Below are 115,343 nucleotides of genomic sequence, written 5' to 3'. Positions count from 1 at the left end.
CCTGTCATTTCTTGTAGTATTTTTTTTGTAGTCCAAGAAATGGAAACCTTTTTTTCTGCTGCCAAATCTTTCATCTTAGCGACATTTTTCCCACGTAGATCATCTTGAATATAGAGTTTATTTCCAGTATTGGCCATGAGAGCTTCCGTCACAGCATGTACACCGTATACAATATCGTTATTTTCCATGACTTTAGTATAACATAAAATTTAAAATGCTTCTTCTTATTTATAAATCACTTTACCGTTAAATCCAAATTTTCTTCTATAAAAAACGCAGGAGTCTTGCATCAAACAAGGCATCCTGCATTTTCTTATTAATTTATTCTAGAGGCGTTGTAAATTAGTAAACTGTCTTTTCTGTTTCTGGATCAAAGAAGTGTGCTTTGTTCAAGTCAAAGCCAAGGTCAATACCTGCTCCAGCTTTGAGGTAATCACGAGCATCTACTTTAGCAATAAATTCATTGTCAGCTACTTGGCAATACAAATGAGATTCCGAACCAAGCAATTCGGATACAGAGATTTTAGCATGTACTACTGAATCTGGGAAAGTTTCAAGGAACGCAGCTTCTGTATTGATGTCTTCTGGACGAATACCAAAAATGAGTTTCTTGCCTTCATAGCCTTTTTCACGAAGTACCTTCAAGGCACCTTCTGGTACTTTTAGAGAAAGGTCTTGTGCTACAATTTCATCACCTTTCAAAGTTACATTGATGAAGTTCATCGCTGGGCTTCCGATAAAGCCTGCAACAAATTTATTAACTGGGTTTTTGTAAACTTCTTGTGGGGTACCGATTTGTTCTATACGTCCAATTGTCCCCGTTCCTGAAGGATTCTTTGTTGCAGACATGATAACGATACGATCAGCCAAAGTCATTGCTTCTGTTTGGTCATGGGTAACATAGATAGTGGTTGCCCCAATACGACGGTGGATTTTAGCAATTTCTGCCCGCATAGATACCCGCAATTTCGCATCCAAATTAGAAAGCGGTTCATCCATAAGAAATACTTTTGCATCACGAACAATGGCACGTCCCATGGCTACACGTTGACGTTGACCACCTGAAAGGTCAGCTGGTTTACGATCTAAAAATTCTTTCAAGCCAAGAATCTCTGCTGCTTCATTTACACGTTTTTCAATATCATCCTTGCTGTATTTACGAAGTTTCAAACCAAAAGCCATATTGTCATGCACGGTCATGTGTGGATACAAAGCGTAGTTTTGGAAAACCATGGCAATGTCACGATCTTTTGGCGCAACATCATTGACCACGCGGCCATCAATTGAACATTCACCTTCCGTGATATCTTCAAGTCCAGCAATCATACGAAGTGTAGTAGATTTCCCACATCCTGAAGGACCAACGAAAACGATGAATTCCTTATCTTTTATATTCAAGTTGAAGTCTTCTACAGAGTAATGTTCGCTGTTTGGATATTTTTTGTAAATATTTTTTAAATTTAATTCTACCATAAAATGGAACTCCTTTGATGTTATGATTTTATTATATATGAAAACGCTTCATCATTCTATGGCAAAGTGAACAAAATAAAAAAAATGTTTTGTGCAAGGTGCACAAAACATTACACTAAATCATTGATGACAATCTGGTAACACAGGGTCAAATCTGTCAGGTCTTTCAGCTGTAAACCCGTCAATTCTTCCCATTTATCAATGTGATACTGTAAGGTGTTCCGATGAATATACAACTGCTGGGAAGCTTTTGTCACAACCGCCGTGTTTTCCCACAAAGCTGCAATAATATCAACGAGCTGATCCTGACTTTCAATCAATTGATGAAGTTTCTTCGTTAAAATTGGCAATATGAAATCCTTTTGACCAATCCCCCACAAAAAGAGGTGGGAAAAAGAATGCACATTGGAATGCTGAACCTGCTCCCACCACTTAGTAAAAAGGGCATTCTCTGCTTGAAATAGCTCAAAGTAGCTTTCTTCAAAAATTAGAGGCCAAATTTGCCCGATTTGAATCGTCAGAGTTAAGCTAAAGTCATATTCGATAGCCGATAAAGTATCACGGAGAACATCTTTTACAGGGACTAACTGCGTTTGATCCAGCACAAAGATGTAATCCTGATAGGATAGCTGAAAATCTGCTATTCTATTGGGCAGTATGGTTCGCATCATTTCCAACCAAGACCCAATCGTTTCATTTTCATAATGGAATAAATGACAATGAACGAACTGTATCTTTTGAATGTTTTGAGGCATTTTGCCACGGTTATGAACCAAATAATCATACCAAGGTCCACCATCAAATGCAGAGTCTTTCCCAGTCAGTAAAGAAATAAGTTCTTGCTCTCGCTCTGTCAGACTGCTTTTTTTTAATAACAACCATTGATTACTTGAAATGGAAATTGCCACTTCATCCTCTTTTGCATTTGGATTGGATTGAAGCCTCCCTTGAGGGAACCATTCTAAAAGATCAGTTTTTGTCATGATGTGCGCCCTCCACTCTCACAATACACCAATCAATCAGCTCTTCTAAACGCTTGATTTGATCGGTCATGTGTAAATATCCCAGAACGGCTTCAAAACCTGTCGACATGCGATAGGTTACAATATCTGCGTTTTTAGCTTTAGTATGGCTATTAGCATTGCGTCCACGCTTATAAATGTCTTCTTCCTTTTCTGTCAGAATTTTTTCTTCCAACATTTGAGAAATGAGGTTAGCTTGCGCACGAGCTGACACATACTTGGTTGCTTCTCTGTGAAGCTGGTTCGGTTTTGTCAAGCCTTGGAAAATCAAGTGACGACGGATATAAGTTGAGTAGATAGCATCGCCTTCAAAAGCCAAGGCAATACCATTTATAAGATTGACATCAATCACGGATCCACCTCACTCCGTCCTTGGTATCTAAAAGCTTGATCCCTTTAGCTGCCAATTCATCACGGATTTTATCAGCTATTGCAAAGTCCTTAGCAACACGCGCAGCTTGGCGCTGCTCAATCAAGGCTTCAATATCCGCATCCAGTACCTCTTCTGTAAAGACAATACCAAAAACTTGCAGAAGCTCAGCAAAAGCGCTTTTCACCTCTTGATTGTAATGACCGGAATTAATCCACTTAGCTAGTTCGAAAACGACTGTAATGCCATTTGCTGCATTGAAATCTTCATCCATAGCAGTGGTGAATTTATCCAGAAAAACCTGCAATTGTATCAGGTCAACCGTTCCCGTAAAGGGTTGCTCGTAAGTATTTTTCAGATATTTCAAATTCACTTCCGCATCGTGAACGGCTTTTTCTGTAAAATTGATAGGCTTGCGGTAGTGCTGAGTCGCAAAAAAGAAACGCAAGACTTGTCCGTCAATGGTTTTAAGGGCATCGTGGACGGTAATGAAGTTCCCCAGAGACTTAGACATTTTGACATCATCAATATTGACAAAGCCATTATGCATCCAGTAGTTGGCAAAGGTCTTTCCAGTTTTAGCTTCTGATTGAGCGATTTCATTAGTATGGTGCGGAAATTCTAAATCAGCTCCACCGCCATGAATATCAATCGTATCTCCCAGAATTTCTGTCGCCAGGACGGAACATTCGATATGCCAGCCTGGACGACCAGGTCCCCATGGGCTGTCCCAGAAAATCTCGCCCGGTTTAGCCGCCTTCCAGAGGGCAAAGTCCACTGGATTTTCCTTGCGGGTGGTCTCCTCATCTGTCCGACCAGAAGCGCCTAACTCTAAATCAGCCAAGGTTTTGTTGGCTAGTTTGGCATAATTGTGAGACTTTTCCACTCGGAAATAGACATCGCCTTCTGATTCATAGGCGTAGCCCTTATCCACCAAAGTCTGCACAAAATCAATGATGTCCATCATGTAGTCCACTACGCGCGGGTGCTGGGTAGCTGGTTGAACCCCCAGCGTCGTCACATCTTCCCGAAAAGCCGCAATGTACTTGTCTGCCACTTCCTGAGGTGTGATCCCCTCTTCCTTAGCTCGATTGATAATTTTATCATCCACATCGGTGAAATTAGAAATATAAGCCACCTCATACCCACGATACTCAAAATAGCGCCGAATCGTGTCAAAAGCAACGGTGGAGCGAGCATTGCCGACATGGATATAGTTATAAACGGTCGGCCCGCAGACATACATCTTGACCTTGCCCTCTTCCAGAGGGACAAATTTACGCAGACTGCGGGTCATAGTATCATAAATTTTGATCATATTCTAACTTCATTCTTTCTATTAAGTGGAAACTAACTTTTGGTTCAAGTGCTATTTTTGAGAATAGTATCTACAACTTAGATGAATAATAACTTTCTTCGCGGATTTCTTCTAAATTCTTGATCGTTGGAGCATCTTTTTGCCCGTGAACTCGGACAATTTTAGCTGGAATCCCAACAACAGTCACATCACTTGGCACATCTGCTACCACAACCGCACCCGCTCCGACTTTGGCATTTTCACCAATTTCAATCGGACCAATTAGCTGCGCATGAGCTGAAATAAGCGCACCTTGACGAACTGTCGGATGACGTTTCCCACAATCTTTCCCTGTGCCTCCAAGAGTGACACCATGATAGAGCATCACTCCTTTTTCTACAATGGCCGTCTCGCCAATCACTAAACCACTCCCGTGGTCAATAAAGACACCTAAAGCAATCTGTGCCCCCGGATGAATCTCAATCTGAGTCCAAAAGCGCCAAAATTGGCTATGCATCCGAGCTAAAAGTTTACATCCATGATTCCACAAAAAGTGAGAAAGTCGGTGAGCAGCCAAAGCCTTAATCCCAGGATAAGTCAACAGCACCTCAAGTGAGGAGCGAGCTGCCGGATCATTTTCTTTTACAATATCTATCGTCTCTTTCCACCAACCCATGATGACTCCTTTCTAGCTTTAGACTGAAGGCAAACACTTAGCAACCTGTCTAGTCTTGCGCCTTTTCTTCTTGAACAGCTTTATGCTCTTTATGCGTTTTATGATGATGTTTTTTCTCCTTATCCTCTTTAGGAGGGCGCGGAAGCAATGCTTTCATAGAAGCATCCACACGACCTTTTTCATCAATCTTGATGATTTTGACATCTACTTCATCACCAAGTTGTACCAAATCTTCAACCTTATTAGTACGCGTCCAAGCCATTTCTGAGATGTGCACCAAGGCATCTGTCTTGTCAAAGAGATTGACAAAAGCACCGAATTTCTCAATCCGAACCACTTTGGCATGATACACTTCATCTACTTTTGCTTCACGCACAAGAGCTGCAATGATTTCTTTGGCACGGTTAATCGCATCTTGATCGCTAGAGTAAATAGAAACATTTCCTTCTTCGTCAATGTCAATCTTGACACCTGTTTCTGCGATAATCTTGTCAATCGTTTCACCGCCTTTACCGATGACAATCTTAATTTTATCAACATCAATCTTGATTGTATCAATTTTTGGAGCGGTTGGAGCGAGTTCTGGACGAGGAGCTGGAATTGTACGTTCAATCAAATCTAAAATTTCAAAACGTGCTTTTTTAGCTTGAGCCAATGCTTCTTGCAAGATTTCAGCAGTAATTCCTTCAATCTTGATATCCATTTGAAGAGCAGTAATTCCTTCACGTGTACCGGCCACCTTGAAATCCATATCTCCGAAATGGTCTTCTAAGCCTTGAATATCTGTTAAAATCGTGTAGTTGCTACCATCTGAAATGAGCCCCATAGCGATTCCGGCTACAGGCGCTTTAATTGGTACCCCACCGGCCATGAGAGCAAGTGTCCCAGCACAAATCGAGGCTTGTGAAGATGAACCATTTGACTCAAGAACTTCTGCTACCAAACGGATAGCATAAGGGAAATCCTCTAGACTAGGGAGAACTTGCGCAAGTGCACGTTCACCAAGAGCTCCATGACCGATTTCCCGACGACCAGGTGCTCCATAGCGTCCCGTTTCTCCTACAGAATATTGTGGGAAATTATAATGATGCATAAAGCGTTTCTTGTATTCTGGATCAAGTCCGTCCACAATTTGCGTCTCACCCATTGGCGCCAAGGTCAAGACAGATAAAGCCTGCGTTTGCCCACGAGTAAAGAGACCAGAGCCATGCACTCGTGGCAGATAGTCAATTTCAGCATCCAATGGACGAATTTCATCTACCTTACGACCATCTGGACGAATCTTGTCCTCAGTAATTAAACGCCGTACTTCTGCATGCTCCATTTGCTCTAAAATTTCAACCACATCACGCATGATGCGGTCAAATTCTTCGTGGTCAGCATATTTTTCTTCGTAAAGGGCTATTACTTCGTCTTTGACTGCTTGCGTTGCGGCTTCACGAGCTAATTTTTCTTCTACCTGAACGGCTTTTTGAAGATCGGCATTATAGCCTGCTACAATTTCTGTTTGCAATTCTTCATCCACACGAAGAAGCTCAACTTCTGCTTTTTCTTTTCCAACTGCTGCCACGATTTCTTCTTGGAAAGCAATCAATTCCTTAACTGCTTCGTGACCTTTCAGAAGGGCCTCCAGCATCAGCTCTTCTGACAATTCTTTGGCACCAGACTCAACCATGTTAATTGCTTCTTTGGTTCCTGCAACAGTTAATTCCAGTAAAGAAGCTTCTTTTTGCTCTTGACTTGGATTGATAATCAATTCTCCATTGACATAGCCAACCTGCACACCAGCAATTGGACCGTTAAAAGGAATGTCTGAGATTGACAAAGCAAGAGATGAACCAAACATGGCTGCCATAGGCGCTGAAGCATCCGCATCATAAGAAAGAACCGTATTGATAACCTGCACTTCATTGCGGAAACCGTCCGCAAACATCGGACGAATCGGACGGTCAATCAAGCGAGCTGTCAAAGTCGCATCTGTCGAAGGACGACCTTCACGTTTGTTAAATCCACCAGGGTATTTCCCAGCTGCATACATCTTTTCTTCATAATTGACTTGAAGTGGGAAGAAATCACCAGTCGCCATTTTCTTTGACATGACGGCTGCTGTCAAAACAGTGCTTTCACCATAGCGCACCACTACGCTGCCGTTTGCCTGTTTTGCCACTTGACCTGTTTCAACTACCAAGTCTTTACCAGCAAAAGTAGTTTTAAATACTTGCTTTGTCATATATATTCCTCTTTGAGCTTATGCTCAATTTCTAATTTTTTTATACGTCTTGCCTACAAAGATCAAGATACAAAGCATTAAAATTGATTGATACTTAGTACCTAATCAGTTTACGCTAATCGCTAAACGCCTTGCTAAGTCAAAGCCTCTTGCCAAATAGTATTGATTTAACAAGTTCCTGTCGCAAATCTCGTTAAACGCTCACAATATTCATCTGCTGTACTTTTGAAATAAACAAGGATTGTCCCTAATAAGCCTTTAAATCCTCATCTTTGTATCAAGCACGTATAAACCTTATTTTATCATATTTTCAACCAAAAGAAAAAGCCTTAAAACAGCTTTTTACCAAGAATTTTTGAGAATTTAGCGATAATTTTTGAAATGCTGTCTATTTATTGTGTTTTTCTGCTATACTAGAAGAAAGTTAATGACAAGGAGAAATAGATTTATGGTTGAACAAAAACAACGTTCTGAATTTCCAGAAAATGAGCTTTGGGACTTAACAGCCCTCTATCAAGACCGAGAGGATTTCTTGCGGGCGATTGAAAAAACACGCGAGGACATCAATCACTTCACACGTGATTATAAGGATAACCTCCATACTTTCGAGGATTTTGAAAAGGCTTTTGCTGAATTGGAGCAAATCTACATTCAAAGAAGCCATATCGGCAACTACAGCTTTATGCCGCAAACAACGGACTACGGTGATGAAAGCTTTGCACAGATTGCGCAAGCTGGAACAGATTTTGAAACAGAAGCCAGCGTTGCGCTTAGCTTCTTTGACGCAGCTTTGGTGAATGCCGATGAAAAAATACTCGACCGTCTCGGACAACTGCCGCATTTGACTGCTGCAATTCGTCAAGCAAAAATTCAAAAAGCTCACTATTTAGGTGCTGATGTCGAAAAGGCTCTGACAAATCTCAGTGAAGTTTTTTACAGCCCACAAGACATTTACACCAAAATGAGGGCAGGTGATTTTGCAATGGAGCATTTTGAAGTAGACGGAAAAGTTTATAAGAATAGCTTTATCAGCTACGAAAATTTCTACCAAAATCACGAAAATGCTCAAGTCCGTGAAAAGTCTTTCCGTTCTTTCTCAGCTGGACTTCGCAAACATCAACATACTGCTGCTGCAGCTTATCTGGCTCAAGTGAAATCTGAAAAGCTGATTGCTGATATGCGGGGATATGACTCTGTCTTTGACTATCTTTTGGCTGAGCAAGAGGTAGACCGTTCTATGTTTGACCGGCAAATTGACCTCATCATGACTGAATTTGCACCTGTTGCACAAAAGTTCCTCAAACACGTGGCTAAAATCAACGGTCTTGAAAAAATGACCTTTGCAGATTGGAAATTGGACTTGGATAGCGCACTCAATCCTGATGTCACTATTGACGACGCTTACGAACTAGTAATGAAATCCGTTGCTCCGCTTGGAGAAGAATACACGCGCGAAATTGCCAATTATCAAAAAGAGCGCTGGGTGGATTTTGCAGCTAATGCCGGCAAGGACTCCGGAGGCTATGCAACTGATCCTTATCGTGTGCACCCTTATGTGCTCATGAGCTGGACGGGTCGTATGAGTGATGTATATACTCTGATTCATGAAATTGGTCACTCTGGTCAATTTATCTTCTCAGACAACAGCCAAAGCTACTTTAATACCCACATGTCAACTTATTATGTAGAAGCTCCTTCTACTTTTAATGAGCTGCTGCTTAGTGACTATTTAGAGCATCAATTTGACAATCCACGCCAAAAACGCTTTGCTCTTGCGCATCGCTTAACTGACACCTACTTCCATAACTTCATCACTCACCTCCTAGAAGCGGCTTTCCAACGCCGTGTTTACAATCTGATTGAAGCAGGCGAAACTTTTGGTGCGGCTAAACTGAACAGTATTATGAAAGAAATTCTGACCGAATTCTGGGGTGATGCGGTGGAAATTGATGACGATGCTGCGCTCACTTGGATGCGGCAAAGTCACTATTACATGGGACTGTATAGTTATACCTATTCTGCAGGTCTCGTTATTTCAACTGCTGGTTATCTTCATTTGAAAAATTCTGAAAATGGAGCCCGCGATTGGCTCAACTTCCTCAAATCCGGTGGAAGCAAAACACCTCTTGAATCTGCTCGCATCATTGGTGCGGATATTTCTACTGATCAACCACTCCGTGATACCATCCAATTCTTGTCAGACACAGTTGATCAGATTATTGCATACAGCGAAGAATTGGAAGAATAACAGAAACTATTCAAAAGGGAGTGGGACAAAAATCGGTAATTTCGAAGAAATTTGATTTTGTCGTCCCACCCCCGCACAGTTGAGTAGGGCTGTAAAGGTTGATTTATCAACCGCATAGAGCCCACTCAACCACTGCGACTTGCAAGAAATTCATAAAAATCGACGAGGTTAAGGACTTTTGTCCCAGCCTCTTTTTTCGTCCGTAACTAATCCAAAGGTCTTTATCTTCATTTTTCCTCCAAGCCAAAGTCACTCGTCAACTTGGCAATGATTTCTCTGAGTAAACTTTTATTTACATCATATTTTACATCTTTATGGTCACGGTTAAAAAGCAGGAGTTTTGCATTGATGAGCTTTTGAGTATGAAAAGAAACCGCTGCTCCAGTAATATCTAACTCTTCAGCAATTCGTTTGCTCTTTGCATACGGTTTAGCTAATTCTACCATAACATTATAGCGTGTGCTATCACTAAGTACCTTGAGAACTGCAGCAAACGTATCCATATCCAGTTCTTTTCCACTTTTAAGTAGTTGATCAATGCGACAAGAAACGATAAAATAATGACTCTCTTTCGGTTCTGTTTCACTGAAGTAAGATGCAAACTGCACCACCCATGGACTGACAACATAAAGCCTAATAAATTGATTTTCTTTAAAATTCCAATCAAAATGAGATAGACTAGCAGACTCTGCAATGGTATCCTCCAATGAAAAGGATGCCGCATAAGCTCTACGTTCAGCAGCACTTCTTTCCAAGTAAGGCTGGTAAAGCGAAATAAGTTCCCGAGACAATTCTATTAACTCTTTCATAGCTTCAAGTGGCTTCCGATAAAATTGACTGAAATACCACTTAGTTTCTGATTTAATAGATGATGCTTCTAAATAATCCCAAAAATCTCCACTTTTAGCCATGTGCTCAGGACCTGTGTTTAAGAGACCTTTTAACTGTTCTCTTATCGCTTCGGCATCTAGCTGCAAACAGTAGGCATGTACCGCTTCAACAGATTTGGGCGTCAGCCCCTTATCTACCATCTCCAAATAGCAACTTTGTAGCAAGGTGATTCCATAACCAGTCAAATAATAAGTTTCCATTTGTTCCTTATAAGGTTGAAACAAAAGGCGAAGCTCCTCCATCACAGGAAGAACATCTTTAAAAAGCTCACGCTCTTTGCCGCTAAAACCTTCGATAGTCTCTCTTCTATCCTGTATCAGAGTAGATAGAGAAAACTGCTCCATTAAATCACTTGCTTGTTCTGAATACTGTACTTCCACCATTATCTTTACTCCTTCTTTAGTGTTATCTTATCAAATTCATCCTAACAAGTAAACTGTTTAGAAAGCTATTGCATCACGTGTTTAGCATTTTTTCTGGGCACTTTCAGTGTATAAAAGAATAAAATTGATGATAATATTAAAAATAAGAAAGCAATTTGGGCTGATGACAAGAACGTCACTAAAACTGCTACCAGCATTTGACAAAGAACTAAACCTAATGTGGAAAAACTACTAATCCCCGCACTGATTGTCGCCAAATGCTTCTCAGGAAGCGATGAAATGACAAAAGCATTCATCTTCGGCTGAAAAATGCCTACGATAATCATTGTCAAAAAATTCACCAAGAAAATAATATAAATACTGTGGAGTAAAAAACCAATAAAGAGAGCAGGAGGCATGAATACGGAAATCTTCAGCAAAAACTCCATACTTACTTTTTTTAATAAGGTCGTTACCAAAACACTCCCCAAAATATTTCCTATCAAAGTTACAACTGTAACGGTTGCTATAGTTGTGGCTGGATTGATAAATGCAAAACTGGGATTTTCTTTCATATTTAGGAGGAGCAGCGCATTTTCTGCTGCAAACACAGCATTTAAACCAGCAATAGTGAAAATAGAAGTCTTTAAGATGGAGATATTCTGAACAGTTTGATAAGATTGCTGCAAACTATTCCATGTATTTTTAATAAAATGTCTCTCTTCCTCACGATTCTCAACAGAAGAATGAATTGGATTATCTTTGAGCAGATTATTTAAACTGGGACGAAGTATCAGCATTATCAAAGCACTAACTACAAAAGTTCCAGCATTAAAAAATGCGAGGTGTTGATAACTCATCAGCCCAGCTAAAATTGCTCCACTGGATTGAAAGAGAATCTTTAGGATAGAGCTTGCTCCTTGACGAAAGGCATACATGGCTTCACGATCTTCCATTGGAATAATACGAAGGCTGAGTGGTATATGCAAAGCATCTTCATATTGACCAGCTAGATCAGATAAAAGATTGACCAATACAGCTAAAATCACTACCCATAAAGCTGGCTGAAAGCCCATAGCCAGACCAATGAGCAGATACAGTCCTGTCCGAAACAGAAGCGTCACCAAAATCATATCTACTTTCTTCTTAGTACGATCGCCCCACATGCCCATGAAAATCATCGTCAGAAAAGGCAAACTTTCAGATAAAGTCACTAAAGAGATTGCAAATTTTGCTTCTGGCAATAGCAAAACATAATTCATTAAAGCCAAATAATAGAGTACATCTCCAAAATTAGACAACATATCCGAGATGAAAGTTCCCATAAACAGTTTATTTTGCAATATTCGTTTCATTTCATATCCACTTTCTTTTTATTAAATGATTGCTTAATTTTTGTTAAACATAATTATACGCTTAATTTTAAACAAGTCAATACTTTATTTTGAGTTTTATTAGAATCCTCAAGAATCTCTTTTAAGTATCCTAGTGACTAAAAGTTTTCAGGCACCTAAAAATCCGCTTAAAAACTAAGCGGATTTTATGCTTTATCCTAATTCTGTCATGATTTGCTTGATTTGTGCTGCTGTATGTACCCCGGCGACTTGTTTCACAACCTGGCCGTCCTTTTTAAATAAGAGAGTCGGGATACTCATAATACCAAATTGTCGTGCGGTATTTGGATTTTCATCAACGTCTATCTTCACAATTTTCAATTCATCTTCTGGAATTTCTGCAGAAAGTTTTTCCAAAATAGGAGCTTGCATGCGACAAGGACCGCACCAAGTTGCCCAAAAGTCAATAAGAACAAGACCGTCCTTTGTTTCTGCTTCAAATGTTGCATCAGTAATAGCTTTTGTCATCATTTTACCTCACTTTTATTTGTATTGATTTAAATCTTGCTTCATTAGATAAAAGAAAACATCACCGTAAGTCCCTTGGTAATCCAATTCTTGTCCATTAACAAGCAGCTTTTGAACTGGATAATAATCTGCCACATTGATCAAGCAGGCTTGCTGCGATTGCTCAAATTCTTGATAGCTTTCAAACGTTATAACCCTCTCTTGCTTACTAGCATCTAAATAAGTGATTTCAATCATGATCATTCTCCTTTTTACCGTTCGATTACATTTGTAATTTATTTTTGCAAATGTATTGTATCAATAGCTGTTACAATAGTCAAGGGATATGCTTAAGGACAATATTAGTTATCTCTCTATCTAGCCAACTAAAAAGTTAAGAACTGGAAACATGCTACCAATTGTATTAACGGTATATTCTAACAAACTTGTTAAAGAATCATGTCATTCAAAACTAATAAGAAAAGACTATTCCAAAGTGATATACTCCCCATATAGTAGACAGTGAAAAAAACAAATTCACTAAAAACTAGAGGGGCGTTTTCCTATGTCCAAAAGAAGTCCAAAGTCAGTTGAAGAGAAATTGGAGGTTGTCCTGCTGTATCTAGAACAAGGGAAGTCAATAGCTTGTCTGTATAGGAAGTATGAGGTTCTATCATTGGATTCGTAAATACAAACAAGATGGAATTGATGGTCTAGTAAGTCGAACTTGGAAGAAACACAATCAAAAGCTGAAAGAACAGACTGTCTTAGACTATCTCAACGGTTTAGGAAGTCTGGATAACATTATCGAAAAGTATCATATTTCTGATAAAAGTGTTCTTAAACGTTAGATAAACCAATATACTGGTGGTAAAAATTTAAAAGCTACTAATAAAGAAATATCACGTATGAAAGAGAGACATAAGACAAGATTTGAAGAACGGGTGCTACGATTTGAAGAAGTACAAGACCTTTAAGGAGTTAGTCACTGATATTGATGACTACATCCATTTTTACAATCATGAACGTTTTCAAGAGTGCAACAACAGCCTTGCCCTCTTGAAATGAGGAACAAGGCCGTTGCCTAATCTTTTATGATTTCATTGTCCACTTGACAGGGAGCAAATCAACTTGATTCCAAGCCTTTTTGCGATAATCATCTTGCTTATGACTCTAATGATAATTTGATAATATCCCTTCCTGTTTGATTTATGACTGGAGTTCTTGTCTGGCTCTGTCCAGCTCCAGACGGATTTGCTCAAATCCTGTACCACCTAGGGAGTTTCGTCTTTGGACAGCTATATGGGATTCCAGAGCCTGATAGATATCTGGCTCGATTAAGACAGATACTTCTTGATAGCGTTCTAGTGGGATGTCCTGCAGATAGATGTCGGACTTGCTGCATTCCAGGACCAATTTGCCAACGACCTCATGGGCTTCTCGGAAAGGTAAGCCTTTCTTGGCCAGATAGTCTGCCAGCTCGGTCGCATTGGAGAAGTCCTGCTGGGTGGATGCCAGCATGCGCTGGCTGTTGACTGTCATACTGGCCAGCATACCCGCCATGATATCCAGAGACTTCTGGATGGTATCTACCGTGTCAAACATGCCCTCCTTGTCCTCCTGCAGATCTTTATTATAGGCCAAGGGCAGGGATTTCATGACTGTCAAAAGGCTGATAAGATGACCGTAGACTCGGCCGCTCTTCCCCCGAATCAGCTCAGCCATATCGGGATTTTTCTTTTGCGGCATGATGGAGGAGCCGGTGCTGAAGGTATCCGACAGGCTGACAAAGCCGTATTCATAGCTGCACCAGTTGATCAGCTCCTCACAGAACCGGGACAGGTGCATGATGAGAATACTGCTGTTGGACAGAAATTCCAGGATAAAGTCTCGGTCGCTGACCGCATCCAGGGAATTATGATAGATGCCCTCAAAGCCCATGAGCTCAGCTGTCCGCTCCCGATTGATAGGAAAGGTCGTGCCGGCCAAGGCCGCTGCTCCCAGGGGAGACAGGTTCGTATGCTGGAGATTAAAGGCCAGGCGCTGGCTGTCCCGGCTGAACATATGATAGTAAGCCAGGAGATGATGGGCGAAGCTAATAGGCTGGGCATGCTGCAGGTGGGTATAGCCCGGCATGACCGTCTCCACATGCTCCTCGGCCAAGTCCAGCAGGACCTGGCGCAGATGGAGGAGCTTGCCTCCGATCTGCTGGAGCTGGTCCTTGAGGTAGAGGTGCATGTCAGTCGCCACCTGGTCATTACGAGAGCGGGCTGTATGGAGTTTGCCGGCCACTGGACCGATTTTTTCGGTCAGCAGGGCCTCCATGTTCATATGGATGTCTTCATTAATCACATCAAAGCTGATCTGTCCCGCCTCGTATTCCTCCAAGAGCTGGGTCAGGCCGGCCTGGATGGTCTGGGCTTCGTCTGCGTCAATAATCCCGGTCTCTCCCAGCATCTGGACATGGGCCAGACTGCCCTTGAGATCATAGGGGGCCAGGCGGTAGTCAAAGCCGATACTGGCTCCAAATTCCTCTACCCAGCCTTCCAAAGAAGCCTCAAAACGGCCGCCCCATAATTTGTGATTTGCCATAGCTGCCTCCCATTCTAGTCTTGCTTGTGGGCCTGGACTTCGGCATGCACCTTGGATGGCAGGCCCCAGAGCTTGATAAAGCCGATAGCCGCGTCCTGGTCAAAGGTATCCGCACTGGTATAGGTGGCCAGGCTTTCATCATAGAGGGAATTGTCCGACTTGCGGGCCACGACGGTGGCAGAGCCCTTATAGAGCTTGACCTTTGCCGTCCCATTGACCAGCTGCTGGGTTGATTTGAGATAGGCGATCAGGGCTTCTGTCGCTGGATTGAACCAGAGTCCATTGTAGATGAACTGGGAGAGCTCCTGCTCGATCAAGGGCTTAAAGTGAGCCAGCTCTCGGACCATGGTCAGATCTTCGATTTCCTTATGGGCAGCCAGCAGAGTCACAGCTCCCGGACACTCGTAGACTTCTCGGGACTTGATACCGACCAGACGGTTCTCCACATGGTCGATTCGGCCGACCCCGTGCTTGCCTGCCAGGTCATTGAGCTCCAAGATCAAGTCTGCCAGCTTAAAGGCCTGACCGTTGAGGGCGACTGGCACTCCTGCCTTAAAGTCAATCTCAACAAATTCTGGACTGTCAGGAGCATCTTCTGGAGCCACTGTCAGGTCGTAGGCATCTTCCGGGGCGATGTTCCAAGGATTTTCCAGCACACCACATTCATTAGCCCGGCCCCAGAGATTTTGGTCCACTGAGTAGGGACTGTCCAGATCAGCTGGAATAGGCACTCCATTTTCCTTAGCATAGGTGATTTCTTCTTCCCGAGACCACTTCCACTCTCGGACGGGTGCGATGACCTTGATCTGGGGGTCTAGCGAAGCGATAGCCACTTCAAAGCGGACCTGGTCATTGCCCTTGCCGGTACAGCCGTGGGCAATGGTGGTTGCTCCAGTCTGATGGGCAATTTCGACTAGTTTCTTGGAGATGAGCGGTCGGCTAAGGGCGGACACCAGAGGGTATTTTTGTTCGTAGAAAGTGTGTCCTTGCAGGGCAACCAAGACATAGTCTTCCGCAAATTCATCCTTGACATCAATGACGTGGGATTCGATAGCGCCGACCTTGAGGGCCTTGTCATGAATAAAATCCAGATCATTGCCTTCTCCTACATCCATACAGACCGCGATGACATCATAGTCCTTGCTCAGCCAGGTAATGGCGACAGATGTATCCAAACCACCCGAATATGCTAAAATGACTTTTTCCTTGACCATACGATTACCTCTTCCTTCTTCATATTTTTTTATTTTTATACATTCTACTGTATGAAAATACTTATGTCAAGAGAAATTCTAATATTTATTCAAATAAAATAATTTTATCGATTTTTATTCATAAACATTATATTATAAGCTAGATATAGAGAAAACAAAAGGAGTCAATCAAGACTCTCTATTGTACTCGATAAAAAACATCTGGATGATTGGAAATACTTTGTGTAATGATAAAGCGGTCCTGACTGATATCAGTTGGATCCGTTCCATTAACAGCAAGGAATGGTCTTTTGTTTGCATATATTTAACTAAACATGACCTAAAAGTATTGAGAATTTGAAAAAGCACCCTCAAAGCGAGAGTGCTAATTGGAGCTCGGGCTAAATCCTAGTGAAAAAGATGAAACTTATTGTGTTCATCGAACACTGCGTTATTTCTCTATTTTCATACGGATTTTTATGCCTTTAGCATCAGGATTTATCTTGTAATTTAAAACGGCTCTGTTACTAGACAGCAAGTCGCAGATTATACTTGGGTATATCAAGACGAGCTAACAACGTAGCAGACCGTTTTAAATACAAAAGACCTCCCTATAACAGAGAAGCCTTATGTATGACAAGATATGCTCAACTGAACACGACCTAAAAGCGGCGAAAAAAAGATAGATTTTCTGGTGTGCATTGCACACTGCGGCAATCTCCTATTTTCTTCTTGCTTTCTTAACGGTCTTTGTATCTTAAATTAACGACGAAGTCCGAGTGAGTTGATCAATTCACGGTAACGGTTAACATCGTTCTTACGCAAGTAGGCAAGAAGGTTACGACGGCGACCGATTTTTTTCATCAAACCACGGTAAGTAGCGTGGTCTTTTTTGTGTACCTTGATGTGTTCGTTGAGGTGATTGATTTCCCAAGTAAGAACAGCTACTTGTACTTCAACTGAACCTGTATCACCTTCGTGACGTGCATATTGTGCAATAATTTCATTTTTTTTCTCTTTTGAGATTGCCATGATAGACTCCTTTTCTTTACGCTTCATCCGAGTGTTAGGCTTGGCCCACCTAATACCAAGAAAAAGTTATTTGTCTTTAACGACATCCTTATTCTACCAAGAAGGAAAGGTTTTGTCAAATGGGACATTCCGACTTAGAGTTCTACACCAAAAATAGTGAGTTTTTCTAATTCTTCTTTTGTCAAACGACGGAAAGCCCCTAATTCCAAACGCTCATCCAGCATAAGCGGTCCCATAGAAAGGCGTTCCAAATCTGTTACCGTTTTTCCGCAAGCCTGAACCATTCGCTTCACTTGGTGAAATTTTCCTTCAGAAATTATAATCTCCACCAGAGAAGTTTGCTGCTCTTCATTCACTTCTAATATGGTCAGTTTTGCAGGCTGACAGGTAAAGTCTTTGAGCTCTATCCCTGCTTCAAAACGCTCTGCATCTTTTTCAGTCATAATCCCATCTACCTTTGCACGGTAAACTTTTGCTACATGCTTTTTAGGAGACAGCATAGCGTGAGCCAAAGCTCCATTATTGGTTAATAACAAAAGACCATGAGTATCAATATCGAGCCGTCCAACTGGAAAGACTTCTTTCTGACGTGCATTTTCATCCAGCAAATCCAAAACCGTTCGATGCTTATCATCTTCAGTAGCAGAAATGACACCTTTGGGTTTATTTAAAAGATAATAGACAAATCTTTCATAGACTAGAACTCGGTTATTGACCGAAATTTCGTCCTGATTTTCATCTATTTGCACTTTCGCAGATGTTTCTATTTTTCCATTCACCAAAACTTGCTTCTTTTTCAATAGTTGCTTGACTTCTGTTCGTGAGCCAAAGCCCATTTCTACTAAAAACTTATCTAATCGCATCTTTTTCCTCATTTTGTTGATGAGTGACAAAAACAGCTAAAATGGATACTGCTATCATGAGAACTCCTAATACACTAAAAATAAAGGTTGGAACAGAAGAAATGATTCCAATCAAGGATAGGACGAATGTTGACACCGAAGCACCACTACTGCAACCCAAGACAACAATCGCTGTTGCGCGATTGACCAAATGGGCAGGAATTTTCTCTGATACAATATGAAATACAGCTGTTAGAGATACGCTATAAGCAAAACCAGCCAACAGAGCACTTAAACTTAAGAACCAAATGTGGCTCGAAAAGCCAATCATCACTTGACTGAAACCAAAAACAATTCCCGTTACTGTCAATAAGCGATTTTTCAGTAAACTCACTAGACTAGCAAAGCTAACACCAGCTAAAATCCCGATAAGCTGCATACAGCTGAGAATCAAGCTCGCTGTTTCAGCACTTCCCATTTTATTCTGTAAGACAAGACTTGGAATACGTAAATTGATAGCGACATTGGTACACACAATCATTCCAGCTATAAAAGCCAACAATATGCTTAAACGCACTTGTTTTGTGGTCATTTTCTGAGCAGACTTGAGATGCTTATGTTTGTCTGTTTTGCTTTTTTCGTAAGGAACAAACAAAAGATACAATGCTAAAACAATAAAGCCAACTGTATAAACCAGAAAAGTAGTTGTCCAACCAAAACGCAAAAGTTGCCCAACCGCTAAAGTCAACAAAGCCATCCCAACAACTTCTGCTGACCCACGGTAGCCCAACATCTGCACACGCTCTCTCCCTTGGAATCGCTCACTAATAATCGCAATTGCTCGAGGGTTCATCATCCCTAGACCTAAACCAAAAACAAATCGCGAAGCAAAAACGAGACCATAAGCTTGATTGAAAAATGGGATGAGGCCACAAATAGAAAACAACAATAGTCCTAGTATAATCATTTGCCGCTCAGATAAAAAACGCTCCAAAATACTATTAAAAATCAGCAAAGACATAATCCCAATGGACGGCAAGGAGACTAATAACTCTACTTGACTAGAGGAATAATTCTTATAAAACTGAGACATTGCTGGTAAGGCGCTGGAAATTGAAAATGCCGTTGTTAACACAAATGATAAAGCCAGAATACTAGCTTTCTCCATGAATCTTTTCATCTTATCTTCTTTCTAAAATCACACTATCCCTATCATACAGTTTTTTATGAAAAGACGCAATCTGATAATCCACAAAGTTAAAGCAAACACCCCCTAAGTTGCTATTTTTATATCAACTTAAGGGGAAACTTTATAGGCTCTATAATTTCTGTAGTGGGTAACACCACCGCAGAGATTATGGAGTTATTTTTGTGTATACAAAAAGTCCCCTATGACCTATAATGAAAAGCGTTTAGACAACTCATTAGAAAGACTCATATGGAACAACTCGGTTTTATCACAAAACTTCTTGGAATTAAAGACCAAAATATCAAAATAGACAATCTTTTTGATGGCGGTACTCACAAAGAAATTATGGCCCGCCTTGACTACGATGCCCCTCCATGCCCTGCCTGCAAGGGACAGATGACCAAATACGACTTCCAGAAACCTTCTAAAATCCCTTATCTGGAGACAACGGGATACAAAACTCTTATCCGACTCAAAAAGCGTCGCTTTCGCTGTAAGAACTGTGGAAAAATGGCTGTCGCCGAAACCTCCCTCGTCCAGAAAAATCACCAAATTGCCGCCGCAGTCAAACAAAAAATCGCTCAATTACTGGTTGAGAAACAAGCCATGACTGATATTGCCCACAGGCTCTCTATCTCAACTTCAACCGTCATTCGCAAGCTCAAGGAATTCAAATTTGAAACGAACTGGCAGAGACTGCCAGAGATTATGAGCTGGGATGAGTATCGCTTCAAGAAAGGGAAGATGAGCTTTATCGCTCAGGATTTTAATACCAATGAGATCCTGACCATCCTGGACGGCAGAACCCAAGCGGTCATTCGAAATCATTTTCTACGCTATCCTAGACAGGTTCGTAGGAGGGTCAAAGTGATGACCGTGGACATGTTCAGTCCTTACTATCAGCTGGCCAAGCAGCTTTTTCCGCATGCCCAAATCGTTCTGGATCGTTTTCACATTATCCAGCACCTCTGCCGGGCTATGAACCGCGTCCGCATCCAAATCATGAACCAATTCGACTGAAAATCTCAGGAATACCGAACTTTCAAACGCTACTGGAAGCTCCTTCAACAGGATAGCCGCAAGCTTAGCCATAAGCGTTTTTACAGACCAGCTTTTCGGGCTCATTTAACCAATCAGGAGATTCTTCATAAACTGCTCAGCTATTCAGATCAACTTCGATTTACCAGCTTCTGCTCTTTCACTTTCAGGAAAAGCAAGCTGATCATTTCTTCGATCTGATTGAGGAGATTATTTCGGATGTTCACCCGATTTTTCAGACAGTCTTTCGGACTTTCCTGAAGGACAGAGACAAGATTACCAACGCCTTGGAACTACCCTACTCCAACGCCAAGCTGGAAGCAACTAACAATCTCATCAAGGTCATTAAGCGAAACGCTTTTGGATTCAGGAACTTTGACAACTTTAAGAAACGCATTCTCATCGCTTTGAACATCAAAAAAGAGAGAACGAATCTCGTCCTCTCTCAATCTTAGCTTTTCATTAACCCACTACAGTTGACAAAGAGCCGAATTTGGTCAAATTGATAGGTTCTTAAAACTTCTACTAAAATGGTTTCTTTTGTTTTCGGAAAAACTGTCAATTTTAATTTTTTTGAACTTTTTAAATCTGTTTCTCCCAAAAGATAAACCGTATCCTTTGGAAAAGCTTCTTGTATAAACTTTTTGGTTACATATCCCGTATTTCCAAATAGTAGAATTTTCAATTTTTTGTTCCTCCTAAAAAGTAATTTATTTTGTTACTAATAATATTTTAGGTGTCCAACTAAATATCATACATATTTTTGCTAAAAATATCAAGCAAAATAGACTAATTTTTTACTAATTTATTTCGTGTTTTCTCCACATATTCATTACACGCTATTTCGATTTCTTTCTTTCTCCTTTATTTTGTGTTATATTTATCATATACAAAGAATTTAATTTGGAATAGAAATCCATTTTTAGAACGAAGGAGAAAACATGTCTGTTATTGAAAAATTAACAAAACCAGCTCACTTGATTGATATGAATGACATCATTCGTGAAGGAAATCCAACGCTTCGGGCAGTCGCTAAGGATGTCACCTTTCCACTTACAGAGCAAGAAGTTATCTTGGGTGAAAAAATGCTCCAATTTTTGAGAAATTCACAAGACCCTGCAACTGCTGAAAAAATGGGACTTCGTGGTGGCGTTGGTCTAGCTGCACCTCAGCTAGATCTGTCAAAGCGGATTATTGCTGTATTGGTGCCAAACCTGCCAGACAAAGAGGGCAATCCACCAAAGGAAGCCTATGCTTTGCAAACGGTTATGTACAACGCTAAAGTAGTGGCACATTCTGTTCAAGATGCCGCACTCGCTGAAGGGGAGGGCTGCTTGTCAGTTGACCGTGAAGTGCCTGGTTATGTCGTGCGCCATGCACGCGTCACTATTGAATATTTTGACAAAGAAGGTGAAAAACACCGTATCAAACTCAAAGGATACAACTCAATCGTGGTTCAACACGAGATTGACCACACCAACGGCATTATGTTTTACGACCGCATCAACGAAAAAGATCCTTTCGCGATCAAAGAAGGCATGTTAGTGATTGAATAATAAATAAAAGGGAATCTCTGATATAACAGCATTCCCAATTAAAATTTCTTTATAAAAGCACTATAACTCAAGAATACAAATAAAAAGAACAACTTTGGCTTCTGATAAACAGAAAATCAAGGTTGTTCTTTTTTGTAGTTATCGTGTGAATCTGTCTCAGACGCACTCCTTTATGATGACAAGCAATTTTAACGCAACTGCTATCGCACAAAACAAAGCACCGTTTTGAGGTGGTAGATAGAACTTGTGAAGCAAGTCTCATCTTCATTCGCCTTTGAAACTCCAAAGAGCAATTTTGATGAAACCTTCGTTTTCTGCATTCACTATCTAAACAGTCTGAAAAACAGTTAAGTCGCCTTATGGGGCGAGACTATACAGAACATTTTGTACCGAAGCCTTGAAATAAGAAAGCTGAGATTAACATTTTCGAATTTTAATTCCTTTGTGGGCGACTGCACTAGCAATTGTAGGTATCGGTCTCACTCCTATTTTTAGAAGTCAGCTTCCTCTTTCCCAGAAAATAGCTAAAAGAATAATCGCTCCCAACACAGACGGTATAACCGCTGTATCTGACAGATGAGGTCCCCAGTTACCAAAGAGCATTTGCCCAAGCCAGGCCCCAAACCAACCTAGTAAGATCTTGCCAATACAACCCATTCGTTCCCCACGATTGGTGATTGCTGCTGCAATCAGACCAATAATGAAGCCGACAAACATACTTCCAATCATTTAGTTATCCTTCCTGATTATTCACAACTGGTACTATTGCATTATTTTTTATGCCAACAATAATTTTTCTTGTTTTTGAAAGAACAGGCACGACTTGCTAGCACAGCCAAACTGACCAATACTACCGAAGCAAGAACAGTCTTTCCAGAAAATTCAAGCGCATAATGAAAATCTCTTTGGGATTTTTTATCTTCAGCTGAAATCATTAACTTCATAATGTATCCTTTCTATTTGTAAATAGCTTACAAAGAACAACAAGAATCTATAAATTTTGTAAAAAATTTTACAAGTAGTAATTTTGAGGCAGAACCTTTCAAAAAACAGCTAGCTACTCGCAATAAATCATTACCATGAAAGATTGCAAAATCAATCATATTTCGCAAATGAATAAGCAAAAATTCTAGTTTAGTGGCAGCTGCCGTTGATGAAATTCCTGTCTTTCATCAAAAGAAGAAGTTTTAGAATAAATCGTCAAAGAGACTGAGCTGATTGTCTTCTGGCATATTGACTAGAATACCCATTTCATCCATTTTATCGACTAGAGTAGTGGACAAGCCGCCACGCTTGCGCAATTCGGTTTTTGAAAGAAATTCTCCTTCTGCACGCGCTTTAACCAATTGTTTTGCAACGTTGTCTCCCAATCCATCCATAGCAGAAAATGGAGGAATTAAGCTATCTCCGTCAATAAGAAATTCTGTCGCATCACTCTTATAAAGATCGAGTTTGCCAAATTTGAAGCCTCTCTCCAACATTTCATTGACGATTTCTAGAGTTGTATAAAGGTCAATTTCAACATTGGAAGCTTCATTATTTTTGCGTTTTTCAGAGATTTCGTTCATCTTGCGCTTCACTGCATCTAGTCCATTACTCATGACTTTGATGTCAAAGGCTTTGGCACGGATAGAAAAGTAGGCACAGTAGTAATAAATTGGATGATGCACCTTGAAATAGGCCACCCGCAAGGCCATCATCACATAGGCAGCCGCGTGAGCTTTGGGGAACATGTATTTAATCTTTCCACAAGATTCAATATACCACTCAGGTACATTGTTTTCCTTCATAGCAGCGATGTAGCCATTTCTTTCCTCATCAGAAATTTTGAGCCACATGCCTTTCCGCACCCGTTCCATAATAGTAAAGGCCATTTTAGGCTCTAAGCCCTTGTGCATCAGATAGACCATAATGTCATCCCGACAACCGATAACGGTGGACAGGTCAGCAATTCCCTGCTTAATCAAATCTTGTGCATTGCCCAGCCATACATCGGTACCGTGAGACAAGCCTGACAATTGGAGCAATTCCGCAAAGGTCGTTGGATGAGTCTCGTCTACCATACCTCGCACGAAATTAGTTCCAAATTCAGGAATCCCCAGCATACCAGTCGGCGTGCCAATCTGCTCCTGCGTTACTCCGAGAACATCTGTCCCAGAAAAGAGAGCCATCACTTCTTGATCGTCCATTGGAATTTCATTGGGGTCAATACCTGACAAATCCTGCAATTTCCGAATCATGGTCGGGTCATCATGACCGAGTACATCTAGTTTTAAGACATTTTCATCAATATCATGGAAGTTAAAGTGAGTTGTTTGCCATTCAGCAGTCAAGTCATCTGCTGGGTATTGAACCGGCGTAAAATCATAAACATCCATGTAATTTGGAATAACGACGATTCCTCCTGGGTGCTGTCCAGTCGTTCGTTTGACACCTGCTGCACCTTGCGCTAATCGTTCTACTTCTGCATCACGATAAAATTTATTATAATCCCGCTCATAACCTTTCACAAATCCATACGCTGTTTTGGCAGCAACTGTACCAACAGTACCCGCACGAAAGGCGTATTCTTCACCAAAAATGTCTCGGACATCCAAGTGGGCACTGGGTTGATCTTCACCAGAAAAGTTCAAATCAATATCGGGTACCTTGTCACCATCAAAACCAAGGAAGGTTTCAAAGGGAATATCTTGTCCATTTTTACTCAATTTATGTCCACAATGTGGGCAATCTTTATCTGGCATATCAAAGCCTGAACCGTAAGAACCGTCCGTAATAAATTCTGAATACTGGCATTTGCCACAAACATAGTGAGGAGATAAAGGGTTTACCTCAGTAATCCCAATCATGGTCGCCACAAAACTAGAGCCGACCGAACCACGTGAACCCACCAGATAGCCACGCTCATTTGAACGCTGTACCAACATTTGCGAAGCCAGATAAATCACGGCAAATCCATTCCCCAAAATGGAGGATAATTCCCGCTCAATTCGTCGGTCTACAATATCTGGTAGTGGATTTCCATAAATTTCAAAGGCTTTGGCATAAGTCATCTCAGCGACTTTTTCCTCTGATTTGTCAATAAATGGTGTATAAAGGTCACCTTTCACCACCTCAATCGGTTCAAAGGTTGCTGCCAATTGATTTGGATTATCAATAACCACCTGCCGAGCTAATTCTTCACCTAAGAAGGCAAACTCATCCAACATTTCATTGGTTGTGCGGAAATGCGCTTTTGGAAGTGGAGCTGGTTGAGCATTTTCGCCATGCCCAATGGTACGGTTAATCATCGCCCCTTGCCCTAGACTACGGACAATAATTTCCCGATAAATTTCTTCTTCAGGCTCGATATAATGCACATCACCTGTAGCAAGAACAGGCTTGTCTAATCGATTTCCCACTTCAATCAAATTTTTGATAATGGTGTGAAGCTCTTCGACATCCTTAACCTGCTCTTTGGCAATCAACGGTGCATAAATTGCTGGAGGCATGATTTCAATAAAATCGTAGTATTTTGCGACTTCCACTGCAGCATCAACGCCTTGCGAAACAACTGCGTCAAACACTTCTCCTTCCGAGCAGGCTGTTCCTAAAATCAAGCCTTCTCGGTACGCATCCAAAACTGTTCGCGGGATCCGCGGTACGCCTTCAAAATACTTTGTATTAGACAAACTGACTAATTTAAAAATATTCTTCAAACCCGTTTGATTTTTTACATAAATTGTAGCGTGTTTGACCCGCGCTTTTTTATAGGAGTTTTCATCCACCAAATCTGTGTTTAGCTTTTGAAGATTGGTGACCCCTCGTTTTTCTGCCGCATCGTTAATGAAAATAAAGAGCAGGCGTCCTGTCGCTTCCGCGTCATAATTAGCCATGTGATGATGATCAAGCGATACTTGAAAACGCTTAGTCAATGGTCCCAAACCGTGGCGCTTGTATTCTGGGTAGAGATTACGGGCAAACTCCAAGGTATCAATGACTGGTTGCGTGATCTGTGGCAACCCATGCCGTTCATAATTGACATTCATAAATCCCACGTCAAAAGTGGCATTGTGGGCAACGAGCACCGTATCTTGACAGAAGTCTTGAAATTCCCGCAAGACCTGCTCGAGCGGCTTCGCATTTTTGACATGCTCGTCTGTAATCCCCGTCAAATCTGTCGTAAAGGCACTCAAAGGATGACCTGGATTGATAAACTCGTCAAACTCGGCAATGACATTCCCCTTGTACATCTTACTTGCCGCGACCTGAATCAAGTCATTGTAAATAGCAGACAAACCGGTAGTTTCCACGTCAAAGACAACATAAGTGGCTTCCTTGAGCTCCATATCCACTTCGTTATAGGTAATAGGAACTCGGTCTTCCACGATATTAGCTTCCATGCCGTAAATCAGCTGAATACCAGCTTTTTTAGCAGCTTTATAGCCATGCGGAAAGCTCTGTACATTGCCGTGGTCAGTAATCGCAACTGCCTTATGTCCCCACTTAGCGGCTGTCGCAATCAATTCCTCCACTTCTGGAAGAGCATCCATGGTTGACATGTTGGTGTGCGCGTGAAATTCAATCCGCTTCTCACCTTCTGGCATCAAGTCTTTCCGCTCATAATGTGTCACTTCTTGCACATCTTGGACATTCATGGTCAAGTCATGCGTGAAGTTATTCATTTCAATATTGCCACGCACACGCAACCAAGAATTTTTCCTAATGATGTCAAATTTTTTGGCTTCTTCTTCGTTTTTAAACCACTTCTGAAGGGCAAAACTAGAAGTATAATCAGTCATCTTAAAGTTAATCAGCACACGCCCTGTGCGAGTAACTTTTTGCTCAAGATCAAAGACCATACCTTCAAAGACAATGCGATTTTCCTCGGTCTGGATGTCAATCATCTGCGTAATCTCTGCCTTGTCCAGCTTTGGTCGAGCAGCCGCTTTTCGTGCTTGAAAATCAGAGTAGCTTGGTTTTTCCTCAGCTGGTGGTGCCATTTGTTGCAGCGCTTCGACAGCTTTTAGCGCCTCGTCATTAGCCGCTTGCACAATCTTTTCTTTTTCAGCTTGGAAAGTCTCAACTTGTTGCTGAGTTAAGGCGTCACTTGCTTTGACCCGACAGTGAAAATGCGGAAAGCCAAACTTCACCAATTGCTTGGCTAAATTTGGCAAATGGGTTTTCCGAAAATGCTCCGTATCAATACTGGATGGCCCCTCAATCCAGAGCTGATCGCCCTCAGCATGCACCTGTAGCTGTTGGTACATACTACGAAAGCCTTGACTAGCACAAGGTCCTTCTGTAAAAGCCTCTTTGTAATAAGCCTGCAACAGCTCCTCTGTAAAATCTTGATTGACAGCCTTAATTTCAAAAATAGCTTGGTTGCCCGTCTTAGAAAATTCTTCATTTAAACGTTTTTTTAATTCTTGAAACAACTCAATGGGTAAAATTTCTCCAAAAGCAAACTGAAATTCCCAAACATGACTGACGGTATGCACTAAAACTTGCTCAATTTCTGCATGTAAAAAGGCACTTGATTGTCTCATATCAAGTGGCATATCAATTTGATTCATTAAAATTTCAAACGTAGATGACATCTTTTTTCCTCGTATTGTAATGAAACTATTTTACCATAAAACAAATGAATTTTCGATTAAAAAATAGATAAGGAATATCCCTCATTGTTTTTAATATAAACCAATCATCTCATCAAGGACATCAAATGCTAAGCTTTTGGTTTCCGGAACTTTGACAATTTTAAAACGAAAATTCTCATCGCTTTGAACATCAAAAAAGAGAGAACCAATCTGATTCTCTCTCGCACTTAGCGATAGGTTACCCACTACAGTTGACATTGAGTCTGTTTTCCCTTTTATTTTTTATATCCTTCTAATGCTTTTTGACGTTCTTCAGTTTGGCCTTTCGCATCTAATTTTTTACCTTTATAAACAGTGCTTTCCCATGAACCGTACATTGGATTTGGGAAGATGATGAACTTTTCACCGAATTCGTTCTTTAATTCTTCTAATTTCTTACTTCGTTCTTCTGCTGATGTTTTTGAGAAATCCGCAAAGTCAACGAGGTTATCACCTAAAAGCATGGCCAAATTCGTCGTTTCTTGTACTTTCTGACGGCGACCTTCTTTTGATTTCACACCTTTTTCTAAGAACATCAAATGGTCTTTCCCTTGTACTGGAATGCCTTCTTTTTCCAAATTCTTAATTGTCGCATCTACCTGACTCGCATCACGGTCAGAAACATAGTAGATTTGAACACCGTTTTGATGTGCATACTGGAGAAATTCTTTGGCACCAGGAACCGCCTTAGCTGAAGCCTTTTTCACCCATGCATCCCAATTTTTAGGATTAAAGGCCGTACCGTCTTTGACATTTTGAACTTGATAAGGACTGTTGTCTAATACTGTTTCATCTAAGTCAAGAACGATTGAGTAAGGCTTATCTGTCGGTTTTTGCAACAATTCTTTCAAACGATTCGTTGCAACATTATAACCTTGCAGGTACAGCGCTTTAGCTTCATCTGACTTTTGATACCAAAGAGTGGACATGGTATTTTCCCTTGACCGCAATTGGTCATAAGTCATGGTGACTTTACTGTCAGATGTGTTACTTTGCGCAGCCTTATTGTCTGTCGTCTTCGTTCCACAGCTGGTCAATAAAATAACCGAAGCAAGAGCAGAGAAAATTGTGATTGTGGCTTTAGATGATTTCATAAAACCAATCCTCCTAATATTAATCTATCAAAATTATAGCGCTTTCATAAAGACGTTGCAAGATATCTGTCTAAATGTAGGAGAAAAATAGATTTGCAAAAGACAGTTAACAAGTTCATCTAAAATAATGAGCTGTAAGGAGCTTAGAATCCCTACAGCTCATGAACCTTCAATCTTTATTTCTTTTTTTAAGGACAACTACACTTGATAACAACAAGCCAATTCCTGCTAGCACGCCAGCAATGGAAATTGTCGTCCCTGTGGACGGTAAAGTCTTATCTGCTTTTCCAGCTCCTGCTTGCTGTTGCTGCGTCTGACTAGCTGAAGTATTTGACTGTGTTGACGAAGTCGTTGTTTGACCAGACTCTCCTTTCGGCGTAGAAGGCTTGGTTTGATTTTGTTCTTCTTTTGGTTTTTCTTGATTTGGTTTGCTATTTTTTTGAATGCGTAAAATCGTCGCTGTCAATGGTGCTAAGGTAACCCCATCTGCTCCTAAGGTCACACCAGCTGGATTTGAAATAGCCGTTACCCCTGCGGTATTACCGTCTGCTACGACTTGAGCATTTGCCAAATGCTTGTAGGCTTCGCCAAAGTTAAACTTCCGCTCCTTGTTATCCGCATTAACAAAGACAGCGTAAATGTCTCCATTTGAAGCCACAACTTGGTATCCAAGAACCGTATCCTCTTTTTCAACCCCGTCTTTGCCCGGCTGAGTGATTAAAGTGACATTTTGATCGACTTCGGCTTTGGTCTTGCGTGTAAAGGCATCTGTTGACTTCCGCAAAGCAATCAGCCCTTTCACATAGTCGCGGCTCTTCGTATTCTCAGGGAATTTGTCACTGTTTGTTGCCTTCGTCCAGTCAAAATGATTGACTGCATCGCTCGAATCATAAGAGTCGTGGATAAAGTAAGGATATTCAAATGGTGTTCCGTCCGCATTGGTCAGCAGGTGTGATTTATTTGGTACTTTGTCTTCTGAAACCGGATATTTATAAGCTGGGTCACGGAATTGCTTGGTTCGTCCGTATTCTTGCCCAGAGTGAAGGAATGGCGTACCTTGAGAAGTAAGGACCATTAGATTGCCCAAACGCAGGCGACGGTGAATTTCTTTATTGTTCGCTGCGATAGCTGGATCTTTTTTAATGGATTGAGCAATCACATCAAAGAGGGTCAAATTATCATGCGCAGCAATGTACTGAATCACATCTCCCGGATCATCTGCTTCAAAATTCGTTGGTTGCGCCTTGATGTTTTTGAAAACATCTTCGACATTGCGTTTTCCACCTGTGATAAAGGCAGGCGCTCCTTCGTTCGGATAACCAGATTTCAAGGTATTTCGAATATCATCTGAGAATACACCGACTGTATCGGTAGATTTCATCCAAGATTGATCCGCTGGTTGGACTGGTTTATTTTCATCTCCAGCGTAAGTCTTCCACCCCTCACCTAGCATCACCAGATTTGGATTGAGCTTTTTAGCCTCCTCATACGCTTTTTGAATGGATTCTGCATCGTGATCTCCCATCATATCAAAACGGAAGCCATCCACTTTGTATTCGCTCGTCAAATATTTGATAGAATCCACCAAAACACGACGGCTCATGTAGTGCGTCGTTCCCAAACGTCCGCCACCAAAACTAGTTCTAGGAGTGCCGTCTGCATCCATAAAGTGATAGTAATTCGGCTCTAAATCTTCAAAAATAGAGGTCTTTGCCGTGTGATTATAAACCACATCCATAATCACACCCATTCCGCGCTTGTGAATTTCATGAACAAGATTTTTAAATTCTTCAATACGCTTAGCTGGATCTGTCGGATTGGTTGAATACATTCCTGTCAAGGAGAAGTAGTTTTGTGGATCATAACCCCAGTTGTAGTTGCTATTGCTAGAAGCATACTTGTCCAATCTCTCGGCATTTTTCAATTCATTGACAAAATAATAACTTAAAACCGGCAGTAACTGAATATGAGTGACCCCAAGTTCTTTTAAATAGTCCAATTTTTCAACGAAAGCTGAGAATGTTCCAAATTGAGACTTCAAATCCTTAGAAATAGCTGCGTCAGAAGTAAAATCACGGACGTGCGTTTCGTAGATAACTGCATCCCCCCGACTCTTGAAGCCTGGAATGTTCGCATAGGCCAGATTTTTCGGACCAAGCTCACTTGGGTCAACAAAGGCTGCCTTTGCAATCTTGTAAGACTCACCTTTTTCGGCATCTTCGCTGTTCCAAGCTGCCAAAGATTTGGCATACGGATCCAAAGCTAGTACTTTTTTATCACCTCGCGTGATTTCATAATGATAAAAATAACCGCGATAATCCTTAATTCCTAGATTTGTTTGCGATGTCAATGTTGTCTTCCAAGTACCAGCTTCTCCTTTTGTCATCGCTACCTTACCAACTACTTTGTTCTGATCATTTTTATCATAAACAACCAAATCTACCTGATCCGCACTTGGTGACCAAAAGGTAACATCCACTTTCGTGCCTTTTTGGCTAACACGCGCACCCAATTCACCATCATATTTGTAGAGACTATCCTTCAACTGCCAATTCATACTGGTTTTAAATTGGTCGTTGCCATACTTTACCGTATAAGGAGCTTGCGCTTGTCCAAAGTCTCCTATGATTTTTGCTTTCTTTGTTTTGGGATCAAGCACAATGTCTTTCACAACCACTTCTTTACTATCCTTGTCTGTAATTTTTAGATTTTTTAAAATATCTTCTTTTTTGGCATTTTCAAGAGTTGAAAAAGTTGCTTCAATCTCTGTCAAGCTGACATGCTGGGCTCCTGTCATACGAATATCATTAACAAAATAAGGATTCGTATAAATGTTTGGATCTGCATCACGAAGGAAAATTTGACTATTTTTCTTCAAATTTGTCAGATTATAATCCTGCGGTTGAATCTTTACATCGTCACCTGATTTGCTTTCATCTAAAAGCAGAAAACCAATTGCTTTTGCAGCATCTTTTAAAGGAACATCTACATAGCGACCATACTTGCCTGTTTTTTCGGAATCCACTCCGTCAGGCCAATTTTTGCTAGGATTTCCTACATCTCCCCAAAGCCAAAGAGACTTCTTGTCATAATTCCCGTCTGTCCGATAATAATTGACTCGCACCATGCCCTCTTTTAGAGGCTCATAGGTATGAGGATTGTAATCCTTGTCAAACCAGACCTCATTCATATTCGGGCTGAGCAATTCAATCGTCTTGTCACCTGTTAGATTTGTACCTGCTGTATTATTGATTAAGAGACTAATCTTGCTCCGTTTTTGTGCCATTTTGATATCAAGATAATAGCCATAATCATCCTTTTTAGCCGTTGAAAAGCTGGTTGCTCCTGTTGGCCAGCTACCTTTTTGGCTGGAAGGTGTTTCCACATCATCCCAGGTCCACAAGCCAAGACTAGCTAAATTCTCCGACGGAAGTGTCTTAAAATGCAGACGAATGCTGCCCTCTTCAATTTTGTCTTCTTTAGCTGGCGTCGCAGCTGATGCAACTTTCTCAACAGGCTTCGTTGCCGTTTTTTCTTCTGCTGCTTGTGCAGTTTCCTTTTCCGTTGCTTGAGCTTCCGTACTTGAATCTGTCGTTGAAGCTGGGGTATTTTCTCTTACGGAGTGAGCTTGGGTCAAGTCAAGTTTTTCTGATGAGCTTTCCTCAGTTGAAGCTGTACGTGAAGAATTGGCAACACTAGATGTTGACAAAAGCGAGCTGGTTGCTTGCCCTTGATTTTCCGACTTTTCCGAAACGACTGCTTGATGATTCGTCACTTCTACTTTATCAGACCGCTCACTTGTTGGTGATGTTGGTTGCACCGTTTCAATAGATGTGTTTTCGACACTATTTGCTTCCTCTGCTTGCGCTAAGACATTCCCCGCCAAAAAAACACTAGCAGAAATAGCAATAGACGCTACCCCTACTTTTAATCTGCGGATTCCAAAATGCTGACGCTTCTCAGCTGTTCGAGATTGTAAACGATAAACTTTCTTCATAAAAAGAAAACTCCTTTATTTTTTAGTTGCACAAATATTTTTAGGCTAGTGCAAACGTTTTCTGTAGATGTTATATACATTTATCAACAAAATGTAAAGGTTTTCAAACAAAAGATCTCTGTTTTTTTGACAGAGATTAAATGTGTTTTCTATTTTATTTATGTAAGTTGCTTTTAACAGCCAACTTAGCGTCCACTTAAAATCCAATACTCGCTAACCATTTAGTGGCTTCTGTTTGGTTAGACAATACACGCCCTCGAGCGCTATTTTTCACCATTTGATCAATGACCGCTTGAGCTTCACTATAAGTAGAGCCACCAGAAGTTGCGAAAGTTGCAACCCGTTTGCCAGCTAAATTCAGATTTTCCATTACTGTCTGAATAATACGTGGCGGACGTCCCCACCAAATTGGATGGCCAATAATGACTTGGTCATACGATGTCAAGTCAGGTAGCTCGCCTTTATAGGTAGGACGAGCACTTTCATCGCCTTGTTCGATATTAGCGCGACTTGTTGGATTATTCCAATTCAAGTCGGCATTCGTATAAGGAACAGCTTCTACGATTTGGTAGACATCAGTACCTAATTTACTAGCAATGACTTCTGCTACTTTTTCAGTCGTGCCTGTTTTTGAAAAATAAAGAATAATTGTTTTTGCCATGATAAACCTCCTTTTGTAGCTATCATTTAGCAGCTTTGCAGTTATCGAAAACACTGACTGTTTTCCAAACTTATTTTAGATTTTCTCAAGAATGCGCTTCAGAAAGATTGGTTTGGACTTGCTTGAGAATAGCACCGTTAAAACCTTGAGGGTTTGGATGAGTAAAAACAATTAAGATTTTCATGACCGTTCTCCTTTTATATAGACATCAAGCATATGCTCAATGTTAGTCTGGATGGCTTTGTTGTCAAGGTCACGTCCAATGGGACTGTTCGCCAAAACAGCAAGACCTGAAATAAAACTCCAAAAGTGAGACAGTATTTCAGCTTCGCTGTTGGTAAAGCCTTCATCCTTACGAAGCTCTAAAACAATCCGTTTAAATGCAGCGAATCCTGGCAAATCAGAATCCAGCGAAATAGTATCCTGAGTGACTTTTATATACTTAAAAGGAAATTTAATAAAGAGGGCTTCAAAGAAATAGGGGTAAGCCTTCGCAAAGATGATAAAGTTAAAGCCCATTTGGGCCAGTTGATTCCGCGCAGAAGCCTTCCAATCGATCTCTTTTTGGATTTCTTGGTTGAGAAAAACAGAAAGGCGTTTTAAAACGACTTTTAAATAGTTTTCTTTACTTTCAAAATGCCGGTAAGGAGTGCCGTGAGTAACACCGCAGGATTTAGCGACAGTCCTCAGTGATAGTTGGTCGATACCATGGTCTTCAATCTCTTTAATCCCCGTCTGGATCAGTCTTTTTTTAACTCTGCCGTATTTCGTTTCATTTTTTCCCTCAAAAAGTATACAATGTCTACTTTTTCTTGTCAATATTTTCTGTTTAGAAAAATTTCAGTAAAAAAGAGGATGGGACAAAAGTCCAACCTCAAATATAAAAAGCGAACAAAACTAGTTTTCTGGCAATCAGAATTCTGCTTTGTTCGCTTGTCGCATTTAATTATAGATTTGAAGGGCTTAATAATTAAGATTTTTAAAAATTGAAATCTTTTTGTCCCAAACTCTTCTTCTTTATTAAATAAGTAAGCTAATTTGAAAAACAACAAGTCTCTTATCGCTGGATAAACTCTGATTTGAACACAATGGTTTTTTTCTCTTCAGATAAAACTCGCTTGAAACTTTCCTGACCCAGCTGATAGGATTTGTTGTCAATGGTAGAAAGACCCAGAAGGCGTCCAGCCAGCATATTTTCTTGCCCCATAATGAAGGGTAGCTGTTTCCCAGCTTCCTCATAAACCTGCAAAAACCCTGCTGCCATGTCATCCCCATTTGAAAAAATACAGTCAATCTCCGGGTGTTGCCAAAGTTCGGAAGCTTTCTGATAAGCATCCTCTTCTATAGCAACGTCTTCAATAATCACCGGTTCATGCTCCGAGCCGTAGACTTCATCATAAGCCTCCCTGACCATACGATAGGTGGAACTGCGTTTGTCTTTACGGGTGAAATAAGGGCTAAATGTTGATAACCCAGTTCCTTCAACCAGCGAAAAGCTTCTCTGCAAGCTGGTTTGCGATCCACATAGACACTACTCAGTTGAGAATGATTTACCGTTTCTAAGCAGACAATATTTCCGTACTTAGCATAGGAAGCAATGGTTTCCAAACCTATGCTTCGTGAGGTGAAAATCAAATGATCAAAAGCCTGACCTCGCAATTGTTCCAGGTACTGAAGCTCTAGTTCTTTGTCATACTGAGACGGCAAAAGCAGCAAATTATAGGCACTTCTCTGCGCTTGATCCAACATGCCGTTGATGAGCTTGGTAAAATAAGTGTGACGCACATGAGGAATGACTACACCCACTTTATAAGTATTGCCCAAACTCAGTTCTTTTGCGACTAGATTTGGAGTATAGTCCAGTTCTCTGACAATTCGTAGGATTTTCTCCCGTGCCTCATCTGACACATATGGGTGATTGTTGAGCACGCGCGACACACTGGACACCGAATAGCCGCTCAACTTCGCTATTTCTCGAATATTGGTCATCAAGTTCCTTTCTGATTTTCAACACTTAACTGACGAGATACCTGTGAATTCCGTAACCAACTCCGTCCTCATCGTTACTCTTGGTAATTTTAAAAGCATGTGCCTTCACATCTTTAAAGGCATTGTCCATGACAATCGGAAAACCAACCATTTCTAGCATCGGAATGTCATTGTGACCATCACCAAAGGCAGCTGTTTCTTCTTTTTTTAGATTTTCTTTCCGACTAATGTAATCAATCCCTGATGATTTTCGAGCTTCTTTGCTAATGATTTCTAAATAAAACCGACCAGAACGCAGAATTGTAACACTAGTTAGTCCTAGACTATTCAGATAAGTCTGCAAATCTTGCATTTCTTCCTCTTCAAAACTAATCATCATGATTTTAAACAGATTATCACAAGCTGAACTTCATCATGAACCTGAGTCGGTGCCTGATGAGTCAAGTCGTATTCGTAACAAATTCTTTCATCTACTGTATCACAATACCAATGATTCAAGTCATAATAACTGAGACTTGACCTGCTGAAAATGCTACCGCACCGCCTGTAAAATCGTTGCCGCGGTCTGCTTGAAAATAATCTTGGTGTGCAGCGGACGAATTTGATGATTGACAACCTCATAAATCAAACCACCATTAAAGCCCACTTGCGGACCTTGCAAACCCAACAATTCAATAGCCTCACGCATCTCCATTGGCGCACGCGCAGAGACCAGCGTAATCGGAATATCTGCTCTGCGAATGCGTCTGGCATTCCTTTCGGAAACTTGCCCCTTTGAATTTAAAAGTGCCCCATCCATATCAGTAAAAATACGTTTAATCGTTCTTGTTTGCATGATTTTTCTCTCCTTTTCTTTATGGATTTGCGCTCCACTCCGAGTTCAAATCTTATTTCTTCGCTAGCTTGACTTCATTGTACAATCTGGAACGCGTTCCATGTCAAGAGGAAAATGAAAAAAAGTGAATTAAATTTTTTAGAGGTAGCAAAATGAAAATGACCTTTAAAAAGGGAAAAGTTCTGACTTAGTTTAATCACTATAATCTTTTAAGTAGGCTCTTAATTCTCGAATCATCGCTTGGCGGCCTTTGAACCGTTCATCGGCTAGTAAGCGTTCGTACTGCTCCTGTTTCTCTGGGCTCAGTTGAGCTTGATAGCTCTTTAGCTGGTCTCGGAGAATCACCAGTTCATCCAGATACAACTCTTTCAGGCTGAGCTTGTGACCAATCTCACTCACTTCCTCATAAGCTTGACGATCAAGTTTGCGTTTTTGACTTTCCTGTTTACGGAGGATGTCTAGGATATGATTGCGGAACTTGGTCTTATAGTAAACATAGAGCTGATGATCTTCTTCTACTAGCTGCGGATAGCGACTCACCAACTGATAGAGCACCAACATGCCCTCTTGTTCCCAATCGCTTAATTCCCACAGGTGGACATAATATTCCCGACGGCACTTTAGTACAATTCCTCTTACCTTGGCATATAACTCCTTGAACTCCATCTTCTTCTCCTTCTTTTTGTTTGCCTTTTAAGGATAACATGAAGGAGAACCCTTTGGTTTTCTTCTATCTATTTTTTATCTTATTGCATCTCTTCTGGGTCTCGTGAGCAGCATCCCTGTCACTTCAGAGGTTTTCTGAAGCTGTTCAGCGAAAAAAATGAAAAAGAGAGAACGAAGTTCGTCCTCTCAATTCTATATTCATTTCTTCTTAAAAATTATTCTATAACAAATTTACTTAAAATACCATTGATAAACTTGCTCGATTTTTCATCTGAGAATTTCTTAGATAGCTCAATTGCTTCATTGATTGCGACTAGTTGAGGGGTATCAAACTCTGTCATCTCAAACAATCCCAAGCGAAGAATATTTTTTTCTATCAATGTAAGACGTTCCAAAGTCCAACCTTCTTTTAGGTACTGGCTAAGCTTGTCATCCAACTCGTTTTTAGACTGTTCAACACCCATGACAAGGTTCAATAAAAAGGCTGGAAGTTCCACATCAGAATCGTTTGTCATATCTTTATCATAGAGATATGCAAAACGACACGCTTCTACAATGTCTTTTTCATATTCCAAACTCATTAATGCTTGAAATGCACGTTCACGTAGTTCTCTTCTTGCTTCCAGTTGTACATCAGTCATTGAGGAAATCCTCATCGAACAAATCTTTTAAATCTGGTTTTGGTGTTTTTTCAGGCACAATACCCGCCACATGGATGTTCACTGCGGATAATTCAACTTCTGCCATATCAGAAACAGCACTTTTAACGGCTTTTTGAATAGCAACAGCTACTGCTGGCACCCCGACACCGTATTCTAAGTATAAATAAATGTCAACAGTTACTTCGCCATCACTGGCGGTATGAAGATAGACGCCACGTCCTAAAGAACGTTTTGCAAGACTGTCAGACATGCTTTTATTTGCGAAAGAGTAAACACCGTCCACTTTAGCCGTTGCAATGGCAATAATTTTTTCTAAGACACGTGGTGCGATAACGATTTCGCCTAATTGTTCAGTTACCATAACTTGTCCTTTCTTAAGACACAAAGACATTCAAGGAGTCTGCACAATATTTGTCAGGCTCTCAGTCTGAGTTTGATAGTAATTTAAGAACTTCTAGTTCTTAGCATAAATTATGCACGAGAAACGTAAGTTCCTTCTTGCGTATTGATAATCAATTTTTGCCCAACTTCGATAAAGTCCGGTACGTTGACCACAAGACCTGTTTCAAGAGTAGCTGGCTTACCAGAACCTGTTACCGTTGCTCCTTTAATAGAAGGTTGTGTGTCTGTTACGACTAATTCTACAGTCGTTGGAACCGTAACACCGATAACTTCGCTTCCGTAGAATTGAATTTTCACTTCTGAATTTTCAAGGATAAATTTCAATTCTTGCTCTACATTCGCTACTGGGATTTCATATTGCTCAAATGACTCTGTATCCATGAAATAAGCTGTGTCATCCATTTGGTATAAGTATTGTGCTGGGCGCGTTTCAATAATTGCTTGTTCAAATTTTTCTTCAGGACGGTAAGTTGTGTCAAAAGTCGAACCTGTGCGTACATCCCGTAATTTCATACGCATAACAGTATTCCCTTTACCTGGTTTATGGTGGCTTGCTTCAAGGACACGAATCAATTTTCCGTCCGTTGTTTCAAACGTCATACCAGCTTTCAGCTTACTTGCTTCAATCATTATTATTACCTCTTTTAAAATAGATTTCTCTTTATTTTATCATAAACATTGACAATTCTCAAATAACAATTAACTCTTTTGGCGCAAGCGTTAAAAGCTCACAACCTGTGTCTGTGATGAGAATGTCATCTTCGATCCGCACACCGTATTTTCCGTCCAAATAAATACCTGGCTCATCTGTTAAGACCATACCTGCTTCAATCGGCTCAGAGGATTTCCCAAAATAAGGAATCTCATGAATATCAAGACCAATCCCGTGTCCAATCCCGTGTGTGAAATATTGTCCGTAACCTGCATCGTTAATCACTTTGCGCGGTACTTGATCAAACTCAATACGACTCATACCAGCTTTCGCCGCTTCAATCAGAGCTTGGTTGCTCCGTAATACAATATCGTAAATCTCGCGCTCCTCATCCGTCACATGACCAACATGAATGGTTCGCGTCATATCGCTAACATAGTGATTATAATAACAACCAAAATCCATTGTCAAGGTTTCACCTGTTTGAATGACCTTCTCGCTAGCTACTCCATGCGGCATAGCAGAGCGATAACCTGATGCAATAATAAAGTCAAAAGAGGCTCCCGATGCGCCCAGTTGCCGCATGCGAGCATCTAAAAAGTTCATAACTTGTAGCTCCGTTGTTTGCCCCGGCTTGATAAAATCCAAGACATCTAGAAAGGCTTGGTCAGAAATTTGACAAGCTTTTCGAATCGTGGCAATTTCTCCTTCATCTTTGATCATGCGTAGATTTTCAATGAAAGCAGTCATTGCTGTCAGCTTATAATCTGAAAAAAGTTCTTCGAGAGTTTTGAAAGAATGATAAGAAATTTCGTCATCAAATCCAATAGTCTTTATTTTATCATCTGCAATGATCTTCGCAATTTCTGACAAAGCATCACGCGTTTCAATAATATCAAATCCTTTGACCACACCTTTGGCAATCAAGGTATAGCGTGAGTCGGTCAGAAAAATTCGGCGATTCTTGCTGATAAAAACAGTTGCTTCAGTTCCGCTAAAACTCGTCAGATAATAGATATTTTTAAGATTGGTCACAAGGACAGCATCACAATCCGTTTGCGCAAGTGCTGCTTCTAATTTATTTACTCTTGATAACATAAAAATTCCTCCGTAAAATGATTCAATTTATTATAGCAAAAAAATACCGAAAATAATACAATCTATATAGTTGGGATTAGATGAAATTGACATTTGAAAGCGCTAAATGTATAATTTTTGTTATACAAGAAATGATGAGGTAACGATATGAATAAAACAGAATTACTGTTACAAAGACTGGATGAGATTGGTCAGTCTCTAAAAGATTCGAAAGAAGCACTAGCTTTGCTGGCACTTGGTTCTTGCGGAACAGAAAGAGAACGATTGGATCAGTACTCAGATTTAGACTTCTTTGTTATTGTAAAAGATGGCTACAAACAGACCTATATCCAAGACCTAACCTGGTTAAGTAAGCTAGAACCAATTGCATTTCACTACCAAAATACAGTGGACGGACATAAGGTTCTATTTGAAGATGATGTTTTTTGTGAATTTGCTGTCTTTGAAGCTCATGAACTAGTAAACATTCCCTTCGCTGAAGGCAAGATTATCTGGAAGGAGGTCGGTTTTGATGAAACAATCTGTCAGCCACAAAGACTGCCATCAAAAGAAAACAGAGACCGTGAATGGTTGTTGGGAGAAATTTTATGTAATCTATATTTAGGGCTAGGTCGCTATCAGCGAGGCGAAAAATTAGCTGCTTATGATTTGATCCAAAACAGATCCGTCAAGCTTTGGACTGAACTAATCAGTTTGGAAACAACTTCTCAATCTAATTTTATAGATATCTTTAATACCAATAGACGATTTGAAGAAGGTTATCCAAAGGAAGCCAAGCAATTGCCTCACTTTTTGCAAGGTTACGAACGCATTTCTGAGTCTGCTCAAGCACTCCTAGAATATCTGGATAAACACTATTCTCTTAACCCATTTATAAAAGAAAAAATTCGTAATTTATTATAAAAAAGACTCTGCCTAAAAAAGCAGAGTCTTTTAAATCTTATTTTAACTTTCCTTTTAGATACTGGCCAGTATAGCTAGCAGAGTTTGCAGCTACTTCTTCTGGTGTACCAGTAGCAATAATAGTACCTCCGCCAATACCACCTTCTGGTCCAAGGTCAATAATGTGATCGGCCGTCTTAATAACGTCCAAATTATGCTCGATGACGAGAACCGTGTTGCCATCATCTACAAAACGTGATAGCACTTGGAGAAGTTTCGCAATATCCTCCGTGTGCAGACCTGTAGTTGGTTCATCCAGAATATAGAAAGACTTACCTGTTGAGCGCTTGTGAAGTTCGCTGGCTAGTTTCATCCGCTGAGCCTCCCCACCAGAAAGAGTTGTGGCGGGTTGCCCCAAGGTCACATAGCCTAACCCAACATCTTTAATCGTCTGCAACTTCCGCTCGATTTTTGGAATATGTTTGAAGAATTCGACTGCGTCATTGACCGTCATATCCAAAACTTGAGCAATGTTTTTCTCCTTGTAGTGCACTTCCAAGGTTTCACTATTGTACCGTGTTCCATGACAAACCTCACAAGGGACATAAACATCTGGTAAAAAGTGCATCTCAATCTTGATAATCCCATCCCCAGAGCAGGCCTCGCAGCGTCCCCCCTTCACATTGAAAGAGAAACGCCCTTTTTTATACCCACGAATCTTAGCTTCATTGGTCTTGGCAAAAAGGTCACGAATATCATCGAAAACCCCAGTATAAGTAGCAGGATTGGAGCGAGGAGTCCGTCCAATCGGGCTTTGGTCAATATCAATCAAACGATCGATATGCTCAATGCCTGAAATCTTTTTAAATTTTCCCGGTTTATCTGAATTTCGATTGAGCTTTTGCGCAATCGCTTTTTTGAGAATAGAATTAACCAGAGTGGACTTGCCAGAGCCCGAAACGCCCGTCACAGCGATAAATTTTCCCAGCGGGAAGCGGGCCGTGATGTTTTGCAAATTGTGCTCGCTCGCACCTGTGACTTCGATAAAGCGCCCATTTCCAACTTGGCGTTCTAGCGGAACTTCAATCTTGCGTTTACCTGACAAGTATTGACCTGTAATGGATTTTTTGTTTTTCGCAACTTGCTCTGGAGTGCCTGCCGCAACAATTTCACCACCAAAAACACCTGCTCCAGGTCCAACATCAATCAACCAATCAGCCTCGCGCATGGTGTCCTCGTCATGTTCAACTACGATGAGAGTATTGCCTAAATCACGCATTTTTTTGAGACTGGCAATCAAACGATTGTTATCCCGCTGGTGTAGACCAATAGAGGGTTCATCCAAGATATAAAGAACACCACTAAGGTTGGAACCAATTTGAGTTGCCAAGCGAATCCGCTGACTCTCACCACCCGACAATGTTCCCGCAGAACGAGATAGTGTCAAGTAATTAAGTCCGACATTATTCAGAAAAGTCAAGCGATCTCGGATTTCTTTGATAATTGGTGTTGCAATGGCTACTTCATTTTCAGTCAAAGTCAGATGAGAAAGTAATTCTAAATGATCTGCAATAGACAAATCAGATACTTGCCCAATATTAAGACCACCTTCACCCCCCACTTTAACAGACAAGGCTTGTGGATTCAATCGATAACCATGGCAACTTGCACAAGTCAACTCATTCATATAAAGACGCATTTGGCTACGGGTAAAATCACTGTTAGTTTCATGATAGCGGCGGTTGATATTGGTTACTACTCCTTCAAAAGGGATGTCGATATCCCGCACGCCACCAAATTCATTTTCATAATGAAAATGAAATTCTCGTCCTTCAGAACCAAAGAAGATTAGTTGTTGTTCATCTTCGGTCAGTTCCTCAAATGGCTTATCCATCTCGATGCCAAAGGCTTCCATCGCCTGAGCTAACATTTGCGGATAATAACTAGAAGAAATTGGATTCCACGGTGCTAGAGCGCCTTCCCGCAAGGTTTTACTACTGTCAGGAACCACCATATCCAAGTCCACTTCCAACTTCACACCCAGACCGTCACAATCAGGACAAGAGCCAAATGGTGCATTAAAAGAAAAGAGGCGAGGCTCCAACTCAGGTACCGTAAAGCCACAGACTGGACAAGCATAATGCTCGGAAAAGAGTAATTCCTTGCCATCCATCGTATCAATCACCACGTAACCGTCCGCAATTCTTAAGGCTGCTTCAATCGAATCAAATAACCGACTGCGTACACCGTCCTTAATAACAATCCGGTCTACCACTACTTCGATATCGTGCTTTTTTGTTTTAGAAAGCTCTGGAACTTCTGTGACATCATAAATATCTCCGTCCACGCGCATACGTACGTATCCGTCTTTTTGAATTTTCTCAAAAATTGTCTTGTGTTGCCCTTTTTTCTTGCGAACAATGGGCGCTAGAATTTGCAACCGCTGACGTTCGGGTAATTCCAAAACTTGATTGACGATTTGTTCTACAGAAGAAGCTTTAATGGCTCCATGCCCATTGATACAATATGGAGTTCCCACACGCGCATAGAGCAAACGGAGGTAATCATTGATTTCTGTAGCTGTTCCGACTGTTGACCGCGGATTCTTGCTGGTCGTTTTTTGATCAATAGAAATGGCTGGACTAAGTCCGTCAATTGAGTCCACGTCTGGTTTTTCCATATTGCCCAAAAATTGGCGGGCATAGGCAGACAAACTTTCTACATAGCGACGTTGCCCCTCTGCATAGAGAGTGTCAAAAGCTAAGCTAGATTTGCCTGAACCAGACAAACCAGTCACGACAACCAGCTTGTCTCGCGGAATTGTGACATCAATATTTTTTAAATTATGAGCTCGTGCTCCATGAATGATAATTTTATCCTGCATTCTTACCACACTTTATTTTAAACTTCTTTTTATTATAACAAAATTTTCTACAATCTTTTACCCAAAAACTCGGAATTTTATAGTATAATAGTACGGTGTGCAAATAACTGAAGGAGGAAAACATGAAACAAGTCTTTCTATCAACAACAACTGAACTTAAAGAAATTGATACGCTTGAGTCGGGGACTTGGATCAATTTAGTCAACCCTTCTCAAAGTGAGTCTGCTGAAATTGCCAACGCCTTTGACATTGATATTACGGACTTACGAGCACCCCTTGACGCAGAGGAAATGTCTCGTGTTACCATCGAAGATGAATATACCTTGATTATTGTGGATGTTCCAATTACAGAGGAGCGAAATAATCAGACTTACTATGTAACCATCCCTCTAGGGATTATTATTACCGAAGAGGCGATTATTACCACCTGTTTGGAAAAACTCCCTTTATTGGATATTTTTATCAATCGACGACTGCGTAATTTCTATACTTTCATGCGTTCGCGCTTTATTTTCCAAATTCTTTACCGCAATGCCGAGCTTTATCTGACAGCGTTACGCTCTATTGACCGCAAGAGTGAGCAGATTGAAAGTCAACTGCACAAGTCCACTCGCAATGAAGAATTGATTGAACTCATGGAGCTTGAAAAAACGATTGTCTATTTCAAAGCTTCCTTGAAAACCAATGAGCGCGTGATTAAAAAATTGACCAGCGCTACAAGCAATATTAAGAAATATTTGGAAGATGAGGACTTGCTGGAAGATACACTCATCGAGACCCAGCAGGCGATTGAGATGGCAGATATTTATGGAAATATCTTGCACAGCATGACCGATACATTTGCTTCTATCATTTCAAATAATCAAAATAACATCATGAAAGCTCTGGCTTTGGTGACAATTGTCATGTCCATTCCAACCATGATTTTTTCAGCCTATGGAATGAACTTCAAAAACAATGACTTACCGCTCAACGGGGAACCGCACGCTTTTTGGATTATTATTTTTATCGCCTTTGCGATAAGTGTTTCCCTGACTGTTTACCTTATTCACAAAAAATTATTCTAATTAAAAGGAGATCTTATGACACAAGTTTCTTTGGATAAATTAAGCAAAAAGAATCAAGAATTTGTCCGTATCGCAACTCACCAACTCATCAAAGACGGAAAAACAGACGAAGAAATCAAAGCCTTGCTAGAGGAGATTATCCCAACAATCCTTGAAAATCAAGCAAAAGGCATCACCGCTCGCGGACTTTATGGAGCACCAACTGTTTGGGCAGCGAATTTTTCAGAAGCAAAACAAAAAGAAGCTCAAACTGTCCAAGAAAATACCAACCCTTATCTTATGATTATGGATGCTTTCTTATTTGTCTTTAGTTTGTTTGCTATTTTAAATAGTAGTGTTAACTTATTCTCCAAAAATCCTAGCAATTATGGCGTTGTGACGATTGTACTTGGTAGCGCGGTGGGGGCACTCGTATTTTATGGCATGTATTACTTTATTTACCGTTTTTATTATGCCGACCAGGACCAAAGTCAGAAACCACCATTTTTCAAATCGCTTCTTATCATTTCAGCTGCTACGATTTTGTGGGCTGTTGTTCTTTACGGAACAACCTTCCTGTTGCCAGCAGTTTTAAATCCAAAGCTGCCAAACTTATTTATTCTAGTGTTTGGCGGAGTAACTTTGGCACTTCGTTTCTATCTCAAAAAGAAATTCAATATCCGCAGTGCTTTAACCGCACCAAGACAACTTTAGTCATATTTTTATTTGAACATCCGCTTGTTTCAACAGGTGGATGTTTTAATAAGATCTAATAAGTATTTTTGACAACCGTTTCAAACAATTTTGAGCATAAGAAAAGCAACCTATTTAGTTGCTGATTGAGTTTTAAAAAATGAGCATGATTTTATGAAATTCATGCTCATTTTTATATTTTAGTCTTCGTTTACGAAAGGCATTAAAGCCATTACGCGAGCGCGTTTGATTGCTGTTGTTACTTTACGTTGGTTTTTAGCTGAAGTTCCTGTTACACGACGAGGAAGGATTTTCCCACGTTCTGAAACGAAACGGCTAAGAAGCTCAGTATCTTTGTAATCAACATATTCAATCTTGTTTGCTGCGATGTAATCAACTTTTTTACGGCGTTTAAATCCGCCACGACGTTGTTGAGCCATGTTCTTTCTCCTTTATATCATTATTCTGTTTGTCCATTAAAATGGTAGATCGTCATCTGAGATGTCCATTGGATTGGTATTACCAAATGGATTTTCATCACGAGAAAAGTTGGGTACTTGATTGGCAGAAGTTGAGTTCCCAAAGTTGGATGATGAATTTCCGAAATTATTAGAAGTGTAGCCACCAGAAGATTGACCTTCACGGCTGGCACGACTTTCTAGCAGTTGGAAATTGTCAGCTACCACTTCTGTCACATAGACACGTTGACCTTGCTGGTTTTCGTAGTTACGTGTCTGAATCCGACCAGTAATTCCGATGAGAGCTCCTTTTTTAGCCCAATTTGCAAGATTTTCTGCCTGCTGGCGCCAAATTACAACGTTAATGAAATCTGCTTCTCTCTCGCCACTTTGATTTTTAAAGTTGCGATTGACAGCAAGAGTAAAAGTTGCGACCGCTTGATTTTGCGGAGTATAGCGAAGTTCGGCATCTCGGGTCATCCGACCCACAAGTACAACGTTATTTATCATAGTAACCCTTCTTATGCGTCAAGTTTGACGATCATGTGACGAAGAATGTCAGCGTTGATTTTTGAAAGACGGTCAAATTCATTCAAAGCGACTGCGTCTTCAGCTTCAACGTTTACGATGTGGTAAAGTCCTTCACGGAAATCTTGGATTTCGTATGCAAGACGACGTTTTTCCCAGTCTTTTGATTCAACAACAGTTGCACCGTTGTCAGTCAAGATAGAGTCAAAGCGTGCTACCAAAGCGTTTTTCGCTTCTTCTTCAATGTTTGGACGAATAATATAAAGAATTTCGTATTTAGCCATTGATTTTTCCTCCTTTTGGTCTAATGACCCCCAGCCATTGCAAGGGGTAAGTGAGGTTTTCTCACGAATAACTATTATACTAAACTTTTTGGGAAATAGCAAGAAAAATTTGTATGTGTTTTTTGAAACGCCTTATAACATCTTCTTTTTTAGCATGTTTTCCTTTACATTTTCCACTTCAAAACCTTAAAGCTAACTGATATCAGTTAGCTTTAAGCTAGCCTGTCTATACTAGTGTGTAACTTTTCTATCACTTTTCTAAGAAAGGAGTAAACCCATGAACTATTTAGTCATTCCCGCATACAGACCCGACCTTCATCTCATTCATTTGTTGCAAAAGGTGAAGGAAAAGAGTTCGCTGCAAATCATCGTGGTAAACGACGGCAGTCCGACTAGTTATGATTCGATTTTCCAGGAAGCTCAAAAGTACGCTACGGTTCTATGCTATATGAGCAATCAAGGCAAAGGGCAAGCGCTGAAAACAGTTTTTTCTTATATTGATTCCTTAGGGCAATATGGGACAGTGGTCACAGCTGATGCAGATGGTCAACACAACGTATGGGATATTTTCCGAGTGAGCAAAAAGGCTCAAGAAAACCCCTATCACTTGATTATGGGAGCGCGTTCTTTTTCTGGCAACGTTCCTTTGCGTTCGGCTTTTGGAAATAAATTAACACGATTTCTGTTTAAGCAACAGACTGGTGTTTCCGTGACAGACACCCAAACAGGACTTCGTGGATTTACAACCAACATGATTCCGTTTATGTTGGAGGTTGAAGGGCAGCGTTATGAATATGAAATGAATATGCTGCTAGCTGCTTCCAAAGAATATCCTATCATTGAAGTTCCAATCGAGACAATTTATATCAATGACAATCAAGCTTCTCACTTTAGACCGGTACGAGATGGGCTCATGATTTATAAAGATATGTTTAAGTTTGCTCTTTCTTCAATTAGTAGTTTTTTGATTGACTATATCGTCTATGCTCTCGCCCTCTTTGTGCTTGCTGCGGTACCAACTAGTCTCAAAATTTTACTGGCAAACGGAGTGGCTCGTGTCACTAGCTCGATTTTTAATTACTCCACAAACAAAAGATTGGTCTTTAAAAATAAAGACAGTGTTGTTAAAACGGGTACTGGTTATTTCGGGCTAGCCTTGGGCTTGTTTATCCTTGACACCCTTTTGATTAGACTCTTTTACGCCATCTTCGGTCTCAATTTGCTAATTATTAAAATCCTCGTCGGAACGCTGCTCTTTTGCCTATCTTGGCTCGTTCAAAAAAAATTATTTTCAAAGAAAGGACGCATACTTTATCATGAAGTTTTTCAAAAAATCCTATGCTTATGCTAGTCTCTTTGGTATGTTGTTGACAGGGGCGTTTACCTATTCAATGCTAAAAACCTTTGTCTTGTCAGAGTCTATTACAACTGTAAAATCTTCTTCAAGCTCGACAAGTACAACTGCTGCTAAAGCCGCAACAAATGCCACAACGACTGATACGAGCTATAAAGACGATAATATTTCAGTAAAGATTACTACAAAAAACGTCAGCAACACGAAAGTGTACATTGCAGATATTACAGTCAGCTCGTCTGAATATCTCAAAACCGCTCTAGCGCAAAATACTTATGGAAATAACGTAACCGCTAAGACTTCGGTTACAGCAGCCAATAACAATGCCATTCTGGCTATCAACGGTGATTTCTACGGAGCAAATACAACTGGTTACGTCATCCGCAATGGTGTTGTCTATCGAAATACCGTTCGTGAAGATGCTAGTAATGGCGATCTAGCAATTTATAAAGATGGGAGTTTCGGAATTGTTTACGAAAATGATGTTTCTGCTGAAGACTTGGTTAAAAATGGTGTTGTAAATCTTCTTGCCTTCGGTCCTACTTTAGTTAACAATGGTAAGATTACTGTTTCAAGTAATTCGGAAGTGGGGCAATCCATGGCTTCTAATCCACGTACAGCTATTGGGATAATTGATAAAAACCATTATATTATCGTTGTATCAGACGGTCGAACTTCAGAAAGCGCGGGACTTTCTCTCTATGAACTTGCAGAAGTTATGAAATCTTACGGGGTGAAAACAGCTTATAACCTTGACGGTGGTGGCTCGTCTACTCTTTACTTCAATGGAAAAGTCGTCAATAAACCAACAACTAACGGAACAATTTCAGAAAGGGCGGTGAGTGACATTGTCTACATCGGTTACTAAAGCAAGCAAAAAACGGTTCAAAAAGACAGCCGTTGTCTATGCCTTAATCACAGTATTTTTCTTCATTTTTAGTCGTATTTACGAGCACTTCAGCTTTGGAGAGACTTCAGTATATATGCATTATCTCTTTGGAGTACCACTAATAGGAGGGATAGTGCTTCTGATTTTTCAAAAAATCATCCCTAATTTTTCACGGCTCAGTCTCAATCTTTGGAATTCTGCGGTCGCAACCATTGCTACTGGCGTGCTCTTTCGTGGCATTGTCAACCTGTCTGGACGCTCCACCACAATGGATCTCCCTTACTGGTACGTAGGAATTGGACTTGCTGGATTAGCCCTACTCTCCATGATCTTCACCAGAAGCGTGTGGGTAACAGAAGAATAGCTTTTATAATATTGCAAATCTCGAAAAATTCTTCGAGATTTTTCGTAAAATATTTGAGTTCAGGATAGTTTACTAATGCAATCACCTGCAGAAAAAGGAAATTTGAGAAAATTACATATAAAAAGAAAGAAAATGATGGTTTTGGTCATCATTGTCTTTCTTTTATTCAACTATTAAACAGCCACTCTATACTATTTTCTCTATAAGAGATCAAGCGAAAACAAGTAAGTTGCCGTTACAAGTTATAGACTGTTTTAGCCAATGGGTCAATAACTTGTCGAAGCAGAAACTGGTCGTTTTCATATTGGTAATGACAAATGGCACAGTTACTGAAATAAATATTAGGATCAGGCAAATAACCTACTTTTAGATAAAAAGCCCACATAGCGCCACCGTGGCTGACGACCAATGTTGGATTTTCAACAGTAGGCGTTTTTTCATGACTTCTGTCAGAGTGGTCAGCATGCGTTCTCCTACTTGAATCACATCTTCACCCCCATAAGGCACGTATAAATCTTCAAAAGACACCGCACCAGCTCGAAACTTTGGCTGCAATCTTTCTGGCTGAGCTTCAAAAAGTCCAAAATTCCACTCTTTCACCCCCTTGAGATGGGTGTGATCTGTTCGACCCGTCACAATTTCCAAGGTATCAGAAGCCCTCTCTTGAGTGGAAGAGTAGATACCCCCAAATTCAATGCCATTTTTCTCGAAAAAATCTCGCGTTTGCTCGGCTTGCTCTATACCTAAATCAGTCAGCGGTGAGTCACATACTCCTTGCACCAGCCCTTCTTGATTGAAAAAAGTTTGACCATGCCGCATTAGATATAAATCTTTCATTTTTCCTCCCAGCCACTAAAGTCATGCCCAATCGTTTCTTCCAGATAAAATTGGTCATCTTTAAAAGTAAACCTCAGAATTCCACAATTTGTCATGTGACCCAACTCATCCAGTTGCCAATTATCTTTCCAAGCACGAGCAAAATTAGCCATGGCACCGCCGTGAGATACCATTAGAACAGACTTGCCTTTCGTTTCTTGCATGAGCTGTAGGATAGTCACAGCCATGCGCTCTCGAACTTGGTCTTGAGATTCCCCACCATAGGTCACAAAAAAATCTTCATATGGCAAAGGAGGATTGAGGTCTTCGCTTTCTCCTTCAAAAGTTCCAAAATTCCATTCCTTGAGGCCTTTAACTCGCTGATAAGGAAGACTACCATTTGTGACAATTTCCAAAGTATCACAGGCTCGTTCAGAGGTTGAGCTGTAAGCCGCATCAAATACGACCCCTGCATTTTTAAAATACTGCCCAGCCACCTGAGCCTGATACCCTCCTAAGTCCGTCAAAGGGGCGTCACACCAGCCTTGAATCCGATGTCGCTTATTGAATAAAGTTTGCCCGTGTCGCATCAAATAAAGTGTTTTTGTCATAAAATATTCCTCTAAAGAAGTTCTAATTTTTCAAAGGCATTGTAGAGACCGTCCTCGGCCACATCATCTGTCACCATATCCGCCATGGCTAATATTTCTGGGCCGCCATTACCCATAGAAACCCCAATTTGACAATATTCCAACATCGGAATGTCAATCTTGGCATCTCCAAATGCAATCGTATCTTCTTTTTTCGCCCCCAAATGCTCTAACAGCACATCAATCGCATGAGCTTTCGTAATATCCTTAACTCCTAAGTCACCAAAGAGAGCTTCTTCCCCACGACCACCCCATGTACCAGCCTTGAGCTCTGGAAAAGCTTCCTTAGAGTCCAAGTGATCCTGATAAGAAGTGAGAATAAAGCTGATTTTATTTAGATCATCTCGGTAAAGCTCACCACCAAAGACCATGCCGTGCATCACATCTTCAACCTCTTGATGTTCAACTTCCGCATCTGTTTTCCCTTTTTTCTTGGCATAAAGTTTCATGACCGGACGCGCTGCATCACGGAAATGCTCACTAGCAAAGAGACCATTGTTGCTTTCTAAATAAAATTCCAATCCTCTCTCATGCAGCCAGTCTACCACTCTCTTTTCCACCTCTAAAGGAATCAACTGATGCATGATGACCTGTCCTTCATGCTCTACATAAGAACCATTCCCGCCAATCATACCGTCTAGACCGATAGCCCAGATTTCCTGAGGCATTTCCGCCCTGCTACGTCCCGTACAGACATAGATCAGATGCCCATTTTCCCGCGCCTGACGAATAGCCTGGATAGCGGATTCTGGAATGCGATTGTCATAATCCACCAAAGTTCCGTCTACATCTAAAAAGATAATTTTTCTGCTCATCTGTTTACCTCTCTATTCTTCCAAGGCCGCTGCCCCGTTGGTTTCAATCACTTTCTGATACCAGAAGAAAGAGTCCTTACGGGAGCGATCATAGCTTCCATTTCCTTCATCATCTGCATCCATATAGATAAATCCATAGCGCTTGCTCATCTCAGAAGTGGAAGCAGAAACCAAATCAATACAGCCCCAAGGTGTGTAACCCATAAGCTCCACTCCGTCCTCAATCGCTTCATACATTTGCTCAATGTGAGCCTTGAGGTAGTCAATTCGGTAGCTGTCGTGGATAGAGCCATCTGCTTCTACTTTATCCAAAGCACCCAATCCATTTTCTACGATGAAAAGCGGAACCTGATAGCGGTCATAGAGCTTATTGAGGGTAATGCGCAGACCCACCGAGTCAATTTTCCAACCCCAATCAGAGGCTTCTAGATAAGGATTTTTTTCACCCAAAGAGAAATTGCCTGCAGTTCTTTCACCTTCTTCTGTTCCTTTAGCACGCGCTACAGAAGACATGTAATAGCTGAAGGACATAAAGTCCACCGGATACTGCGCTAGCAATTCTAAGTCCCCGTCTTCGATTTTCAACTTAATGCCATTTTGTTTGAAAAAGCGTTGAGCATAACTTGGATATTTTCCGCGCACCTGTACATCAGAGAAGAAAAGATTTTCATGGTCCTGCTGAATTTCTTCCATAACATCCAAAGGATTACAAGTCGCTGCATAGGACTGCATACGCGCCAACATCATACCGACTTTAAAGTCTGGATTGATTTCCCGTGCTGCTTTGACTGCTAAACTGCTAGCTACAAATTAATGATGTGCTGCTTGATACAAGTCTTGGAAATTTTGTTTTCCGTCTTCAAAAAGCAGTCCACCGCCAACATAGCCAGAAATCCCCATAATGTTGATTTCATTAAATGTCAGCCAATATTTCACCTTATTTTTATAACGTTCAAAAACTGTCCGCGCATAGCGCTCAAAAAACCAATAACTCGGCGATCCTTCCAGCCACCGTACTCTAATGCCAAATGAATCGGTGTCTCATAGTGTGACAACGTCACTAAAGGCTCAATGCCATATTTCAAGAGTTCGTCAAAGACCGCATCGTAAAAAGCCAGCCCTTCTTCATTAGGCTCTACATCGTCTCCATTAGGGAAAATTCGACTCCAAGCGATAGAGAGGCGGAAGGTTGTTTTAAAGCCCATTTCTGCAAAAAGAGCAATATCTTCCTTGTAACGATGATAAAAGTCAGAGCCCCAGCGCTTAGGATAGAGTCCTTCCTTATCATTAAGAGCAGCTTCTACTTTTTCTCTGGTCATGGGTGCGGCAAAACCTTCCATATTTTGACGTTCCTCAGGGCGTACAGCTTTGGCTGTATCAGATGTAGCCGAACCACGACCACCTAAATCCCAGCCACCTTCATACTGATTGGCAGCAGTTGCACCGCCCCACAAAAACCATTCGGAAACCGTTTTTCTGTCATTTCATTCACCTCGTTCTTTAATTACTTCTATTATACTCTTTTTTGAAACCCTTTTCTTGTAGAATAGTCATAAATACTGATACTATTCTTTGGTGTTTTATTATTCACATTTTAAAAATAATACTTAAATTCAACCACCAAAATAAAAAGCAGAACCTTAAGTAAGATTCTGCCCTATATTAGATATTATAGTACAGTAAAAAATCTATTGATATAAGTCGAAATAGCAATCTATAAATCTTCACCATTAGATCGTATGACTTTCTCGTACCATTCAAAGCTATCTTTTTTAAATCGTTGACCCGTCCCTTGTCCATAATCATCCAGATCTACATAAATAAAACCGTAACGTTTTGACATTTCGCTAGAAGAACAGGAAACGATATCAATTGGTCCCCAAGCATAATAGCCTCGCACATCGACTCCATCTCTAATAGCCTCTTTCATTTGTTCAATATGTTGTTTTAAAAAATCAATTCTATAATCATCGTGAATAGTGTTTTCATCGTTTAAGGATTCAATAAATCCCATACCATTTTCAGTGATATAAATTGGTAACTGATAACGATCATAATATTCATTTAAGGCGACTCTTAATCCTACCGGATCAATTCCCCACCCCCATTCATTTGTTTTTAACATTGGATTTAAATTTCTATTTTTTTCTGTTTTATATATTTTTGCATTTGTTGTTTTTGTAGCATAATATGAGAAACTAATAAAATCCACTTGATTCTTACTAAATTCATCTAAATCTTCATCTGTAATTTCTATTTCAAATTTATTATCTTCATAGTATCTATATACATAATTAGGATAAATTCCCTTAGCTAATACATCAGATACAAAGTATTCCATTTGAGATATTTTTAATGCAGCTAAAATATCTTCCGAACTTGGTGTTTCAGGATATGGATTTTGATAATAAGACATCATACCAATTTGCATACCACTATTAATTTTTTTGCCAATACCTATTGCTTTCGCACAGGCAACTAGTTCATTGTGTAAGCCTTGCTGTTTAGCTTCTTTTAAATTTTCTACTGTATCGCTTGGTATACCTAAATGATTAAAAGATTCATGATGAATAAGGTTCATTTGGTTAACTAAAATCCAATATTTAACTTTTTTATTATACCTTTCAAATAAAACTCGACAATAATTATCAAAAAAATTAATAGTTTTTCGATTATACCAACCATTATACTTTAAGGCAAGATTCAATGGCATTTCATAATGAGCAATTGTGACCATTGGTTCCATACCATTTTTTATAATTTCATCAATCAAATTATCGTAAAATTTTAGACCTTCTTCATTTGGAGTGGTCTCATCTCCATTTGGAAAAATTCTTGCCCAATTAATAGAAATTCTTAAACTATTCATTCCCGTTTCAGCTAGTAATTTTATATCTTCCCTATAAGTATGATAAAAATCTATTGCTGTTCTTTTTGGGAAAAATACATCTGGATCATTTAATAATTTATTAATATCTTGTGTACTAACTTCCTTGTTGGATTTCTTTCTCAATGGTATATCACGATAAGGAATCATGTCTGCTATACATAAACCTTTACCTCCTTCATCGTATGCTCCCTCACATTGATTTGCAGCTAATGCTCCTCCCCAAAGAAAATTATATGGGAATTTATCTGGATTCTTTCTCATAGTTCAGTGTCCTCTATTTTCTAATTTGATAATTCTTTTTTCGTAACTTTCAAAAATTTTAATTAATTGTTTAGCAATATTAATTTCACTATAAATAGTCATTAAAGTATCTTGAGCATGTGCGAACAACAACGAATACTCAGATTGTTCTCCCCGTGCTTCTCCTTGAATAGCATCAGTTTGTACCTTATGTGCTTTAGTAATTTCAATTTGAGCTTCTTTTAATTTCTCTTTTCCTCCTTCAATATTAAATAATGCAATCTGGTCTAAAGCTTCTTTGCATTTCAGTCTTGCATCCCCAGCATGCAAAATAATTTCCATGGCTGATTGTGCTGTTTTGTCCATATTAATCTTCTCCTTCTAGTTCTTCTTCAGCTAAATATTGTTTTTCATATATTTTAAAGAATGGATACCATACAAGTGTAGTGATAATAAATATTCCTATTACAAGAATAACAGACGTTATGGAACCACCAGTTGCTAACCATGTACAAATTGGATATGGACAATACCACAACTGAAATAATATTTTTGGAATCACTGCAAAAGGAATAACTTTTGTAAATAAGTATGCTAATGAAGCAGATATAAAACAATTTAATATCATTGGAATCATTAAAATAATATTATATACAACTGTACCAAATACCAATGGTTCATTAATATTAAAAATTGAAGGTACTACAACGACTTTTCCTAAAGATTTAAGTTTTTTTGATTTAGATTTTAATAATAAGAATGCTAAGCCAAGGGTACATCCCCCACCTCCAATTGTATAATAAGCATATTGAAAAGAAGAGGTAAATACGTTAGATGCAGTTCCTGCAATATTAGCTTCTATACCAGCTAACATAATCGGCATTGTAATCGGAACCAGCACCCATGCAGAAATCCCCATTGAATAAAATACTCCTTTGATTACGATTAAAGCAATAAATCCCCAATAGGTTTCCGCTATCCCTTGTAATGGTCTAAATAAAGTTAAGATAACATTATATAAATCAAATCCTAATATTCCAACAATAATCCATCCTAAAATAACAACAACACCAATTGGCAACATTTGATCAAACCATTGTCTAATAAAATCAGGCAAATTTGATTTATTTGACTTATCAGAAGAAATGTTTATCAGCTATTCAACCCTCCAAATTGAATTAAAAAAAATAAAGCATCAATTATCTAAATTTGATTTAGATATGCAAGTGAAAAATAATCATATTTATATAATTGGCACAGAAAAGAACAAAAGAAAATTAATTAGTAGTCTTCTTTATAATCAATCAAACATTGACTTCATGAACTATGCTACAATCCAGTCACTATTTCCTAACATTGATGTAAATTATCTTAAAACTATCATAATATCAATATTAGAGGAAAACCAATATTTTATTAATGATTATTCTCTCATAAACTTCATTCTCCATGTAACAATCATGGTTGATAGAATAAAACATAACAACTTTACTAATTACCACGGAGAAATTCCTTCGGTCTCAGAATCAACATATAAAATATGCAAATTATTATCTGAAAAAATTGAAGAACGATTTAGTATTACATTTTCTGAATTTGAAATAACAGAATTAGTGATTTTACTTATATCTAGAGCAAACCAAATAAATTATGATACTACTAATTTAGTTAAAGTCCAGAACTATATCGGTACAGAGGTAAGTACATTGGTAGCATTAATTTTAAAGAAACTTAATCAAATATATTTTATTAAAATTGAAGAAAACAGTGAGTTTATATTACGATTCTCGCTCCATATAAAAAATCTATTAATCAGAGCCAGCAACAATTATCTAAGTAAAAATCCTTTAGTTGAAAGCATTAAAATTCAAGCTCCTTTAATTTATGATATATCTGTAACTATAGCATCCATCATTCAAGAACAAACTAAATTAACTATTAATGATGATGAAATAGCATATATAGCTTTTCATTTAGGCAGTCTAATAGAAACTCAAAAACAGTTAGTAACTACTTTGACAGCGATCCTTTACTGTCCAAATTATTATCAAACTGCAAAAACCTTAGCTACAAAACTATCCGAGTTCTTTGGAAAAAGACTCCTAATTAAAGACATTGTTAATGAAGAAGAAAGCATTCCAAATCCACTAGATGTGGATTTAATAATAACAACTGTGCCAATCAACAAAAAAATAAATTGTCCTACCCAAACAACTACACTTTTTTTCAACCAACATGATAAAGATAAAATTAATAGGAGTTTAGATTCAATTATTAAATCCAAACAAAAAGGCGAATTCGAAGAGAAACTTAGAGAGCTAATTACACCTGAGTTATTTAAAATAAATATGAAAATCAACAATAGGTATGATGCCATTAATTATATGGTTGAAACTTTACAACAAAATGGTTATGTTAATAATGATTTTATGCACAAAATTATGGAAAGGGAAAAATTATCATCTACTGCTTTTAATCAATTTGCTATTCCTCACTCACTATCAATGGAAGCCTTAAAAACAGGTATTTCTATTTTGATAAATCCCAAAGGGATAGAATGGGATAGCCAAAATGTCCAACTGGTACTAATGCTTTGTTTTAGCCCAAACCAACGTACATTATTTAACGAGATTTTTGAGCCACTAACAAATATTTTAATAGAACCTGTGAGCTTTGCAAGAATAATCAAAAGTAATAATTATGATGAATTTATTATAAATTTGGTATCATCTAATTCCTTATTTAATTAATACATACAATAATCATTCTTAAATATTTCAAGCAATAAACTATTTGATACAAACTAAGTTTTTTTAGATATGCTTTGTTTCATTCAATTCTGATATTTAAATATATTGAATTCTTTGACTACCTCCTTACTATTCTTATAAAATCCCCAAAATTTAAGATAAATTCATCTTAGTACTTAAAAACCGGCAAGCAGTTTAGCTGAACTGCTTGCCGGTTTTTAGTTTTATTGCATTCATTTATTATTGTATTTTTTAATTTTTAGAATTGACCCTTACATTTATAAATAGATATGCAAAATATTTTTGCAACTATTACTTATTAAAAAATGTATGTGTCGCCTGATAAATTTGATGAGCAGTATTGGAATTGTTCATTGTATATAGATGAACACCCGCCACATCTTGAGTGACTAAGTCAACAATTTGGTCAATCGCATAGGCTAATCCTGCTGCTCTAAGAGACTCTGGATTATATTCATATTTATCCAAAATCGTTTTAAATTTTCTCGGCAAATGAATATTTTCGCAGGTTTTAAGCAAACGCAGGGCTTGATTACGATTTAGAATCGGCATAATCCCTGCATGAATGGGAATTTCAATCCCAGCCAGAGTACATCTTTCTTGAAAATCATAAAAACGCTCATTATCAAAGAAAAGTTGAGTGACCAAACTCGAACAGCCTGCATCTACTTTCTTTTTGAGATTCTTGATATCTGAAACTCGGTCTAGTGAATCCGGATGCCCTTCTGGATAGCAAGCACTAATAATTTCAAAATGCGGTGCCTGTTCCTTAATATACTCAATCAAATCCGTCGCATAGGTAAAATCTTTCTTTGGCTCCATATTTGGAACAATATCTCCTCGAAGCGCCAATACCTTATGCACACCTACTCTATCAAGAGCTTCTAGCGTATCTGATACCATCTCCTTGGTCAAATACACCGCCGGTAAATGCGCAATCGTTGGAATCTGCAGATCATTGTAAATAAAATCAGCCAAACGAACCGTTGTCTCTTCAATATTAAATTTACGATTACTCGCAGTAACACTGATGAAATGTGGTGCCAAATCCTGCATCTCTTTCAATGCTGGGATGATTGTTTCATTGCCTACTGTTGGATTTGGAGGAAATACTTCAAATGAGAGAGACGGACTGTGGCTAGTCATGATTTTACAATTCCTTTACTAAGATAGAAAGAGTGAATTTTCACTCTCTTCCATCTGATTTTTCATTTTATAGATTTTCACGCGCTGCCTTAGCTGCTTCTACCAGGCGGACCAGGCTGGCTTTGGTTTCAGTGATACCACGAGTCTTGAGTCCGCAGTCAGGATTGATCCATACCTTGCGGCTTGGCACCTTGGCTAGGATGGCTTCGATGGTGTGGTCGATTTCCCCTTCATTTGGCACGCGCGGTGAGTGGATGTCATAGACCCCTGGTCCCACTTCTGTTTGGAAGTTTTGGGCCTTGAGCTCGTCCAAGATTTCAAGGTTTGAACGACTGGCTTCAAAGGAGATGACATCGGCATCCATGTTATCAATAGCTGGGATGATGTCTGTAAACTCAGAGTAGCACATGTGGGTGTGGATCTGGGTATCCGGTGCTACTGTAGAGTGAACTAGACGGAAGGCTGGAATAGCCCAGTCCAGATAGTCCTCATACCAGTCACTGCGGCGGAGCGGTAGCTTTTCACGCAGGGCAGCTTCGTCGATCTGGATGATCTTGATACCAGCTGCTTCCAGGTCCAGGACCTCATCCTTGATGGCCAGGGCGATTTGCAGGGTAGAGTCCTTGATAGAGATGTCTTCGCGTGGGAAGGACCAGTTGAGGATGGTTACAGGTCCTGTCAACATTCCCTTGACCGGCTTGTCCGTTTGGCTTTGGGCATAGCTGGACCATTTAACAGTAATCGGGTTGAGGCGGGTTACATCTCCCCAGATAATCGGCGGTTTCACCCCACGCATACCGTAGGACTGCACCCAGCCGTTCTTGGAGAAGAGATAGCCGGACAGATTTTGACCGAAGTATTCTACCATGTCATTGCGCTCGAATTCCCCGTGAACCAGAACATCAAAACCGACTTTTTCCTGCCACTTGATCCATTCGTCGATCTGCTCAGCCAGGAACTTATCATAGTCTTCCTGAGAAAGCTCACCCTTGCGGAAGGCCAGGCGCTTGGCCCGAACTTCCTTGGTCTGAGGGAAGGAACCGATGGTTGTCGTCGGCAGGACCGGCAGTTTGAAGGCTTCCTCCTGGATGGCTTCGCGTTCTGCGAAGGCCGGCAGGCGAGTGTAGTCGGCATCGGTCAATCCAGCGATACGAGTTGCCAATTCAGCATTTTTACCGACACGCTCTGTCGCAAAGAGTTCCTTGTTGGCAACCAAGACTTCTGCTCCGCCACCATTGCGGATGGCATCCAGGTCCCGGATCTCATCCAGCTTTTCCACCGCAAAGGCAAAGTGCTTGAGGATGGCTTCTTCAAAGTCTTCATTGGTTGTGGTGAAAGGTACATGCAGCAGGGAGCAGGAGCTGGTCAGCACAAGCTTTTCAACCGGAACCTGCTCCAGAACAGCCAGGCTCTTTTCATAATTGTTGCGCCAGATATTCTTACCGTTGACAATCCCGGCATAGAGGGTCTTGTCGGCCGGAAAGCCAGACTTGACCAGCTCCAGGGTTTTCTTGCCTTCGACAAAGTCCAGACCGATAGCGTCTACCGGCAGTTCAATCAAATCGGAGTAGATATCCCGAACATCGCCAAAGTAGGTTTGGATCAGGACTTCCAGTCCCTTCTTGTCCGCCAGGAGCTTCTTGTAAAGATCCAGGAAGAGGGCCTTCTCTTCGGCGGACAGGTTCTTGACCAGGCTTGGCTCATCCAGCTGGATACGCTCAGCTCCCAGGTCGGCCAATGTGGCCAAGACTTCCTGATAAGCCTTGGCCAGGGCATCCACAAACTGGGCAGCCTCTACCCCTTCTTCAAAGTCGGACAGCTGCAGGAGGGTGAAGGGACCTACCAGGACCGGACGGGTATCCAGGCCCAGCTCCTTGGCTTCCTGGTATTCGTTAAAAATCTTGTGACCGACCAGTTTGACCTCAGTGTCTTTTTCAAATTTTGGAACGATGTAATGGTAGTTGGTGTTGAACCACTTTTTCATGGGCAGGGCACGGACGTCCCCTTTTTCTCCTTGGTAGCCGCGGGTCAGGGCAAAGTAACGCTCCAAATCAGACAGATCCAGGCCCTGAACAGAGGACGGCACTACGTTAAAGAGGAAGGCGGCATCCAAAACATTATCATAGTGAGAAAAGTCGTTGGACGGCACTTCGGTAATCCCGTGCTCTTTGACGATATTCCAGTGCTTGGCGCGCAGGTCCTTGGCAGCAGCCAGGAGCTCTTGAGCTGAAATTTCATTCCTAAAGTATTTTTCAGTGGTGAATTTTAATTCGCGGAATTCTCCCAAACGCGGGAAGCCGATAATCGTTGTTGACATAGTCATCCTCCAAAATTTCTTGTTGACACTATCTTAACAGAAATTAAGTCCCCTGTATAATTGGAATTTCCAGGAATTTGTTATAGTTAAAAACTATATCTAGATTTCAAATATATATTAAACGTTGATTACATCGCGTGTTATTTAACATTTTATGATTTGATATAGTTTAAGACTATAGCAGCTGCATACATAAAATTTTTGGAAATCCTTTGCTTGCTATTTTAAAAAATAGATGTTAGAATAGCAACATAATAAAAAGCAAAGAACATTTGGGGTGCTGAGGCTGAGATTATACCCATGGAACCTGATGCAGTTAATGCTGCCGCAGGGAAATGTATAAGAAAGACCAAACCGTTCTAATCATTTATGTGATCAGATTTTATTTTGTCGCGCTAAAACTCCTCATCTGCTTTGTTAGAAGGAGTTTTTTTATGTTTGAAAAATGGAGTTTACGAGATGTTATCCTCTTAGCTCTTTTAGCTATTCTTTTCGGTGGGATTTTTGTCGGTTCAGGTTTTCTTTACAATATTTTGACAGCTATTTTAGCGCCAGCAGGTTTGGAGCCTTTCGCCAATGAAGTCTTGTTCGGACTTTGGTGCATGGCAGCTCCTATGTCAGCTATACTCATTCGCAAAACTGGTAGCGCCACGATTGGAGAAGTGCTTGCAGCCCTCGCAGAGGTACTATATGGTAGCCAATTTGGCATGAGCACCTTGATTTCTGGCTTCATACAAGGATTTGGTAGCGAGCTTGGGTTTGCTGCGACCAGATACAAACGCTATGATTGGTTGTCACTTACTTACAGCGCAATTGGTACGACCCTTTTGAGCTTTGCCTATGAATATTTCAAAATTGGTTACTATGCTTTCAAACCTGAGTTTGTTTTAGCATTGTTTGTTGTCCGCTTCCTTTCTGTGTTCTTTTTCTGTGCTGTTCTAGTCAAAACTATTATGAATCTTTACGACAAGATTAACCAAGCTGCTGGTAAATAAGATGAAACTAACATTAGAGCACATTTATTTTAGAGATGTCTTTAAAGATTTAACCTTCGCCTTTGAAACAGGGAAAATGACGCTCTTGATTGGCGATACCGGTGCTGGCAAATCAACCCTTTTTCGGATTTTAACAAATTTCAATGAATTAGACTTCGCTGGAGAGGTAAAGTTAGGTCATACATTGCTGTCTCATTTACCGATTCATGAACGAGTTACCTATCTTAGTATGATGTTTCAAAATCCAAGCCGTCAATTCACCATGCCAACTCTTTATGAAGAATTGATTTTTACCTTGGAAAATCTCCAGACACCCGCTGACCAGATTGATGAAAAAATCCAGCATGCGATTGCACTTGGCAAAGTAGAGCACCTGTTTCATCGAGACTTTCTGACCCTATCTGGTGGAGAAAAGCAACAAGTCTCTCTGGCGGTTCTGTTGGCTATGGATTCACAGATTATCCTATTGGACGAGCCTTTTGCTTCTGTCGATCAAGAAGCACGCAAACGCTTGATTCATTTACTAGCAAACTTGACAGAAATGGGGAAAACGGTGATTCTGTGCGACCACGACCGCAGTCTCTATGCTGACTGCGTTGACCACCTTGTTGAATTAAAAAATGGGGAACTTTTTGAACGAGATGTAGCTCTTTTAAAAAAGGAACTCCCAAGCTATCAGCTGGCACGCGAAAATACCCAGCGAAATCCTCTCTTACAATTACAGCACGTTTCCTGTCAATTTGACTCAAAAATACTTTTTACGATTGAGGATTTTACTTTTCAGCAAGGTGTTACGACTCTCATCGGGTCTAACGGTGCCGGTAAATCAACTCTTTTTCGTGCTATTTTGCAATTGCAAAAATACAAAGGCAATATGAATTATCAGGGACAAAAACTCAAGAAAAGCAAACAATTGTACCGCCATATTACTGCCGTTGTCCAAAATGCTGAAAAGCAATTCATTCGGACGACACCCGCAGAAGAATTAAACCTGTCCTCTCTTTCCAGCGAAAACCAAGCAAAGGTACAAGAAGCTTTGGATTTATTTGGCTTAGCAGACAAAATGGATTCCAGCCTTTTTCACTTGAGCGGCGGACAGAAAAAAATCATTCAATTATTGGCTATCTTGACCTTGGAAACTCCTGTCATACTCATGGATGAGCCCTTTACTGGCTTAGATAAAAAAGCCTGTGATTTTTTTGCTAATTGGATTAAGGAAAAAGCTGCACAACAGAGCTTTATTATCATTTCTCATCGTTTGGAGCCCTTGGACGGCATTAGTGATCATTTGGTAGAGCTGACGTCTCACGGGCTGACAGAGAGGAGAGCGCTATGAAAAAAGAAGAAACAAATGTCCTAGCACTCTTGCTCCTTCTCATTGTACTGACGCTAGAAATTTCCTTTATCCGCTCAACATGGCTCAACTGCGCTATTGTCGTAGGAGTACTTGCCCACCTCATTTGCCTAAAGAAATGGTGGGGTATTTTCTGGACACTGCTCTTACCTTTGCTACCAGCACTAGCAAATTACTGGGCTATTCAACTTCACGGAGATAACAGTCAAGCAATAATACTGTTTACCCGATCTTTTGCTTTAGCAGCTCTGGGAATGACCTTTTTATATGGCGTCAATCTCAATCAACTCTTGCGCTACTGGCATCAAAAAGGGCTCCCGAGTCATTTTACCTACGGACTGCTCGTTGTCTTAAACGCTATTCCAGTTATTCAAAAAGAAATCCAAGCTGTTCGCGAAGCCAGTCTTTTGCGAGGCAAAACCTTACATTTCTGGTCGCCAATCTTTTATATCAAAGCAATTTTTATCGCTTTTAACTGGCGTGATTCCTATGTAGAAGCTATGTATGCACACGGCTTTGATGAGACTGTCAAGCGAAGCTATTACCGACATTTAGAAACACCAAAAAGCACCACCCTTGCTTGCTTCTTGATTTTCCTCCTTATCAATCTAACCCTTTTTATCCCAAAGTAGGAATTTGATACAAAAAACACTACAATCAATTTTATTTTTTAGAAGGTCTTTTTATCCATTTAAAGTAGGTCATCGTCTAATTCTATCGCAACACAAGCACCGTCTTTATGCTATAATGATATCAAGTAATCCAATTTATGATAGATTTTAATAGGTTTACTCTTACAATCGTTCCCATCTCTTTTGTTGAAAATAAAAAGGAGTTACTCATGAAAATCATTTTTTTACACGGTCTTGGACAGGATAAACACTCTTGGGATAAAGTCCGTGAACTTCTGCCACAATATGACACCGAGGCTTTAGACCTCTTTTACACAAATAACAACATCATTACAGTCTCTCAGCTAGAACAACACCTTTGTCAGGAACTTCAAGCCATTAACGAACCATTTGTTCTAGTTGGATTGTCTCTCGGTGGAACTCTTGCCTTAAAGGTGGGGCAACAATTCCCTCAGCTCCAAGCACTCGTTTTATCAGGAACTCAATATAAACTAAGCTCCAATCTACTCTATAAACTCCAGCTGCTTATCTTCTCTTGCCTACCAGACTCCCTATTCAAAAAAGAGGGGCTTCATAAAAAATCTTTTGTTGGCCTGTTAAAAGACTTGAAAAATTTAGATTTATCAAGTCAACTAAGTGCAATACAACTTCCCAGCCTCATCATCTGTGGCAGCAAAGATTGGCCTAACCTGCCTTCCTCTAAAAAATTAGCTGCAGCTTTACCACAAGCAGATTTTGTGACACTTTCAGGTGGAAATCATACACTTAACACAGACCATCCTCAAGAAATGGCCACTATGATTGAAAGATTTATCCTACAAAATTGTGAAATCTGAGGTTTTCTCAGATTTTTTAAATTTTAGAAATATTTGAGAATTGCTTGAGACTTATTTGACAAGCATTTTGTATACTAAATAGTGAAAAGAGGGAGAACTCTACGATAGAAAAAATGGAGGTCATGTTATGGAAACTGTTGTAAATGTGAAACACATCAGCAAGAGATTTGGACAACAACTCGCTTTGAATGATGTCAGTCTCACCGTAAAGCAAGGAGAAATTTACGGGCTAATTGGGAAAAATGGAGCTGGTAAGACAACGCTTATCAAAGTGATTACCCAGCTGATTCAGCCCAATAGCGGTACGGTCGCTCTCTTTGGCTCTTCTAATAACTCCGAATGGACGCACGCTCTCAAGCGAGTTGGTTCTGTCATTGAAGCACCCGCTGCTTACAATCACTTGACGGCCTATGAAAACTTAAACTATTGTTGCAAGATACGGCATATCCCAAATGCGGATAAGGTTATCCAAGAAACTCTCTCTTACGTGGGCTTGACCAATACTGGCAAGAAAAAATTCCGAGATTTTTCTCTTGGAATGAAACAGCGCTTGGGCATTGCCATTGCTCTTCTGTCAAAACCAGATTTGATGATTTTGGATGAACCGATTAACGGGCTTGACCCTGTCGGAATCAAAGAATTCCGCCAGTTGGTGCAACGCCTCAATGAAGAATTGAATATGACCTTCATCATTTCCAGTCATATTTTAAGTGAACTATACTTGGTCGCTACAAAATTCGGCATCATTGAAAATGGTCATCTCATCAAAGAAATTACGAAAGTAGAATTTGAAGAAGATAATGAAGATTATATCGTTTTGAAAACAAATAATCTTGCTGAAGCAAGCAAAATCCTCCACGATCAACTAGGCTACCGTCTCAAAGTCGTGAATGCGACAGATGAAATACACATCTTCACTCACTCGCACGAAATCAACAAGATTGTTCAAACGCTAGGGGCAGAGAATGTTACCATTAACGAAATTTACTATGCTCGCCAAGATTTAGAAAAATACTTTACAGATTTGGTAGAATAGGGAGGTTTATCATGTTCCACACAATTCAAGCAGACTTTTATCGTCTTTTTCGTTCAAAAGGTTTTTGGATTACAGAAATCCTTTTTATCATCACACTCTTATTAGGTGTGCTCTACGGTGTTGTGGGAAGTATCGGAGTTCATACAGATACAAAAGCTTTTGAAAAACTGGGCGACAACGGAGGCTGGACTGGCTTTGAGGCTATCACTAAAACCTCTGATAATCTTAGTAATACCATTATCTTTACTATTATCCTTGTTGTTTTATTGATTGGAATTGATCTCACCCAGAAATTATATAAAAATTCTATTACTAGTGGTATTTCACGGGCAGAATTCTATTTATCTAAATTCCTTGTTCTGGCAACTCTCATCGTACTTCAATTGATTCTAACCTATTCCTCATTTATTCCAGCTACGCTCATCAATGGTATGGGAACCGCACCCAAACATTTTCTTTCTAATTTTTTCATTACGATAGGGGTTCAATTTATTTGTACCCTAGCTTGGGTTAGCCTTGTTTCTTTCGTACTGTATGCTACCAACTCTATTATAGCTGCTATTTTCACTTATTTGATCGGTGTTTCCCTGCTAAGTCTGCCAACTGTCTTTTATCCAGATATTGACTGGTTGAAATACTTGAACATGCAATTCTATTTTGACATGGTTTCTAAACAGGATATGGTATTCAAAACCATAACCATCGCTCTTCTCATCACACTTCTTTTTACATTTAGTGGTATACAGGTATTTAAAAGAAAAGATTTATAACAAAAGAAAACAGCTAGTCAAAGATTAGCTGTTTTTCTGTATAAAATATTCACAAACGGACAAGCAATTCAAACCAATTTCCTTTAGCTTTCATGGTTAAATCACCGCCAAGAATATCTACTAGTTGTTGAGTGATATAAAGTCCTAAACCAGAAGATTCTTCCGTGTTAGAGAGGTTTTCAGAATAAAAGCGATTGGTCAATTTTTCCAAATGTTGAATGGGCTGACAGACAATGTTTTTTACACTTAAATGAATAGCCGCATCTTTTCGGATTAAAGATAGCTGGGCAGTTTCCTTTCCATGCTTGAGGACATTACTTAGCATATTTTGGACAATTCGCTCCAAAATTTCTGGGTCTGACTCTATCATTAAACTCTCCTGCAAATTCACTTGCAGTTCAATTCCTTGCTTTTGAAAGGCATCATAATAAGGAAGCATTTGCTTTGCAACCAGTTTGGAAATGTCTATTTGCCGAAATTGTGGTCGAACTGCACCTTCCATAAGACGGCGGTATTCCATGAGAGCTTCTAAACGATTGGAAACAACGGACAGATTGGTCGCAATTTTCAACAGCTGTTCATTTCCTTCTTTTCCCTTTATCAGCTGCTGAGTAAAACCGCTTGCTATCGTCAGAGGCGTGCGAATATCGTGAGCAATATTGCTAATGGCCATATCCAAAGTTTTCTTTTCCTGACGAGCGATAAAACGTGTCTGCTCTACTTCTTGAAAGAGCTTTTCAACTTCATCTGCCAACTCAATAATCGTTTGGCTGTGGTTTTGAGGTGCCAAACGAATTTCACTGCTTGTTTTGCGTTTTTCTCGAATCTGTGCCGCCAGATTTCTCACTGCAAAATGATAACGTAACAGCAAAATTCCAAGCAGACCGATGAACATAATTAGTATAAAATCAAGCATTCTCAGTCCTCCTTAAGCCGTACACCCAGTCCCCAAATCGTTTCGATATATTCTTCCGAATCATCCACTTGTGCCAATTTCTTACGGAGATTGCTGAGATGAGTATTGAGCGTATTGTCTCCTGGCAAATATGCCTCTTCCCAAATCAACTCAAACAGTTCTTCCTTTGTGTAAATCTTCTTAGGGTGACAAAGCAAGGTTTGAAATATCTGATACTCTTTCTTGCCTAAACGAACTCGTTTCTCGCCATTGACCACTTCAAATGTATCTGGTGAAAGACGGATATTTTTTATTCTTTGAATTTCCGTCGATTGCTCTTGTGAAAGGTGGTTGCGAAGCTGCACGGTCACACGTGCAAAAAGCTCGTCCAGATCGAATGGTTTGACAATATAGTCATTGGCACCATCTAGCAGATATTGACTAACCAGCGGTTTCTCACCCAAAGCTGTCAGCATGACCACTGGAATCTGACTGCTTTTGCGAATTTCTGCCAAGACCTGATCACCGTTTTTCCCTGGCAGCATAATGTCCAGCAATACCAAATCAATTGCTTCCTGCGCAAAAACAAGAAGTCCTTCCGTTCCAGAATAAGCCGAGAAAACCCTGTGCTCAGTTTCAAACAAATCTTTTAAAATGTCATGAATATCGTTGTTATCTTCGATGATTAAAATATTGGCCATATTACGTCCATTCCAACAAAATCTCTTATCCATAGTGTAACAAGGAAAAAGACGGAAGTCAACGGAAAGCAAAAAAGAGAGTGGGATGACGAAATCAAGTTTCTACGAAGCTACTGATTTCTGCCCCACTCTCACCGAATTCTTGAAATAAGAGAGCCGATTAAAATGATTTTAAATTTTGTCTCACGCCCCAATTGCTCTATTTCACACTTGCCCCATTAGTCGCAATGACTTCCTTATACCAGTCAAAGGATTTTTTCTTGGAGCGTTTGAGTGTGCCGTTTCCATCGTTGTCACGGTCTACATAGATGAAGCCATAGCGTTTTTTCATCTCACCGGTTCCAGCGGAAACGAGGTCAATACAGCCCCAAGTGGTGTATCCTAAAAGTTCTACACCGTCTACATTAATCGCATCGCGCATAGCCTTGATATGGGCTGCTAGATAGTCAATACGGTAGTCATCTTCGACATAGCCATTTTCATCTGGCGTATCAACTGCTCCCAGCCCGTTTTCCACGATAAACATCGGCTTTTGATAGCGATCCCAGATGACGTTAAGGGTAATTCGCAAGCCCAGCGGGTCAATCTGCCAGCCCCACTCAGAAGCTTCTAGGTAAGGATTCTTAAGCGAGGCAAAGATATTTCCGGCAGTTTTTTCATTGACCTTTGGATCACCAGAAGCCACACGGCTAGAATAATAAGAGAAGGAAATAAAATCCACCGTATAGGTCTTGAGCAAGTCTAGGTCTTCTTTTGTCATTTCAACCTCAATACCCAAACGCTCCCATTTCTTCTTGGCATAGTTTGGATATTCTCCTCTGGACTGGACATCGATGAAGAAATAGCTTTCCCGATCTTCCTGCAAAGCTGCCCAGTAATCTGCCGGATTGGCTGTATTTGGATAATACTGACCAGCTGCCAGCATGCAGCCAACCTTGTTTTCAGGGTCGATCTCGTGTGCCAACTTGGTCGCAATAGCTGACGCTACCAATTCATGATGAGCTGCTTGGTATTTGACCTGCTCTTCATTTTCCCCTTCTTCAAAGTAAAGTCCTGCTCCCATAAACGGTGCATGGAGAATCATATTGATTTCATTGAAAGTCAGCCAGTATTTGACTAGCCCCTTGTAGCGGGTAAAAAGAGTGCGGCAGAGACGCTCGTAAAATTCCAGCATTTTGCGGCTGCGCCAGCCTCCGTATTCCTCAATCAAGTGCATAGGACAGTCAAAGTGGGTGATGGTCACCAGAGGCTCGATGCCATACTTATGGCATTCCTTAAAGAGGTCTTCGTAAAATTTCAAGCCTGCTTCGTTGGGCTCCAGCTCATCTCCCTTTGGAAAAATCCGAGACCAGGCGATAGAGAGTCGATAAGTCTTAAAGCCCATTTCGCCAAAAAGCGCAATATCTTCTTTAAAATGGTGGTACATATCAATGGACTCTTTTGCCGGATAGAAATAGCCATCCTCAAAGTCAAACATCTTTTTCTTACCAGCAATAATCGGGAAACGATCCGCACCAATCGGCACCACATCGACATTTGCAAGACCTCTACCATCAGCATTATAGGCCCCTTCACATTGGTTGGCAGCGGTCGCTCCGCCCCATAAAAATCCATCTGGAAAAGTCAATTTTTCTGTCATTTTTTCCTCCTTATAATATAAAACGTTTTCTACACTTTATATTATAACAAACAAATAAGAAGTTTTCTTATAAAATACTGTCAAATAGTGATACTATTCTATTTTCCAAGTACATTAACGACTTTTGCTAACTTTTGTCATTTAGAACTGAACATTTTTATTAAAATCGGGTATCTGACTTCATTTCTCTATCGCTTAGCATAACAAAACTCCCTTTGAAACGCCAAAGAGAGTTGGATGATAATTTATCCATTTTAGTACAATTTCAAATCCCGTGGGTCTACTGGGAAAGTTGGATTATAAGGATTATGACGAAGTTTGAAGTGTTTTACTTCTTCAATCGTTTGGGTACCAGATAATTGCATCACTGTTTTTAATTCATCATTGATATGCTCAAAGACTTGGTGGACACCCACACTACCACCAAGAGCTAGACCATAAATCACAGGTCGTCCAATAGCCACTAAATCTGCCCCAGAAGCGAGCGCCTTAAAGACATGCTGACCACGACGGACACCTGAATCAAAGACAATTGGTACACGTTTATCAACTGTTTCAGCCACTTCTTGCAATGAATCGAAAGCTGCCGGGCCGCCGTCAATTTGCCGTCCACCGTGGTTGGTTACCCAAATACCAGAAGCACCGGCATCAAGCGAGCGCTCTACATCTTCACGGCATTGTGGACCTTTGACATAGACAGGGAGGTCTGAGTAAGATGCGATAAATTCCACATCACGAGGGGATAATTTTTGCTTAGCTGATTTGTAAACGAAGTCCATTGTCTTGCCTGCACCATCAGGAAGGTATTCTTCTACAATCGGCATGCCAACTGGAAAAACAAAGCCATTGCGTTTGTCCACTTCACGGTTGCCCCCAACAGTCGCATCCGCTGTCAAAACAATTGCTTTATATCCTTCTGCTTTAACCCGATCCATGATATGACGGTTAATGCCATCATCTTTACTAAAGTAGAACTGGAACCAATGTGGTGTTCCTTGAAGAGCTTGCGAAATTTCTGGAAGATCGATCGTTGAATAAGAGCTTGTGGTGTAGAGAGAACCAAATTCATGCACACCTTTTGCTGAAGCCACTTCTCCTTGTACATTCGCCAGCTTATGAGCCGCTACCGGAGCTAGAATAATTGGAGACGATAGTTTATCTCCGTCAAATTCAATCTCTGTACTTGGATTTTCCACATTTCGAAGCGTATGAGGCACAATTAACTTATGGTTAAAGGCACGAATATTTTCCCGCAGAGTAAAAGTATCTTCGGCTCCACTTGCGATATAGCCAAATGCAGCTTTGGGAATGACCTTCTGAGCCATGGGCTCTAAATCATAAGTGTTAATGAAATCAACTGGACCTTCAGCACTACTAGTTTGGTAAGACATAATGTTTCCTCCTGTCTAATGCATATCTGCAGAGAAAGGCAGATCGAACCCTTTAAAAGCAAGCGCTTTCATTCTCTCGAAACAAAAAATTCAATCAGTCTATCTAACAGATCAGAATAATAAGAATTTGTATAAAATTTATACCAATTTAATGAAGTGAAACAGCTTCTGCAATTTATAGTAGAGTTAGAGAGGGATGCCCTCCCGCTCTAACTACTATAAATAGTCGTAAAAATTAAGATAAGCTGTGGCTCACGTTATGGCTTGACACCATATTCTTTGAAATAAGCTGTAATAGGTCGCAGCTCTTGCCCATCATAAGCCGCAAAGAATTCTTCTGGACTCATTTGACCATGTGTTTCTTGATAACCAGCAGAAATTTTTTCTACAAAGTCACCATCAACAATATCCAATTCCAATTCTTCCACAGGGATACCACGTTTGTCTGTGATTTTAGCATCAATCAAAACAGGCTTTCCAGATTTTGAAACTTCAAGCGCGCGGTCAAATGCAGCTGGCAATTCCTCTAAAGTTTTAACTGTTATTCCCTCTACTCCCATTCCTTCTGCAACTTTCGCAAAATCTACTTCGTAGAGGTCTACGCCTGAAAAGTTCATGACCAGATCTTCCTGTTCAGACTTGATAAAGTTGAGTGAATTGTTAGAAGTGATAATATTGATAATTGGCAACTGGTATTTGACTTGGGTCGTCAGATCCTGCATCACCATTGAAAATGCACCGTCCCCAGCAATATTGAAAACTTGGCGATTTGGGAAAGCAAATTGACCTGCGATAGAAGCTGGTACACCATAACCCATGGTGGCAAAAAGAGCGGAGATGGTCCATTTCTTCTCTGGTGTAAAGTTTAAGAAGCGGAAGCTATTGATAATATTGTCCCCAACATCAATACCATAGACAGCATTGGCATCTGAAATGCGGTTGATTTCGCGATAAACTTGTTCAAACTCTAGTGGTCCGTCTGCTTTTTGCATTAAACGTTCCAGATAAGCTTTCCAATCTTTCATGGCTGCCACACTTGCTTGATAAAATGGTTGCGGAGCGACCGCTTCACTACGTACCAAGGCTTTTTTCAGAAAACTTCCAGAATCTGATAAAATCCCTAAATCCAAGTAGTGATGACGACCAAAATTAGCAGCATCAATATCAATAGAAACAAACTTAAAATCATGAGAACGATAAACTAAGTTGGCAAATGGGAAGTTTGTCCCAAGAGCAATCACCAGATCAGCTGCCGCAAAAGCTTCATCACCAACCTTAGAGGCGGCACGATTCAATGTTCCTAAGTTGGCTTCAAAGTCATCTGGAATTTTGCCCTTAGCCAGACCCGCTACAGCAATCGGAATTTGCAATTTTTGAGACAGTTCTATCAATAACTGCGCATTGTTCCCGATACCAGAACCTACATGAAAGATAGGACGCTTAGCTGCTTTTACTAGTTCAAGAAATTGATCCACTTCGGCATCCGTTGCTTGGGGCAGCGGTAAGTTTTTTTCTGCTGTATGAGAAGCATAATCTACATCTGGAATTTCTACATAACCAAAGTTATTTGGCATGATAACAACAGCTACACCATTATGTTTATAAGCCTCACGAATCGCTTTATCAACAACATAAGGGAGACTTTCTGGTGTCATAACCACTCGGTTGTAAACCGCAACATCACTAAACATCGGTAATTCAGAAAACTCTTGGAAATAATCATAATTCATGTTTGTGCTAGGCACTTGACCGACCAAAGCTAAAACCGGAGCATGATCTTCCCGCGCATCGTACAAGCCATTGAAAAGATTGACAGCGCCAGGACCAGCAGCCCCAAGAGTTACGCCTATTTTTCCAGTCAATTTAGCATGAGCTGCAGCTGCAAGAGCTCCAACTTGTTCGTGACGAACTTGAACAAAGTGAAGGTTTTCCTTTTCCAGATCCAGCGCATTCATAGTTGAATTGACAGAACCACCAGGGTAACCGTAAACATTTTCCACACCCCATGCTTCCAATACACGAAGCATAGCAACAGCAGCAGGCACTGTTTTCACATTAGACATAATAATCCTCCATCTCAGAGAATGGAATTGCAATTTCAAAATCTGTTTTTTAGTTACGGTAATATCATAATACTTTTTGAATTCGTTTACAAAAAATTTGCTCACAGATTTTCACAATCTCAGAAAATATCAAAAAGCTTATACACAACAGCATTTCCTTTTATGCTTTATCTAAGTTTGTGACATAATAAACAATGCTTTTCAAATATAAAAAAACACCTACGGATTCCCAACCGTAGATGTTGTAAAGTTTGAATTAAGCAACAGCAATATACCGTCTCTTTCCGCTAAAAGCAATGTAAGAAATCCATGTCGCACCATCTGCATTCAAAACCTTATCATAAGTGACCGATTGCCCGGCATCATAATAAGCCAATTCAGGAGCTGACATTCTAGCTTCTGCTTTGATAGAGGAGCGTTTTGTAAAACGATATACACCTTGAGCAGGGATAGAGGGTGTTTGGGGAGACGGAGTCGTTGGTTTTGACGGGGTTACTGATGAAGCGTAATCTCCACCTTCAAAGCCATAATATTCCTCTAAACTCAAACCAGAATGGTAAACTTCATCAGCTTCCTTACCGATGTAACGAATATGCCATGCTTCTGGCATGTATCCTGTCGAAGCTTCTTTCCCTGGTTGGTAACGGACTACAAAACCGTAGCGATGTGCATTGTTCTTCAACCAATTACTTGCAGCAGTATCCTCTAAAAGATTGCCCGCTTTATCCGTTAAATCAAAGACAAGACCTGTTTGGTGCTCACTATAACCCGGACGTGCAGAGTAACGATCCGCAGCAGCTTGACCATCTTTGTTCACATAATTTTGATACAGAACTTTTTGATAATCATAACTTCTAAATCCGCTGTAAGCATAACCAACATTATAGCCTTGAGCAATCATATCATTTCTTAATCGAAGAAAGGCAGCTTTTGCAGTTGGATTTTCACCAGGATTGTAGTTAGCAGCCATCGGATGCTTTTTGTTTGCCACTACAATTTCATCATATTTACCTTGGATAAAGTAGTAGGAGCCATTATATTGTACTTCTTTTGCACCTGTTTGAGGGCCTTCCACCTTAGTTGTCGTACCCGTCACACCTTGCAAACTACCGTCCGACTGAACATAGTACATGTGTATGTTATATTCACCACGATTATTTTTATGACGGCGGATATCTACACTCAACTTATAGGTGCCATCTGTTTGCTTAATCGCATCGTACCAGATCACATCATCTTGGCCACCTTGACTAGACCAAACAGGCAGCTTTACTGTCTTCACACCCTTGGTGGAGCTGACATTCGTCACCACCACATCGAAACCTTGGGAAGTCTTGTTTTCAATGTGAATCGTGCCAGTCACGCTGTATTTGGGTTCTTCCACCTTAGTCGTAGTACCCGTTACACCCTGCAAACTACCGTCCGACTGAACATAGTACATGTGAATGTTGTACTCGCCACGATTATTTTTATGACGACGAATGTCCACACTCAACTTATAGGTGCCGTCATTTTGCTTAGCAGCGTCGTACCAGATGATGTCATCTTGACCGCCTTGACTAGACCAAATAGGCAACTTCACTGTCTTCACACCCTTGGTCGAGCTGACATTCGTCACCACCACATCAAAACCTTGCGAAGTCTTGTTTTCAATGTGAATCGTGCCAGTCACCTGAACAGGCTTAGGAGTTTCTTCATTTGTTAAGGTTGCAATTGGGATATAGCGACGTGTACCACTGTAGCTAACATAACTAATCCATTGATGATGATCTGCGTCCAATACCTTATCATAGCGAATTCTTTCTCCTCTTGCAAAGGTAAATTCAGTCTTAGCCGTCATTGTGGGACTATTTTTGACTTCAACTTCCTTTTTAAAAGTATAAACTCCTTGAGACGGAATGGATTCTCTCGCAGAACTTGACTCAGCTACGGTTGTCTTAGTGCCGCTAACACCTCTTACTTTACCGTTTGATTCAATGTAGTAAAGGTGAATATTATAGGTGCCACGTTCACCCTTGTGCTTATCAATATTGACAGAAACTTTATAATTTCCATCACTTTGCTTAGCGGCATCATACCAAATAATATCATCTTGACCGCCCTTATCTGTCCAGATAGGAACTTTCACTCTAGAAATTCCATTGCTGTCTGACGCATTTGTAATCAGGACATCAAAGCCTTGAGATGTCTTATTTTGAATGTTAATGGTGCCAGTCACACTATATTTTGGCTCTTCCACCTTAGTCGTAGTACCCGTTACACCCTGCAAGCTGCCGTCTGACTGAACGTAATACATGTGCACATTATAGTCACCGTAGTTATTCTTATGACGACGAATGTCCACACTCAACTTATAGGTGCCATCTGTTTGCTTAACTGCATCGTACCAGATGATGTCATCTTGACCGCCTTGACTGGACCAAACAGGCAGCTTCACCGTTTTAACACCTTTGGTTGAACTAACATCTGTCACTACCACATCAAAACCTTGCGAAGTCTTATTTTCAATGTGAATCGTGCCGGTCACACTATATTTAGGTTCTTCCACCTTAGTCGTGGTACCCGTCACACCTTGCAAGCTGCCGTCTGACTGAACGTAATACATGTGCACATTATAGTCACCGTAGTTATTCTTATGACGACGAATGTCCACACTCAACTTATAGGTGCCATCTGTTTGCTTAACTGCATCGTACCAGATTACATCATCTTGACCGCCTTGACTAGACCAAATAGGCAACTTCACTGTCTTCACACCCTTGGTCGAGCTGACATTCGTTACCACCACATCGAAACCTTGGGAAGTCTTGTTTTCAATGTGAATCGTACCTGTCACTTGACTTTGAGCTGGTCTTTGAGGTGCTGGCTGAGCTAACTTTGTAACAGCTGCATAACGACGCATTCCACTATAAGAAATATAGCTAATCCATTGATAACCATCATTTTCCAACACTTTATCATAGTTAACGCTATCGCCTCTATTAAAAGTAAATTGTGTCGGAGCTGACCATTTGGCTTCATTCTTAACCTCTGCCGTTTCAGAGAAAGTATATCTTCCTCTAGAAGGGAGTGTTCCTGTTGAAGAAGGTGTTGGCTTTGCAGGTTGAACTGATTCTGTTACCAACTTATTAATAGCCGCATAACGACGGATACCGCTATAAGAGCGATAGCTAAGCCATTGGTAACCATCCGCAACCAAAACTCGGTCATAGTAAACGCGATCGCCTGCATTCACATAAAACTGCAATGCTGCACTCGCTTTCGGTTCATTTTTCACTTCCGTACGTTTCGTATAAGTGTAATAGCCCTGACTTGGTAAGGAAGGTACACTTTGCGCTACTTTGGATTCTGCAAGACGAGCTTGTTGTGCCGTTTGCGTTTTATCCATCAATTTCGCAACATCAATTTCTTCTTTCCTTGCTCCTTTTTCGACAGGACTCTTTTCCACTTTTGCAGTTGTTGAAGAATCAGCTGTGTCTGTTGTTGCATCAACAGATGAATTTGTTGTTTCGTCTTCTGTCTGTGTCGCTGCATCAACAGTCGTTGTTTGAGAAGGTGTCGTTTCTGTAACTACAGAAATAGCTTTATCTGCCGTTGTCGTCTTTTGAGTATTTTCAGAAGACGTTTTAGCAACACCCGTGTCTGCTGATGAGCTAGCTGGCGCAGTTGTTGTTACAGCAGTTTCTTTTTGAGTTGCTGCTGATTGAGAAGACACATCAATTGATTCAGTTGTGTTTTGAGTCTTATTTGCTGTGCCAACTTGAGCTGCTTCAGGTACTGTTCCAGTCGTGGCTTGTTCATCAGCTAACACGGTTTGACCGCCCATAAAGAGGACACATCCAATCAAAACAGAAGCTGCACCACACGAATATTTACGAATGGAAAAACGTTGTTCTTTGTGATCAAACATTTTTTTCATCACTTGTCCTACTTTCTAATTTATTTCTATCATCTTAATTTCTGTAGAAAGGATGTGTATTGGCATTTTCATCTTGCCCACTCAAAATCCGGTCTGTATTAGAAACCTGTCCCGTAACAGGATCAGCTACACCAGCAGGAACCACAATAAAAGCAGCACCACCTACTTGAGCGTCTTTAGGATAAATCGTTCCCCAAAATGTGTTCGCGACTATTTTTTCAGAAGTAAGACCATACTCTCTTTTCTCACCTGCAAAAGCAGCTTGACCATTAGAATTAATGGTAATACTTTTTCCCAAGTCATTACTCCAAGTTCCTGAAATTGTTGAAAAATCACCACTAGCAAGAGCGTTTACGTCAACTGTAGACTTTGCTTCTGCTGCAGGAGAAGTATTACTATCGGCGTTAGTTGCACTTGAAGAGGGTTGAGTAGTTGACGATTGAGCAGGTGACATCTGTTCACTAGCAGCAGATTGAGTACTGTCCCCTGCTTTTTTATTACTACTCGCGTTAGCAGTCATCTTTTTCTTAGCTTTAGATGATTTTGCTTTTTTAGAACTACTTTGTGCAGTCTTTACTGTCGAATGGTGATTCGAATCACTTTTTGTTTCATTTTTATGGCAAGCGCTCAGTAAAAGCAAAGAGCACAACATAGTTATACTTGCTACTTTATATGAATTTTTCATTGTATTTCCTTTCTTTTTCAGGAATCCTTAAATTCCAAAATCATTATACAACTTTGTTTTGTAAAAATTAACATATTTTATAAATGTTTGTAATTTATTTGTAATATTTCTCTTGTCCAAGAAAAAAGGTTAACAATATCTTTAATGTTTTACATCTGAATAGGCTATGTAGTAACGCTTAGACTCTGTTCCATTAGAAACTACAAAACTATACCAATTTTCACCGTTTTCAAAAACATACTGATCCCAATCAACATTTCCTTTAGGATAAGTATAGGCAACTTCGCTTGATTTATCTGGTGAAGCATAAACTGGCGTGTCTTGGTACAGTTCAAGAGTTCCAGAGGTCACTTGAGTACCTCCTCCTTGAGATTGAACAATTGAAGGAGTCGAAGATTGCTGACTACTTGCACTATTTTGGCTATTTGAATTACTAATCTCTGATGATTGAGCATTTGTAACCGAATTGTCTTGCTCTTTATCAGTTGTTTTATTATCATTAGTAGACGTTTTGTTATTTTGAGAAGCTTTTGTCTTTTTAGAGCTACTACTTTTTGTTGTTTTCGTTGTTTTTACTGAATGTCCATTTGTCCCACTTTTGACTTCGTTTTTATGACAAGCACCAAGTAAGAGCATAGAGCACAACATGGTTACACTTGCTAATTTATATGATTTTTTCATTGTATTTCCTTTCTTTTTCAGGAATCTTTAAATTCCAAAGTCATTATATAACTTTGTTTTGTAAAAATCAACATATTTTAGAAATATTTGTAATTTATTTGTAACAATTACCTTGTTCTCATATTCCTGATAGGAACAACAAAATTTTGATAACATTTTTCATGTTTTTAACAGAGTTAAATCTCCTTTCTAGGTACACATTATATCCCTTTGAATAAACTATTGCAATAGATTTTTATAAAAATAATTATTTTTTTTAAAATTATAACTATAATCATTTTATGTATTTGGGCATGTTTCCATAGTTTTAATGTAATTTTTTCAAAAATAAAACACAAATAAAATTATCTCCATCATAAACTGGACATAAATTTATTCGTGTTTCTCATATTATATCTTATTTTTAACTTATATTTTTTTAAAATTATCACGAAGATACTTTTCAAGTATTAAAGCCATTTTTTCATTACCGCTGAGTTTATATAATACTTGCGAAAATGTAAAATATTGCTTTACAATACTTTGGCTAGAAAAATCCTCGCTAATATTCGCTAATATACAGTATAAATCTGCTAATAAATAACTACAACTGTATTCATTACATTTTTCAATAACATCAAGCGTTTCTTCTATTCCCTTCTCAATCTGAAAACTTTTCCAAAGATATCGGCAAAAATTATATCTAATTTTAATATAAATTTTCAGTTCTATTGTATGAGTAAAATCAATATTTTGAAGTTTAGATATTATTGCTTGATAACATTTTTCAAATTCATCATTATTTTTTTCTTCTAAAAAGAAATCAAGCAAGGTATTAGAGATACGAAGGTACATTAACTCATCTTTATTTAATCGCACAAGCATTTGTTCTAATTTTATAATAGCCTCCTCTCTTTTATTATCACAATGAAATGAAACAATTGCTCCTATCCATTCAAGATAATTTTGATCTGATAGTGACAATCTATGCCATTTATCAATTTCTAAACTGTATAAATATTTTAATGAATCATACTCACGCTTTACTAGAAAAGATTCTACCAACTCTTTAAATTGTACCAACTTAGATGTCTCGCCAAGTACACTATCATCAAAAAAATAGTTCATTGGTACATTCATTTTTTTTGATAATGAATATAAAAGATCCGAACCAGGCATATACTTGCCCTTTTCCATTCTACTAATTTGACCTTGTTCACATACCCCTTCTGCTAATTCTTTTTGGGATAGCCCTAATTCCAATCGTTTACTTTTTAATCTTGTGGCTAATAATGTACTCATACTATTCCTTCAATATTTTATAAATTATGTTTCATTATATCATATGAGTTAAAGTATATAAAATTAAATTTTTATGACAATAATAATTTTTTTAATGTTATATCTATTGAAACGAGGCTGAAATTGCCAATCTATAGTTGACTCAAAGATTACAACTATTCTGCTATTCGCTCTGCCAGCATTTGATAGCCTGCGACCGTCAAATGCAGCCCGTCAGTGGTAAATGCTTCTTTTAATTGTCCTGTTTCGTCTAGTAGGTCGTCATAGACATTTACAAAAGTCACATTCATATAAGCAGAAGTCAACTCTTGATAGACATGGTTGAGACTTTGAATTTTTCGATTGCTTCTTAGATGAACGCGCTTTTTGTAAGTAGGGCTTTCATTGACTGGTAAAACAGACAGAAGGCAGATTTCTGCAAGAGGATAATTCCTAGCAATCGTTTGGATGATACTTTCCACATTTTTTACTGTTTCTTGCTGGGGGATTTCCTTGCCAATATCATTGGTACCGATAAGGAGAAAGACCTTATCAACTGCCTGCCCAAATAAAAGAGATCCTAAATGCTCTAGTAGCAAATCCGACCGATAACCTCGAATTCCACGGTTTATTAGTGTTTTTGACGTTTTAAATAACTCATGTAAGGGAAAATACTCTACGATAGAATCTCCCAGAAAAAGTACATCGGGGTCTTTGACGGATATACGATTCAAATCGTGGTACTTTTGTCTGATCTGCTCTTGCTCATTTAACAACCATTCTTCTAATAGTTGGACAGCCATTGACTCTCTCCTTTGCTCAAATAGTTCTCTAATACTGTCAGGACGCCCGCCTCTGTATTTGCTGGTGCAAGGTGATTGGCAACTGCCTTGGTTTTAGGATCCGCATTCTCCATAGCATAGGAAACCCCAGCTAATTGCAGCATTTCAATGTCATTTTCACTATCTCCAAAGGCCATGATTTCCTGCTCTTGAATTTCCCATTTTTGCATCAATTGCTCTAACCCCCAAGCTTTATGGATCCCTTTTTGCAAAATGTCAATCGCTCCATAGCCGCTTGTGACCGCATTTAATGTGTCTGCAAAATCCTGATTGAGCTGTCGAGTAGCCTGAACTGCTACTTGCTCGTTTACCACCATACTCATTTTCAGAACTTGCGGAAAATCGTCTGGACGTAATGTTTCGACAAAGTTTATCTTTCGGTAAAATTCTTGCGCCATTTCTGCTGTCATGACTTTTTCAATCATAGGGAAAATCGTTCCCGTTTTGACAAAAGCGCCATTTTCAGCTGTGACAACGAGGTGCACATCACGTTCTCTCCCTTCAAAGTAAGACAAGACCTGTTCCACCAAGTCTGGAGACCAACATGTACCCAGCAGTACCTCGTTTTTATCAAAAATCCGCGCTCCATTTGCAGCAATCAAGGTCACGCGCTCCAACAAATCACCAAATAACAAGTGCATTCGGTGAATTTCATTGCCCGTTGCCACCACAAATCGAATCTCCCGCTTGTCCAGCTCATCCAATATATTTTTCAACCGGTCGCGATCGAATTCTCCTTTTTCATCTAAGAGCGTGCCATCCATATCAGTCACAATCATCTTAATTGGCATGTTATCACCTCTAACAATCATTCATTTCAAATTCAAATCCCAACGTTCATTTATTTCATGATGTAAAACTATCCTTTTGCTATTTCTGTAATTTTGCTTAGATAATACAGGACAGGATTGGCTACATTTACATCCTATTTCAAAAGGATTATAGCACATTTAAAAAATAGTAAACAAACCTTTTTCTTCTATTTTACCAAAAAGAGGGGTGAAGAGGAAACAATTGTATTCAAGCAAGGATTGGTCTTTTCGGATATAGTTTTAAGCTATATCCCTTCCTCTAAATTAACTATTTTTCAAAAGTGCTTAGCTTGTGTACAATAAAAAGTAAGAAATTTAGAAAGAGACTTTTGACATGACACAATCAAAATTTCAACTTGTTGGCTCTCTTCTTCGCCCAGCCAACCTCCTTGCCTACAAAAATAAAATCGAACATCGTGATGATATTCACTATCCATTTTACGACAATTTTCCCGGCTATCTTGAAACAGAGACAGCAGCGATAAAAAAAGTGATTGCTGATGAGAAGGCAAACGGTATTGATATTCTAACAGACGGAGAATACTCAAAATCAATGTGGCATTTAGACTTTGTTTGGGGTCTTAAAGGTATTGAACGCTATATTGCAGATCATGGTTACACTTTCCAAGACCATGATGGCGGACAGTATGAGACTCGCAAAGACATTGGTATCTGTATCACTGAGCCTCTTTCAGGGAAGAATCATCATTTCTTAGACATTTACAAATTGCTCAAGGAAGAAGCTGGTGATACACAAACCAAATTAACCATTTGGGGACCTGCTCATGCTTACACAGAACTGGCTATCTTTGATGGGCTGGCTGGCGATGATCAAGTTTACAAAACAAATGAAGAATTAAAGGTCGGTCTCATCAAGGCTTACAAAGAATTCTTGGCGGAATATAAAGAAGCTGGCGGTGAAATTATCCAGTTTGACGACTGCCTTTGGGAACTTTTTGACGAATCAAATCCTGCTTCATTTTTTGCCGATGGCAATGCTGCGCTGGCTGATTTAGCTGATGAATTCATTGCAATCAATAACGAAGTGGCTGATTATGGACATCAATTAGGACTGAAAGTTTGGACACACAACTGCCGTGGAAATTATGAAAGCCGGTCTGCTTCAGGCGGAACTTATGAAGCCATTGCGGAAAAATTCTTGCGTGATCAACACTATGACCGCTTCTTCTTAGAATGGGACAGTGACGTCTCAGGTGATTTGAAGGCTCTTGCTTCTCTTAAAGATAAAGATGCTGAGGTTGTTCTTGGACTCCTTTCCAGTAAGACAACTGATCTTGATGATGAAGAACGTGTTCTCAAGTTATTAGAACAAGCCAGCACCATTTTGCCTAAGGAACGTTTGCTGCTGTCACATCAATGCGGTTTTGCCTCTTGTGATTCTGGCAATGAGTTGGCTATCCCGCAGCAATGGGCTAAAATCAAACAAGGCCAAGAAATCGCTAAGAAATTTTGGGGTTAAGTTGTACGCGACGACAGCTCTTGTGACTATTTAGTGATCCCTTATAAAACGCGAGACAAACTTCTTTTTGAGGTTTGTCTTTTTTGACCTTTGGCAATAAATACGACTGAAAAGGAGGAAAATCAAAGCGATTTCTCTATTTGGAAAATTTTTAAGGCAAAAATAACAGAGAACTGCACTTGCATATTTTCTTTCTAATAATGTCTATGTTACAACTTTCAGTTCATCTGTTTAACATGAAAAAAGAGGCTGAGCAAAAAGTATCTCAGCCTCATGCATTTTATCGTTTAGCTTGCAAGACGCAGTGGTTGGTTGGATAACCTTATCCCTTGTTATACCGGCGATAGTGGCTATCCTAACCAACTTGTGCGGAGGTGGGAGTAAAACAGTCCAGTAGGCTGTTTTAGGTCAGCAACTAGAAATTAGGACTTGCTGAAAAATCACATTCTTCAAATGATTGATGTCTGTCCCACTCTCTATTTATAAGGAGCAAATTTATCAAATTATACTGTCAATTCAATCTGATTGCCTTCTAAACCCAGAATGCAGCTTTCATAGTAACCATCACCTGTCAGACGCGGTCCGCTTAAAAGCTGATAGCCGTCTGCTTGAAGCCTCGCTGTCAATTCATCTACCTTTTCTCTGCTTCCTAGACTAAAAGCCAAATGATGATAGCCCAAAAAGAGAAGTTCTTGGTTGTTCTCTGCTAAACCTTCCTTTCGGGTCATGATTTCCAATCTTGCTCCTTCGTCAAAGCTAAGGAAATAAGACTGAAAACCTGTTTTCTGATTATGGTAGAGCTGATTACTTTTCACTTCAAAATAGGTTTCAAAGAAGCGTTTAGCCCCTTCTAAATCTCGAACATAAAGAGCTGCATGTTCAATCTTCATAGAGTTTTTCTCCGTTCGTTGCAATAACTTCTTTATACCAATCAAATGATTTCTTCTTGTAGCGAGCCAAAGTCCCTGTTCCATCGTCGTTTCGGTCAACATAGATAAATCCGTAACGCTTGCTCATTTGAGCTGTTGAAGCAGACACGAGGTCAATACAGCCCCAAGTGGTATAGCCCCAGAGTTCAACACCATCTTCAATGGCTTCACCAACCTGTTGCAAATGTTGTTGAAGATAATCAATACGATAATCATCTTCAACAGTTGGACCATTAGGACCATCTACCAAGACATCTTTAGCCCCGAGACCATTTTCTACGATAAAGAGTGGCAACTGGTAGCGGTCATAGAAAGCATTGAGAACTAGACGCAGACCAATTGGGTCAACTTGCCACCCCCATTCTGAAGCAGTTAGATAAGGGTTTTGCAGACCACCTAGAACATTTCCACGACCAGAAGAATAACTTTCTGGATCATGAGCTTGAACCACACTCATATAATAAGAGAAGGAGATGAAGTCCACGGTATGTTCTGCCATCAATTTCTTATCACCCGGCGCAAATTGAATCTCAATTCCATTTTCCTTGAAGAAACGGTTCATATATGCTGGGTATTTTCCACGCGCATGAATATCTGAAAAGAGATAGTTTTGATTTTCAAACTCACGGGCAGCCAGTATGTCCTCTGGTTTTGGCGTCATCGGATAAGCTGGCATGGCTAGTACCATACAACCAATCTTAAAGTCTGGATTGATTTCATGCCCAATCTTCGTTGCAAGAGCTGATGCCACTAGTTCGTGATGGACTGCTTGATAAAGGTCTTGCTTGGACAATTCTTCTACTGGTGTTGCAATTCCTCCACTCATAAACGGTGCGTGAAGAACGGAGTTGATTTCATTAAAGGTCAACCAATATTTCACCTTGTCTTTGTAGCGAGTAAAGACAGTGCGTACATAGCGCTCATAAAAACCAATCAAATCACGATTTGCCCAACCATTGTACTTGCGTGCCAAGTGTAGCGGTGTTTCATAGTGCGACAAAGTCACTAAAGGTTCAATGCCATATTTTGCCAATTCATCAAAGAGATCATCATAAAACTTTAGACCTGCTTCATTTGGCTCCGTTTCATCACCATTTGGGAAAATCCGTGACCATGCAATGGAAGTACGATAGACCTTGAAGCCCATTTCTGCAAAAAGGGCAATGTCTTCTTTGTAACGATGATAAAAGTCAATCCCTTCTAATTTAAGATTGTCTAGTGTTGGCTCATCTGTAATCAAAGGATTGAGATCACCTGCTTTAGCTGGCATGCCGCCTTTTGGTGTCACATCTTGAACTGAAAGACCTTTCCCGTCCACATTGTAAGCTCCTTCGTATTGATTGGCAGCTGTTGCACCGCCCCAAAGAAAATCTGCTGGAAATTTACTCATGACTTTTACCTCTTTTATTTTTTACTTAATTATATTATAATCTTAGACAAGAGTATTTTCTAACACAATTCTCTTATAAATTGATATTATTCTACGAAAGAAGCAACACTTATGGATCTGGGAACATTACACAAAGATATCGTTTACAAAAATCAAGGCACTCCTTATTCTCTCACACGAACCATTACAAAAAACGGTCAGCCGGACATTCTCTTTCATTGGCATACGGATGTTGAACTGGTTTATGTTCATGAGGGAACTGCGCAGTTTCACATTGATTATGATTACTTTAATAGTGAAGCAGGTGATATTATCCTGATTCGTCCCAACGCTCTTCACTCCATTCACCCGATTGAAAATCAACGCCACTATATGGATGCGATTAACTTTCATTTGGACTTAATGGGCTATTCTGCTATGGATCAAGCTAGTATTGAATATTTGCAGCCGCTTTATAATGGTCAGCTGGATTTTGTTCGTGTCATCAAGCCCAATCAGCCAGCCTATGCAGACATTCGGCAGTGTCTACTTGATGCCATGAAAACAGGCTATTATCATACAGAGTATTTTGAATTTCAGCTCAAAGCCCAGCTCAACCAACTCTTTTTTCTCTTATTTGAAAATGGCTATGTGATTTCAAAAGAGCAATCCTTAGAAGGCTATCGCAAGGAAGAAAAAATCCGTACCATCATTGACTATATCGGTAGTCATTATCAAGAGGAACTCACGATTGATCAGCTTGCTCAAATTTGTGGTTACAGCGATACCCATTTCATGAATTTCTTTAAGAAACATCTTGGGGTATCTTGCATGGAATACGTGATTCAATTTCGCTTGCGAAAAGCGGCTGAACTCTTGCAACACTCTACCTTGCCCATCCTAGAAATTGCTACACAGTCTGGCTTTAACAATCTCTCTAACTTCAATCGTCAGTTTAAAAAGTATTACCAACTAACTCCTAGTCAATATCGTAAAAAATAACAAGGAGGGATTCCATGAAAGATATTATCTGGTTATTTCCACTGCTTTTCATTTTTCATGATTTAGAAGAAATCATTGGTTTCATGCCGTGGATAGAGCAAAATGAAAAACTACTGGAGAAAAAAGCTGCCTTCATTTTAAATACCCACAAAAGCTTATCCACAGAAGGTTTCACACTAGCTGTAGTAGAGGAATTTGTCGTGGTATCCCTCATTTCTTTCTTTGCTCTTTTTTACCACACCCGCCTACTTTATCTCATCTGGCTAGGAGGATTTGTGGCTTTTGCTCTTCATCTGGTGGTTCATATCCTGCAAGCTATCTGGCTTAGGCGCTATATCCCAGCTCTTGCGACCTCTATCCTATGCTTACCAGTTAGCAGTATTATCATTTGGAAAACCACCACTTTACTTCATATCAACACAATTGAACTTCTTGTTTTCAGTCTCATTGGCGTTCTCATCATTATCAGCAATCTCTTTTTTGCACTCTGGTTAGGTAAACAGTTTTCCAAGTGGGTAAATAAGATTTTTTACAACCCAGAAAAGATTGAAAAACTGTAACATAAATGGTACACCAAAAATGTAAACGGATTCATGGAATTAAAGTTAAAAATGCAGCATGATGATTTTGAGGAATAAGAGGAGATAAAATTATGAAAAAAGACATACATTCGTCAATCGTTTTCTTATTAGTTTTCATTCTTATCACTGCATGTACTCACGGAAAAACAGCACCAGCGAAGTCATTAGATACTGTTAAAATCAAGCAAACGCAAAGCTCTCATTTTTCTACTTCTCAACAAAGTGCTTCTAGTTCAAGTCAGACAAGTTCTTCTCAAACCGCAACTCCTGAAGAAAGCAATGCTTCAACTGCAAATGAAAAGGTCCCCTCTGAATCTATAGATAACACAGACAAAGACAGTCATGCAGGAGGAAAAAAAGTTCAACTAAACATCTCTACAATTGTCCAACGACGGTGGAATTACTGTGCTCCAGCCACAGTATCCATGATACTTGCAAGTAGAGGTCTTCAGGTTGACCAAGCCCAGTTAGCCAACGAAATGGGAACAGATGAAACTTTTGGAACTCATAATAGCAATGCCATAAAAGTTTTAAATCGCCATTTGTTTGGCTACGATGTACCGTCAGGAAATCAAGCAGGTTATCGTTTAGCAACTGTAGCGAATCCTAATTCTGATTCAGAAGATATGAAACGATTCAAAAAGCGTCTAATTCAAAATATCAATGACGGCTATCCAATGTATTATACTATTGATAATTCAAAAATGTATCCAGGTAGAAGTGGAGAGCATAATGTTATTGGTGTAGGATATGGCTTGACAGCAGATGGTTCAGATGTTGCCTATATATATTACATAGATCCTTCTTATATGGTTCAAGATCCTGTTTATGCTGGGTTGAAAATTGTTAGTCCAGAAGAATTGCTACATGCAATGGTAAGTTGTACTGAGCCAAATTATGCATGGTAAAACTCTTCTATCCTATTACTGAATTATATCGAAAGCAAAAAGCCAGAAATTCTTCATGCAAGAATCTCTGGTCTTTTTTCTCTAAAGAAATAAACTCATTCGTCCCATTTCAAATTTACATGCTCATTCATTTCCTGATAAGCTGTGTCAATTCGTTCTTTGGTGGCTTGGTCTAATTGATTACGGTATTTTCCACCTTCAATGAAATCTTCTAAAATATAGGTCTGGTAGGTGTAGAGAGGATAGCCTTCCGGTGAATACGTCCCTTTCGCCACACGACTCACCCAACTCGGATGTGCCTGTACCTCCTTGATAATCGTCCCTTTCTTTGATTTTTCAACCGTCACGTCCATGAGCACGCCGCGTTCTGTCCATTTCTTATTTTCCACACCGTCCATTGTCTCGATTCGCTGATTGGAGATAAAATTTCCCATAGAATAGATAATGAATTTCTTTTGTCCATTTTGTGTGACGACCTCTGATGGTTCAACGACATGCGGATGTCCGCCGAAAATAATATCTGCTCCCCACTCAATCATCTTATGATAAAGAGTTTTTTGCTCCTGTGTCGGTTCCAATTGATATTCAACCCCCATCTGAGGCATGACAACGGTTATATCAGCTTCTTTTTCGGCTTGCTTAATTTCTTTTTTCATCTTTTCTTCATTTAAATCCGACAAATGATGATTGTAGTCTGCCTGAGAGATATTTTCCTCTAAGCCATTAAATCCATAGGAATAAGCCAAGAGCGCAATTTTAATCCCATTTACTTTTTTAATGACAAGTGACGATTTATCCCGATTTTCATGAGTGTAAACCCCAATTGGTGTAATTCCGTGCTGCTCAAATGCTTTTGCCGTTGAAAAAACACCTTCCAATTGAGAATCCAAAATGTGGTTGTGTGCCAAATCCACAACTTGATAACCAGCATCTTTGATAGCTGACACCACCGACTCTGGCGCATTGAACAGTGGGTAACCCGCCAAAGGATAATTTGGTCGGATAGTCCCTTCGAAGTCTCCTAATACCAAGTCCGCCTTTTTCAACCAAGGCTTGACATATTGATAATTCTCTGTGAAATCATACGTCCCGTCTGACTGTAAAACACTCATATATAGAAGGTCATGATACAGCAAATCCCCATTTGCCATGATACGAGCCGTCTGTACACCGTTTAGGGAAGAGGACGTTTTTTTCTTTTGTACAATACTTGTTTTTGTCGGCTTTGTCTTAACGCTATCGTTTATTTTCTCAGCTAATAAAATCCCACTTGCTACTAAAAACACTACGCAAAGCAAGCCTAAAATAAACTGCCAATTAGTTGCTGACTGTATTTTTCGTTCTGATCTTTTCATGTTCCATTCTCCTCTATCTACATTGTAGCACAAAGAAGCAAACATGACGCAGGAAATGATAAATAATAAAAAGGACAAAGCATGCTTGTAGTAGCTCTAGTTGATTTTTTCGACCAACTGTTTTGGAACTCTACAAATTTTGCTTGTCCTTTTCTTAGATTATTTACTTACTTTCAGCAAATCATCGCCTAGTTTCACATCGCCGCCAGCTAATGCTTCAACTGTCTTATAATCAGCTGTATTGGTTACAATGATTGGAGTTGTAACAGGATAACCTGCTTTTTTGATAGTATCTATATCAAAGCTTAGCAATAATTGACCCGCCTTGACCTTTGAGCCTTGAGTAACATGTGCCATAAAGCCTTCTCCTTCAAGAGCGACTGTATCCATGCCCACGTAAATCAAGATTTCAGCGCCATCATCAGTCGCTAAGCCAATCGCATGGTTGGTTGGGAAAAGCAGACGAATCACACCGTCAGCAGGAGCGACAACTTCGCCAACGCTAGGCTCAATTGCTATCCCTTGACCCATTGCACCACTTGCAAAAACAGCATCAGGCGTATCTTCGAGTGCGACCACTTTCCCGCTAAGCGGAGCTGTGATGACTTGCTCAGGAGCAATCTCTTCAACTGGCAGACTGATTTCTTCAGCAGCGACTTCTTGTGCCCCATCATAAAGAGTTGGAATTTTTGTAAGTTGAGTCAATACAAATCCAAGAACAAAGCTGATTGCAATTGCTACAAGGAAGTGAATGAGTAATAGTGAGTCTTTTGGATCAATGAAAGACGGAATCGCAAAGAGTCCCATTCCTCCCATTACTTGCATTTTGGCATTAAAGAAAGCGAGATAAGCCCCTTGAACTGCACCAGCAATACAAGTCATAATAAATGGTGTTCGCATTGGCAAGGTAATCCCGTAAATAGCTGGTTCTGTTACCCCAAACAAAGCCGAGATAAAAGCTGGAATAGCCAATTGTTTGACTTTTTCTTCTTTTGTACGCAAGAAGATATTGAGTAATGCTCCTGCTTGTGCAAAGCAAATAGCAATGGAAGCTACAAGAATGACACCTGGTCCTTTTTGTAATTCCAAAATTGCAAGCGGCACCAATCCCCAGTGGAGACCGAACATAACCAGCACTTGCCACAAAGCACCCAGAATAATTCCATAAATAATTGGACTGAAGCTATAAATACCTGTGAAAATAGCACCGACTATATCAGAAGCCCATGTCATGACTGGTCCAATGACAAGAAATGATAACGGTACAGTAATTAAAATTACAAAGAATGGAACAATAAAGACTTTGACAACATCTGGAATGATTTGTTTAAAGAATTTTTCAATTTTTGAGCCGACCCAAATTGCTAGAATGATTGGCAATACAGTTGATAGATAACTAGAAGCAGGGAAGATAATCGGCAAACCTAAGAAAGTTGCGTAGATTTTTGACTCAATAAAAGTTCCTGCAAATAGCGTATAGAGTGGTTTGGCACCTGTAAAGCTAGCTGCAATATTTGGATAGACCAAGGCAAAGCCAATCGCAAGCGCTGTGAATTTTTCCATTTTAAACCGCTTAGCAGCAGTCAAAGCCAGAATCAATGGTAAGAATTGGAAGAATCCATCACCAGCGGCATTTAATATGACATAAGCGCCGTCAGTCGTCTTAACGCCACAAGCTGCCATAATGGCAACCACACCTTTGATCATACCAGCTGCAGAAAGAGCTCCCAGCATTGGTTGGAAAAGTCCTGAGATCAAAGCGATAAATCGGTCAAATAGATTGCCTTGCGGAACATCTCCTTCATCCACATCAATACTATCCTCACCAGAAATACCTGCTTCCTTAATGACCGCCGCATACACATCTGGCACGTGGTTCCCAATCACCACTTGGTATTGTCCACCAGCTTTTACAACCGTTACAATACCGTCTCTATTTTTCAAGTATTCCGTATCTGCCTTGCTCTCATCTTTCAGAGAAAAACGCAAACGCGTCACACAGTGCACTAACTTGATGATATTTTCCTTACCACCAACGTGAGCAACAATATCTTGAGCCAAGTCAGTATAATCTTTTGCCATAATGGACCTCCTTTATTTTTTAGGTCAGCTGTGTTGTTGCACATATAAATATAGAACAACGGTAACAAAAAAACCTAAACACATACCAAATAGAAAGCAGTTCCCCTACTTCATATCTCGTATTTGTCTAGGTTTTGCCTGCATGACCAGTAACAATCCATGAATTAAGTATAACACAAGTTTCTAAAAATGCAAGCGGTTTCTAAAACTATTTTAAATAATTATGTACGTTTGTCAATGATGTGAGACCAAACGAAAGTTATCAAAAAACTTGATATGGTATTCTCTACAAGGAGCTAGCTCCTTGTAGATTTTTTCTTATTTCGATAGGTGACATCCAGTTTAAAGTTTGCATGGGCAATCGATTAGATTTGTAGAGATAGCGCTCCATCTGTTTGATGAGATCGGCATAGGAATAAAACTGGAGATGTTTGTAGAATCGTTTATTGTCATTGCGATGGCTTCGTTCTACCTTGCCATTGTGTCGAGGTGTTCGAGGTTTAATACATTTATGCTCAATCCCCAACTTCTCACAAAGAAGGTCAAGCGGGTGGACTTGCTTGGTCTCTCTAAAGTGTGTAAATTTAACACCATTATCTATTTGCAGGATTTTGGGCTGATAACCAAAATGACGAATAGCCAATTTCAAAAATTGAACCGTAGAATGAGAGCTTTGCTCCTTAAAAGGATAGATAAATCGCTCTCTGGAAGCTTCGTCGATGACAGTATACTGATAGAATTTATCAGGGATAGAGCCGGTGTAACAGTGTTTTGGGACATATTTGACATCCATTTGCCATTTCACTCCGATTTCGGTCGGCGTATGGTAGGGTTTTGGTTTGTAGGTCTTTTTCTTTTCTTTAGGAGCTTTGAAGAAGCCTAATTTTCTCAGGATGCGAAAGAGGGAGCAAGGATGTCTGTGGTAACCTTTGTTTGTTTTGAGTTTGTAGAAGATTTCAATCAGAGTAGCTTTAGGATTGTGGCGGATACAGTGTTTGATCCAATTGATTTCTTCATTGGTGTGACTATTTGGATGAGGCGTCAGAGGGCGATGGGATTTGTCACATAGAGATTCTTTGCTTCCATCAAACCGTTTATTCCAACGCATAAGAGAGGCTTTTGAGACTTTGTATCTCCGACAGATAAAGGCGACAGAGGTACCGTTGCGATAGGTTTTGACAGCGTGATAGCGTGTATCCAAAGTATGTGGCAGGTAGCGGATGTTTTGTGGTATACTATTCATGAGAAGATTCCTTTTTTTGATGGTTGTGTCAGAACTAATCATATCAAGGTTTCTTCTTTTTTGGTACTCAGGTCTCACATCTATTGTAACGCTACATTTCTAAAACTATTTTAAATAATTATCAGGGGATAAATAAAATAATCGTCTGTTAATTATTTAAAAAAACTTTGACAAGTCGTTCAACCTATCAAAGTTCTTAAAGAGAATGTTATTAGATTATTTAACTATTTGATTTAGTCGTTCATATACTGCAACAACTTCTTTTGCTAAATCAATAAACGTTAAGCTCGTCATCAAGTGATCTTGAGCATGCACCATCAAAAGACTGAGCTCAATTTTTTCACCTTGAGCTTCCTGTGTCAGCATCACTGTCTGTGACTTGTGTGCTAAAACTAATGCCTCATCTGCTGCTTTTAACTTTTCACGCGCTTCTTCAAAACAGCCTTTTTTAGCTTTTTGAATCGCTTCAAAAGCATTACTTTTGGCTTCGCCACTATGCATAATCAGTGACATAACACTTTCTAACTGTGTATTTTCCATATTAGTCCTTCTAGCCTCCGATCAGTTCCTCAGCTAATGCCAATACCTTTGAACCATTCATCATGCCATAATCCACCATTGGGATAACTCCAATTGGGATATTCTTTTGAGCTAACTTTTCTGTGAATTGATCTAAAAGATAGCGCACCTGTGGACCTAATAGCAAAACATCTACTTTTTTCTCCAAAATTATGTCGTCCACTTCCTGAGCTGGGACTGCAAAAATCTCTGTATCTAATCCTTTTTCATCTGCTGCAGCTTGCATTTTTGTGACAAGCAAGCTGGTACTCATGCCCGCAGCACATGCTAGCATAATGGTCGTTTTAGCCATGTTTACCCCTTCTATTTTATCAAATGATTACTGTCTACCGATTAACGGATCTTGCTAAACGTGACACAGTATGCCGAATGCCACGAATTGTATTGCTCAGTGCATAAATATTATCCACTACTGCCAAACCACCATAGCCTGCATCTCCAATATGTTGAATATCCACACCACAAATTTTATTGCGAAGTGCGATTTGTTTAATCGTATCCACATCTGATGTCTCTTGGCTAGTGCCAATAGCGCTTAAGACTAAACCTCTTTTACTATGTACTAGATCTACGACAGCTCTCATTTCTTCATCGTTGAAAGCAGGAACCGTTCCAACGGCTGGCACCAAAATCACATCTGCACCCGCTTCTAATAATTGTTCAGCTGTCTGAAGATCTGCAACCGGCTCAGACACTCCTGCACCGTGCATTTTCCCAGCTATAATCAAACCTGAGAAATACTGTTTAGCCAATTTCACCGCAGCAATAATCTCTTTATTGCTGACGCCTGTACCAGGATTACCTGTCAAACAAACAAAATCAAAACCTAATTTTTCGATTTGCTCAAAAGAAGCCTGACTAGCTTGCCGACCGGCAGCAATCACTTGTACTTCTTCCAACATATCAGCTTCCAAATCAACAGGTTCTAAATTCACTCCAATCGGAGCTCCCACCAAGCGATGCAATTCGTGAACAATTTGCTCTTTTTTACAATCTAAGCCAAATATTTCTGGCTGAAAAACATCTAAACAATTCAGTAAAATCATATCTGCGCCGAACGCTCTTGCAATTTCAGCATTGGTGATATCTCCGATAAAGGTTTCACGAATGACCACATTTTCAGATAGGACAACCCGCCCTTCACTCGCTTGAATGCTTTGCTTGAGCTCTTGGGCTGTCATATTCAAAATTTCCGAAGGATTTGCACTAATTAATCGTTTCATATTCTCATCTCCCTACTGATTTTCTTCTGCTTTAAAGCGTTTTTCAATAGCAATCACAAATGGAATATAGATTAAAATATCAATTACAATAAGAACAGCTTGTAAAATAGACGCTTTAAAACTTCCCGTTGCCAGCAAGCCACTAATAATCGGAGGAGTTGTCCAACCTGGGTCAGTATATGTTAACGGTACAAGACCACTTGCCATGGATGACCATGCAACGATGAGATTCGCAATCGGTGCCAAAATGAATGGGAACAGAAGCAAGATATTTAAGACAATTGGAACACCAAACATCGTTGGCTCATTGATATTGAACAAACCTGGAACCACTGTAATAGGTGCCAGTGTTTTGATTTGTTTGCTTGATTTTCTCTTTTTCGCCAAATAACCAATCGCTAATACCAAGCCAATAGTTGCGCCGCCACCGCCAATGAAGACAAAATTATCCATAAAGACACTGGTAAAGATATGCGGTAGTTTTTCCCCTGCCTGATAAGCAACTTTATTGGCATCGAGATTCGAAAGCCACAATGGTTTCATAACCGCATTGACAACATTGCCTCCATGAAGTCCAACAAACCAGAATGAACTATTTAAAGCAACTAGAATCATCAAACCAAATAAATTATTACCTAGTAGGCCTAGCGGTTTTCCTAAAACAGTTTGAGCTACTGCATGCAAATTTGGTAGTTTTAAACTTGCTAAAAGGGCATAAACCAACAACCAACCTGTGATAATCACTGCACCTGGAATAATGGCGCTGAAACTTTTTGAAACTGCCGGTGGAACACCATCAGGCATTTTAATTTGGACATTATGATTGATGAACCATTGATAGATATAACCATTTACCAAACCAAGAATGATTGCTACAAAAAGGCCTTGTGAAGCTAAAAATGCTGTGGGAACACCGTTTCCTGTTTTAGTAGCAAGGAATGGTGTCACTGTGATAAAGGCAGCAAGCGAGATAATCCCAGAAGGAATCCCATCCACTTTGTATTGGCGGCTCATATAGTAGGCAATCCCAAAACTGGCTACCAAACCAATCAGACCAAAACTACTATCCACGCCTTTCCATAGATAGGCAGAAACCCCAATTTTTGTCAAATAAGCTTCCCATCCTGGAACAGGAAAACTAGCAATAACCATAAACAAAGAACCAATCAACAGTAATGGTACTGCAAGCGTAATTCCATCCCGAATTGCCACTAAGCCTTTATTATTTCCCAGCTTAATGGCAATGGGCATTAACTTCTCTTGTAAAAATTTGTCCATCTTTACAATCTCCTTTGGTTATAATATATTATTAATCAGCAGATAAAATCAACTTTATCTTACTTTTTAATTATATTTTAAAACAATTACTCCAAAAAGTCAAGCGCTTTCACTTCTATTTGATAATTTTTTATAATCAATATATAATAGATGCAGGGAAGGATGGTAGATAATGAATCAAACGAAAAAACAAGCTGAGTTACGAACAATTATTTTAGATAAAATTTACGCCAAGGGGCCAATTTCTCGCATTGATATTTCAAAAGAGACGGGCATTACTCCTGCTACAGTTAGTGCGATTACAGGAAGTTTGATCCAAGAAAAACTGCTGTATGAGCTGGGGGAAGATGAAGAACACGCAAAAGTCGGACGCAAGAAAATCCTCTTGGGTATAAAAAAACAGCACTCTTATTTTATCGGCTGTGAACTGTCTGAAAAATACTTTTCTTTTGTGTTGAGTGATAATACAGGAAATGTGATTGATAAAGATAAAGCAACCGTCACCTTGGAAAAAATTCTAGCAGAAGGCGCTGATTTATTTTGTCATTTACTTGAACAATTCATTTTTCGGAACAATTCCTATACAATTCAAGCCGTGGGAGTAGCTATCCCTGGACGCTATTTGCACAATGACTTGATTACAACAAACAATCAAACATGGAAACAATTTGATCTAGCGAAGATTAAAAACGAGTTTTCTTTTCCAATTTACTTTTCTAATAATGTCAATTGCATGGCACTAGCAAAGCGCCTTTTTTCTGCTTACCAACTGGATGAGAATTTTATCTATTTTCATTTTGCACGGGGGATGCACTGCTCTTATATGTACAACGGCAAAATCTACGGCAAAAGCAATATTGTCATCGGCGAAATTGGTCATACCGTCGTTTGTCCTGACGGAGAAGTCTGTGGTTGCGGACGCAGAGGCTGTTTGCAGACTTATGCTAGTGAAAGCTGGCTGATAAAAAAAGCAAAAATCATCTTTGAAACTGCCGAGTTGACACATTTAAAATCACTTGTCACAGATAAAGAAGAGATCACGATTCAAACTATCCTCACAGCATATAACTTAGGAGACCAAGCTATTCTCAATCTCCTTCATTTGGCATTTAAGTATTTGGCACAATCCCTGCTAAATCTTAGCATGATGATTGATGCAAAGAAAATTTATCTGCACAGTCCCATCTTGACTGATGACAAAGTCATTGCAGCTTTCTATCAAGAAATCTCACAACAACCAAAACTACTCTTCAAAGACTTGCCTGAACTCATTATCGAGCCCTACAATGACTTCACTGGTGCAACAGCTGGCGTTGCGCTTTGTCTGCAAAAGGAGTTTTTATCCATTTAGCTTCATTATGGCTCATAAGCTTGTTATACTTATTACAAAAATTAGAGGTTAGAACAATTGTTACGAACCTCTAATTTTTACTATACAATACAAGATGGACTTACTAATTTGTCTGAAATATTTATAAAGAAAGAACCTCTATTGTGTCAAAGAGGTTCTTCAAAGATTCCTTTAGAACTTTCATTTTTACATAACTACATCCATCGTCAGGACTTGTCCGTCTTTTACAACTTGCTCACCTGCTATATAGACATCTTTAACATCATTTCCCTTGACAGCATAAATGAGATGGGAAAGCATCTTTTCTTCTGGATACAAGTGTACTTTACCTTTTGGCTGAATAATTAAAAAATCTGCTTGTTTGCCAACTTCTAGACTGCCGATTTGATCATCCATGCCGAGCGCTTTGGCACCTTCAATTGTCATTGTTTTCAAAGCCTGCTCAATGGTAAATTGAGTGGCGCCACCTGTGCGCATTTTTTGTAAAAGAGCAGCAGTACGACTTTCTTCAAACATATCCAAATTATTATTGGAAGCGACCGAGTCCGTTGCAAGTCCGACTGTCACGCCAGCTTGAATCAAGTCTGTTACGGGAGCGATGCCAGATGCTAATTTGAGATTGCTGATGGGATTGTGGGCGATATGAATCTTAGAGGCTGTTAGTTCTGCAATTTCTCGCTCATTTAATTCCACACCGTGGGCAAAAATCCCCTCATGTTCCAGATAGCCTAATTCTTTCAAGAAAGCAAGTGGGCGTTTTCCATAGCGCTCTAAAATTATGCCATTTTCTGCTTGTGTTTCTGCCACATGGATATGCAATTTCAGCTGTAATTCACGCGCCAGCTCCAAGCTTCCTTTTAGCAAATCCTTACTGCAACTATATGGCGCATGTGGTGCTACCATTACTTTAAAGCGGTCATCATTGTAAGATAAAATTTTCTCAATAATGACCCGAGTGCGTGCTAAAGTTTCTTCTGCCGTATCCACATCTGAGCTAAACAAAGTCGGTGAAAAATAACAACGCATTTTAGAACGTGCTACGACCTCATAAATCTGCCCAATTTCAACACCGTTGGGATTGTACATATCATTAAAGGTCGTTGTCCCAGTCTGAAGCATTTCTGTAAGAGCCAGCTTGACAGCTTTTGTTGTCACCTCTGGTGTAAACTCGCTTTCTGCCGGCCAGATATAATCTTCTAGCCATTCATGGAGATTGCTGTCATCTCGAATGCCACGAAGGGTGGTCATAGCAGAGTGGGTATGGCAATTGACTAGACCCGGCATAAGCCAAGCTCCCTCACAATCTACTGTCTCATCTGCCCGCGCTTCCCAAGTGGCGTCCTCATTCCCACAATAAACAATCCTGTCCTCGTTTACCACTAGCAGCCCATTTCGATAGACATGAAAATCTGCATCACATGTCACCAAATTCACCTGTTTAAATACTTTCATCGCTTCTCCTTTAAATAAGAGTCACAAGGCATTCAATTACTGTGCATTTGTCAGCGTAGTAATCGCAAAAACAAAAGTCGTGTGGGACAATCATTTCACATTACCCTATGCTCTATTTGTATCTGACAACATAACTAAGGACAAAGCCACGCTTATTTACGGTAAGACGGTAGAAACTCTCCAACCCTATTATGGAGATTATATGTTTTCATTGAATTTTTTAGTTATTGTAGCAAAATCCGCATCAAATAGCAAGCTTTTAAAAATAGGAAAAACATTGAAATTTACTCCGCAAATCCTATCTGCAATACTTTGAGCAATCAATCACTACAACGTTTGTTTCGTACATAATCAGTTTTCAAACTAGCGATTATTATCCAGCTCCGCGCTTACAAATAATTACGAAGCAGCCAGGACTATCTAGCTCTGTTCCCTGTTTATTCTACCGACCTTACTTCATATATAAAAGCAAGTAGCCATATCCTGCAGCTTCCATGTCTTCTTTTTTAATAAAGCGCAATGCCGCGGAATTGATACAGTAGCGAAGTCCACCTTGATCCTGTGGACCATCTGTGAAAACATGACCTAAGTGTGCATTTCCTGAACGCGACCGCACCTCAATTCGCTCCATACCATGACTTTTATCTTGATAATACTTAATCACATCTTTGGCAATTGGTCTTGTAAAACTCGGCCAACCACAACCCGAATCAAACTTATCACTGGCAAAGAAAAGCGGTTCTCCCGTTGTCACATCTACATAAATGCCTTCTTCAAACGTTGCAAAATATTCGTTATGAAATGGTCGTTCGGTTGCAGAATGTTGAGTGACCTGATAGGCTTCCTCGGACAAGTTTTCCTTTAAAGCATTTTCACTCGGTTTCTCATACTGTCCCGGATCCACTAAAGGCTGATAGGCGTCATTAACATTGATATGGCAATAACCACCAGGATTTTTCTTGAGGTAATCTTGATGATAATCCTCTGCCAATACATAATGGCGCAGCGGTTCTACTTCCACTGCAATCTTCTGACCGAATTGACGATCTTGCTCTTTCACGACTTCGTTAATAACTGATACATCAATATCTTTTGTATAATAAATCCCTGTGCGGTATTGACGACCAATATCGTTTCCTTGCTTATTGATAGACAGCGGATCAATCACACGGAAATAGTAGAGCAGAATTTCTCGCAAGCTAACCAGATTTTCATCATAAGTCACCTGAACGGTTTCAGCATGATCGGTTTGATGAATCAGCTGATAATTAGTGGATTCTACCTGCCCATTGGCATAACCGACAGTTGTATCAGTTACACCTGTGATACGGGAAAAGTATTCTTCCAAGCCCCAAAAGCAGCCACCTGCTAGATAAATTTCAGCCATAAAAACACCTCATTTCTTTGTTCTTATTTTCTCATAAATCTCTAAAATATTATAAGGATTTGATTAGAACTTTCTTGAGAATGATATGGCAATGAACTGTCAAACACTACTCTGGCTTAATCCAGATAGTTCAACTTCCCACGAAAATCTTCTATGCTTTCATAGCCTTTTTCTGCCATAATCGCTTTCAGCTCATTTGTAATGCGCTCAAAAGCCCCTACACCTTCTTTATGCAGCGTTGTTCCAACTTGCACCATACTGGCTCCGCAAAGAATGTGCTCAAAAGCGTCCCGCCCTGTCAATACACCGCCCGTACCGATGATTTGAATCGAAGGATTAAGTCGTTGATAAAAAGCATGAACATTAGCAAGTGCAGTTGGTTTAATGTACTCACCACCAATTCCGCCAAAGCCATTTTTCGGACGAATGACAACTGTTTCATCGTTAATATACAGCCCGTTACCAATTGAATTGACACAGTTGACAAAAGAAAGAGGAAATTTATTAAAAATAGCTGCCGCTTGATCAAAATGTGCCATATCAAAATATGGTGGTAATTTAATGCCCAATGGCTTGGTGAAATAGTCAAACACTTCACTCAAGATCTTTTCCGTCGTCTCAAAATCATAAGCGATTTGTGGTTTGCCGGGAACATTGGGACAAGATAGATTGAGCTCGGTCAAGCCTTTAAAGTCACTAGCTTGCACCTTTTTCAAAAGGGCATGGGTTTCTTCTAGCGACAGACCTACCAGCGACAAAAAGAAGATTCGGTTTGGTTCTGTCTGTTGTAATTCTAACAAGTAATCCAAATAATAGTCCAGTCCATGATTGGGCAGCCCCATTGAATTGATCGAGCCAAGCGGCACATCTTGGTAGCGCGGTTCGGGATTTCCTGCTCGCGCTTGCAAAGTAGCTGTTTTGGTGACAAAGGTTCCCGCAGCTGAGTCTTTAACTTCTTCTAACTCTTCAATCGTCATACAGGCCACTCCAGCCGCATTCATCAGGCAGTTGTCAAAAGAAAAACCAGCGATTTGTGTTTGAGTTGATGACATGAAATACTCCTTTAGTTTTTTCTATTGTATCACTAAAAGCAGAAATATGACTCTTTGAACAGAATAGAAGAAAAAAATGTTCGGGATAAGCAAATGAATTTTTGCTGAGCAGGATTTTGTTGTAAATTTTATGTCGGAATTTTCAGAAAATTCAACTTTTTTCTTTACAGCACAAAAATTTTCTGCTATAATGACACACGTAACAAAATATAACATACACTGAACTCGGACGAAAGTCTAGCAAAAAAGATAGGCTCCCTAGTGTTCATCGAACACGGCGTCAGCCTCCTATTTTTGTACGACTTTTAACCGTCCTCGTATCTTATTTAAGGAGAAGTCTATGACAACTGCTAAAGAATATATCCAAAACACTTTTGAATTGGTGAAAGCTCGCAATGCTCACGAAGCAGAATTTCTGCAAGCGGTGGAAGAATTTTTAAACACGCTTGAGCCCGTTTTTGAAAAACATCCTGAATACATTGAAGAAAACATTTTGGCACGCATTACCGAGCCAGAACGTGTGATTAGTTTCCGTGTTCCTTGGGTTGATTGCGACGGCAAAGTTCAAGTCAATCGCGGTTACCGTGTGCAATTTAATTCCGCAGTTGGACCATATAAGGGCGGTCTTCGTTTCCACCCAACGGTTAATCAAGGGATTTTGAAATTTCTCGGATTTGAACAAATCTTTAAAAATGTTTTGACTGGACTACCAATCGGCGGTGGTAAAGGTGGTTCTGACTTTGATCCAAAAGGCAAGACAGACGCTGAAGTCATGCGTTTCTGCCAAAGCTTCATGACAGAATTGCAAAAATACATTGGCTCTTCTCTTGACGTTCCTGCTGGTGATATTGGGGTCGGTGGACGCGAGATTGGCTATCTTTACGGACAATACAAACGCCTACGCCAATTTGATGCTGGTGTCTTGACTGGTAAACCACTTGGATTTGGAGGTTCTCTAATCCGCCCAGAAGCAACTGGTTACGGTCTTGTTTACTATACGCAAGAAATGCTCAAAGCAAACGGTGAAAGTTTTGACGGAAAGACTGTTGTCGTATCTGGTGCCGGAAATGTAGCTCAATATGCTGTGCAAAAAGCAACCGCCCTCGGTGCTAAAGTCATTTCTGTGTCTGATTCAAATGGCTATATCATTGACAAGGACGGAGTTGACTTTGATCTTCTGGTAGATGTGAAAGTAAAACGCCGTGCTCGCCTGACAGAATACGCTGCTGAAAGAGCAAGTGCTACTTATTACGAAGGCTCTGTCTGGACTTACGAAGGTGCATTCGACATTGCCTTGCCATGTGCTACTCAAAATGAAATCAACGGTGAAGCAGCAAAACGCTTGGTTGCTCAAGGAGTTCGCTGTGTATCAGAAGGTGCCAATATGCCAAGCAATTTGGATGCTATTGCCGTTTACAAAGAACATAATCTCCTTTATGGTCCTGCTAAAGCCGCCAATGCTGGTGGAGTTGCTGTATCTGCACTCGAAATGAGCCAAAATAGCCTCCGTCTTTCATGGACGCGTGAGGAAGTTGATAGTCGTCTCCAAAACATCATGACAAATATTTTCAACACTGCTAAGACAACCGCTGAAAACTACGATCTTGGTAACGATTATCTAGCCGGAGCAAACATTGCTGCTTTTGAAAATATTGCCAATGCGATGATTGCCCAAGGAATTGTTTAAACGAACATGCATGATAAAAGGCTGTGGACAGATTCGTCCACAGCCTTTTACTGTTCTTCTGCTGAAAATTTCTAAAACTTCACGCTTTTGGCTTCTCCCCACCTGACATTGTCATAAGCGAGAGTATAGGGCTGCTGCGAGCCGTCCTCACCGTCATACATCAGCTTCCATTCCACCTTTTCGCCCACCGCAAGCTCCTCTTTTATGTTGGCAGTGTCAAAAGTAGCGTCATCCAAGACATAGGATTCTCCCATTTCGTCTTGTAAATCAAAGTCATAGACATTGAGAGGGAGAGATTCGCTAGAGGTATTTTCGATAATGACTTTGGCGGTAATCGTTGCTCCTGTTGCTTGCCCTTTCATCCGCTCTTTGGAGTCCACATGAATATATTGAACAGTGATTTTCATTCCATTTTCAAAACGCACGCTGTCTCCCAGACGGTGATGTTTATAACTATCTTGATAAACTGCAGTTCGAGCACTATGCCCTAGAAAGGCAAAGTTAAAAATACTTAAACCAGCCACCACGAGGGTCATGAATACAAGCATGACACAGCTAATGATGGTCGTCCAAAACAAAGGCTGCTTATACAGGGGCTGTTTCAAGCGATAGACGTGACCGGCAGGGGTTTTTATTTCATGCGGTACTTGTTCTTCCATAATAATCTCCTTTCTGCTTACGCTGGTGCATAAATCGTTGGCAAATCAATTCCTTCCTTTAATAAAGCGTCATGATACAGCCTGTAAAATTGATGGTAAACGGTGCTTTGGCTACCGCTTTGGACGGTGATACTGACACGGAAATAAAATTGTCCATTGTCTGCGAGTTGAGGACCTAGAATAATTGGTTCCTGCAAAATTTCTGTTTGCTTGCCCGCATATTCCTCATTGACCTGCTGGATAATCTGAGTGACTTTGGTCAGATCCGTCTGAGCATATAGGGGAATATCAATGAGCGCACGCATATTACCGCGAGAGAGATTGCTGACGACAGTAATGTTACGATTGGGAACGAAATGCAAGGTGCCATCCGCATCACGCACTTGTGTCGTCCGAATTCCGACACTCACAACTGTTCCTGCGATTTTAATCGAGCCATTGGTCAGGCGAACGCTGTCTCCGACATCCAACTGCCGCTCCAGTAAAATAAAGAAACCATTGACCAAATCGGACAAGAAACCTTGAGCGCCCATCCCGATTGCCACCCCAGCAATCCCAGCTCCTGCCAGTAAACTTGACACCGGCAAGCCTAAAATCGCCAATATCCAATAGATCAAGAAAAAGTAAAGGGTGTAATTCAGCAAATTTTCCATCAAACGCGTGAGGGTCTTTTGCCGCCCTTCGTCTTGACTGGAGAGTTTCAAAGAGGGTGAGATAATCTTTCTTACGAGTACATGTACCAGCTTTTTAGCGAGGTAAAAGAGAGCTAGCAATAGCACGAGTGAGACGAGCTTGCTAAAGACGTCATCTAACAAATTAGACCAGTTGAATTTTTCAAAGTAGCGAGAGAATACATTCTTGTTCGCAAATAACATAGGTCACCTCCTGCTCATTTCTATTATACCATATCTAAGCCTAATTGAATCAGGGGAATGCGAACTCCCCCCAGTGTATTCTATCTAAAACAGATTGATTTTTCAGAATATTTATACTATAATGGGAGACATTATGATCATGAAGGGATTATATGATATGAAAAGAATAGTTTTGGCTTGGAAAAAATCTAGTTTGATTAAGCGTATTGCTATCGGGATTGCATTAGGGGCTGTCCTCGGCTTGACCTGTCCTAAGCTGTCAGCAATTGGCTTATTGGGAGATATATTTGTTGGTGGCTTAAAGGGCATTGCTCCACTGTTGGTTTTTGCTTTGGTGACCAATGCTCTATCACAACATCGAAAAGGGCAAGAAACCAACATGAAAACTATCATTATCTTGTATCTTTTGGGAACATTCTCAGCAGCTTTAGTCGCAGTGCTAGCTCACTACCTTTTTCCTTTACATATCACACTCACAGCGTCAAAGACCAAGATTACACCACCAGATGGGATTGGGCAAGTCCTCAGTAATTTATTGCTCAAAGTAGTGGACAATCCAGTCAATGCTCTCATCACCGCAAACTATATTGGAATATTATCTTGGGCTGTGGTATTTGGACTTGCCATGCGTGAAGCCAGCAAAAGCAGTAAAGAGCTTTTGCAAACTATGGCAAGTGTAACCTCTAAGGTCGTTGAATGGATTATCAATCTGGCTCCTTTTGGAATTCTTGGTTTGGTCTTTAAGACGATTTCTGACAAAGGGTTGGCGGTGTTGGCTAACTATGGCAGCTTATTAGCAGTTTTAATCGCTATCATGCTTTTTGTAGCTCTGGTCGTCAACCCTTTCATTGCCTTTGTTCTGATGAGAAAAAATCCCTACCCACTTGTTTTGCGGTGTTTAAAAGTCAGTGGTGTGACAGCTTTCTTCACACGTAGTTCAGCTGCTAATATTCCTGTCAACATGAAACTTTGTGAAGAACTAGGACTCAACAAAGATACTTATTCCGTTTCTATTCCTCTTGGTGCCACTATTAACATGGCTGGAGCAGCTATTACCATCAATGTGCTCACCCTTGCTGCAGTCAATACATTAGGCATTTCGATTGACTTTGCGACAGCATTAATCCTCAGTATTGTCGCCGCTATCTCCGCTTGTGGTGCTTCCGGGGTGGCAGGTGGTTCTCTTTTGCTCATTCCTGTTGCTTGTAGTCTCTTCGGTATTTCAAATGATGTTGCCATGCAAGTCGTTGGGGTAGGATTCATCATTGGAGTTATCCAAGATTCCTGTGAAACGGCGCTCAATTCCTCAACGGATGCACTCTTTACTGCAGTTGCCGAAAAAAGCGTTTGGGGAAAAAGGAAAAAAGCGTAATACAATGAGGTTGGAAAAGTCCCAACCTCATTTTTTAATTAACCCAATTCTGCTTTAGGCTCTTTGCCCTTGCGACGGGCAAGAATATCCGCATAGTGCTTGCGGCTGTTATTGAGCACGGAAAGGAAGATTACTAAGTTTAAGTCCAATGAGCTTTTCTTACTTCATAAATTCCTTCTTTCCTTTTTTACTTGTCACTTAAAGCGACTGTTTCAATGACTTCTCCTTTTTCCGTCAGCGCGGCGGATGACCTCAACTACTTTTTGTTTGCTTCGTCTGCCCGGCGGAAAGTCTCCCTTACTTTTGGTTCACTCCGTCCGCCCGGCTGACAGCATGAATCAAAAGAAGTTTATCTCGTCCGCCGGGCGGACGGAGTGAACGACAATCAGTTTGCCTTGTCAGCCGCGCAGACGAAATGAAATTGTCTCGTTTGTAGTTTTCTCATGCTTAACTTCTAACTTTATTTTTTGAAGATAACTTTGAAAAGAAGGTAGATACAAATGAATAAAAGTACAACAATGACGAATACAGCTACTATTCCAAATGTTCCCAGGATTTAATCGTCCTTTCTGATTGAAACAATCTTTCTTCATTTTCATTATAGCACCGATTAGTGTATTGATCTATTAGCAAAAAGGTAGTGACTGATGAAAACGAATTTTCGTCAAAAGTACTCTTCTAATCTTGAAAAGAGAAAAGGCTTGAAACTTTCGTTCAAGCCTTTTCTTTTTTAGCTCAATTCCGCTACAATAGCTTTTAATTGTTCTTTGGTATGAACACCAACAACTTGCTTCACCACTTGCCCGTCTTTTTTGAAGATGAGGGTCGGGATTGACATGATACCAAATTCACGAGGTGTATTTGGATTGGCGTCCACGTCCATTTTAAAAATCTTCAATTCGTCTTCATGCACTTCTTCGGCTAATTTTTCCAAAATCGGTGCCTGCATGCGGCAAGGACCACACCATGCTGCCCAAAAGTCAATGAGGACAAGTCCGTCTTTTGTTTCTTCTGCAAAATTTGCATCTGTAATTGCTGTTACCATATTGTTCTCCTCTGACGATGACCGATGTCATCGCTCTATTTCATTTCTTGACATCATTCTACACTAAAAGGAAGCATTTGCAAAATATTTGCTACGGAGCGAAAAGCTCACTCCTCTCGTTCCATAGAACTAGTCGCTCAAAGAAAAATGATTGGTCATTAGATTGCTGGCGTCTAGCAGGATTTTATTCAGAAGTTGGTCCGTTGCTTCTTGAATCTTATCGCTTAGAGCTTGATTTTCTGCTTCGAAGTCAACTATTTCTCCCTTTTCTAAGGCACAATCCACGCGCCCTAACATTTCATGTCCCAAAGCCATGGTCGTTTCTTGGTAATCATCCAAATCTCCCAGATGACTAGAAAAATGCGCGTCAGCCAAAGCTGCAATTAAGCGATTGGTCCAGTAGAAGGAATCCGTCGAAACCTTGTCCGTCGTGTTGGCAAAGTAGGCTGGTGTTGTAGAGACTTGGGTAAAGAAAGGCACGGCTGTATTGTAAGGCATAGAGCCATAGGACAACCATTGGATGCCCGTCGTTTCCTGTGGTTTATTGGGTCTCAACTGCAAGATAGATGTTTGACTTGTGCGGTTAATCCCAATCGTGCGGAAGGTCCGCTGACTGTGATGACTGCCTTCTAAGCCATAAGGGTCATAAGGAGAGTCTTGGTAGTGGCTGCTAAGGACATACTTGACATCTTCAATCGTGATTTTACGGTAGGGTTTTTGACACCAAGGAAGGAAAAAGGAGCGCGGGTCTTGCTCAATTTCTGGATTGAGAAAACGCTGAATATCCCAAGCACGCGGTGTATTGTAATGGCGGTCTTTGTCACGCTGGCTACCAAAAGCATAGCGCGGATTGAAAGATTCCCCGTCATAGTTGAGATTCAAATTATTGCGACGAATAAAGTCTTTCAAATCAGGATCACAGAGGAAATATTCGGGATTGTCAAACTCAAAATAATCTATTCCCAGCTGATTTGGATTAGTCACATAGGCATCATCTGGCACACGGCGAGCTAGCCAATGATGTCCACCGATTGTCTCCAACCACCAGATTTCATCCACATCAGAAAAGGCAATCCCGTTTGACTCATAGGTGCCGTATTCCTCAAGAATCTTCCCTAAGCGCAACACGCCCTCACGCGCCGTTTTGATATAAGGCAGCACCAAGGTCAGCATGTCTTCTTCTCCGATACCAGTTGCCACCAAAGGATCTGCTCCCAGCACTCGGCTATTCGTGGTAATCGTCTCTGTCTCGCTCATGGCTACATTGTAAACATTGATACCAGCTTCACCCCAAATCCCGTCTTTTGCAAGAGCGTCCGGTACACTGGTGTAGCGAACTGGATTGTCCGGCAAATCTATCTCAAAGCTTGATAGTACAGACTTGTAATGCCGCGGCTGATCTTCTGGGTTAACAACAATAAATTTCTTGGGCGTAAATACACCATTTTGTGAATCTTCTGTACGTGCAATCATAGTTGAACCGTCATAACTCGCTTTTTTCCCAACCAGAATCGTTGTACAAGAATCTTGTATTCCTTTTTGTCTCATAAATATTTCCTCTTTTCAATCTTTCTTCTTTATCATGAACAGTTTTGTTCACCAACTCTGCATTACTTAAACACCACAATAGTTGCTCCGCTACCCCCAGCATTTTGCGGTGCATAGCCAAAACTCTTGACATGCTTATTGCGACGGAGATATTTGGTGACGCCTTCGCGAATGACGCCCGTCCCGATACCGTGAATAATATCAACCTGAGCCATGTTATTGAGGAGAGCCTGATCAATAAAGGCGTCCAGCTCTTGCATAGCTTCTTCATAACGCTTACCTCGCAAATCCAGTCTAGCTCTTGGTCCGCTTGTGGTTGTTCGTTTCACCACATTGACCTGCTTGCGCTTAGGCTGCTGCTCCTTTTCAGCCTTTAGAAGATTAAATTCCTGCTCTTCTAGAGTCATCTTGATAAGACCGACCTGAGCCTCCCAACGGCCGTCCTTGAGCTGATTGACAAGTGTACCTCTCTGACCGTAGCTAATCACCAGAATATCGTCTCCCGTCTTTGGTTTCCGTGCTTTTTTAGCTTGTTTCAGCACTTTATTCTGTGACAAGTCCACCGTTTCCGGAGCTAATTTTTTCAGCTGGCTTTTGGCTTCAATAATTTCGTGCGGTTTAAGACTAGCCTTAGTATGGAGATTTTTGAGAATCGTATCACTCTCGGTCAGCGCCACATCAATGATTTCCTGCGCTTCCAATCTTGCCTTATTGAGTTCGGTTTCTTTCTCTCGGTTAAACTCATTGTAAAGTTTTTTGAGTGCTCGGTTAAATTTGAGATTTTCCTGCTCAACCTCACGGATATTGTCTAAGCGCTTGCGGCTTTCCAGCGTTTGCTCCTCCAGTCGCTCAATGATCCGATTGACATCGCTGTCCGTGTCAGTCAATTCTTGAGCATCCTTGACCACTCTATCAGATAGACCTAAACGCCTTGCAATCTCAAAAGCATTGGAGCGACCCGGCACTCCCTGCATAAAGCGATAAGTTGGTCTTAGACTTGCCGTATCAAACTCCATGCTAGCATTTTGTACGCCAGCCATTTCAATCCCATAAGCCTTAAGCTCTGGGTAATGAGTCGTTGCCATTGTCTTGACCTGCCGCAGCCGCAAGTCCTCAAGGATAGCCATTGCAAGAGCTGCTCCTTCCTGCGGATCGGTTCCAGCTCCCAGCTCGTCCAAAAGCACCAAAGAATTTTCATCTGACTGCTCTAAAATGGTAACAATATTGGTCATGTGGCTAGAGAAAGTCGATAAGCTCTGCTCAATAGACTGTTCGTCTCCAATGTCCGCAAAGATTTGGTCAAAAATCCCCACTCGACTCCCTTCATCTGCCAAAATAGGCAGGCCAGACTGTGCCATAAGCTGAGCCAAGCCTAGGGTTTTGAGCATAATGGTCTTTCCGCCTGTATTCGGACCCGTAATGACAATCTCAGTCAAATCTGCCGCAAAGTACAGGTCATTAGCTACTGCATTTTCTATCAGAGGATGAGCAACATGGAGCAGTCGAATATCCTGACGGTCAGACAGCTTCGGTACTACCGCTCCTCTCTCCTGCATAAAGCGCACCTTAGCTCGAACAAAGTCCAGATGTCCGATAATCCAAGCATTATTGGCAATTTCAGCAGCATGCGGGCGAATGCGTTCTGATAATTCTTGCAAAATCCGCAAAATTTCATAGCGCTCGTCTGCCCGCGCATTGGTGATTTCTTCATTGAGATTGACCACCGCCCGTGGCTCGATATACACCGTGTTGCCACTAGCAGAAATATCATGCACCACGCCTGAGATACGATGGCGGAATGTATTTTTGACCGGCAAAACATTGCGACCGTTTCGACTGGCTACTACTTGATCTGCTAGCATATCGCCCTTGGTTTTGAGAATATCTTGCAAAATATCTCTCACTTGAACTTCATTTTCTTGAATTTTTCGGCGAATGCGAGCCAAATTATCACTAGCAAAACTTTCAACAAATCCTCCCTCATTGATAGCCTGCAACGCTCCTTGCAAGCTCGGAAAAGAAACCAAATTTTCAAAAAGCCGATTCAATCTTTGCAACTCAACATTTTCCAAATCCTCATAAAAATCAGTCAATTCTTGCGTGACAGCCAGAACCCGCTTCAGAGCAAGAAATTCTTCAATGTTTAAGTCGCCTTCCAGCTCCAAGCGCTTGGTCAAGCCCGTAATGTCTTGGGTCGTAGCCAGACTGAAATGTGGATGCTGTACAAAAATCTGCTGCATGTCCGTCATTTCTAAGAATGCTGTCTCCAGCCTTTCTTGTTTATTGGACGGGAACAGCTGCTGCAATTCCAAGTACCCTTGTTCTGTCAGAAGATAGGGTTCAAAGAGCGCCTTGATTTTCCCAAATTCTAACGTTTCTAAAATTTTTCTATTCATATTCTTATCTTTCCTGATGAAAAAGAAACTCAGCTAGCACCACCAACTGAGTCTTTGTATTTATCCGATGATTTTGGTCACCCAGAGTTGTTTCAACATTCCTGAAGTAATTGGTGTGTGACTGATGATAAATCGAGCTAAACCACTGGCATTGAGATGATTTTGAACAAGTGGTAAGGGAATCGTTGCTAAAACGGTCAGCAGCATTTGAATTCCAAATAAAGTGACGCAAACAGCTAAAGCACCACTAGCAACATTGTACCAACGCTCATTGGCTTTCTTGTTTGGCACCAAGTGAATAAAAATCCCAATAAAACGGGCTATGCTATAAACAATCGTATAAACTGCTAAATAAGCCAGACCGGCATAAAAAACCTTATCCAACTGGAACAATTGGCCGCTGGGAAAGAAATAGGTAAATGTTCCTTCCTGTGCACTGGCGTAGGGAACTAAAAGATTGATTTGTTCACCCAGAGATTGGTACAGTTGCCCTGCAATAATTGCTGAAATAACCGCCGAAACAGTATAATAAGCCTGCAAAACAATCCCACGCGAATAGCCAATGTAAAAACTCCAAGCCAAAATCAGCAAAATTACCAATGAAATCATAGGGTCCCCTCTTGCTCACTAACCTTTTGCTTGTTGGCTTCTAACACTTTTTTACGAAGTTCTTCCAGCTCTTGCTCCTTGTCATCGAACTCAATCTCACGTGACAATTGCGTCGCTAAACTATTGACTGCCAGCAAAATAGCTAATGTTTCATCATCTGCCGCAGGCATCTTCTCTTTAATTGCGTGATATTTTTCTGTTGCAACCTTTTCAACTTCTTCCATGAATAAATTATCGTGTTCTGTTGTTAAGGTTACACTCTTCTTTCCGAAAGTAAATTTGTATCGATTTAAGTTTGCCATAAAATCACCTCAAAATATTATACCAAAAGGAAGCGATTTTGTCAGTTTTTAAAGAAATTTATAACTTTTATGGTACAATAGCAATATGGAAAGTATTACCTTACAACCCAGTGAGAAACAAATTCAAGATTTTGTTGCCCACTACCAGGCACAGCTTGTTTCTAGTAAAAATCCTTATATTCGTTACCTTTTTAAGCTTGATAAGGCAACTGCCTCCATCTACACTTCAGGAAAAGTCCTCTTTCAAGGGGAAAATGCCGAGCAGGCAGCACAATTTTTTGGCTATCAAGCGTCCAAAGAAAAAACGACATCTCATTGGCAGAATTGTCCTCTTATTGGGACAGATGAGGTGGGAAATGGCTCTTATTTTGGCGGGCTCGCTGTTGTGGCGTCTTTTGTGACACCAGAACAGCATGATTTTTTACGAAAGCTGAGAGTTGGAGATTCTAAAACTTTGACAGACCAAAAAATCAGGCAAATCGTTCCTCTGTTGAAAGAAAAAATCCAGCACCAAGCTCTGCTATTGTCCCCGAAAAAATACAACGAAGTCATTGCTTCTGGCTACAATGCGGTGTCTGTCAAAGTTGCTCTTCACAATCAAGCCATTTATCTGCTCTTGCAAACGGGAGTGCAGCCAGAAAAAATTGTTATTGATGCCTTCACAAGTGACAAAAATTATCAGAAATACGTTAAACAGGAACGCAATCATTTCTCAAATCCTCTCACTTTAGAGGAAAAAGCGGAAGGAAAATACTTAGCCGTAGCAGTCAGCTCCATGATTGCCCGTGACCTCTTTTTAGAAAATCTTGAAAATTTAAGTCAAGAGCTCGGCTATGAATTGCCCAGTGGAGCAGGAGCAAAGTCCGATAAAATCGCAAGTCAGCTTCTTCAAGCCTACGGCATAAAAGGCTTAGAAGCGAGTGCAAAACTGCATTTTAAAAATACTGAAAAAGCGAAGAAACTTCTAGAAAGGTAAGTTATGCAAACAAAATCAACTACTTTTTCAAAATTTATGAAAGAATGGGGATTGTTTATCCTCTTCATGGCCGTTCTTTTCTTATCACGCGCCTTTCTTTGGGTTCCTGTCAAGGTAGACGGGCATTCAATGGATCCAACCTTAGCTAATGGAGAATATCTATTTGTTGTCAAACACTTGCCTGTCAATCGCTTTGATATTGTCGTTGCAAGTGAAAAAGACGAAGATGGAAAAACCAAGCAAATTGTCAAGCGGGTGATCGGTCTTCCTGGAGACACTATCCGCTACGAAAACGACCAACTATATGTAAATGGCAAAAAGGCCAACGAACCTTATCTTAAAAATTACCTCGCGAAGTTTAAAGATGATAAATTGCAGGCAACCTATTCCTATAACAGTTTCTTTCAGTCTTTAGCAGATAAAGCTCAAGCCTTTACGCAGGATGCAAATGGGAACACTAGCTTTACCATTGAAGTTCCAAAAGACGAATACCTGCTTTTAGGAGATGACCGTCTTGTCTCAAAAGACAGCCGTCAGGTGGGAACATTTAAAGCCAATCAATTGCAGGGCGAAGCAAAATTTCGTTTCTGGCCTTTGAATAGAATCGGCACTTTCTAATCCCAAACAAGTCTATTTTGATTCGTTGGAGCTGGGCAAAAAGTGTTCCAGCTTCTATCAGATTTAGGAATAAACGAATAACGCAGCTTCAACAATTTAGTGAATTGTTGAAGGCGGGAAATCAGCCTTGCATGGCAAGCCACCGTGATTACTCAAAGCACTGCTTTGAGGTGGCAGATAAAACTTGCGAAGCAAGTATCAAAGCTGTTCGCTTTTCAAGCTCGGAAGAGCACCTTTGACGAAAACTTCGTTTTCTTCATCTGCAACCTTAAACAGCTATCAAGTTGTTTAAGCACCCTTGCGGGGGTGGGACTACGAACTAAAAATTTTCAATCTTTAGTTCTGCCCCACTCCCATTCTTTTAACATTGATACAGGAAGATGATGGAATTTTACTTTTCAGGCACCATTGAACGCATTATTTTTGAAAATCCCAGCAGTTTCTTTCGGATTCTGCTGTTAGATATTGACGACACCGATGCAGATTTTGATGATTTTGAGATTATTGTCACGGGCACCATGGCGAATATTATGGAGGGCGAAGACTATACTTTTTGGGGAAATCTCGTGCAACACCCTAAATATGGTGAACAACTCAAAATAACACGCTATGAGCGTGCAAAGCCAACCAGTAAAGGCTTAGTCAAATATTTTTCAAGCGACCATTTTAAAGGGATTGGTGTAAAAACAGCGCAAAAAATCGTGGCTCTCTATGGCGACAACGCGATTGATAAAGTCTTAGCAGAGCCAGAAAAATTAAAGGATATTGCAGGTCTTTCTGCTAAAAACCGTGAAGCCTTTCTCACAAAACTAAGACAAAATTACGGCACCGAGAGAATCCTTGCCAAGCTATCTGAATACGGTATCCCGAACAAGCTTGCCTTTCAGATTCAAGATTTTTACAAGGAAGAAACTCTCGAAATTGTCGAACAATTTCCTTACCAATTAGTAGAAGACATCCAAGGGGTTGGGTTTAAAATTGCCGACCAACTGGCACAAAGCTTAGGAATTGAAAGTACTGCTCCAGAGCGTTTTCGTGCTGGGCTGCTTCACACACTCCTAACCCAGTCTATGGAAAAAGGCGACACTTATCTTGAAGCCAAAGAACTTCTGGAACATACGATTGAACTCCTCGAAAGTTCCCGTCAGATTGAGTTAGACCCAAGTTCTGTTGCGGATGAGCTGGCACATTTGATTGAAGAAGATAAAGTTCAAAATGTTGATACAAAGATTTTTGAAAACAGTCTCTTTTTTGCCGAAGAAGGGATTCGCAGCAGTCTCCTACGCATTTTAGAAAAAGGGAAGCAAAACAAATTTGAACCGAAAAAAATCGAAGCTGCTATTACCCAAATCGAAATTGAGTTTGCCATTTCCTATGATGTGATTCAAAAACAAGCGATTTGTGACGCTATCAATCACAAAATTTTTATCCTAACGGGTGGTCCCGGAACGGGAAAAACGACCGTTATCAATGGAATTATTGCTGTCTACGCGTTGCTACATGGTCTGGATTTACACAAATCTCAAGATTTACCTATCCTTTTAGCCGCTCCAACTGGGCGCGCTGCTAGACGCATGAATGAATTAACAGGACTGCCAAGTGCGACGATTCATCGGCATTTAGGCATGACAGGAGACGATGACACTAGCCATTTAGATGATTATTTGGACGCAGACTTTATTATTGTCGACGAATTTTCAATGGTAGATACTTGGTTAGCCAATCAACTCCTCAGCAATATCTCTTCCAACAGCAAACTTCTCATTGTCGGAGATGCTGATCAGCTGCCTTCTGTCAGCCCCGGACAAGTGCTGGCAGATTTACTGAAAATCCCTCTTCTTCCACAGACCAAATTAGAAAAAATTTATCGACAAAGCAAAGATTCCACTATCGTTACCTTAGCCAGTCAAATTCAAAAAGGCATCCTGCCAACTGATTTTATAGAAAAAAAGGCTGACCGTTCTTATTTTGAAGCGCGTAGTGAACATATTCCGCAGATGATTGAACGTATTGTAGAAGCTGCTATCCGCAGTGGCATTCCAGCTCAAGATGTGCAGGTACTTGCGCCTATGTACCGCGGACAGGCTGGGATTGACCACATCAATCAACTCATGCAAAATCTAATCAACCCTGCCGAAACAGAACAAATCGTCTTTGAAGCAACTGATTGTCAATATCAACAAGGCGACAAGGTCATTCATCTGGTCAATGATGCGGAAAGCAATGTGTTCAACGGTGACTTGGGTTATATCACCGATTTGCTGCCAGCAAAATATACGGACTCTAAACAGGACGAATTGACTATCAACTTTGACGGCAATGAGATTGTTTATCAACGCAGTGAATGGTATAAAATTCGTCTGGCATACGCTATGAGTATCCACAAATCTCAGGGTAGTGAATTTCCTGTGGTCATTTTACCGATTACATCCAGCAGCCACCGTATGCTGCAACGCAATCTTATCTATACTGCTATCACCCGTGCCAAGAGCAAATTGATTCTTCTTGGGGAAAAGTCTGCCTTTGACTTTGCTGTCAAAAACACTGGCACAGCTCGCAATACCTATCTAATCCAACGCTTTTCAGACCTCCTAACTGATGAAAAAGTTATACACACTTCTGTGAATAATTTGGAAACAACTGTGGAAAAATATATCTTGACTGAGGAAAATTTCTTGAAAATCAACCCTATGATTGGAATAACGGATGAGGATATTCAAAGTGTTTTTGGAGAATGATAGAAAAAAGTGGCTCTTTGTCAACTGTAGTGGGGTAATGAAAAGCTAAGATTGAGAGAGTACGAGATTCTCCTCTCCATCCCTGGTATCGCTGAAACAACAGCCACCTCTATCATAGGCGAATTAGGAGATATTCGCCGTTTTCAGTCTGCCAATCAAATCAACGCCTTTATTGGAATTGAT

At 40.2% G+C, this 115,343-nt stretch carries 96 protein-coding genes, 10 pseudogenes and 2 riboswitches (1 of these 108 running past the window's edge); of the genes and pseudogenes, 30 read left to right on the top strand and 76 right to left on the bottom strand.

The genetic code is table 11. The annotated features are described in order from the left end of the window. The 7 genes from rlmB to pnp form a co-directional block, all read right to left on the bottom strand. Positions 1 to 188, bottom strand: the 5' portion of a protein-coding gene (gene rlmB / locus IYQ91_RS05795) for a 23S rRNA (guanosine(2251)-2'-O)-methyltransferase RlmB (protein ID WP_195673336.1). The gene continues 541 nt to the left of window position 1, outside the view; 188 of the gene's 729 nt are visible here — the first part of the coding sequence; its start codon is at positions 186 to 188; its stop codon lies off the left edge, out of view. Between the two features lie 154 nt (positions 189 to 342). Beyond that, positions 343 to 1,473, bottom strand: coding sequence for an ABC transporter ATP-binding protein (locus tag IYQ91_RS05790; RefSeq protein WP_003035146.1), 1,131 nt, complete (start codon positions 1,471 to 1,473; stop codon positions 343 to 345). Positions 1,474 to 1,583: 110 nt separating this feature from the next. Continuing rightward, positions 1,584 to 2,456: a helix-turn-helix domain-containing protein gene (locus IYQ91_RS05785; RefSeq protein ID WP_195673335.1), complete on the bottom strand. Its 873-nt coding sequence runs from the start codon at positions 2,454 to 2,456 to the stop codon at positions 1,584 to 1,586. Continuing rightward, entirely contained in the window at positions 2,443 to 2,847 is a 405-nt protein-coding gene (locus IYQ91_RS05780; protein WP_003026238.1) for a Mini-ribonuclease 3, read from the bottom strand. The genes IYQ91_RS05785 and IYQ91_RS05780 overlap by 14 nt, the downstream gene beginning before the upstream one ends. After that, positions 2,840 to 4,183: a cysteine--tRNA ligase gene (gene cysS / locus IYQ91_RS05775; protein ID WP_195673334.1), complete on the bottom strand. Its 1,344-nt coding sequence runs from the start codon at positions 4,181 to 4,183 to the stop codon at positions 2,840 to 2,842. The genes IYQ91_RS05780 and cysS overlap by 8 nt, the downstream gene beginning before the upstream one ends. Positions 4,184 to 4,253: 70 nt before the next feature. Beyond that, positions 4,254 to 4,838 (bottom strand): serine O-acetyltransferase, encoded by a 585-nt coding sequence (gene cysE, locus IYQ91_RS05770; RefSeq protein WP_195673333.1) that lies wholly within the window; start codon positions 4,836 to 4,838, stop codon positions 4,254 to 4,256. 49 nt (positions 4,839 to 4,887) lie between these two features. After that, positions 4,888 to 7,068: a polyribonucleotide nucleotidyltransferase gene (gene pnp / locus IYQ91_RS05765; RefSeq protein ID WP_195673332.1), complete on the bottom strand. Its 2,181-nt coding sequence runs from the start codon at positions 7,066 to 7,068 to the stop codon at positions 4,888 to 4,890. A 448-nt stretch (positions 7,069 to 7,516) separates the two neighbouring features. Here pnp and pepF point away from each other — a divergent pair, with 448 nt between their 5' ends. Next, the gene (gene pepF / locus IYQ91_RS05760; protein ID WP_195673331.1) at positions 7,517 to 9,316 is read left to right on the top strand and encodes an oligoendopeptidase F; all 1,800 of its coding nucleotides are present in this window, start codon (positions 7,517 to 7,519) and stop codon (positions 9,314 to 9,316) included. Positions 9,317 to 9,543: 227 nt separating this feature from the next. On the opposite strand, the gene IYQ91_RS05755 is transcribed toward pepF, so the two are convergent. The 4 genes from IYQ91_RS05755 to IYQ91_RS05740 form a co-directional block, all read right to left on the bottom strand. Then, positions 9,544 to 10,590: an ArsR/SmtB family transcription factor gene (locus IYQ91_RS05755; protein WP_195673330.1), complete on the bottom strand. Its 1,047-nt coding sequence runs from the start codon at positions 10,588 to 10,590 to the stop codon at positions 9,544 to 9,546. 65 nt (positions 10,591 to 10,655) lie between these two features. Further along, on the bottom strand, positions 10,656 to 11,924 hold the full coding sequence (locus tag IYQ91_RS05750) for an MFS transporter (protein WP_195673329.1): 1,269 nt from the start codon (positions 11,922 to 11,924) through the stop codon (positions 10,656 to 10,658). Positions 11,925 to 12,116: 192 nt separating this feature from the next. Continuing rightward, positions 12,117 to 12,431, bottom strand: coding sequence for a thioredoxin (gene trxA, locus IYQ91_RS05745; protein WP_195673343.1), 315 nt, complete (start codon positions 12,429 to 12,431; stop codon positions 12,117 to 12,119). A gap of 15 nt (positions 12,432 to 12,446) precedes the next feature. Further along, a complete protein-coding gene (locus IYQ91_RS05740) occupies positions 12,447 to 12,668 on the bottom strand; it encodes a DUF4649 family protein (RefSeq protein WP_195673328.1) in 222 nt (73 codons plus the stop codon). A gap of 307 nt (positions 12,669 to 12,975) precedes the next feature. Here IYQ91_RS05740 and IYQ91_RS10005 point away from each other — a divergent pair. Together IYQ91_RS10005 and IYQ91_RS10145 are read left to right on the top strand one after the other, a co-directional pair. Beyond that, a pseudogene (locus IYQ91_RS10005) lies at positions 12,976 to 13,357 on the top strand (transposase); the annotation flags it as partial. Further along, positions 13,344 to 13,478, top strand: a complete 135-nt coding sequence (locus IYQ91_RS10145; protein ID WP_226997570.1) for an IS3 family transposase — start codon at positions 13,344 to 13,346, stop codon at positions 13,476 to 13,478. The pseudogene IYQ91_RS10005 and the gene IYQ91_RS10145, both read left to right, overlap by 14 nt. Before the next feature lie 141 nt (positions 13,479 to 13,619). Here the strand turns inward: IYQ91_RS10145 and argH are convergent, their stop codons facing one another. From argH to IYQ91_RS05705, 5 genes are all read right to left on the bottom strand, one after another. Further along, the gene (gene argH / locus IYQ91_RS05725; protein ID WP_195673326.1) at positions 13,620 to 15,002 is read right to left on the bottom strand and encodes an argininosuccinate lyase; all 1,383 of its coding nucleotides are present in this window, start codon (positions 15,000 to 15,002) and stop codon (positions 13,620 to 13,622) included. 14 nt (positions 15,003 to 15,016) lie between these two features. Further along, the gene (locus IYQ91_RS05720; protein WP_126467647.1) at positions 15,017 to 16,216 is read right to left on the bottom strand and encodes an argininosuccinate synthase; all 1,200 of its coding nucleotides are present in this window, start codon (positions 16,214 to 16,216) and stop codon (positions 15,017 to 15,019) included. A 741-nt stretch (positions 16,217 to 16,957) separates the two neighbouring features. Then, positions 16,958 to 17,227, bottom strand: a complete 270-nt coding sequence (gene rpsO, locus IYQ91_RS05715) for a 30S ribosomal protein S15 (protein WP_003026255.1) — start codon at positions 17,225 to 17,227, stop codon at positions 16,958 to 16,960. A 134-nt stretch (positions 17,228 to 17,361) separates the two neighbouring features. Beyond that, on the bottom strand, positions 17,362 to 18,090 hold the full coding sequence (locus tag IYQ91_RS05710; protein WP_003030921.1) for a pseudouridine synthase: 729 nt from the start codon (positions 18,088 to 18,090) through the stop codon (positions 17,362 to 17,364). Next, positions 18,077 to 19,249 (bottom strand): MFS transporter, encoded by a 1,173-nt coding sequence (locus tag IYQ91_RS05705; protein ID WP_195673325.1) that lies wholly within the window; start codon positions 19,247 to 19,249, stop codon positions 18,077 to 18,079. The genes IYQ91_RS05710 and IYQ91_RS05705 overlap by 14 nt, the downstream gene beginning before the upstream one ends. Before the next feature lie 258 nt (positions 19,250 to 19,507). On the opposite strand from IYQ91_RS05705, the pseudogene IYQ91_RS05700 reads away from it, so the two are divergent. After that, positions 19,508 to 20,751 (top strand): annotated as a pseudogene (locus tag IYQ91_RS05700) (ISL3 family transposase). On the opposite strand, the gene IYQ91_RS05695 reads toward IYQ91_RS05700, so the two are convergent. Then, entirely contained in the window at positions 20,748 to 20,981 is a 234-nt protein-coding gene (locus IYQ91_RS05695) for a hypothetical protein (RefSeq protein ID WP_041784048.1), read from the bottom strand. The pseudogene IYQ91_RS05700 and the gene IYQ91_RS05695 sit on opposite strands and share 4 nt — an antisense overlap. A gap of 256 nt (positions 20,982 to 21,237) precedes the next feature. Between IYQ91_RS05695 and def the strand changes: the two genes are divergently transcribed. Then, entirely contained in the window at positions 21,238 to 21,852 is a 615-nt protein-coding gene (def, locus tag IYQ91_RS05690; RefSeq protein WP_049507817.1) for a peptide deformylase, read from the top strand. Positions 21,853 to 22,350: 498 nt separating this feature from the next. Here the strand turns inward: def and IYQ91_RS05685 are convergent, their stop codons facing one another. From IYQ91_RS05685 to IYQ91_RS05675, 3 genes are all read right to left on the bottom strand, one after another. Beyond that, positions 22,351 to 22,581: a GlsB/YeaQ/YmgE family stress response membrane protein gene (locus tag IYQ91_RS05685; RefSeq protein ID WP_106100006.1), complete on the bottom strand. Its 231-nt coding sequence runs from the start codon at positions 22,579 to 22,581 to the stop codon at positions 22,351 to 22,353. A gap of 41 nt (positions 22,582 to 22,622) precedes the next feature. After that, on the bottom strand, positions 22,623 to 22,796 hold the full coding sequence (locus IYQ91_RS05680; RefSeq protein ID WP_164558140.1) for a hypothetical protein: 174 nt from the start codon (positions 22,794 to 22,796) through the stop codon (positions 22,623 to 22,625). A 243-nt stretch (positions 22,797 to 23,039) separates the two neighbouring features. Further along, positions 23,040 to 27,431 (bottom strand): PolC-type DNA polymerase III, encoded by a 4,392-nt coding sequence (locus tag IYQ91_RS05675; RefSeq protein WP_195673324.1) that lies wholly within the window; start codon positions 27,429 to 27,431, stop codon positions 23,040 to 23,042. Between the two features lie 99 nt (positions 27,432 to 27,530). On the opposite strand from IYQ91_RS05675, the pseudogene IYQ91_RS05670 reads away from it, so the two are divergent. Continuing rightward, positions 27,531 to 27,662 (top strand): annotated as a pseudogene (locus IYQ91_RS05670) (ISL3 family transposase); the annotation flags it as partial. A 44-nt stretch (positions 27,663 to 27,706) separates the two neighbouring features. Here IYQ91_RS05670 and IYQ91_RS05665 read toward each other — a convergent pair. From IYQ91_RS05665 to IYQ91_RS05610, 13 genes and pseudogenes are all read right to left on the bottom strand, one after another. Next, on the bottom strand, positions 27,707 to 28,564 hold the full coding sequence (locus tag IYQ91_RS05665) for a 5'-nucleotidase, lipoprotein e(P4) family (RefSeq protein WP_024052405.1): 858 nt from the start codon (positions 28,562 to 28,564) through the stop codon (positions 27,707 to 27,709). A 169-nt stretch (positions 28,565 to 28,733) separates the two neighbouring features. After that, entirely contained in the window at positions 28,734 to 32,561 is a 3,828-nt protein-coding gene (locus IYQ91_RS05660) for a pullulanase (protein WP_195673323.1), read from the bottom strand. A 196-nt stretch (positions 32,562 to 32,757) separates the two neighbouring features. Beyond that, a complete protein-coding gene (locus IYQ91_RS05655; protein ID WP_195673322.1) occupies positions 32,758 to 33,222 on the bottom strand; it encodes a flavodoxin in 465 nt (154 codons plus the stop codon). 88 nt (positions 33,223 to 33,310) lie between these two features. Beyond that, positions 33,311 to 33,406 (bottom strand): annotated as a pseudogene (locus tag IYQ91_RS05650) (NAD(P)H-dependent oxidoreductase); the annotation flags it as partial. Continuing rightward, positions 33,403 to 33,998 (bottom strand): annotated as a pseudogene (locus IYQ91_RS05645) (TetR/AcrR family transcriptional regulator). The pseudogenes IYQ91_RS05645 and IYQ91_RS05650, both read right to left, overlap by 4 nt. 281 nt (positions 33,999 to 34,279) lie before the next feature. Continuing rightward, positions 34,280 to 34,588: a hypothetical protein gene (locus IYQ91_RS10000; RefSeq protein WP_224785087.1), complete on the bottom strand. Its 309-nt coding sequence runs from the start codon at positions 34,586 to 34,588 to the stop codon at positions 34,280 to 34,282. After that, complete coding sequence (locus IYQ91_RS05640; RefSeq protein WP_229311693.1) at positions 34,585 to 35,211, bottom strand: LacI family DNA-binding transcriptional regulator; 627 nt, start codon at positions 35,209 to 35,211, stop codon at positions 34,585 to 34,587. Before IYQ91_RS05640 ends, IYQ91_RS10000 begins: the two co-directional genes overlap by 4 nt. 25 nt (positions 35,212 to 35,236) lie before the next feature. After that, positions 35,237 to 36,010, bottom strand: a pseudogene (locus tag IYQ91_RS05635) (Cof-type HAD-IIB family hydrolase). 228 nt (positions 36,011 to 36,238) lie between these two features. Continuing rightward, positions 36,239 to 36,712 carry a sigma-70 family RNA polymerase sigma factor gene (locus IYQ91_RS05630; protein WP_022525268.1) on the bottom strand — a complete coding sequence of 158 codons (474 nt, stop codon included), beginning with the start codon at positions 36,710 to 36,712 and terminating at the stop codon, positions 36,239 to 36,241. 215 nt (positions 36,713 to 36,927) lie between these two features. Beyond that, positions 36,928 to 37,353 (bottom strand): transcription antitermination factor NusB, encoded by a 426-nt coding sequence (nusB, locus tag IYQ91_RS05625; protein WP_003026303.1) that lies wholly within the window; start codon positions 37,351 to 37,353, stop codon positions 36,928 to 36,930. After that, on the bottom strand, positions 37,346 to 37,735 hold the full coding sequence (locus IYQ91_RS05620; RefSeq protein ID WP_006269324.1) for an Asp23/Gls24 family envelope stress response protein: 390 nt from the start codon (positions 37,733 to 37,735) through the stop codon (positions 37,346 to 37,348). Before IYQ91_RS05620 ends, nusB begins: the two co-directional genes overlap by 8 nt. A gap of 110 nt (positions 37,736 to 37,845) precedes the next feature. Further along, positions 37,846 to 38,406 (bottom strand): elongation factor P, encoded by a 561-nt coding sequence (gene efp / locus IYQ91_RS05615; protein WP_003026309.1) that lies wholly within the window; start codon positions 38,404 to 38,406, stop codon positions 37,846 to 37,848. 58 nt (positions 38,407 to 38,464) lie between these two features. Then, positions 38,465 to 39,526 carry a M24 family metallopeptidase gene (locus tag IYQ91_RS05610; RefSeq protein ID WP_195673320.1) on the bottom strand — a complete coding sequence of 354 codons (1,062 nt, stop codon included), beginning with the start codon at positions 39,524 to 39,526 and terminating at the stop codon, positions 38,465 to 38,467. 147 nt (positions 39,527 to 39,673) lie between these two features. Here IYQ91_RS05610 and IYQ91_RS05605 point away from each other — a divergent pair, with 147 nt between their 5' ends. Beyond that, complete coding sequence (locus IYQ91_RS05605; RefSeq protein ID WP_195673319.1) at positions 39,674 to 40,429, top strand: hypothetical protein; 756 nt, start codon at positions 39,674 to 39,676, stop codon at positions 40,427 to 40,429. Between the two features lie 37 nt (positions 40,430 to 40,466). Here the strand turns inward: IYQ91_RS05605 and uvrA are convergent, their stop codons facing one another. Next, positions 40,467 to 43,292 carry an excinuclease ABC subunit UvrA gene (gene uvrA / locus IYQ91_RS05600; protein WP_195673318.1) on the bottom strand — a complete coding sequence of 942 codons (2,826 nt, stop codon included), beginning with the start codon at positions 43,290 to 43,292 and terminating at the stop codon, positions 40,467 to 40,469. A 122-nt stretch (positions 43,293 to 43,414) separates the two neighbouring features. On the opposite strand from uvrA, the gene IYQ91_RS05595 reads away from it, so the two are divergent. Together IYQ91_RS05595 and IYQ91_RS05590 are read left to right on the top strand one after the other, a co-directional pair. Beyond that, positions 43,415 to 44,359: a magnesium transporter CorA family protein gene (locus IYQ91_RS05595; protein WP_195673317.1), complete on the top strand. Its 945-nt coding sequence runs from the start codon at positions 43,415 to 43,417 to the stop codon at positions 44,357 to 44,359. Between the two features lie 15 nt (positions 44,360 to 44,374). After that, positions 44,375 to 45,052, top strand: coding sequence for a DUF1129 domain-containing protein (locus tag IYQ91_RS05590; protein WP_174721428.1), 678 nt, complete (start codon positions 44,375 to 44,377; stop codon positions 45,050 to 45,052). Positions 45,053 to 45,231: 179 nt separating this feature from the next. Here the strand turns inward: IYQ91_RS05590 and rpsR are convergent, their stop codons facing one another. The 3 genes from rpsR to rpsF are packed head-to-tail and all read right to left on the bottom strand — an operon-like array spanning position 45,232 to position 46,301. Next, a complete protein-coding gene (gene rpsR / locus IYQ91_RS05585; protein WP_000068664.1) occupies positions 45,232 to 45,471 on the bottom strand; it encodes a 30S ribosomal protein S18 in 240 nt (79 codons plus the stop codon). Between the two features lie 36 nt (positions 45,472 to 45,507). After that, on the bottom strand, positions 45,508 to 45,999 hold the full coding sequence (locus IYQ91_RS05580) for a single-stranded DNA-binding protein (protein ID WP_003026323.1): 492 nt from the start codon (positions 45,997 to 45,999) through the stop codon (positions 45,508 to 45,510). A gap of 11 nt (positions 46,000 to 46,010) precedes the next feature. Beyond that, positions 46,011 to 46,301 (bottom strand): 30S ribosomal protein S6, encoded by a 291-nt coding sequence (rpsF, locus tag IYQ91_RS05575; RefSeq protein ID WP_003026325.1) that lies wholly within the window; start codon positions 46,299 to 46,301, stop codon positions 46,011 to 46,013. 277 nt (positions 46,302 to 46,578) lie between these two features. Between rpsF and IYQ91_RS05570 the strand changes: the two are divergent. The 3 genes and pseudogenes from IYQ91_RS05570 (at position 46,579) to IYQ91_RS05560 (ending at position 48,908) form a co-directional block, all read left to right on the top strand. Then, positions 46,579 to 47,621 (top strand): annotated as a pseudogene (locus IYQ91_RS05570) (GtrA family protein). Then, the gene (locus IYQ91_RS05565; RefSeq protein ID WP_195673315.1) at positions 47,618 to 48,523 is read left to right on the top strand and encodes a phosphodiester glycosidase family protein; all 906 of its coding nucleotides are present in this window, start codon (positions 47,618 to 47,620) and stop codon (positions 48,521 to 48,523) included. Before IYQ91_RS05570 ends, IYQ91_RS05565 begins: the two are co-directional and overlap by 4 nt. Next, a complete protein-coding gene (locus IYQ91_RS05560; RefSeq protein WP_195673314.1) occupies positions 48,498 to 48,908 on the top strand; it encodes a hypothetical protein in 411 nt (136 codons plus the stop codon). The genes IYQ91_RS05565 and IYQ91_RS05560 overlap by 26 nt, the downstream gene beginning before the upstream one ends. Positions 48,909 to 49,143: 235 nt before the next feature. On the opposite strand, the pseudogene IYQ91_RS05555 reads toward IYQ91_RS05560, so the two are convergent. From IYQ91_RS05555 to IYQ91_RS05525, 7 genes and pseudogenes are all read right to left on the bottom strand, one after another. Next, a pseudogene (locus tag IYQ91_RS05555) lies at positions 49,144 to 49,745 on the bottom strand (histidine phosphatase family protein). Further along, positions 49,742 to 50,335, bottom strand: coding sequence for a histidine phosphatase family protein (locus tag IYQ91_RS05550; protein ID WP_195673313.1), 594 nt, complete (start codon positions 50,333 to 50,335; stop codon positions 49,742 to 49,744). Before IYQ91_RS05550 ends, IYQ91_RS05555 begins: the two are co-directional and overlap by 4 nt. 11 nt (positions 50,336 to 50,346) lie before the next feature. Further along, on the bottom strand, positions 50,347 to 51,189 hold the full coding sequence (locus IYQ91_RS05545; protein ID WP_195673312.1) for a Cof-type HAD-IIB family hydrolase: 843 nt from the start codon (positions 51,187 to 51,189) through the stop codon (positions 50,347 to 50,349). 12 nt (positions 51,190 to 51,201) lie between these two features. Next, a pseudogene (locus tag IYQ91_RS05540) lies at positions 51,202 to 52,643 on the bottom strand (glycoside hydrolase family 1 protein). Between the two features lie 260 nt (positions 52,644 to 52,903). Then, positions 52,904 to 54,340, bottom strand: a complete 1,437-nt coding sequence (locus IYQ91_RS05535) for a glycoside hydrolase family 1 protein (RefSeq protein ID WP_195673311.1) — start codon at positions 54,338 to 54,340, stop codon at positions 52,904 to 52,906. 3 nt (positions 54,341 to 54,343) lie between these two features. Further along, on the bottom strand, positions 54,344 to 54,685 hold the full coding sequence (locus IYQ91_RS05530; RefSeq protein ID WP_195673310.1) for a PTS lactose/cellobiose transporter subunit IIA: 342 nt from the start codon (positions 54,683 to 54,685) through the stop codon (positions 54,344 to 54,346). A gap of 1 nt (position 54,686) precedes the next feature. After that, entirely contained in the window at positions 54,687 to 55,436 is a 750-nt protein-coding gene (locus IYQ91_RS05525; protein ID WP_229311691.1) for a PTS transporter subunit EIIC, read from the bottom strand. A gap of 28 nt (positions 55,437 to 55,464) precedes the next feature. Here IYQ91_RS05525 and IYQ91_RS05520 point away from each other — a divergent pair, with 28 nt between their 5' ends. Then, entirely contained in the window at positions 55,465 to 57,069 is a 1,605-nt protein-coding gene (locus IYQ91_RS05520) for a BglG family transcription antiterminator (protein ID WP_195673309.1), read from the top strand. Positions 57,070 to 57,381: 312 nt separating this feature from the next. Here IYQ91_RS05520 and metF read toward each other — a convergent pair whose 3' ends face one another. Together metF and metE are read right to left on the bottom strand one after the other, a co-directional pair. Beyond that, complete coding sequence (metF, locus tag IYQ91_RS05515) at positions 57,382 to 58,236, bottom strand: methylenetetrahydrofolate reductase [NAD(P)H] (RefSeq protein WP_229311689.1); 855 nt, start codon at positions 58,234 to 58,236, stop codon at positions 57,382 to 57,384. 67 nt (positions 58,237 to 58,303) lie between these two features. After that, positions 58,304 to 60,553 carry a 5-methyltetrahydropteroyltriglutamate--homocysteine S-methyltransferase gene (metE, locus tag IYQ91_RS05510; RefSeq protein WP_195673308.1) on the bottom strand — a complete coding sequence of 750 codons (2,250 nt, stop codon included), beginning with the start codon at positions 60,551 to 60,553 and terminating at the stop codon, positions 58,304 to 58,306. Positions 60,554 to 60,816: 263 nt separating this feature from the next. After that, a riboswitch (TPP riboswitch) is annotated at positions 60,817 to 60,904 on the top strand. An 83-nt stretch (positions 60,905 to 60,987) separates the two neighbouring features. Here metE and IYQ91_RS05505 point away from each other — a divergent pair. The 6 genes from IYQ91_RS05505 to IYQ91_RS05480 all read left to right on the top strand — a co-directional run bounded on the left by IYQ91_RS05505 (position 60,988) and on the right by IYQ91_RS05480 (position 66,176). Then, positions 60,988 to 61,548: an ECF transporter S component gene (locus tag IYQ91_RS05505; RefSeq protein WP_195673307.1), complete on the top strand. Its 561-nt coding sequence runs from the start codon at positions 60,988 to 60,990 to the stop codon at positions 61,546 to 61,548. A 1-nt stretch (position 61,549) separates the two neighbouring features. Continuing rightward, on the top strand, positions 61,550 to 62,884 hold the full coding sequence (locus IYQ91_RS05500; RefSeq protein ID WP_126467705.1) for an ATP-binding cassette domain-containing protein: 1,335 nt from the start codon (positions 61,550 to 61,552) through the stop codon (positions 62,882 to 62,884). Then, on the top strand, positions 62,881 to 63,534 hold the full coding sequence (locus IYQ91_RS05495; protein WP_117644755.1) for an energy-coupling factor transporter transmembrane component T: 654 nt from the start codon (positions 62,881 to 62,883) through the stop codon (positions 63,532 to 63,534). Before IYQ91_RS05500 ends, IYQ91_RS05495 begins: the two co-directional genes overlap by 4 nt. A gap of 209 nt (positions 63,535 to 63,743) precedes the next feature. Next, positions 63,744 to 64,370, top strand: coding sequence for an alpha/beta fold hydrolase (locus IYQ91_RS05490; protein ID WP_022525329.1), 627 nt, complete (start codon positions 63,744 to 63,746; stop codon positions 64,368 to 64,370). 127 nt (positions 64,371 to 64,497) lie between these two features. After that, positions 64,498 to 65,406, top strand: coding sequence for an ATP-binding cassette domain-containing protein (locus IYQ91_RS05485; protein WP_126467707.1), 909 nt, complete (start codon positions 64,498 to 64,500; stop codon positions 65,404 to 65,406). An 11-nt stretch (positions 65,407 to 65,417) separates the two neighbouring features. Beyond that, positions 65,418 to 66,176, top strand: a complete 759-nt coding sequence (locus tag IYQ91_RS05480; protein ID WP_195673306.1) for an ABC transporter permease — start codon at positions 65,418 to 65,420, stop codon at positions 66,174 to 66,176. 49 nt (positions 66,177 to 66,225) lie between these two features. On the opposite strand, the gene IYQ91_RS05475 is transcribed toward IYQ91_RS05480, so the two are convergent. The 11 genes from IYQ91_RS05475 to IYQ91_RS05425 all read right to left on the bottom strand — a co-directional run bounded on the left by IYQ91_RS05475 (position 66,226) and on the right by IYQ91_RS05425 (position 81,043). Beyond that, positions 66,226 to 67,092 (bottom strand): sensor histidine kinase, encoded by an 867-nt coding sequence (locus tag IYQ91_RS05475; RefSeq protein ID WP_195673305.1) that lies wholly within the window; start codon positions 67,090 to 67,092, stop codon positions 66,226 to 66,228. A 2-nt stretch (positions 67,093 to 67,094) separates the two neighbouring features. Then, positions 67,095 to 67,772, bottom strand: a complete 678-nt coding sequence (locus IYQ91_RS05470; protein WP_195673304.1) for a response regulator transcription factor — start codon at positions 67,770 to 67,772, stop codon at positions 67,095 to 67,097. A gap of 199 nt (positions 67,773 to 67,971) precedes the next feature. Beyond that, positions 67,972 to 69,411, bottom strand: a complete 1,440-nt coding sequence (locus IYQ91_RS05465) for a 6-phospho-beta-glucosidase (RefSeq protein ID WP_195673303.1) — start codon at positions 69,409 to 69,411, stop codon at positions 67,972 to 67,974. Between the two features lie 254 nt (positions 69,412 to 69,665). Next, positions 69,666 to 70,802 carry an L-lactate oxidase gene (gene lctO / locus IYQ91_RS05460; protein WP_195673302.1) on the bottom strand — a complete coding sequence of 379 codons (1,137 nt, stop codon included), beginning with the start codon at positions 70,800 to 70,802 and terminating at the stop codon, positions 69,666 to 69,668. Positions 70,803 to 71,059: 257 nt separating this feature from the next. Next, entirely contained in the window at positions 71,060 to 72,865 is a 1,806-nt protein-coding gene (gene spxB / locus IYQ91_RS05455) for a pyruvate oxidase (protein ID WP_195673301.1), read from the bottom strand. 256 nt (positions 72,866 to 73,121) lie between these two features. Continuing rightward, positions 73,122 to 76,784 carry an LD-carboxypeptidase LdcB/DacB gene (gene ldcB, locus IYQ91_RS05450; protein WP_195673300.1) on the bottom strand — a complete coding sequence of 1,221 codons (3,663 nt, stop codon included), beginning with the start codon at positions 76,782 to 76,784 and terminating at the stop codon, positions 73,122 to 73,124. Between the two features lie 34 nt (positions 76,785 to 76,818). After that, positions 76,819 to 77,469, bottom strand: a complete 651-nt coding sequence (locus IYQ91_RS05445) for a DUF6287 domain-containing protein (protein ID WP_195673299.1) — start codon at positions 77,467 to 77,469, stop codon at positions 76,819 to 76,821. A 141-nt stretch (positions 77,470 to 77,610) separates the two neighbouring features. Further along, the gene (locus tag IYQ91_RS05440) at positions 77,611 to 78,150 is read right to left on the bottom strand and encodes an SH3 domain-containing protein (protein WP_195673298.1); all 540 of its coding nucleotides are present in this window, start codon (positions 78,148 to 78,150) and stop codon (positions 77,611 to 77,613) included. Between the two features lie 408 nt (positions 78,151 to 78,558). Next, entirely contained in the window at positions 78,559 to 79,431 is an 873-nt protein-coding gene (locus IYQ91_RS05435; protein WP_195673297.1) for a helix-turn-helix domain-containing protein, read from the bottom strand. Between the two features lie 155 nt (positions 79,432 to 79,586). Next, positions 79,587 to 80,213, bottom strand: a complete 627-nt coding sequence (locus tag IYQ91_RS05430; protein ID WP_195673296.1) for an SGNH/GDSL hydrolase family protein — start codon at positions 80,211 to 80,213, stop codon at positions 79,587 to 79,589. Then, entirely contained in the window at positions 80,195 to 81,043 is an 849-nt protein-coding gene (locus IYQ91_RS05425; RefSeq protein WP_195673295.1) for a Cof-type HAD-IIB family hydrolase, read from the bottom strand. Before IYQ91_RS05425 ends, IYQ91_RS05430 begins: the two co-directional genes overlap by 19 nt. Before the next feature lie 355 nt (positions 81,044 to 81,398). On the opposite strand from IYQ91_RS05425, the gene IYQ91_RS05420 reads away from it, so the two are divergent. Beyond that, positions 81,399 to 82,544: a cobalamin-independent methionine synthase II family protein gene (locus IYQ91_RS05420; RefSeq protein ID WP_195673294.1), complete on the top strand. Its 1,146-nt coding sequence runs from the start codon at positions 81,399 to 81,401 to the stop codon at positions 82,542 to 82,544. A gap of 503 nt (positions 82,545 to 83,047) precedes the next feature. On the opposite strand, the gene IYQ91_RS05415 is transcribed toward IYQ91_RS05420, so the two are convergent. Together IYQ91_RS05415 and IYQ91_RS05410 are read right to left on the bottom strand one after the other, a co-directional pair. Then, positions 83,048 to 83,434 (bottom strand): VOC family protein, encoded by a 387-nt coding sequence (locus IYQ91_RS05415; protein WP_070836308.1) that lies wholly within the window; start codon positions 83,432 to 83,434, stop codon positions 83,048 to 83,050. Beyond that, positions 83,424 to 84,863, bottom strand: a complete 1,440-nt coding sequence (locus tag IYQ91_RS05410; protein ID WP_195673293.1) for a glycoside hydrolase family 1 protein — start codon at positions 84,861 to 84,863, stop codon at positions 83,424 to 83,426. The genes IYQ91_RS05415 and IYQ91_RS05410 overlap by 11 nt, the downstream gene beginning before the upstream one ends. 111 nt (positions 84,864 to 84,974) lie before the next feature. Between IYQ91_RS05410 and IYQ91_RS05405 the strand changes: the two genes are divergently transcribed. From IYQ91_RS05405 to IYQ91_RS05395, 3 genes are all read left to right on the top strand, one after another. After that, positions 84,975 to 85,844 (top strand): AraC family transcriptional regulator, encoded by an 870-nt coding sequence (locus IYQ91_RS05405; RefSeq protein ID WP_195673292.1) that lies wholly within the window; start codon positions 84,975 to 84,977, stop codon positions 85,842 to 85,844. Positions 85,845 to 85,858: 14 nt separating this feature from the next. Further along, positions 85,859 to 86,404, top strand: a complete 546-nt coding sequence (locus IYQ91_RS05400) for an HXXEE domain-containing protein (protein WP_126467736.1) — start codon at positions 85,859 to 85,861, stop codon at positions 86,402 to 86,404. A 92-nt stretch (positions 86,405 to 86,496) separates the two neighbouring features. Further along, on the top strand, positions 86,497 to 87,333 hold the full coding sequence (locus IYQ91_RS05395; RefSeq protein ID WP_022526481.1) for a C39 family peptidase: 837 nt from the start codon (positions 86,497 to 86,499) through the stop codon (positions 87,331 to 87,333). A 95-nt stretch (positions 87,334 to 87,428) separates the two neighbouring features. On the opposite strand, the gene IYQ91_RS05390 is transcribed toward IYQ91_RS05395, so the two are convergent. From IYQ91_RS05390 to IYQ91_RS05360, 7 genes are all read right to left on the bottom strand, one after another. After that, positions 87,429 to 88,688, bottom strand: coding sequence for a CapA family protein (locus IYQ91_RS05390; protein WP_195673291.1), 1,260 nt, complete (start codon positions 88,686 to 88,688; stop codon positions 87,429 to 87,431). Positions 88,689 to 88,847: 159 nt separating this feature from the next. Then, the gene (locus IYQ91_RS05385) at positions 88,848 to 90,770 is read right to left on the bottom strand and encodes a beta-glucoside-specific PTS transporter subunit IIABC (protein ID WP_195673290.1); all 1,923 of its coding nucleotides are present in this window, start codon (positions 90,768 to 90,770) and stop codon (positions 88,848 to 88,850) included. A 286-nt stretch (positions 90,771 to 91,056) separates the two neighbouring features. Further along, positions 91,057 to 92,013 (bottom strand): DDE-type integrase/transposase/recombinase, encoded by a 957-nt coding sequence (locus IYQ91_RS05380; RefSeq protein WP_195673289.1) that lies wholly within the window; start codon positions 92,011 to 92,013, stop codon positions 91,057 to 91,059. 216 nt (positions 92,014 to 92,229) lie between these two features. After that, a complete protein-coding gene (locus IYQ91_RS05375; protein ID WP_195673288.1) occupies positions 92,230 to 92,553 on the bottom strand; it encodes a PTS lactose/cellobiose transporter subunit IIA in 324 nt (107 codons plus the stop codon). Between the two features lie 10 nt (positions 92,554 to 92,563). Continuing rightward, a complete protein-coding gene (locus IYQ91_RS05370; protein ID WP_195673287.1) occupies positions 92,564 to 92,884 on the bottom strand; it encodes a PTS sugar transporter subunit IIB in 321 nt (106 codons plus the stop codon). A gap of 34 nt (positions 92,885 to 92,918) precedes the next feature. Next, a complete protein-coding gene (locus IYQ91_RS05365) occupies positions 92,919 to 93,815 on the bottom strand; it encodes a haloacid dehalogenase-like hydrolase (RefSeq protein WP_195673286.1) in 897 nt (298 codons plus the stop codon). A 12-nt stretch (positions 93,816 to 93,827) separates the two neighbouring features. Further along, entirely contained in the window at positions 93,828 to 95,093 is a 1,266-nt protein-coding gene (locus IYQ91_RS05360) for a PTS sugar transporter subunit IIC (RefSeq protein ID WP_003074590.1), read from the bottom strand. Between the two features lie 172 nt (positions 95,094 to 95,265). Between IYQ91_RS05360 and IYQ91_RS05355 the strand changes: the two genes are divergently transcribed. Then, the gene (locus IYQ91_RS05355; protein ID WP_195673285.1) at positions 95,266 to 96,444 is read left to right on the top strand and encodes an ROK family transcriptional regulator; all 1,179 of its coding nucleotides are present in this window, start codon (positions 95,266 to 95,268) and stop codon (positions 96,442 to 96,444) included. A 186-nt stretch (positions 96,445 to 96,630) separates the two neighbouring features. Here the strand turns inward: IYQ91_RS05355 and IYQ91_RS05350 are convergent, their stop codons facing one another. The 3 genes from IYQ91_RS05350 to IYQ91_RS05340 form a co-directional block, all read right to left on the bottom strand. Next, on the bottom strand, positions 96,631 to 97,896 hold the full coding sequence (locus IYQ91_RS05350) for a TRZ/ATZ family protein (protein WP_195673284.1): 1,266 nt from the start codon (positions 97,894 to 97,896) through the stop codon (positions 96,631 to 96,633). Between the two features lie 123 nt (positions 97,897 to 98,019). Continuing rightward, a riboswitch (purine riboswitch) is annotated at positions 98,020 to 98,122 on the bottom strand. Between the two features lie 225 nt (positions 98,123 to 98,347). Then, complete coding sequence (gene msrB / locus IYQ91_RS05345) at positions 98,348 to 99,283, bottom strand: peptide-methionine (R)-S-oxide reductase MsrB (protein ID WP_195673283.1); 936 nt, start codon at positions 99,281 to 99,283, stop codon at positions 98,348 to 98,350. Between the two features lie 116 nt (positions 99,284 to 99,399). Continuing rightward, a complete protein-coding gene (locus IYQ91_RS05340; RefSeq protein ID WP_126467754.1) occupies positions 99,400 to 100,335 on the bottom strand; it encodes a dihydroorotate oxidase in 936 nt (311 codons plus the stop codon). A 340-nt stretch (positions 100,336 to 100,675) separates the two neighbouring features. Between IYQ91_RS05340 and gdhA the strand changes: the two genes are divergently transcribed. Beyond that, the gene (gene gdhA, locus IYQ91_RS05335) at positions 100,676 to 102,022 is read left to right on the top strand and encodes an NADP-specific glutamate dehydrogenase (protein WP_195673282.1); all 1,347 of its coding nucleotides are present in this window, start codon (positions 100,676 to 100,678) and stop codon (positions 102,020 to 102,022) included. A gap of 71 nt (positions 102,023 to 102,093) precedes the next feature. Here gdhA and IYQ91_RS05330 read toward each other — a convergent pair whose 3' ends face one another. Both IYQ91_RS05330 and IYQ91_RS05325 read right to left on the bottom strand, forming a co-directional pair. Further along, positions 102,094 to 102,681, bottom strand: a complete 588-nt coding sequence (locus tag IYQ91_RS05330) for a DUF4352 domain-containing protein (protein ID WP_126467758.1) — start codon at positions 102,679 to 102,681, stop codon at positions 102,094 to 102,096. Positions 102,682 to 102,698: 17 nt separating this feature from the next. Next, on the bottom strand, positions 102,699 to 103,556 hold the full coding sequence (locus tag IYQ91_RS05325; RefSeq protein WP_195673281.1) for a mechanosensitive ion channel family protein: 858 nt from the start codon (positions 103,554 to 103,556) through the stop codon (positions 102,699 to 102,701). 157 nt (positions 103,557 to 103,713) lie between these two features. Between IYQ91_RS05325 and sstT the strand changes: the two genes are divergently transcribed. Beyond that, on the top strand, positions 103,714 to 104,928 hold the full coding sequence (gene sstT, locus IYQ91_RS05320) for a serine/threonine transporter SstT (protein WP_195673280.1): 1,215 nt from the start codon (positions 103,714 to 103,716) through the stop codon (positions 104,926 to 104,928). 730 nt (positions 104,929 to 105,658) lie between these two features. Here the strand turns inward: sstT and trxA (IYQ91_RS05315) are convergent. The 5 genes from trxA (IYQ91_RS05315) to IYQ91_RS05295 form a co-directional block, all read right to left on the bottom strand. After that, positions 105,659 to 105,973, bottom strand: a complete 315-nt coding sequence (trxA, locus tag IYQ91_RS05315) for a thioredoxin (protein WP_195673279.1) — start codon at positions 105,971 to 105,973, stop codon at positions 105,659 to 105,661. Positions 105,974 to 106,102: 129 nt separating this feature from the next. Beyond that, the gene (locus tag IYQ91_RS05310) at positions 106,103 to 107,521 is read right to left on the bottom strand and encodes a C69 family dipeptidase (RefSeq protein ID WP_195673278.1); all 1,419 of its coding nucleotides are present in this window, start codon (positions 107,519 to 107,521) and stop codon (positions 106,103 to 106,105) included. A gap of 62 nt (positions 107,522 to 107,583) precedes the next feature. Continuing rightward, a complete protein-coding gene (locus IYQ91_RS05305; protein ID WP_195673277.1) occupies positions 107,584 to 109,917 on the bottom strand; it encodes an endonuclease MutS2 in 2,334 nt (777 codons plus the stop codon). A 60-nt stretch (positions 109,918 to 109,977) separates the two neighbouring features. Continuing rightward, on the bottom strand, positions 109,978 to 110,526 hold the full coding sequence (locus IYQ91_RS05300; protein ID WP_126467763.1) for a CvpA family protein: 549 nt from the start codon (positions 110,524 to 110,526) through the stop codon (positions 109,978 to 109,980). Then, positions 110,523 to 110,828, bottom strand: a complete 306-nt coding sequence (locus IYQ91_RS05295) for a hypothetical protein (RefSeq protein WP_003026418.1) — start codon at positions 110,826 to 110,828, stop codon at positions 110,523 to 110,525. Before IYQ91_RS05295 ends, IYQ91_RS05300 begins: the two co-directional genes overlap by 4 nt. Positions 110,829 to 110,913: 85 nt before the next feature. Here IYQ91_RS05295 and rnhC point away from each other — a divergent pair, with 85 nt between their 5' ends. From rnhC to IYQ91_RS05275, 4 genes and pseudogenes are all read left to right on the top strand, one after another. Then, on the top strand, positions 110,914 to 111,804 hold the full coding sequence (rnhC, locus tag IYQ91_RS05290) for a ribonuclease HIII (RefSeq protein WP_195673276.1): 891 nt from the start codon (positions 110,914 to 110,916) through the stop codon (positions 111,802 to 111,804). A 3-nt stretch (positions 111,805 to 111,807) separates the two neighbouring features. Continuing rightward, positions 111,808 to 112,422 (top strand): signal peptidase I, encoded by a 615-nt coding sequence (gene lepB / locus IYQ91_RS05285; protein WP_003026422.1) that lies wholly within the window; start codon positions 111,808 to 111,810, stop codon positions 112,420 to 112,422. A gap of 383 nt (positions 112,423 to 112,805) precedes the next feature. Beyond that, positions 112,806 to 115,160 (top strand): ATP-dependent RecD-like DNA helicase, encoded by a 2,355-nt coding sequence (locus tag IYQ91_RS05280; RefSeq protein WP_195673340.1) that lies wholly within the window; start codon positions 112,806 to 112,808, stop codon positions 115,158 to 115,160. 66 nt (positions 115,161 to 115,226) lie between these two features. Beyond that, positions 115,227 to 115,343: pseudogene (locus IYQ91_RS05275) on the top strand (transposase); the annotation flags it as partial.

Source organism: Streptococcus sp. HF-2466 (assembly GCF_015594645.1).
GTDB classification, from domain to species: Bacteria; Bacillota; Bacilli; order Lactobacillales; family Streptococcaceae; genus Streptococcus; species Streptococcus anginosus.
Note: the sequence above shows the minus strand (reverse complement) of the source record. Positions and strands in the feature narration are given on the sequence as shown.

Excerpts from the sequence above, each read along its gene's own strand:
- IYQ91_RS05790 (WP_003035146.1), bottom strand. The coding sequence starts at position 1,473 with ATGGTAGAATTAAATTTAAAAAATATTTACAAAAAATATCCAAACAGC.
- IYQ91_RS05785 (WP_195673335.1), bottom strand. The coding sequence starts at position 2,456 with ATGACAAAAACTGATCTTTTAGAATGGTTCCCTCAAGGGAGGCTTCAA.
- cysS (WP_195673334.1), bottom strand. The coding sequence starts at position 4,183 with ATGATCAAAATTTATGATACTATGACCCGCAGTCTGCGTAAATTTGTC.
- cysE (WP_195673333.1), bottom strand. The coding sequence starts at position 4,838 with ATGGGTTGGTGGAAAGAGACGATAGATATTGTAAAAGAAAATGATCCG.
- pnp (WP_195673332.1), bottom strand. The coding sequence starts at position 7,068 with ATGACAAAGCAAGTATTTAAAACTACTTTTGCTGGTAAAGACTTGGTA.
- pepF (WP_195673331.1), top strand. The coding sequence starts at position 7,517 with ATGGTTGAACAAAAACAACGTTCTGAATTTCCAGAAAATGAGCTTTGG.
- IYQ91_RS05755 (WP_195673330.1), bottom strand. The coding sequence starts at position 10,590 with ATGGTGGAAGTACAGTATTCAGAACAAGCAAGTGATTTAATGGAGCAG.
- IYQ91_RS05750 (WP_195673329.1), bottom strand. The coding sequence starts at position 11,924 with ATGAAACGAATATTGCAAAATAAACTGTTTATGGGAACTTTCATCTCG.
- trxA (WP_195673343.1), bottom strand. The coding sequence starts at position 12,431 with ATGACAAAAGCTATTACTGATGCAACATTTGAAGCAGAAACAAAGGAC.
- IYQ91_RS05740 (WP_195673328.1), bottom strand. The coding sequence starts at position 12,668 with ATGATTGAAATCACTTATTTAGATGCTAGTAAGCAAGAGAGGGTTATA.
- argH (WP_195673326.1), bottom strand. The coding sequence starts at position 15,002 with ATGGCAAATCACAAATTATGGGGCGGCCGTTTTGAGGCTTCTTTGGAA.
- IYQ91_RS05720 (WP_126467647.1), bottom strand. The coding sequence starts at position 16,216 with ATGGTCAAGGAAAAAGTCATTTTAGCATATTCGGGTGGTTTGGATACA.
- rpsO (WP_003026255.1), bottom strand. The coding sequence starts at position 17,227 with ATGGCAATCTCAAAAGAGAAAAAAAATGAAATTATTGCACAATATGCA.
- IYQ91_RS05710 (WP_003030921.1), bottom strand. The coding sequence starts at position 18,090 with ATGCGATTAGATAAGTTTTTAGTAGAAATGGGCTTTGGCTCACGAACA.
- IYQ91_RS05705 (WP_195673325.1), bottom strand. The coding sequence starts at position 19,249 with ATGAAAAGATTCATGGAGAAAGCTAGTATTCTGGCTTTATCATTTGTG.
- def (WP_049507817.1), top strand. The coding sequence starts at position 21,238 with ATGTCTGTTATTGAAAAATTAACAAAACCAGCTCACTTGATTGATATG.
- IYQ91_RS05685 (WP_106100006.1), bottom strand. The coding sequence starts at position 22,581 with ATGATTGGAAGTATGTTTGTCGGCTTCATTATTGGTCTGATTGCAGCA.
- IYQ91_RS05680 (WP_164558140.1), bottom strand. The coding sequence starts at position 22,796 with ATGAAGTTAATGATTTCAGCTGAAGATAAAAAATCCCAAAGAGATTTT.
- IYQ91_RS05675 (WP_195673324.1), bottom strand. The coding sequence starts at position 27,431 with ATGTCATCTACGTTTGAAATTTTAATGAATCAAATTGATATGCCACTT.
- IYQ91_RS05665 (WP_024052405.1), bottom strand. The coding sequence starts at position 28,564 with ATGAAATCATCTAAAGCCACAATCACAATTTTCTCTGCTCTTGCTTCG.
- IYQ91_RS05660 (WP_195673323.1), bottom strand. The coding sequence starts at position 32,561 with ATGAAGAAAGTTTATCGTTTACAATCTCGAACAGCTGAGAAGCGTCAG.
- IYQ91_RS05655 (WP_195673322.1), bottom strand. The coding sequence starts at position 33,222 with ATGGCAAAAACAATTATTCTTTATTTTTCAAAAACAGGCACGACTGAA.
- IYQ91_RS05640 (WP_229311693.1), bottom strand. The coding sequence starts at position 35,211 with ATGACCAATATTCGAGAAATAGCGAAGTTGAGCGGCTATTCGGTGTCC.
- IYQ91_RS05630 (WP_022525268.1), bottom strand. The coding sequence starts at position 36,712 with ATGGAGTTCAAGGAGTTATATGCCAAGGTAAGAGGAATTGTACTAAAG.
- nusB (WP_003026303.1), bottom strand. The coding sequence starts at position 37,353 with ATGACTGATGTACAACTGGAAGCAAGAAGAGAACTACGTGAACGTGCA.
- IYQ91_RS05620 (WP_006269324.1), bottom strand. The coding sequence starts at position 37,735 with ATGGTAACTGAACAATTAGGCGAAATCGTTATCGCACCACGTGTCTTA.
- efp (WP_003026309.1), bottom strand. The coding sequence starts at position 38,406 with ATGATTGAAGCAAGTAAGCTGAAAGCTGGTATGACGTTTGAAACAACG.
- IYQ91_RS05610 (WP_195673320.1), bottom strand. The coding sequence starts at position 39,526 with ATGTTATCAAGAGTAAATAAATTAGAAGCAGCACTTGCGCAAACGGAT.
- IYQ91_RS05605 (WP_195673319.1), top strand. The coding sequence starts at position 39,674 with ATGAATAAAACAGAATTACTGTTACAAAGACTGGATGAGATTGGTCAG.
- uvrA (WP_195673318.1), bottom strand. The coding sequence starts at position 43,292 with ATGCAGGATAAAATTATCATTCATGGAGCACGAGCTCATAATTTAAAA.
- IYQ91_RS05595 (WP_195673317.1), top strand. The coding sequence starts at position 43,415 with ATGAAACAAGTCTTTCTATCAACAACAACTGAACTTAAAGAAATTGAT.
- IYQ91_RS05590 (WP_174721428.1), top strand. The coding sequence starts at position 44,375 with ATGACACAAGTTTCTTTGGATAAATTAAGCAAAAAGAATCAAGAATTT.
- rpsR (WP_000068664.1), bottom strand. The coding sequence starts at position 45,471 with ATGGCTCAACAACGTCGTGGCGGATTTAAACGCCGTAAAAAAGTTGAT.
- IYQ91_RS05580 (WP_003026323.1), bottom strand. The coding sequence starts at position 45,999 with ATGATAAATAACGTTGTACTTGTGGGTCGGATGACCCGAGATGCCGAA.
- rpsF (WP_003026325.1), bottom strand. The coding sequence starts at position 46,301 with ATGGCTAAATACGAAATTCTTTATATTATTCGTCCAAACATTGAAGAA.
- IYQ91_RS05565 (WP_195673315.1), top strand. The coding sequence starts at position 47,618 with ATGAAGTTTTTCAAAAAATCCTATGCTTATGCTAGTCTCTTTGGTATG.
- IYQ91_RS05550 (WP_195673313.1), bottom strand. The coding sequence starts at position 50,335 with ATGACAAAAACACTTTATTTGATGCGACACGGGCAAACTTTATTCAAT.
- IYQ91_RS05545 (WP_195673312.1), bottom strand. The coding sequence starts at position 51,189 with ATGAGCAGAAAAATTATCTTTTTAGATGTAGACGGAACTTTGGTGGAT.
- IYQ91_RS05535 (WP_195673311.1), bottom strand. The coding sequence starts at position 54,340 with ATGAGAAAGAATCCAGATAAATTCCCATATAATTTTCTTTGGGGAGGA.
- IYQ91_RS05530 (WP_195673310.1), bottom strand. The coding sequence starts at position 54,685 with ATGGACAAAACAGCACAATCAGCCATGGAAATTATTTTGCATGCTGGG.
- IYQ91_RS05520 (WP_195673309.1), top strand. The coding sequence starts at position 55,465 with ATGTTTATCAGCTATTCAACCCTCCAAATTGAATTAAAAAAAATAAAG.
- metF (WP_229311689.1), bottom strand. The coding sequence starts at position 58,236 with ATGACTAGCCACAGTCCGTCTCTCTCATTTGAAGTATTTCCTCCAAAT.
- metE (WP_195673308.1), bottom strand. The coding sequence starts at position 60,553 with ATGTCAACAACGATTATCGGCTTCCCGCGTTTGGGAGAATTCCGCGAA.
- IYQ91_RS05505 (WP_195673307.1), top strand. The coding sequence starts at position 60,988 with ATGTTTGAAAAATGGAGTTTACGAGATGTTATCCTCTTAGCTCTTTTA.
- IYQ91_RS05500 (WP_126467705.1), top strand. The coding sequence starts at position 61,550 with ATGAAACTAACATTAGAGCACATTTATTTTAGAGATGTCTTTAAAGAT.
- IYQ91_RS05495 (WP_117644755.1), top strand. The coding sequence starts at position 62,881 with ATGAAAAAAGAAGAAACAAATGTCCTAGCACTCTTGCTCCTTCTCATT.
- IYQ91_RS05490 (WP_022525329.1), top strand. The coding sequence starts at position 63,744 with ATGAAAATCATTTTTTTACACGGTCTTGGACAGGATAAACACTCTTGG.
- IYQ91_RS05485 (WP_126467707.1), top strand. The coding sequence starts at position 64,498 with ATGGAAACTGTTGTAAATGTGAAACACATCAGCAAGAGATTTGGACAA.
- IYQ91_RS05480 (WP_195673306.1), top strand. The coding sequence starts at position 65,418 with ATGTTCCACACAATTCAAGCAGACTTTTATCGTCTTTTTCGTTCAAAA.
- IYQ91_RS05475 (WP_195673305.1), bottom strand. The coding sequence starts at position 67,092 with ATGCTTGATTTTATACTAATTATGTTCATCGGTCTGCTTGGAATTTTG.
- IYQ91_RS05470 (WP_195673304.1), bottom strand. The coding sequence starts at position 67,772 with ATGGCCAATATTTTAATCATCGAAGATAACAACGATATTCATGACATT.
- IYQ91_RS05465 (WP_195673303.1), bottom strand. The coding sequence starts at position 69,411 with ATGACAGAAAAATTGACTTTTCCAGATGGATTTTTATGGGGCGGAGCG.
- lctO (WP_195673302.1), bottom strand. The coding sequence starts at position 70,802 with ATGTCTTACCAAACTAGTAGTGCTGAAGGTCCAGTTGATTTCATTAAC.
- spxB (WP_195673301.1), bottom strand. The coding sequence starts at position 72,865 with ATGTCTAATGTGAAAACAGTGCCTGCTGCTGTTGCTATGCTTCGTGTA.
- ldcB (WP_195673300.1), bottom strand. The coding sequence starts at position 76,784 with ATGAAAAAAATGTTTGATCACAAAGAACAACGTTTTTCCATTCGTAAA.
- IYQ91_RS05445 (WP_195673299.1), bottom strand. The coding sequence starts at position 77,469 with ATGAAAAATTCATATAAAGTAGCAAGTATAACTATGTTGTGCTCTTTG.
- IYQ91_RS05440 (WP_195673298.1), bottom strand. The coding sequence starts at position 78,150 with ATGAAAAAATCATATAAATTAGCAAGTGTAACCATGTTGTGCTCTATG.
- IYQ91_RS05435 (WP_195673297.1), bottom strand. The coding sequence starts at position 79,431 with ATGAGTACATTATTAGCCACAAGATTAAAAAGTAAACGATTGGAATTA.
- IYQ91_RS05430 (WP_195673296.1), bottom strand. The coding sequence starts at position 80,213 with ATGGCTGTCCAACTATTAGAAGAATGGTTGTTAAATGAGCAAGAGCAG.
- IYQ91_RS05425 (WP_195673295.1), bottom strand. The coding sequence starts at position 81,043 with ATGCCAATTAAGATGATTGTGACTGATATGGATGGCACGCTCTTAGAT.
- IYQ91_RS05420 (WP_195673294.1), top strand. The coding sequence starts at position 81,399 with ATGACACAATCAAAATTTCAACTTGTTGGCTCTCTTCTTCGCCCAGCC.
- IYQ91_RS05415 (WP_070836308.1), bottom strand. The coding sequence starts at position 83,434 with ATGAAGATTGAACATGCAGCTCTTTATGTTCGAGATTTAGAAGGGGCT.
- IYQ91_RS05410 (WP_195673293.1), bottom strand. The coding sequence starts at position 84,863 with ATGAGTAAATTTCCAGCAGATTTTCTTTGGGGCGGTGCAACAGCTGCC.
- IYQ91_RS05405 (WP_195673292.1), top strand. The coding sequence starts at position 84,975 with ATGGATCTGGGAACATTACACAAAGATATCGTTTACAAAAATCAAGGC.
- IYQ91_RS05400 (WP_126467736.1), top strand. The coding sequence starts at position 85,859 with ATGAAAGATATTATCTGGTTATTTCCACTGCTTTTCATTTTTCATGAT.
- IYQ91_RS05395 (WP_022526481.1), top strand. The coding sequence starts at position 86,497 with ATGAAAAAAGACATACATTCGTCAATCGTTTTCTTATTAGTTTTCATT.
- IYQ91_RS05390 (WP_195673291.1), bottom strand. The coding sequence starts at position 88,688 with ATGAAAAGATCAGAACGAAAAATACAGTCAGCAACTAATTGGCAGTTT.
- IYQ91_RS05385 (WP_195673290.1), bottom strand. The coding sequence starts at position 90,770 with ATGGCAAAAGATTATACTGACTTGGCTCAAGATATTGTTGCTCACGTT.
- IYQ91_RS05380 (WP_195673289.1), bottom strand. The coding sequence starts at position 92,013 with ATGAATAGTATACCACAAAACATCCGCTACCTGCCACATACTTTGGAT.
- IYQ91_RS05375 (WP_195673288.1), bottom strand. The coding sequence starts at position 92,553 with ATGGAAAATACACAGTTAGAAAGTGTTATGTCACTGATTATGCATAGT.
- IYQ91_RS05370 (WP_195673287.1), bottom strand. The coding sequence starts at position 92,884 with ATGGCTAAAACGACCATTATGCTAGCATGTGCTGCGGGCATGAGTACC.
- IYQ91_RS05365 (WP_195673286.1), bottom strand. The coding sequence starts at position 93,815 with ATGAAACGATTAATTAGTGCAAATCCTTCGGAAATTTTGAATATGACA.
- IYQ91_RS05360 (WP_003074590.1), bottom strand. The coding sequence starts at position 95,093 with ATGGACAAATTTTTACAAGAGAAGTTAATGCCCATTGCCATTAAGCTG.
- IYQ91_RS05355 (WP_195673285.1), top strand. The coding sequence starts at position 95,266 with ATGAATCAAACGAAAAAACAAGCTGAGTTACGAACAATTATTTTAGAT.
- IYQ91_RS05350 (WP_195673284.1), bottom strand. The coding sequence starts at position 97,896 with ATGAAAGTATTTAAACAGGTGAATTTGGTGACATGTGATGCAGATTTT.
- msrB (WP_195673283.1), bottom strand. The coding sequence starts at position 99,283 with ATGGCTGAAATTTATCTAGCAGGTGGCTGCTTTTGGGGCTTGGAAGAA.
- IYQ91_RS05340 (WP_126467754.1), bottom strand. The coding sequence starts at position 100,335 with ATGTCATCAACTCAAACACAAATCGCTGGTTTTTCTTTTGACAACTGC.
- gdhA (WP_195673282.1), top strand. The coding sequence starts at position 100,676 with ATGACAACTGCTAAAGAATATATCCAAAACACTTTTGAATTGGTGAAA.
- IYQ91_RS05330 (WP_126467758.1), bottom strand. The coding sequence starts at position 102,681 with ATGGAAGAACAAGTACCGCATGAAATAAAAACCCCTGCCGGTCACGTC.
- IYQ91_RS05325 (WP_195673281.1), bottom strand. The coding sequence starts at position 103,556 with ATGTTATTTGCGAACAAGAATGTATTCTCTCGCTACTTTGAAAAATTC.
- sstT (WP_195673280.1), top strand. The coding sequence starts at position 103,714 with ATGAAAAGAATAGTTTTGGCTTGGAAAAAATCTAGTTTGATTAAGCGT.
- trxA (WP_195673279.1), bottom strand. The coding sequence starts at position 105,973 with ATGGTAACAGCAATTACAGATGCAAATTTTGCAGAAGAAACAAAAGAC.
- IYQ91_RS05310 (WP_195673278.1), bottom strand. The coding sequence starts at position 107,521 with ATGAGACAAAAAGGAATACAAGATTCTTGTACAACGATTCTGGTTGGG.
- IYQ91_RS05305 (WP_195673277.1), bottom strand. The coding sequence starts at position 109,917 with ATGAATAGAAAAATTTTAGAAACGTTAGAATTTGGGAAAATCAAGGCG.
- IYQ91_RS05300 (WP_126467763.1), bottom strand. The coding sequence starts at position 110,526 with ATGATTTCATTGGTAATTTTGCTGATTTTGGCTTGGAGTTTTTACATT.
- IYQ91_RS05295 (WP_003026418.1), bottom strand. The coding sequence starts at position 110,828 with ATGGCAAACTTAAATCGATACAAATTTACTTTCGGAAAGAAGAGTGTA.
- rnhC (WP_195673276.1), top strand. The coding sequence starts at position 110,914 with ATGGAAAGTATTACCTTACAACCCAGTGAGAAACAAATTCAAGATTTT.
- lepB (WP_003026422.1), top strand. The coding sequence starts at position 111,808 with ATGCAAACAAAATCAACTACTTTTTCAAAATTTATGAAAGAATGGGGA.
- IYQ91_RS05280 (WP_195673340.1), top strand. The coding sequence starts at position 112,806 with ATGGAATTTTACTTTTCAGGCACCATTGAACGCATTATTTTTGAAAAT.